Origin of the sequence: Bradyrhizobium sp. ISRA442, from assembly GCF_038085055.1 — a bacterium.
Taxonomy (GTDB): domain Bacteria; phylum Pseudomonadota; class Alphaproteobacteria; order Rhizobiales; family Xanthobacteraceae; genus Bradyrhizobium.
Genome location: NZ_JALGCN010000008.1, coordinates 114,913 through 230,255, shown reverse-complemented (window position 1 = coordinate 230,255; position 115,343 = coordinate 114,913). Strand labels below are relative to the sequence as shown.

Sequence of the window (115,343 nt, the reverse complement as noted above, 5' to 3'; positions counted from 1 at the left end):
TCCGTTTTCGTCACTTAGCACAATCATTCGGCAAGGCGCAGCGCCTCGACCAGCGACTTGAACGCACGGGCATATTCCGCTCCGGCCCTTGCGATATCCGCGCGTCCGGCGCAGGCGACCGCGGCTTCAGTCACGGCGCCCAGCAGCAGCCGCGCCAGCGGCTCGACCGGTTGACGCGCGATCAGGCCGGCTTCCATGGCCGCAGCGATGGCGCGCGGCAGCTTGCCGCCGAAATGCTGCGCATCGATCTCGCGCCAGCGCTCCCAGCCGAGCACCGCCGGGCCGTCGCGCAGGATGATCTGACCGGTCGGACCCTTGGCGGTCGCGGCAAAATAATGCTGCGTGCCGGCGACCATCGCGGCGAGCACGTCCTTCTCGGTCCGCGCGGCGCGATCGATCTCGATGACGAGGTCGCGCGAGACGAGATCGAACACCGCCTCGAACACCGCCTCCTTGGTCTTGAAGTGATGATACACCGCGCCCTTCGCGACGCGGGCGGCTTCGGCAATCTCGTCCATGGTGGTGGCGGCAAAACCTTGGGTCCCGAACAGGCGGCGCGCCGCCGTCAGGATCGCCTCCGATGTTGCAGCCCGCCGTTCCGCCTGTTTTGCCATACGTCTCCTCTAGTCGAATTCGGCGCACGCAGCCAGTCAGTGCTGCAATGACCTGAGCACCACGCGCCGCGCCGACGCTGCACCCTCTCCCCTTGTGGGAGAGGGTGGCTCGCCGCGCAGCGGCGAGACGGGTGAGGGGTCTCTTTCCGCGAACTCCCTCTTACATTCGAGTTTGCTGAAGCAACCCCTCATCCGGCGCCGTAGCCGAAGCTTCGCTTCGGCGTTCTTAAGAACGGCGGCCAAAGGCCGCCTATGCCACCTTCTCCCACAAGGGGAGAAGGGGGCACGAGCGTGCGCGGCTAAATCAGTTGACTTTTCGACTAACGGTCGGTATTTACCGACTAACAGTCTGTTTTTATCGTGAGGTGTCGCATGCCGAGCCGTGGGATCGTGGAAGCCTTTGCAGGACGGCTGGAGGCCGGGGATTTCGTCGGCGCAGTCGAGCAGTTTTACGTGCCCGATGCCGCCACCTATGAAAACAATGCCGAGCCGACAATCGGGCGTGACAAGCTGGCCGCGAAGGAACGCGGCGTGCTCGCCGCTTTCAAGGAGGTCAAGGCCGTCCGCATCGGGCCGAGCCTGATCGAGGGCGACAACGTCGCCACGCGCTGGATTTTCAGCTTCACCAATGCGGAAGGCGTCACGCGGACGCTGGAGGAGATCGCCTGGCAGACCTGGCGCGGCGATGAGCTAATCGAAGAGCGGTTCTATTACGATCCGAAGCAAATGGGGCGCTGACCGCGCCGCGGACGCAAGCGCTAGATACGTGAACGAAATCAATTGTTGAGAAAGGGCTGTCATGCCCCGCGAAGGCGGGGCATCCAGTACGCCGCGGCCTATCCGTATTCGTCGCTGTCTCTGGAATACTGGATCGCCCGCCCCAGTGCGCAATTGCGCACAAGGCGGGCGATGACAGCGGTCGTAGTGGGGGCAAAGGCGCTCTCGCAGCATCACCCGCATTTGTATCGATTTGTTATCGATACGAATGCTTGGGCACCGAGAAGTGATCGCGGCGAGGCCGGACAGCGGGGATAATTCATAGTTCGTCAAAGCTTTGCAGCGAATTCTCCGGGTCGAGCCGGAAATACGGCCAATGTTGCTGCAGGCTCTGGAATGCGGACCCAACTGACCTCCTATTTCGCACGGCTGTTCGCCGGCGATCTGTCCGCGTTCGGCGGACCCGCAACGGACGAAGCTGTCGCCGGCCACATCCGCGCCGAGCAGATGTCGCTCGTGCTCGGCTATTCCGTCGGCATCATGCTCGCCAATGCATGCAATGCAGCCGTGCTCGCCATCGCCCTGTGGCATTCGCCGGACTGGAAGCTGGCCTTGGTCTGGGCGATCATCGTCGCCGGTGCCGCGGTCGCATTCGGCCTGCAATCCCGCGCGTCGCGCCGCATCACCAAACCGCAATTCGTGTCGCGCCGCGCCGTGTACCGGCTCGTACGGAATGCCTTCATCCTCGGCACGGCCTGGGGCATCGTGCCGGTCGCCTTCTTCGCCAATGCCGACACCGGCGGGAAGCTCATCATCACCTGCCTGTGCTCCGGGATGCTGGCCGGCGGCGCGCTCGCCTTCGCCACGATCCCGATCGCGGCCATCGCTTTCACGACGCCGCTCTTCGTCGGCATCGCCATCTGTCTCGGCCGCAGCGACGATCTTGCCTATCTGCTGATCGCCATCCTGGTGGCGGTCTACGGATCGGTGCTGCTGCGTGGCGTGTTCGTCAATTCGTTCGCGTTCACGCATCGCGTGATGCGGCAGATCGAGACTGAACGCAACGTGCGACAGGACCCGCTGACCCAGCTACCCAACCGCTTTGCCTTCAACGAGACGCTCGATGCCGCCCTGAAGAGGCTGGCGCTGTCCGGCGAGGAGTTCGCGGTGCTTCTTCTCGACCTCGATCGCTTCAAGGAGATCAACGACAAGTTCGGCCATCCCGCCGGCGACGAATACCTCGTCCAGGTTGCGAGCCGGCTGCAGCGCTGTACCCGTGCGGCCGAGCATGTCGCACGCATCGGCGGCGACGAGTTCGCGCTGGTGATGGCGAACCTGGCGCGCCCCGAGGATGCGCTCGAGATCGCCGAACGCTTCGCTGCAGCCTTCGCCGAGCCGTTCACGATCGAGGGCCGCGAGATCGTCGGCGCGACCAGCGTCGGCATCGTGCTGGCACCGCGCGACGGCAACACGACGCTCGACATCATGAAGAATGCCGACACCGCGCTCTACCGGGCCAAGAAGGCCGGACCCGGCACGGTCCGCTTCTTCGAGATCAGCGACGACAAGGCGTCGCGCGACCGCAAGGCGCTGCAATCGGATCTGGAAGGCGCGGTCGCGCGGAACGAGCTGTTCCTGGTCTACCAGCCGTTCCTCCATCTCGGCGAAAGCCGGATCACCGGCTTCGAGGCGCTGCTGCGCTGGCAGCATCCCTCGCGCGGACTGGTCCCGCCGAGCGAGTTCATTCCGATCGCGGAAGAGACCGGGCTGATCCACGAAATCGGCGAATGGGCCATCCGGCGCGCCTGCGCGACGCTGGCGCACTGGCCGGAGGATATCAGGGTCGCCGTAAATTTCTCCGCGGCGCAATTTCACAACACGGGAATCCTGCAGACCATCGTGCAGGCGCTTGCCGATGCGAAGATCGCCCCACATCGGCTCGAGATCGAGATCACGGAATCGATGCTGCTGTCGAAGTATGGTTCGGCGGCCTCGATCCTGAACGCCCTGTTGCAACTCGGCGTCACGGTAGCGCTCGACGATTTCGGCACCGGGTTCTCGTCACTGACTTACTTGCGCAAGCTGCCGTTCAGCCGGATCAAGATCGACCAGTCCTTCATCCGCGACATGCTGGTGCAGCCGGACTGCGCCGCGATCGTGAAGTCGGTGATCTCGCTTGCGCGCGACTTGAAGATCGGCGTGGTCGCGGAAGGCGTCGAGACCGCCGACCAGCTCGAATATCTGCGTCAGACCCAGTGCGACGAAGTCCAGGGCTATCTCATCGGCCGGCCGGCATCGGCCGAGCAGGTGCTGGCGTTGCTCGACCCGAAGAAACGCCGCGCGACCTACGCGGCGTAAGTCTTCTGCGGCCATCCTCGAGACGCCCGCCCTCGGCGGGCTCCTCAGGATGAGGCCGATCTTCGCGGCGAGACTTTAGACCCTCATGGTGACGAGCGCCGCCTTACGGCGCGTCTCGAACCATGAAGGCCGAGCAGCCACCTCAGATCGCATCCGCTCGGAGCAGCGTGTCGACCGTGATGGTGCCGCGGGCGCGCGAGACGCAGGCGCAGATCTTCTGGTTGCTCTCTTTCTGATGATCGCTGAAGAAGACGTCGCGGTGGTCGATCTCGCCCTCGACCTCGACCACGTCGATGGCGCACAGACCGCATTCGCCGCGCTTGCAGTCGTACATCACCTCGTGGCCGCTGGCATTGAGCACGTCCAGCATCGAGCGCTCGCGCGGGATTTCGAGCTCGACGCCGGAGTCCTTCAGGCGGACGCGGAACGTCTCGGTCGGCAGCGTGCCGCTGGAGCCGAAGGTCTCGTAGCGGAGATCAGGGAGCGGATGGCCTGCGGCGATCCAGGCGTGGCGCGCGGCGTCCAACATCCGCATCGGGCCGCAGAACAGCGTCAGCGCGCCCGGCGGCACTGAGGCAAACAGCGCGTCGAGATCGAGCCGCCTGCCTTCGTCGCCGGCATGGACGACCAGGCGATCGCCGAGCAGACCGGCGAGGTCATCGAGATAGGCGGCATCGCCGCGCGACCGCACGGCATAGTGCAGCCTGACATTCACCCCTCGCCGCGCCAGCGCCTGGGCCGCGCCGACGATCGGCGTGATGCCGATGCCGCCCGCGATCAGGCAATAGTGTTCGCGCGCCCAGTCGACCGCGAGCAGCGAGGCGGGCTGCGTGATGTCGAGCCGCGCGCCCGGGGCGAGCTGCCACATGTAGCGCGAGCCGCCGCGGGAATCCTCGGCGCGGCGCACCGCGATCCGGAAGCCACGAGGCGAGGCCTCGCCGACCAGCGAATAGGACCGCGTCTCCGGCTGGCCGTCGATGGTCACGCTCACATTGATATGGCTGCCGACCGGATAGGCGGCGCCGTCGAATTGATCCGGCAGGATCAGGAATTCGCGGATGTCAGGCGCAAGCTTGCGCGTCGATACCAGCGTGGCCGGAGTCCAGCTTTCGATGAAGCGCATGGTACTCCTCTCAATCGGTTGCGGTCTTGATCAGCGCGAGCGCCGGCAAGAGGTCGAGATGCGTCCGGTTGCGCAGCGCAAGCCGCAGGTTACGCACGGCGAGACGCGCATGCTCGCGCATCACGGCTTCGGCGCGGGCGCCCTCGCGGTTCTCGATCGCGTCGACCACGACGCGATGGTGCTCCTGGGCGATGATCAGGATCTGCTGTGCCTCCGGCAGCGCAGATTGCGCCATTACAAAGCCGCTGGGCGAGGCGAACGGCAGCGCGGAGGCGCGATCGATCTGCCGGATCAAGGGCGGGCTGCGCGACAATTCCGTGAGCAGCGCGTGGAAGCGCGCATTCAGCGTGACATAGGACGAGAACGCGTCGACCGAGATCGGCACCTGACGCAGCAATTCATCGATCGCCGCAAGACATTCCTTCAGCGGTTCGAGCTCGCGCGCGGAGACGCCGCGCTCGGCGGCAAAGCGCGCAGCAAGCCCCTCCAACGTGCCGCGCAGCTCGATGGAGTCGGAGATGTCGCGCTCGGAGAACGCCTTCACCATGAAGCCGCCGGAAGGGATCGCTTCCAACAGGCCTTCCTCCTCGAGCCGCACCAGTGCCATGCGTACCGGCGTCCGCGAGGCGCCGGTCGTCTCCACCGCCTGCAACTCGGAGATGCGCTCGCCCGGGCGCAAGGCACCCGACAGGATCTGGTCGCGGAGCGCAAGCTGCGCCTTCACGGTCTGCGAGACGGAGCGGTCGACCTCGCGCTCGGCCATGTCCCTACTCCGCGGCCTGGAGATGCTGCGGCGCGTTTTCCTTCGCCACCATCTTGTCGATCAGCTTGCGCGACCACATCGCGCCGGCGTCGATGTTGAGATTGTAGAAGACGCGATCCGGATTCTCGTCCATCGCGCGCTGCTGCGCTTCGAGGATCAGCTCGTCCTCGCGGAAGATGCCGGACACGCCTTCGCGGATCTCGGTGGTGATGCGCTGCTCGCCAAGGCGATAGTTGCGGACGAAAGCCCAGAAATAATGGCACGTCTTCTCGGTTTCCGGCGTGATGGTGTTGAGCACGAAGCCGTTGACCCCTCGCGAGCGGTCACCTTCGGGCGCACCGGTGCCTGTCGGCGCCACGCCGACGTCGATGGCGATGGTGCATGGCGCCTCGAAGCGGATGATCTGCCAGCGATCGACCAGGCCAGGCTTGCCGAGCTGCTTGGCCCAGAACGGCGGCGCCTCGATGCCGCGCATCCAGCGCGTCACCGTCACCGTCTTCTCGCCATGGGTGACGTCGAACGGCGCTTCGGCGACCGCGTCATTGCCGATGGAGGAGCCGTGCACGAAGGTCTCATGGGTGAGATCCATGAGATTGTCGAGCACGAGGCGATAGTCGCAATTGACGTGAATGGTCTTGCCGTCGCCGGCCCAGGCCGGATCGTGATTCCAGTGCATGTCGGGCACGAGTGCCGGATCGGCGAGCGCGGGATCGCCCATCCAGAGCCAGATGTAGCGGTGACGCTCGACCACGGGATAGGCGCGGACGCAGGCCGACGGGTTGATGGTCTCCTGCGATGGCATGAAGGTGCAGCGCCCTTGCGCGTTGTACTTGAGGCCGTGATAGCCGCAGACGACGGTGTCGCCTTCGAGCCGTCCCTTGGACAACGGCACCAGACGATGCCAGCAGGCATCCTCCAGCGCGGCCACCGAGCCATCGGCCTTTCGGTACATCACGACATGCTTGCCGCAGATCGTCCGCGGCAGCAGCGCCGCTTTCACCTCGGCGTCCCAGGCGGCGGCGTACCAGGCGTTCATCGGGAAGGGTTTTGTCACCGGTCTCACTCCCACGGTTATGCATACGTTATGTATACAATAACTGAAGACCGAAATCGTTCAAGGCCAAAGCTAGCGTATTATTCTACCTCTATGCTACGTTATGTATACATAAATGGTCGAAATGGTCATTCCCCGCGAAGGCGGGGAAATCCAGTACGCCGCGGCGTCTCCGTATCTAACGATGGTCTCTGGAATACTGGATCACCCGCTTTCGCGGGTGATGACGTCGCACGATACGACGACACCTACTCGCCCGTGATGACGTCGCACGATACGGGCGACACCTCCCCCTCTAAGGGAGGACAAGAACGGGACTTACATCGCGCGACTTATGCCCCAAACACCTTCGCCAACCCCGCCTTGGCCTCTTCCTGAATCCGCTTCAGGTGATCGGTGCTACGGAAACTCTCGGCGTAGATCTTGTAGACATCCTCTGTTCCTGACGGGCGCGCGGCGAACCAGCCGAAATCGGTTTCGACCTTGATGCCGCCGAAGGGCTGGCCATTGCCCGGCGCCTTGCTCAGCGTGGCGCGGACGGGATCACCGGCGAGGTCCTTCAGGCCGAGCTGCTCCGGCGTCACCGATTTCAGCACGTTCTTCTGGGCCGTGTTCGCCGCGACATCGATGCGCTCGTAATGAGGCACGCCGAATTCGGCGGTGAGATCATTGAAGAGCTGGCTGGGATCGCGGCCGGTCTTCGCCATGATCTCCGCGGCGAGCAGGCCGAGGATGATGCCGTCCTTGTCGGTGGTCCAGACCGTGCCGTCGCGCCGGAGGAACGAGGCCCCTGCACTCTCCTCGCCGCCGAAGCCGAAGGATCCACCAAGGAGGCCTTCGACGAACCATTTGAAGCCAACGGGCGTCTCGACCAGCTTGCGGCCGAGCTTCCTGGCGACGCGGTCGATGATCGAACTCGATACCACCGTCTTGCCGATCGCGGCGTCCTTGCCCCAGTTCGGGCGATGCGCGAACAGATAGGCGATCGCGGTCGCAAGATAATGGTTCGGATTCATCAGGCCGCCGGTGCGCGTCACGATGCCGTGGCGGTCGGCGTCGGTGTCGTTGGCGAAGGCGATGTCGAAGCGGTCGCGCATCCCGATCAGGCTCGCCATGGCGTAGGGCGAGGAGCAGTCCATGCGGATCTTGCCGTCCCAGTCGAGCGTCATGAAGCGGAAGGTCGGATCGATCGCCTCGTTCACCACCGTGGCCTTCAGGCCGTAGCGATCGATGATCGGATGCCAGTAATGCACGGCAGCGCCGCCGAGCGGATCGATGCCGATATTGATGCCGGCCGACCTGACCAGATCGAGATCGACGACGTTGCCGAGATCGGCGACGTAGGGCGCGATGAAGTCGTAGGCGTGGACGGTCGAGGACTTGCGCGCCTTGGCATAGTCCATGCGCGCGATGCCCTTGAGCCCGTCGGCCAGATACGCGTTGGCGCGCCTCTCGACCACGGAGGTCGCATCGGTGTCGGCGGGCCCGCCATGCGGCGGATTGTATTTGTAGCCGCCGTCCTCGGGCGGATTGTGCGAGGGCGTGATGACGACGCCGTCGGCAAGGCCGCTGGCGCGGCCCTTGTTGTAGGTCAGGATCGCATGCGAGATCACCGGCGTCGGCGTGTAGCCGCCGTCCTTGTCGATCATGACTTCGACGCCGTTGGCCGCGAACACCTCGACGGCGCTGGCGAGTGCCGGCTCGGCCAGCGCGTGGGTGTCGATGCCGATGAACAGCGGCCCGGTCAGCCCCTTCTCGCGGCGGTAGTCGCAGATCGCCTGCGTGGTCGAAAGAATGTGGCCCTCGTTGAAGGTGTTCTTCAGCGAGGTGCCGCGATGGCCGGAGGTGCCGAACGCCACCCGCTGCGCGGGGTCGCCCGCATCCGGCTTGTTGGCGAAATAGGCGGTGACGAGCCGCGGAATATTGGCGAGCGCGTCCGGCGAGACCTGCTTGCCCGCCGCGGGATGAACATCAGCCACTGGAAATATCCTCGTCCTGTCGTGCAGAGATTGCGGGACACCATAGCATCGGCCGCGCCCCCGCCAACCCACAACACGCGCGATGGGGTACGCGTTCCTTCGGCGAAAGACTGTATATCCCGCCATCCTTCGAGGACTCCGAACTGTCATTCCGGGCGCGCGCTACCTGGCGCGAGCCCGGAATCCATTCTGCCATTTAGCAGCACTGCAGGCGTCCGGAGCCGGCACAACCGCCGAGCCTATTCCGATTCATCCCTGATCGACTCAAGAGGCGGTTAACGTAAAGAAAGTCTTCGGCTTCGGAATCGGGAGATCCGCCTATATGGTTTGCCCTCGCAAGAGCGAGACAATCGGCGAAACGACGGAGCAGGCGTAATGCAAGGGCAGACCCGGTTGGCTGCCGGTCGAACCGATGGAGGCACGACACCCTTCGGCCGTTCACATACGCTCGATTTCCTGCGTGGCCTGGCGATCGCAGGTGTGATGGCGATCCACGTCTCGCAGTCCTTCCCGTCCGGCATCCGCGCCGTCGATTTCACGTTCGTCTGCGGCTGGGTCGGCGTCAACGTGTTCTACTTCGTCAGCGCCATGACGATGTGCCTGATGTGGACGCAGCGCGCATCGGAAACGAGCCCGACCCGCAAATTCTACACCCGGCGCTTCCTGCGCATCGCGCCGCTGTTCTGGCTCGCGATCCCGTTCTACCTCGTCCTCAACGGCACCGGGCCGAGCTACAACGCTCCGAGCGGCATCGGACCTCACCAGGTCATCCTGACCGCAACGTTCCTGCACGGCTTCTGGCCGGACAGCATCAACAGCGTCGTTCCGGGCGACTGGTCGATCGCGGCGGAGATGACGTTCTATCTCGTCTTCCCGTTCGTGATCACCGCGTTCGGATCGCGCCGTCATCTCTACCTTGCGCTCGCGATTCTGCTCCATCTCGTCAATGTCTGCCTGTTCAAACCGGCGGCCTACACACTGTTCTCATCCTATTACGGGGCTGGCAACGAGGCCTTCGTCTGGAACGCGCTTCACTTGAGCTTCCTGAACCAGCTTCCGATCTTCCTGGTGGGCTGCGCGCTGTTCTTCTCGCTCCGCGACGGCTTTGCGAAGTCTGATGCCGCGATCTTCGCCGCCTTCATTGCGCTGTCCTTCGTCGCCGACCACGCCACCGGGTCGCACGAGTTCAACTATCTGATGATCAACCTCGTGCTCGGCGCGCTGGTGTTCGGCTGCATCCGCTTTTCGATTAGCTGGTGGCCGCTCGAGGCGCTCGGCCGCAACTCCTACTCGATGTATCTGTCGCACTTCGCTGTCATCTTTGGCTTGCATCGCATCTGGCCGCTGCCAGGCGGGCTGGTCTCGCTGCTTGCAGCCTACGCGGTCACTGCGGCGCTCAGCTACCTCGTCGCGCGTGCGACCTGGCATCTGATCGAGCGTCGCGCGCAGGACCTGGCGCACCGCCTGACCTCGACGGCCAAGCCTGTGGTGCGCGCGGAAACGATGGCTCCTGCAGGCGTTGCCCTGAACGGCCGCAGCGCGGGCGCGTGAAACTCTCCGCGCGGTCCGCGGCGCTTCAGGACATGCCGACCTGGATGCGGAAGGACAGCACTTCTTCCGCGCGCGGCGCGATCCGCATCAGGCCCGGCTTGTCGCTGAACTCGCCGTCGAAGCCGGAGGGACTCGCATAGCCGCGCCAGGGCTCGATGCAGAGGAACGGCGCCCCCGACGGCTTTGACCAGACGCCGAGCTCGCGAAAGCCGGACCAGGACATCTCGAGCCATGGTCCCCGCGCTGCACCCCGCCGGGCCGCATAGCGGACCGAGGCGCTGTTGATCGGAGCGAAGATGATCGCGTCATCGGCAAACAGGGCTTCGGACAGGCCGAGCACTTTGCCCTGGACCGGACTTTGCGCAGGCGCTGCGCGCAGCAGCCCGCCGTCGAGACGCCGAATGGGAAACGGTTCCTCGTCTGCAAATGTCAGCGCATAGCTCTCCTTGGACAGTGTCGGCTGGAGCGGCCAGTTGAAGGCGGGATGACCGCCGAGCGAAGCCGGCAGCATCTCTCCGCCTGTGTTGACAATGCTGAGCGCCACCTCGAGCCCTGCGGCGTCGAGGACGTAGGTCGCGACCAGGCGGAATGCGAAAGGATAGAGCGCACGCGTCGCCTCGCTGTCGTTCAGCACCAACACGCAGCGGCTGGCTTCGCGCTCCGCCCACGCAAAGCGCTGGTCGCGCGCAAAGCCGTGCTGGGTCATGCGGTAGGTCTTGCCCCGGTGCCGCAACACGTCGCTCGCGAGGCGACCGACGATCGGAAACAACAGCGGCGCATGGCGCGGCCAGGCCGGCCCCGCCTGCCAGATGAACTCGACGCCGTCCTCGTCCCTGAGCGAGCACAGCTCGGCGCCGTGCGCCTTGATGATCGCGGTGAGGCGGCCACTTTGGATCACATGCGTATCGTCGGTCATGATCATCCCCGTGGAGGCAGTCGAGCTCTACCGAGGCTGCCGCCCCGAGGAGCGGCAGGCTTGCTCGAGCGGACCATACCGAATTGCCCAACGCCGACGGTCGCGCCAACGTCATCGCCTATCTGCCGACGCTGAACTGAATTTGAGGCTCGCCGGCAACAATTCGCCGCATTGTCGGGCTGGATTGCCGACATGACCACCTCCGTGACAGCGCTGCTTCTGGCGGGCTCGCTCGCGATGTCCTTCTCAGGGCATCCCGATCCCGAGCGCAATATGATACTGCGGAATGCAGCCGTGGACCATGACCTCGCCAAGGTGAAGCGGCGGATCGAACGGACGCTAAACAGCGTGGCCGCGGGAGAACCCGACACCGGCCCACGTCCGCGCATCGCACACTGACGCGTCATCCGCTCGCCAATCAGCGCGTCAACCAGCGCCAGAAATTCGGCGGCCCGAGCGCAGGGCGTCGCCCCTGTTCTCGAGCGATGCAACGACCCTGACGCCGAAGCAGCCGCAGGGCTTCATCAGATCTCTCACGACGATGCAATCGGCTTAGACTCGGCGTCATTCCGACCGGATATCCGAGCGCCAGCGAGCTCGCTGGACTTGGACTTGCGCAACAAGAACAAGGCCCTCCAATCGCGCTGATGACCAAACTCAATGTAGCGATAGCTCAAAGCACTCAGCGCGATCATTGTCGCGACATACGGCAATGACAATCGAAGCGTGTCTTTCAACGAAGACGTATCCGGCGGGATCATTTCAACCATGATGATCGAATGCCACGCATAGATGCTGTAGCACATGCATCCAATGACTTGAAATGCCCATGCCTCGAACACGCGATTTGTGAACCATGCCCCGGATAGGACCGCAAGCAACACCATGGAAAACCCGGCGCAAAACGTCGTTGCGTAGAGAATACTCACTACCCAAGGGCCGTTATCCTTGACGTATATGGCGCCAATCATCAGCAGGACCCCGGGCACCAGCCCGCGCGGACAGAATCGCCTGAGCGAGGCACTTTCCCTGGACCTGACGTAAAGATCGCAAACCAACATTCCAAAAATGAATTGGTAACACGACCCGAAGATGCCGCCCACAAATGGGCGAAATATGCCGATCCGATCGACCGCGATGAGATTGCCGACCACCACGAAGACTGAGCAGACAATGACGCTCAACAGCGCCAACTTTTCGAGGCTCCACCGCGCGATCAGAAGGAGTAGCAGCGGAAACAAAAGGCTAAACCAGATTTCAACACCGACGGACCACAACACCGGATTGGAGGGGGGCATAAACCCATGCGGCACAAAAATGAAAAGTGTCGACAGAAGTCCGCCGAGCTCTAGATACCATGCGTGCGACCCAGCGGATGACTTCGCGTGGAGAGCAACCGTCACGAGGACGACGACATAGTACAGCGGAAGCAACCGGGCGGCGCGATGCCAATAGAACTCCGGGAAGTCCGCCAGGCGATTGATCGCTCGCTTTTTCGTGCGATAGGGAAGGTACAGGACGAATCCAGAGAGCACAAAAAAGATATTCACGCCCAAGAAGCCGTGCTTCGCGACAATGGCAAGGAGACCATTCGGATCGAGCTCGCCGGGAAACGACGGCGTACTGGATGTAAATGGAACAAACAGGTGAAAGACGATCACCATCATGATGGCGATTCCACGAAGGCCGTTGACGGCTCCGATCTTCTGCGCGCCGCTTTCTGCCGTGGTGGCGGAATCTGGAGATTGTAATAGCAAGATCGGCGATCTCAGCATTTCGGAGTTTTGCCACTTGTGGCTTGATTGAACGGCCCATGAGCCGACGGCCTTCGCGTTGCTCACGACGCGTGCCGTGCCGAAGGCCGATTGACCATCAACCAAGCTTGCTCACCGGACCATGGCGATACTGCGAACGACCATGCACAAAGCGCAGACACATCGGGACACGATCCTGAAATAGGCACAGCCCAGAACGGACACGGCGAACAATGTGCCTTCAAATAGTCAATTACGGGAGATAGACGGCAGCGGGCTGGCTTTGAGGCAGAATTGTGAGAGCGCACGTATAGTTGATGCTGGGCCTCCTGATCATAGTTGTTCTACTCGCGATTGGCTTCGCTGCCGGCTACAGCACACGTGGGCTGATCTCCCGCAAGCGACATGCGGAATACCTGAAATTCCAACCCTACATTTCGCCCGCGCCCAGACCCTGGCACTCTTCTTCGGATGAACGCGCGAGGACGCGACATGCCGCGTCTCAATCGCCAATGGCTGCAAAGCGGCGGACGAACCACGACATCACGCGCACGTTTGAGGACATATCCATTCAAGGATGGGAGCCAGCGAAACCCACGAAGCCTGTCGGCGCAGACTTGCACCTCGTCCAGGCTGATCGGCCCGAGGCCGATGTCGGATCTTTACAGCCTACAAACGTCGAACAGAGTCTCGAGGAATTGGTCGCGCTCCTGCAGCGGCGGACGCAGAAGGGCTAATCTCGACTTCCTGCGTCACAAGACCCTCGTGGTGAGGAGCGCGGAACGCGCGTCTCCAGACGATGCTTTGCATCGCCGGGCGAACCATGAAAGCCCGGCTCTCGCCCGCGGCCATCCTTCGAGACGCCCGCTTGTCGCGGGCTGCTCAGGGTGAGGCCGCGACAACGCCTCCAATGCGGCCACAGTCCACGGGATCGAGTTGTTAAACGGTTGAGGATGTTCCAGGAAAGTGTGCCGCGGTCCGCCTGCGGCCTGACGGTACGCGTACCAACCGACTAGCAGGCGCAGCGGGAAATTGGTATCTTTTCAGCCGTTCTGTGGTTGAAATGCGACGATGTCCGTGTCCGGGCCATCTCGGCGCATAGGCAGGAGGGGTGGGTCTTGGTCTTGCTGATCATAGCAGGCGGCGTGGCGGGTCTCCTTTTGGGACGCTTTTTTCGCGCGCACGCGCTCATTCCCGCAACAATGCTGCTCATGGTTTCGGCATTCTACTTGGGCCTCGAGCAGGGCTTTGCCACTGGCGCAACAGCATTCCTCGTCAGCGCGGTGGTGATGCAGGTCGCCTATTTCACGAGCCTGCTGATCTATCTGCTCGTCGAGAACCTCTCGGTACTCGATCAGGTGCAATCGGAAGCGTCCCCGCCGTTGCCTGAATCGCGAGCCGCACTCTAGCCAAATCACTGGCCGCGATCGCCGAGGATCTCGTCGCACCGTGCAGTGCGACGTCCTGTCGCAAAAGCTTCACGTCTGCTCAATCGCGCGCGCCGCGAACGGTATTGTCCGCGCCGAGGCTCTCAACCCGCCCCACCAAGGTCTTTCCGGGATTTTCCAGCCGTTGCACCGTCGGTCATGTCCCATTCTTCCTGCGCGCTTGTCACCGTTTCGTTGACGCTCGCTCAAGCCACGCCGCGCACCACGATCCGCTACTTCCGCACTATCGTGTGACGCGACCTTCTCACGGAACCAGCGGTGCAACCCACTTACGCGACATCAGCGGCAATTCAAGCCGTTTGGGAATTAGTGGCAACGGAAGGCGGATCTGGAACCAGCCCCTGCAAACCCGTCGACTGATATTCCTCCATTGTGCAGACGAAGCGCATATTTGTGCCTCGACATTGACTTAGGAATGTAGGTCGACTCGCTGGGACAATATGACCGTCCACGGCATCTATCTTCGCTGTCTTTTATCGTATCCTGTCTTAACAATACCTCCAAAATGGTTTGGTTGGCCGGGGGATCCAAATGGAATTGCTGCCGAGAACAGCAGCACGCCACAGCGGCGCACGGGACGCATTGCAAGCGTCGATCGGAACGACCCAAGCGGCTGTTGCTCTCTCGATGCCAACACGATCGCGTGCATCACGGCCGACGCAACGTCCCGATCCCGTTATTCACCGGATCGATCCCCGGCCGCTCGATATCGGTGCCGATGAGATCGTGGCGGTCGGTAAACTCCGCAACGAGATGCTCCGGCTACCCGACTTCCTGCGCCACCACCGCCGGCTCGGGGTCGAACGCTTCCTCGCGATCGATGATCGCTCGGATGACGGCACGCGAGAATTCCTGCTCGACCAGCCGGATGTTCACGTGTTCGAGATCCGCGAGCCGTTTGCAGAATCGCGTGGTGGTGCGCGCTGGACCAGCGCCGTGCTCGACCAATTCGCGCCGGGACGGTGGGCACTAACGCTCGACGCCGACGAGCTCTTTGTCTACCCCGGCTGCGAACACTTTGATCTTCGATCGCTGTGCGGCCACCTGGAGAGCACCGGCGCGGATTGCATGACTGCGGAGATGGTCGACATGTATCCGCGCTGGCTCGGTGGCCCGGAGCGCTACCGCGCCGGCGAGAGCCTCGTCACATTCTGCCCTTACTTCGATTCAGATACCTATGCGAAGCGCCGTCGGCGCGGCTTTCCGACCAACTACCTGATTGGCGGAGCGCGAGCGAGGCTGTTCTATGACGAGCCCATGCCCCCGAAGATCGCGATCTACGATGCGCTCATACGGCTGCTCGAACCCCACGGGCTGGCGCGGCTACTGCCTGCAGTCGACATCACGCGCTGGGAGCCACCGCTGCTCACCAAGGTGCCGCTCGCGCGCTGGTTGCCCGGCCGTCGCTATATCGCCGCCGGTCACCTGATGGCCCCACCCGGCAAGCCAGGCGACGTCACGGGCGCCCTGCTCCATTTCAAGTTTCTCCACGACTTCACAGACAAGGTTGCCACCGCCGTCCGCGACGGGAACTACTACCGCGGATCGGTCGAGTATCGACGCTACGCGGAGCGGCTCGCTCAGGATCCGTCGTTCGAGCTCGTCTATCCAGGAAGCCGGATCTACAAATCGTCGCACGATCTCGTCATTTGCGGCCTGATGCGCTTCTCCCCGACCTACGAGGCCGCGACGCGACAGCCGCACCCGATCGCTTCCGGCGCAGCGGGCACGCGCTAGAGCCTTCCTCGAATCGTTATCGCGCCCTGTCTTTCTGTTTGATGGTATCTTTGGAACTGGTGCCAGCTTACTGGCGCGTGCACCACGATCAGCTCTCACCAATCAGCTTGCGGCCGAGAAGCCGGAGGAGAAGTTTCCTTCCGCGCACGAGCGCCGGATAAAGTGCACGCGCGAGGCGCGGCCGGGAGAACACGAGCCGGTTGACCCGGTTGAAGAAGGTTGCCTCACCCGCGAGCGTCGCCAGCAGATGCATTGCCTCGGCGCCGTAGTAATATCGCTCACGCCAGCGAACCACGATGCCGTCATTGAGATCGAGGTTGCGCGCGCGGACATCGCCGACCACCGAATGCTCCGAACGCGCGTCGATCAGGTGGACGCGCTGCCCCCGCTCCCGCAACTGGTACATCAGAACATAGCGGCTGCATAACGGGCATTCGCCGTCATAGACCACCCAAATGTCGTCATCGCTATTTTGGGTCAATTCGATAGTCCGTTCGCTTCCGGACGTCGCGCACGAGCTTACCCTCCGTGAGGCCGAGGCATACCGAATCCACCACATAGTGATAGGCGACTATGTCATCCATGCTCAGCTTGTTGAACTCGGGGTACATCCATGGATTGGAGAGCATGTGGTGCGGATAGGCATAGAAGCTGTTGCTCTCCTTGACCCAGGGATTGACGCGGAAGAAACGGTCCGTCTCGCGAACCAGCTTCTCCACGGCCTCCATGGCTACTCCGGTATCTTGGCGCGGAAGGATCTCCGAGCCGCAGGTGGTCGCATCGTGCCAAGTCGCGAGGTCATGATTGTTGCCACCAACGCGAGCGCGGAAATGGTTTTCAGGGATGTACATGGTACCGGTCCCGATCATGTACGAGTAGATGCCGAAATAGGTGGACGGCGCGAGAATTTGGCGGCCGTCGCGGGTTTCGACGAAAAATCGCGGGCTTGCCAGTTTCGGCCCGTCCAGCCATCCGAGGAAGTTGGTGTAGAAAAAGAAGCGGCCGCAGACGATGGTCACGACCATCACGAGCTTCATCGCCGGGGTGAATCCATCGCGCGGCAAGGTGCGTGCGGCGGCGACAATGAACAGGTTGAGGGCAATCCAGAAGAAGAACAGCGCCCCGAGCGTGAAGTAGACGCCGACATGGAAGAGGTCGAAAAGCAGGCAGAAGAACGACAATGCACGCGTCGAGATCGCAGCCAGCGGCGAGAGCAACTGCGCACCCAGCACAAAGACGTTGAAAAGCAACTGGTTGCTGACGATCGCATCCCAGACCATCTGCAGCACGCCCGGCCATAGACCGAGAGGGGAATCGCCACGCTCCAGCCCCATCAGGATCGAGGTCTGCGTGGGATTCGCGATTAGCCAGGTCCACGGCTTCTCGCCGCCTGCCTGCAGCTTTGCGATTCCCGACCAGAAATAACTGCCGAGATGCGCCCCAACGGCGCACGCCCAGATCAGACCGTAGGCGCGATCGCGGAGCTCTTTCACGCCATTTGTGGAAGCGAACACAGTCCGCAGCCACGGCAGGCGATCCATTGCCCAGGCGCTGGTGAGGACGATCGTGCCCAGCACGCCAAGGACGCAGAAATTGCCAACATCGAGCATGCCGAGATAGTCGGTCTCGGTAACGAAGATGCCGGACACGACGCTGACCATTTCGCGCCAGGCATGATAGAAATAGAATAGCGGCACCAGAAATGAAGGACGCCAGATCGCGGCGATGCCGGCCACAACCGCAAGCGCTGCGCCGTAGCGGAAGAACAGAATCTTGTCGCCGGAGCCGAACAGGATGTTGGCAGGTCCTGCGAAGGGGCCCCACGAATCGAATAACAACTGCACGAAGATCGCCATTCCGATTGCGAAGGACGTAATCCGCAATGGCGGCGAAAAATCCCGGTAGCGTACGGAGCTGAAGGCGATCGCGCCGCCGAATGCCGCGCAAACCAGCACAAGAGCATAAATATCAGACCAGCGCGCGAGATGTGTGACGCCCCGCCGCGAGACCGCAGAGAGAATGACCGCTGTTGCGAGGAGGATGAAAGGTCCTGCGAGCGACGAGACGCCAGATCGGGTTCCTTGCTGTGATGCGACGGTGTATAGCGCCATCCCTTGCCTCGGAACTCCAGAACTGCGCGATCGCAGATCGCCTTGAACCTTATCGAACGACTTGCGTCATGCAAAGCGTCGCAAGCGCAGTTATGGCCCTCCCCGGTGTCAGTGCTTACGAAATCAGCGTGCGGGATCTCAACACTGCGAATTGAAATGTGACGAGCTGTGGGCATTGTTGTGACCGTGCATCTCTTCGAATCCGCTGGTGATCTTCAAGCAAGCGTTCGAGATCGGTCTCCGCGCCGACTGGATTTACAACGCCCGCGGAGTCTGCCGATCCCACATCGCTCAGTCGCGTCTTCCGTTCGTGTCAAAGCCAAGCTAAAAGCCACCGACCGCCGGAACCGTCGTAGTGAGAGCGATAGATTTGCCGCCAGCGTTTGCCGGTAGCCGCAAGGCTGAGCAAGAACTGTTTGAAATCATCGGGTAAGCTCGTGGACAGAGACAGCAAGTCACGGGCCGCAACGAACATCCTCATCACGGGCGGGTCCCAGGCCTGGAAAGTGTCCGCCGGCTTCGTGCTGACGGTATTCTCGACGCGAAATCTCGCACCGTCCGACTTCGGCGTGCTTGCCATGTCTGCAACCGCCGCAACGTTCCTCGGCCTTATCAAGGACCTGGGCGTTGGACAGGCCATCATTCAGCGTACGGAGATCACCAAGGGCCAGATCGATGCGCTGTTCTGGCTCTCGGTACTTGCTTCCGCAGCATCTGCACTTGCCCTGACGTTGAGCGCATATCCGATTTCGCTGTTTTACGACGATCCCAGGCTTCAACAGCTCAGCGTCGCAATTGCCGGACTAAGCTTCATTGCAGGCCTTCCGACCGTCCCCGCCGCTCTGCTGGCCAAAGAATCCCGGTTCAAGACCCTGGCAATCCTCGATGTCGCAGCGACAACCGCTTCCGTTGTTGCAGGGGTGGCCGCAGTCGTCATCTTGCGGAATTATTGGGCACTTTACCTGTCCACGCTCGTTCTCACTCTCGTTTCGACGACCGGCATCTGGGCCTGTTCGGGCTATCGTCCCGGATATCCACATTTGGACCGCGAGACGCGGCACATGGCAAGATTTGGCCTGCAGGTGTCCGGCTTCAACTTGGTCAACTATCTCTCGAGAAATGCAGACAACATTCTCATCGGGAAATTCCGGGGCGGCGAAGAACTCGGCCTGTACGATCGGGCCTATAAGCTATTGCTGTTCCCAATCATTCAACTGCACACCCCGATCGGCCAGGTGATCGTCCCGCTGCTTTCCCGACTTCGTTTCGACAAAGAAAAATACCTGAGCGCCTACGATGATGCTCTTTCCATGGTCATGCTTGTGTGTCAGCCAGGCATCGTCTTTGCCGTTTTTCTCGGGGAGCCACTCTTCAGAATCGTCCTGGGTGAGCATTGGGTGGGCGCAGCCCCAATTTTTTCGTGGCTTGGCCTTGCGGGCTTGATCCAGGTCGCGACCGCGACGGCAGCCTGGCTGTTTCTCAGTCAGGGACGTGGCCAGGAGTACTTCAGGCTTGGCGTTTGGACCGCCCTGATCAACGTGACCTCATTCGTGGTCGGCCTTTCCTGGGGCGCGTTGGGGATTGCCATATCGTACGCGCTGGCAAATTGCGCGATCGTGCTGCCGCTTTACGCAATATCGATTGGTCGTAACGGCCCGGTGACGACCACGAGCCTAATCGAGACAACCGGTCCGCATTGGATCGGTTGTCTCGTTGCGGCGGCTGTCACATGGATTTCGGCCACCTCGTTGCTCGATGGAAACTCCCCGAGCGGGTTGGCGATGCTGCTGGCGCTATCCTACGTATCATATCTCGTTGCCATTGCTTTCTTCGCGCAGAAAAGAGCGCTCGCGACGCGTCTCTTGCACTACGGTTATCGAAAGGCAGCGGCCCGGATCTAGGGAAGCTTCCCCGGATACTGAAGGATCATGCAACTTTGTTTGTCTGCTTGAGCCGGCTCACTTGATCAGCTCATGCTGCTCACGTGAGCCGATCGCGTCACTTGGATTCGTCGTCCATCTTGCCGCCGTTCGCGACGCACTTGTCGTAGTAGGCCCGCTGATCGCTTCCAGATCCCTTGGCGCTTCCCGCCGCCGGATTTCCGGGCTGGCGCGGCGGAAATTGCTTGGCGGTAAGAGCGCTGCATTTTCTGGCAAGCTCTGCGGTAATCGCCGACGCGCGATCCGGAGATGAGCCCAGCACAGCGCCGACGAGCGCAAGTAGCACGCATCCAGATTTCCAATTGGCGAGCATGATACGTTTCCTTGCCGGAACTCCTGATCGACGCGGCACTTTTCCGCATCAATGTTGCGATCATCTTAGCGGGTTTTGATCCGAACTAAAGACCACATTCCGAGGCTACAGGTCGCGACCAATTTACACGGGCAGTTGGAAGCCCTGACCTCTTTCCAGAGCGCGGACGGCAAACTAATTGACGTTAATAGACCTGCAACTTGACTGCCGACAGGTTCCGCAGAGGGAGGCCGCAATGTTGTCGCTCAGGCTCTTGTTGATTTTGATTGCTCCGCTCGCTCTTGCCGCGCCAGTGTTTGCGCAGGGTACCCAGCAAAACCAGTACCCAAACCGATATCAGGGTGCACAGCAGCAGCACCGCTCACCAAACGCTACGGGCAGCCCGCGCTATCCAGTTGCAACCCGGCCGAGCAATAATCCGTTTCAGAATCCCATCGGTCAGGGTGTCCCTCCGGCGGTGTCTGCCAACCCGAACCTTAACAGCAATCGGACCAATACGCGCTGAGCAGCGGTTGAATTCCCTTGCGGAATTCGACCGGTCAATCTGATCACGTCAATTGACTGTTGACGGCAGCAGTCATGCGGGTCGCAAAGATCTTCAGCGAAGGATGAAGTTATGCAACTCCGCCAGATGGGCATCGATCGAGCCCGTCGCGTGAGCGAGGTCGAGCTGATGAAGGCCGGGGTCGGCATCCGGGCGGCCGGCCTCCACGAGCGGAGCTGGCTTGGCCGATTCATGCAACGCCTCGTTGACGACCCCATAGGTGTCCTTCGAGACGGCGGCAGATTGCTCGAAGACAAACCCGTCGCTTCCCAGGCGCGCCGCGGTGACGGCCGGCGCTGCGGCAGGAGACTGTGACGCAGGAACCGGCGCAAAATCAAAGCTGGCTTTCGGAGGATCGATGACCAATGTACCGCCTGTTCCGTCGCTCGAGAGATTGAAGGTCGATTTGGTGTAGTCGCCAACCAACGAAATATGTGCCGCGTGATTTTGGGCATCGACCACCGTCAACACGCCGCCGGCTGTGTTGCCGGAAAAGGACGCCGACGTTCCTGCTCCGTAGGCGACGTCCTTCAGATCGATATGGTTGGAGTTGGCCGCGGTACCGTCACCCGTCAGACCGATCAGCGTCCCCGTAAATTGCGCCGCATGGTCCAGCACCAGATTGCCCGTCGACGCCTTGAAGGTGATCGATCCAGAAGCGGCGCCGGACAATTCGAGCGTGGCACCGGCGTTGATCGTCGCAGCCTGCGTCAGACTACCGAGTTTCAATACAACGTTCCCGGAGATATTGAGGACGGTCGATGACGTGTTGATTACGCCGTCGCCATTGAGATCCTGGTAGAACGTCGTCTCGATCGCCTTGAGCGACGGGTCGGTCGGGGACACCTTGTTCAGCAGGTTCGATGTGTAATTGCCGTTGCTGTCCGTGGCCCATACCGCGAATTCGCCGGTGGCCGGAATCTTCCAGGCCACGTCATAGCCAGTGGAGGTCTGCTCTACCGCCACCGGTGTCCAGACGCCGAACTGTCCGGGCACGACCGCGACGCCACCATACTTCAACGTCGGTCCGGTGCCGGCGGCCATCGAGGCCAACAAGAAATTCTTGTCGACCGCAACCAGTGCGGTCGAGCCGGACGCCTCGATCGTCGTCCCCGCAATTGTTGTCGACGTCGACGGAACGCCGATCACGCCATCGCCGTTGAGATCCTGGTGAAAGAGGCTCTCGCTCGATTCAAGTGCCGGGTCTGTTCCTGACACCTTGTTCAGATAGTTGGATACGAAATTGCCGTTGCTGTCGGTGTTCCAGACCGCGAACTGGCCGGTCGAGGGGATTTTCCAGGCGACGAGATAGCCGCTCGACGATGCTTCCGCACCGACCGGCACCCATGCGCCAAGCTGGCCCGCGACGACCGCAGTCCCGCCATTCTTCAACAGAACCGACGACCCGGCCGTCGAAAGATAGAAATTGCTTCCCACCTGGCTGAGCGTTGTCGTGCCGGCCGCTTCGATCACCGTACCGGCGGCAGAGTTGAAGGCATTCGAGAGCTGGCTCAAATTGCCGGCAATGTCGGTCGCGGTCGCGGTGAAGCTGTGTTGGCCTGCCGTGAGCGATCCGGTCGTGATGCTCCAGGTCCCGCTCGCCCCCGGCACGGCTGTGCCGAGCAAAGTCGTGCCTTCGTAGAGTCGGACAGCGCTTCCGGCCTCCGCCGTGCCGGACACGATCATGGCGCTGGAAGCTGCAGGTGTGCCCGCGGTCAAGATAGGCGCAGCCGGTGCGCTCGTATCGACCGTGACGTTCAGCGCGCCTGAGGAAGCGCTGACATTGCCGGCAGCGTCTTCGGCCCTACCCGTGAAGATGTGGTTGCCATCCGCCAATGATCCTGTCGCGAAGGACCAGGCTCCATTGGCGTCCGCGACCGCCATTCCGATCGACGTAGTGCCATCGAACACCTGCACAGTGCTGCCCGCGTCCGCGGTTCCGACCAAATTCAGCCGATTGGCGTTGGTGATGCCATCACCGACAATATTGCTGTCGGGCGAGAACGACGCGACGGTGGGCACGGCCGGGGGGACCGTGTCGATGGCGACATTGATCCCGGCCGAGACGGCGCTGAGATTGCCGACGCCGTCCATTGCGGCGGCCGCGAATGCATGGGCCCCTTCGACCAGTGTTCCGGTCGCAAAGCTCCAGCTCCCACTATCACCGGCGATCGCCGTGCCGATCTGGTTGGCTCCGTCGAACACCTTGACGGTCACACCTGCCTGCGCGCGGCCCGTAAGGATCAGATGATTTGTGTTGATGAGGCCCGACACGATCGAGCCGCTGTCGTTGATCGCCGAGATCGTCGGCACGGCAATAGGCGTCGTCGCGATCGGCGAATTCGTCGCGGAAACAAATGAATAGTCGGCTGACGCCAAGCTGGTGACGCCGGCAATGCGCAGGGTATCTGCTCCACCCGCGTAGTGAACGGTCCACACGTCGTTCACATGGGTCAGATAGGCGCCGCTGTCGTAGCCTTTCAGGACCAGCTTGTCGTGCTCGGCAGTCGTGCTCGTGAAGACGTGAAAATCGGCGATCGTGTCGTTGCCGCTGCCTGCATTGTAAATGAACGTGTCGTTCCCCGCCCCGCCGTAGAGCCAGTCATTTCCGCCGCCGCCATCGAGGATGTCGTCTCCGCTGGAGCCGACCATGCGGTTTGCCATTTGGTTGCCGACGCCGGCGAGCCCGCCCATCATCAACGTCAGGTTCTCGACGTTGGCCGGCAGCGTGTACGACGTCCAGGCTTCCACGCTGTCTATGCCGCCGCCGGGATTCTCGATGATTTTCTGGTTCGCGTTGCCGATGACGTAAGTGTCGTCGCCGTTGCCTCCGACGAGCGTGTCATCGTTATTAACAGCCGTGAGCTTGTCGTTCGCCGCGGTGCCGTACACCATGCGGCTGCTCGCTTTCCCGCTGATCCAGGACGTGATCGTTCCGCCGACCGGGAGCGTAGCTGGCAACTGGAAATCGTCGCTGGTGAACGCCGAGACCGTTGTGTTGCGGAACACCAGGGTGTCCTGGCTCGTCAACTTCAGATATACGTCGCCCCCGACCTGGGTCATCCCCGCCTGCACATCGGCGAATGAGGTGAAGGCAAAGCCGTTCAACTGGACAACGTCGTGTCCGGCGCCCGATCCCGGCGAAAAGTCGGTGATGATATCCGAGCCGTCGCCCGAGTTGATTACGAAGCTATCCGCGCCGCCAGCGCCGGTCAGGATATCATTGCCGAGCCCGCCGGTGATCACGTTCGCCGCGGAATTGCCGATGATGTTGTTGGACTGGATATTGCCCGTGGCATTGATGGCCGCCGAACCGGTGAGCGTCAGATTCTCGACGTAGCTGGGAAGCGTGTACGTCACCGAAGAGAGTACCGTATCGACGCCGCCGCCGTAGGCTTCAACAATCTTCGCAGCCGAATCGGTCACGACATAGGTGTCGTCGCCGGCGCCGCCGGTCATGGTATCAGCGCCTCCGGCGCCACCGATCCGATCATTGCCGGAAGTGCCGGTCAGCGTATCCGCTGCCGCGCTTCCCGCGATCGTATTGGTCGCGGCGCCGCTCGTGAGAAGGGTGTAGTTCGCAAGCGTGTACTCCGGCAACTGATAGGCCTTGATGGAATCGATGGTCATCGACGCCGTCGATCCTGGAGCGGCGTTGCCCGGCCAGCTCCCGCCCATCGCCAGATTGGCGATCATGTACATCGCCGTATTCATGTCGGCGGGCGTGGCCTGTTGTGCGACCTCCTTCCCGTCCACGAAAAATGTCAGGTCGTAGGGCGTCCATTTGAGCGCAAACGTGTGTTCTCCAGTGGTCAGGTTGGCCGTATTGGCCCAAGCCCCATTCGTCGCAGGCGCGTACGGTGAGTGAATGGCCCAATGCGCCTGGTCAGGGTCCTGACCAAAGGCTTCGAGCACATCGATTTCCGTGTTGAGGTTGTTGGCAGTGCTCGGCAACATCCAAAACGCCGGCCACGCGCCGCTTGTACTGGGCAGCGTGGCCGTCATCTCGAAATAGCCGTAGGTCTGGGTAAAGCTATTCTGGGTCGAGATCATGCCCGACGAGAAAATGGCGCTGCCTGTATAAGGCGTGGCACTCGCGGGCAAGGGCTGCGCCGTGATGACAAGGTGGCCGTCCTGGATCGAGAACGGATTAAGTCCAAGCGCGGTCGATGACTGAGTTGCCGGCAGCCCGGAAAAGCTGGGATCGACGTAAACTTCCTGTTCGCCGGCCAGCCCGTAGCTTGATGCCCCGCTCCAGGCATAGCTTGTGCGCCAGGTCAGGCTGGGATCCTGCCCTGCGGAGAGCGCATTGAAGTCGTCGTTGAAGGTTTGGACCAGTCCGGTCAGGGGACTGACGATGTTTATATTTGCAGCCGTGAGATTCTGCAGGCTGGTGTTTTCGAGAGTTATCGTTTCGCCGCTGCCGATCGTCAGGACAAGGTCGGTGCCGACCTGTTTCATGGCCGCCGTGACATCGGTGAACGTCTTGAAGCCCGTGTTGTTGAGCTGCAGGACGTCTCCGCCCGCGCCGGCCTGAAAGTCGGTGACGACGTCGTTTCCGTTTCCCGCGTTGACGACAAAGGTGTCGCGACCGGCGCCTCCGGTCAGCACGTCGTTGCCCCGCCCGCCGTCGATCAAGTTGTCGCCGGCGTTGCCGACAATGATGTTGTTGAGATCATTTCCGGTGGCGGGGGACGGAACACTATCCGTCAGGATCAGGTTCTCGACGTTGGGCGCATTGACGAGGCTGTATCCGTTGATATTCCAGACACGGATGGTATCGATGCCCTCTCCGGCCTGCTCGACAACTTTGGTGTTGTGGTCATAAACATAGTAGGTGTCGTCCCCCGCTCCGCCGATCAGGGTAACACCAGTACCCCCGGCCTCCATGCCGTCATTTGTCGCTCCAGTCGTCAGCGTGCCGCCTGCGGGGACAGTACCCGCCCAGTTCCATGCCGTTCCGCTTGTCGGCAGCGGATTATCGAGCACGACATTGTCTGCAACGAGGGCCGAAAGCGTGACATTCTGCAGGGTAAGGGTTTCGGTCGACGACAGGGTTACGACCGTATCGGCGCCCGCTTGCGTCGCGGCGGCCATGAAGTTGGCGAACGTCGCAAAGCCGTAGTTCTGCACCCGCAGCACATCGCCGCCCGTACCCGCTTGAAAGTCGGTGATGGTATCGGAGCCGTACCCCTTCGAGATGACGAAAGTATCCGAGCCTGCTCCTCCGGTCAGAAGATCGTTTCCGGTGCCACCAAACAGGATGTCAGGACCGGCGGTGCCGCTGATTACAGTCATGATGAATTGCTTGCTCCCTTGCGCGTCACCGAACGCCTGCCGCGCGTTAGCCAACGACAACACACGTTCAAAGCGACCTTACGAATAGCAAAACAATTTGAAGAATGTAGAAAGAACTGATGAGACCCCGTAACCCTACGGCTCACGTGATGTCGGCGGCTGCTCGGCAGCAAGCAAATTCACTGCAACGCGCAGGCCACCACATCGCTTCAATGGCTATGCAGGAGCTTCGTTCCGGAAACGGAACCCGGCGCCGAACGATATTCGATGCGCGACGCTTCCTTGGCGCGGGCGGCAGCGAAAATTATTGTCCCGTTGCGGATTCGTCCGTGGGATAGAACCGCGCCTGATGCGCTTCCGACAGGACCTCTCCCGTCGATGACTTTGCAAGGACAGTCCATTCATACAATCCCGGATTGCAAGGCCCGAAAGTCCGGATCGCGCCAAACGGCAAAATGCCGTTGCCGGGAACTGGAACATCCTGGCCCCCCATTTCTCGAGCACCTTGCGTCAGCGTGAGCGACAGCGACGTGGAACCCGCCGGAACGTTGCGCAGATGGATCTCGGGATTTGGAAATAGCGTGACGCAGCCGTGCGCCCCGCGCCAAGAAAACTCCAGCGACATCGGATCAGCCGACGCAGGATGACATATCGCAAGCAACGAGACGAAGACGATAACAACAGCTCTCACATGTCGCTCCCATTCGGGTTCGCTTCCGATGTTAAGGCGATCGGTCACACACCATCCACGCAAACTAGATCGCACGTTTTAAGGCGGGATGATGAAGGATGCTCGCTGATTTTTCGCGCATCAAGAGACCATGACGACAGGTCACGAGTTGGCCATTCTTTTGGCTGACCGTCGGCTTGTCCTTTGGCGTGCATCACAGAAAGACCATTCCCGCGCCTGCCAACGGATTGAGCAAAACGACCGCGAGTGACAGGTAAGCCGTGTCCAGAAAAGTTCTGATCGTCATACCGGTGTTGAACGAGGCTTCTCACATCGAAACCGTTGTCCGCAACCTGGCCCGGGACAGTCTTCACGAGGACCGCACGATAGTGGTTGCGGATGGCGGCAGCACCGACGGGACGCCCGACATTGTCCGCGCGCTCGCCAAAGAGATCGACGGCGTCCTTCTGTTGCACAATCCCCAGCGGCTGCAGAGTGCCGGCGTCAATCTGGCCGTACGAGTCTATGGTGCCGACGCGCAGGTGCTGGTGCGGTGTGACGCCCATTGCGGATATCCGGCGGATTATGTTTCGAGCCTCCTCAAGACCCTGGAGGAGCGCAAAGCCGACTCGGTCGTCGTTCCCATGGACTCACGTGGCGACGGCTACCTGCAGAAGGCCATCGCCTGGGTCTCGGACACAAAGGTCGGCTCGGGCGGATCGGCACATCGCGGCGGAAAGCAGAGCGGCTTTGTCGACCACGGGCATCATGCGGCGATGACCATCGACGCGTTCCGCAGAGCGGGGGGTTACGACGAAACCTTCACACATAATGAAGATGCAGAGTTTGACTGCAGGCTACGCGCAATCGGCGGCCGGATATTTCTGGATTCGGACATCCGCCTTTCATATCGACCGCGGTCGGGCTTTCTGAGCCTGGCAAAGCAATACTTCAATTATGGTCGCGGTCGATCGAGAACCGTGAGGCGGCATCCCGGATCGTTGCGACTGCGTCAGTTCCTGGTACCCACTCATGTTGCGCTCACGTTTTGCGCCATCCTGCTGTCTCCGGTGGCGCCGGTGCTGCTGGCATTGCCGGCGGCCTATCTGGCGATCCTGTCGCTGACAGCAATGACGATTGCGGCAAAGCATCGCTCGATTGGCGGCCTGCTTGCGCTGCCGGCCGCTGTCGTGATGCATTTCGCGTGGGCGCTGGGCTTTTTCTGGGGGATCCTGTCGATCCGCCAGACGAGCTGGCAGATGACCCCTTCAGTTTCGTGAACCCTGCAGAACGTGGTCGGCGCTGGCCGGCGCACGCACGCGCCCGCCCGCCTTCGCATAGGCGGCCTCGGTCAGGCGTGCAATCGACGTCCATGTCGGCACGGAGTCACGCAAATCCAGCATTCTTCGACTCTTGGCGCCTCGATAGTCCTGGTTGCTGATCAAGCGCTCGAGCGACCGGGACAATTCGACGGGATCGTCTGGAGGAACGAGCGTGCCTTCCGCCTGATCGCCGAGCCATTCCGAAAAGGTCCCAAGGTTCGACGCGACAATCGGACGGCCCGCCGCGATCGCCAGCATCAACACACCAGATGCGTCAATATCCCGGTACGGAAACGCGAGGACGTCGGCGCGCGCGACCAGCGAGGCCACTTCATCCTCCGGAACGAAACGCAGGTCGAATTCGACTTGCTCTTCGAGCTGCAGATCCTTCACCATCGCGAACAGCGGCTCCATCGGCATTTCCGGCCAGCCCACGATCTTGACCAGGCAATGCGCCCTCACCTCTCGAGGAAGCAACGCAAGCGCGCGAAACATGACGTCGACGCCCTTGTAGGGCTTTATCTTGCCGAACAGGAGTATCTGAACGCGCCCGTCCCGGGCCGAAGGCTCGTCGGTCGGCCGGTCGATATGATCCGTCAGCAATCCGTGCGCGATAACGGATATCTTCTCGTCCGGGATACCAACGCGCAGCAGGCGATCGCGTGCAACGATCGTATGAACGATGAGATGGTCGAAGCGTTGCAAAATCCCGAGTGCGCCAATTCGCTGTATTCGCGAGCTCGGATTGTTATTGAATGGATTCGAGTCATGAACGGTCAGCACCGTTGGCGCGACCCTTCTGAATTGGGGAATGAACTGGCTATCGACGATCGCCAGCGGCGCCCACTGGAAATGGATCACATCAGGCGGCGTTCTCCTGAATCGCCTGATCAGCCGAGCCATTGATTCAGCGTGACTGAGGCCCTTCAGTCCCAGTTGCACATTGCGCGGAAGTTTCTTGAAAAAACGCGACTGCAATCCTGGATAAAAATGCCGGTCAAGAAACCGCTCTTCGTCGATGGAAGGCTTCTGCCCAAGCTGGCGCCCGACAATGCTGGTCGCATGCCCAATATCGGTCAATCCTTTGGCCAACTTGAGATCATACGGCCAGGTAAACAGTGATGGATCGATTAGAGCGATTTTCATGAGATTGTCTCACCAACCATGCTTTGGGACACGCAATTACCTCTGGCTCATCAAGGCATGGATTGATAGCCTCTCGTCAAAGCTGCGAATTTCGTGAGTGACACGAGTTGAAGATCAGCATCGTCATAACGGTCTACAATTACGAACGCTACGTCGGGTTGGCAATCGACAGCGCATTGAATCAGACGCGTCCGGCGGATGAGATCGTTGTCGTCGACGACGGTTCGATCGATGGTTCCCGCCAGATCATCGCCGCCTACGGTGACAGAATTCGAGCGATATTTCAGGCAAATCAAGGCAACATCGCCGCGTTCGAGGTTGGCTATCGCGAAGCGAAAGGCGATGTGCTGCTGTTCCTCGATGCGGACGATATCCTGATGCCGACGGCGATAGAAAACGTCGTCGCGCGCTGGAACGAGGGTGTCTCGAAAGTTCAATTCAATCTGGAAATCATCGATGGCGCTGGCACGCCAGTTGGGCGCTCGTTTTGTGCGTTTCCCAAATCCTATACGTCAGATGACGTCCGCGCAGAGTTTGTCCGGTCGGGAACGTATATCTGGCCAGTCATGTCGGGAAACGCATATTCCCGAGCGTTTCTTCGCCAGGTCATCCCACTCAATCCGCCGGTCGGATACGATGGTGCCCTCAACACGATCGCGCCCCTCTATGGGGATGTTGTCACCGTGCAGGCAATCTTGGGGCAATATCGGCTTCATGGCAGAAATATCAGTCGGAATGACGCGAAGGGCCGTGCGCAACGCTTTCCCGATTTCCCCAGACAGATCGGGTTTCGCGTCAAAGAGTTCGACATCCTGAAGGCGCATTGCGACAGGAAGTCGGTGCACGTGCAAGCTGCGAGGCCAATCGATAACGAGATCGTCTTTATCAACTATCGCCTCGCGTCACGTAAATTGGGACTGAGCTACGTCGGCCAGGACGCGGACACGTCCAGTTCGCTGCTGTGCCGTGGGATATGGCTTGCCCTGACCAAGACGACCCAATGGCGCGCCGCCGCGTCTCATATCGTCTGGTTTACTGCGCTATTCTTGAGCCCTTCCTGGCTTTCATACCGGCTGATCATGCTCCGGTTCAACAGAGCTGAACTCCTGAGGCCGCTCCTGAGGTTCGGCAGCGTCATCCGACGCAGGCACGCCTGAGTGCAGCGTAAGGTAGCTCGCCTTGTGAGATCCTCGTCGCACGCCCTCTAGGCGTCAATCACACACTTTCGATCGTGCGAATTGTCTCAGGCATCGGCCCGTGAAGACTGGTTACGCCGGCAAGGCGGGCTCGAATGCGCCTGTCGGACTGGCGAAGACGAATATTTTCTGACAAGCGCAGAACATATTCCTTTGATTTCCGCGCAAACCATGCCGCCCGGTCGATCGCGGTAGGTGCACGGGCAGAGTCTGCCGCCTTCGCAATCAACGACGGCATTGTCAGCTCGAGGCACGGGAATGGGAACAACGCATAGTTGTAGAGGCCATTTGCCCAGAAGCGGTCCATCTCCCAGTCGATAGGTCGATTGATCGTCGTCACGCTGTCGATGAAGCGACGCGCGGCGCGGCTTGATATCAGATAAGCCTGCGTTCCCATCGGCGCACGCTCGAACCGCACCAATTCCCGCTGGTCCAGCCAGGCCACATGCTTGCATGGCGCCATGTGTCGTCCGTATAGCCGGAGATAACCGATCTCGGCAGCCTTGCAGATATCCGGAAGCGAGCGAAAGCTGAATCCGGCATCGAGAACGACGTCGTCTTCCACCACAAGAGTCCAGGAATCGTCGGCGTCCGATGCCGCCAATTGCGCCATGACGCTCATGTGGCTCGCTGCGCAGCCGATCTCAGCCCTTGAAAGGCCCCTGCCCCAAAAGCGCACGGTCAGCGCTTCATCATATTGCGGGAGCCCCTCGGCCGGCACACGCAAGGCATCAAAGAAGGTCCAGGGGATATCAAGCGAGTCCAGGTTCGCACTTGTGCGCTCGCGGCGATGGGAACCGGCCAAACTAATCGCCACAATGCTGAGTTTGCTGCCCATTTAATCAGTCCGACGCTGTCGACTTGGAACGCACATGATCTCGAAACGATTAGCGCGAACTTGTTGCTGCTGACAAGGATTGGACGCGCGTATGGGGGCTGCCATTCTGCTGACCATGTTTCATATTCCTATTGCGTAAACTTGCTGCTTTGCTGAAGCGGCTTCAATTCGGCCGCCTTGGAGCGCACCAAAAGTTCCTCAGATGCGAGCGAAGATGCGCAACGGCGCTCAGGCCCAAGGTTGCGACGATCTCAAGCCCAAGACTCTCAAGCCCAAGAGTCTCAAGCCGAAGAATCTCAAGCCCAAGAGAGGTGTGGATGCCATCAAAGCGTCGAACCAATGGCACCATTGCAGCACTGTTCGGCGCATCGTTGGTCTTGGCCGGCTCAGCACTTTATCTTGGCCTGAACAACGATGATCTAAGACAGCGCCTGGAATCGATCTCGCCCTTCAAGCGAAACAACCAAATCGTCGGTGGCGCCGTCGTCGGCCAGAACGGTAGTGGGTTCTATGCGGGCTATACGCTGTCCTGGGGCGATGACTTTGACGCGCTCGATATCGTTGGTCCGGCAAATCCTCGCGGCAAGTTCTTCCCGACTGGCGCCTATCATCCAGGCATCCGCGGCAATACCACGTCACTAGGGACAGCCTTTGATGCCGACCCGCTGACGACGGGCTATAAAGACGGCAATCGTGGCATCGCTGTTGCATTCGACAACATGTCGGTTTCCAACTCGGTGCTGCGGCTCGGAGCGCGCAAGGCAACGGCGCGCGAGCAGGCATTCCTGACGCCGACCGACCGGTCCATCAACGGCGGCATCCGCCCGCAGCTCTCGGCGATGATCCATACGGCTGGGGCATTCGCATACTACCCGACCACAAACGCCGTCATCGTCGAGATGCGCGCCCGGTTCAGCAGCAAGCTTGCAAATCCGGCCGGCTTTCATCCGGCATTCTGGACCTATTCCGTCGCACCCGTGCTCAATCCGACCGGTAATGAATGGGACCTGGAGTGCAACTCTCAAGGAATGCACTTCAGCAACATCGTTCACACGTCGGGGACCATCTCGACCGACAACAGCGCCGGACCATTCGACTACATGGACGACACGTTCCACGTCTTCAGCTTTGTTTTTCGAAACGGCGAGAATACCCAGCTTTACGTCGACGGTGCCCTTCGATCCCAGTTTGGTGTGGACTCCAATACCAAGAGCATGCCCTCGTTTGTGCTGCTGACGTCACACATTTTCAATAATGTGTTCGCGAACGAGGCGTATAACGCCGCGGCGTGGGCGGGCTCAGCGACAGGCGCCTATTTCGATATCGACTGGATTCGCGGCTGGCGAACGGCGGGCGTCACGCACTGGAAACCGCTGGTTTCGGTCGCCGACCTCAACGTCGACTATGCCGGCGGCGGCAAAGTTGTCTTGCCGAGCGCCAAAGCCCTCTGGGGTGACGCGAGCGTCACCGAATTCGTCCAGGTGGTACCCTACGACAGCGCCGAGCCGGGCATGGCGGACCAGACGACGTTCACGCAATTCCCGCCCGGAATTTCGTACGATGCGACATCGCGCACGATCAGGGCGGACTTCACCACCGGCACCGGCAATGCCGGGCGGTCTCATGTCGTCGTCTATGGCTACAAGCCCGACGGCTCGACGATGGAGCCTCTGCGATTTTCCATCAATCGCGGCCCACGCATGACAACCGGCCCACTTTCGGCTGCCGCGGGCGAGAGCTACCGCCACGATATCTATGAGGAGTGCGACGTCGGCGTCATGACGCCGAAAACCCTGTCCGTCAAAGGACTGCCACAGGGCCTTTCCCTTGACCCTTCCGCCGGACTCATCACGGGCACACCGGCAGCAACAGGGGTCAGCAACCTGACAATCTCCTGCACAAATAACGCGGGCCAGACCGCAACGAGGGCGACCACATTGACGGTCGGCGCGCCCGATCCGGCGGGCCGCCGGGCCGGACGGTGATGCTCGATCGTTACGCTGGATCGGTCAGCGTCGGACCGACTTTGCAGATATCAAGGAAAGTTGCGACGGCCTCGTCCACGCTCGCGCTCAGTGGCCGGGCCAACTTGTCGAAGGGTTTGCTCCACGCATCAACAAATGTGCTGATTTTTCCATAGTTGTTGTCAAGGACCGAGTGCGGCACATTCAACAAAACGCAAAAAATGTGCGTATGAAGCCGGTCCGTGATCACATAGGCGGACGATCCAACCTGCTTCATTCCACGGGCAACACGGTTCGACGCCAAAAGGTGAAACCACCGAATGCGCGCGTCGAGCTCGGACGGCATCCTCCCTTTGAACACGAGAAGGGACGTCTCAAGCAGCGCCTTGAGAAACAACCACTTCCCCAAGCCTCGCTGTTCCGTCAGCCAGTCCTCGACGACGGCAAAGTTCGGAAGCGGACGAGACCTCGTCCGCTCTACCTTCTCGTGATCAGTTCGAAGCAGCAGCAACAATTTTCTCGTTATCTCCGCTCGCGAGTTCTGCGCTCCCAGGCAGAATGCCATGTCCGGACAGAGTTCGACGCGCGCCGAGAATTCCTTTCTCGCGATTTTCAAACTTTGCACGTCTCGGACCAGAATCAGGAATCTTTTGTGAGAATTGATGATGTCCGCCGCCTGCTTGAGGCTTGCCGTCGAGGAGAAGTGTATGGTCTGCGGCAACTGGATGATCTGGCGATCCGGAAACTCCGACAGAAGCTTGAGCCGAAACTCCTGATGGCTTGGCCACAGGTCGCCGAAATTGCCGCCGCCATGGATGAGAATGGGGCCGACAGGAACGGCTTTTTCGAAATCCTCCTTCGACCAGGTGTCGTAGGTGCAAACGTAGGACGGCGCCCTGCCCAGTTTCTTCTCCAGATAGGTCTCTTCACCCAGCCAGATCGCGCTGTCTCCCACATTCGGATGGTTGGGGAAGTCAACCAGCGCAAAGTTCTCGACGGCTTCCAGATGCGGCCCAATGACCCTGTCGATCTCACTCCGCAGTTCTGCGATGAGAGTACGCGAGTCCTTCATGAGATTTTCGGCCATCGTTCTGAACTCTTCGGTGCCGTCGGTCACATCACAGCATCGAACCGTCTCTGATGCAGCGCCAAAAACTTGCATTCGACAAATCCACTTCTGCCGTTGCGGGAGGCGCTCGCTACGGCCGAGTGAACGACGCATCTGCGTGTCGCCAGGAACGCCGGACAGTTTGCACTATCGGGCTCCCCGCGTCAGGCACCAGATCCGATCTTTCGCGCTCAGCCGGGCTGCCTCAATCACGCTCTCGTGTTCCCCTTTGTATCGCTCGTCGGCGCGGAAGCCGACCAGATTCCAGCGCACGGAATAGATCGGCTTAGCAGCCAAAGGCAAGCGTCGGCAACGACGCCCTTACCGACAACACCGCACATATTCATGACAAAAATCAAATCTATTGAAGTCTTAAGGCAGGCAATTGTGTTCATCGCAACGAACCTATCGGGAATGCCGCTTCTTGCAGCAAAGCCGCGCCCGGATACGTGAGCGAGCTCGGAGTCAACCGGATGATTGGTTTGTTGAAGGACTACGTGAAGGCACGCCTGCTCGAGAACAACTTTCTGATATCCGGCACCTCAAAGGAGGAGGAACTCGGAGAGTTTTTCCAGAATCTCTTCCCTGTGGTGACGGACAAGAAACTGATTCGACTGGGCGGATCGGCTGATGGCGGCTATCTGGTTCCGGACGACCTGGATGGATGCGTCGGTTGCTTTTCGCCGGGCGTCTACAACGTCTCCGATTTCGAACTCGGCCTCGCCGAACGCGGCATACCGTGTTTCCTGGCTGACTTCTCGGTGGATGCACCCGCGATCCAGAATGAGCTGCTGGATTTCGAAAAGAAATTCCTCGGGAACGAAAACAACGCCAAGTTCATGACTTTGGAGAACTGGATGTCGAGGAAGGGTCCTCAGACCGGCGACCTCATCCTCCAGATGGACATTGAAGGCGGCGAGTACGAGGTGCTGATTGAAACGAGCGGGGAGTACCTGAAGCGCTTCAGGATGATGATTATCGAGTTCCATTCCTTGGACAGAATTCTCAATCCCATCGGTCTCAAGCTCATCGGAGCAGTTTTCAAGAAGATTACCAAGCACTTCGACGTCGTGCACATCCATCCGAACAACTATTTCGAGCCCATCGAATATAGAGACTTCAAAGTCCCGCCGATCATGGAATTCTCGTTCTTGCGCAAGGATCGTGCTTCTCGTCGGACCCCTGCGAGACGATTTCCTCACGACCTCGACAGGCGAAATGTCACAAACAGGGGTGACGTCGTGCTCCCGAACTGCTGGTTCGCTCCGGAGTGATCAGCCCCGTGGCCGCCCGATGAATTCGCGTCGGTCGCGGATATCGGCCGCGTGCTTGCGCGCACCTGGGCTCGCACTGACGTGGTCGCTCGCTACTCCGCAGCTTGGCGGTTTTCGCTGAGATATGCCTGATAGGCCAGCTTGAGCCCATCCTCGAGCGAGGTCTTGGCGCGCCAGCCCAGTTTCGCCAACCGGCTGACGTCGAGCAATTTGCGCGGAGTGCCGTCGGGGCGCGAGGTGTCAAAGCTGATCTCGCCGGAATAGCCGACGGTTGCCGCGATGACGCGGGCGAACTCGGCGATCGTGATGTCCGCGCCGGTGCCGATATTGACAAGCTCGCCGCTCGAATAGGTCTTCATCAGATGGATGCAGGCTTCCGCCAGGTCGTCAACAAATAGGAATTCGCGCCGCGCGGCGCCGGTGCCCCACACCACGACGTTCTTTGCCCCCGACACCTTCGCTTCGTGGAAGCGGCGCATCAACGCTGCAACGACGTGGCTATATTCGGGATGATAATTGTCGCCGCGACCGTAAAGGTTGGTCGGCATCACGCTGATGAAATTTGAGCCGTACTGGCTGCGATAGGCCTCGACCATCTTGATGCCGGCAATCTTGGCAATCGCGTAGGGCTCGTTGGTCGGCTCCAGCGGGCCGGTGAGCATCGACTCCTCGCGCAGCGGCTGGTCTGCAAGCTTGGGATAGATGCACGAGGAGCCGAAGAACATCAGCTTCTCGCACCGATTGATGTGCGCGGCGTGAATGACGTTGGCGGCGATCGCCAGATTGTCGTAGAGAAACTCGGCGCGCAGCGTGTCGTTGGCAACAATGCCGCCGACCTTGCCGGCGGCAAGGAACACTGCCTGCGGGCGCTTTGCAGTGAACCACTTGTCGACCGCGGCCTGGTTGCGCAGGTCGACTTCGTTCCGGGACACCGTCAGAAGCTCGACGTTTTCCGCCGCGAGCCGGCGCACCAGCGCGGAGCCAACCATGCCGCGATGGCCGGCGACGAAGACGGTCTTGCCGGTCAGCTCAAACCGAGTGCTTGCCATTGGTAACCTCACGCCTGGCCTCGAGGAGATCGCCCGCCACCATTTCCTTCACCAGTTGTGCGAACGGAGTCTTGGATTTCCAGCCGAGCTTTTCGCGCGCCTTGCTGGGATCGCCAATCAGGAGATCGACCTCAGTGGGGCGGAAATAGGTCGGGTCGATCCGAACGACGATCCTGCCTGACTTCTTGTCGACGCCGATTTCCTCGACGCCCCTGCCACGCCATTCGACGCTGCGTCCCACTTCGGCAAAGGCGAGCTCCACGAACTCGCGCACCGAGCGGGTCTCTCCGGTTGCCAGAACGAAATCGTCGGGCCGATCGGCCTGCAGGATCAGGTGCATTCCTTCGACATAATCCCTGGCATGACCCCAGTCGCGCTTGGCCTCAAGATTGCCGAGATAGAGCGATTCTTCGAGGCCCGTCTCGATGCGGGCGACGCCACGCGTGATCTTGCGGGTGACGAAGGTTTCGCCTCGGATGGGGCTCTCGTGGTTGAACAGGATGCCGTTGCAGGCATACATGCCGTACGCCTCACGGTAATTCACCGTAATCCAGTAACCGTACAGTTTTGCGACACCATAGGGCGAGCGCGGATAGAATGGCGTCGTTTCCTTCTGCGGCACTTCCTGCACGAGGCCATAGAGCTCGGACGTGGACGCCTGATAGAACCGCGTCTCCTTCTCCATGCCGAGAATGCGGATTGCTTCCAACAGCCGCAGCGTTCCGATCGCATCGGCGTTCGCGGTGTATTCCGGGCTCTCGAAACTGACCGCGACATGGCTCTGTGCGGCCAGATTGTAGACCTCGGTCGGCCGGATCTGCTGCATCAGGCGGATGAGGTTGGTTGAATCCGTCATGTCGCCGTAGTGCATCAGGAACGGCACGTTGCCGGCATGTGGATCCTGATAGAGATGATCGACACGAGCGGTGTTAAACGAGGACGACCGCCGCTTGATGCCGTGGACGGTGTAGCCCAGGCCGAGCAGATGCTCGGCGAGATAGGCACCGTCCTGACCGGTGACGCCCGTAATCAGCGCGACGCGCCGCTTCGACCTTTCATTCATCTTACTCACCCGACTGCGCGGTTATCGTTGACATTTCCCAGCTTCCCAAACCTGTTGGCGATTACGCTGATGACTCGCAGGATCTCAAGCTCGGGCCCGGTCGGCGAGCCTGCCGCACGCCAGAATCCAAACAGTGACCCGACATAGGCAAGAGCACTCAGGAGAACAACCGCGATCAACCGAACATAGACGTGAGAGTCATGGCCAAAAGATGTGACGAAAGCCCAATTCGTCAGATACCCGACGATGATCATCGTGCAGGTGGATAAAGCAGTCCTGAGATTCACCAGAAATTGCCGCGAGACAGAAGTCTCGATCAGCTCGCGAACTAGAACCATGTTGTAGACGATACCGCCGAGCGTAACCGCCACGCGGGCGACAAGCAGGCCAAGTAACCCTCCTACCCACAAGCCAGCAACGATGACAGGCAACCTCACGATCAGGATCGCGACGTCGCGATGAAATAGCCTACGCGTCTGTCCAAGGGCGAGACCAAGCGGCTGGACGGTCGCGCTGAGCGTATGCAACGCAATTGCACCACCGAGGAGCTGGATCACGATTGTCGCGCCCGCCCAAGCCTCACCCAGCGCGAGCGGCACGAATTGATCGGCAATCAACGCGAAGCCGAACCCCGCCGGAAAGGCGATCACGCATAGCATTGATTGCGCTGACAGATAGGCTCGCTGAAGGGCGGCTTTGTCGTGCCTCAGCTTCACGAACGCGGGAAATAGCGTTCCGGCGAGCGGGTTTGTGGCTTCTCTTGTCGGCGTGGCGGCCAGGTCGCTGCCCAGCACATATCCACCCAGGATGGATTTCCCGAGAAAATATCCGATGATGATCTGGTCGAAACGCCAGTTCAGCGTGCTGACGGCCTGTCCGAGCGATAACCACACGGAGAACGACCATAGGGAGCGGCTGCCCTTTATCCGGAATCTCGGTCGGAACGGCTGGATCAGGTAGGAGGCGACGACGTCGACGAGGTTGGCAACAACGGCCCCGGCGATCAGCGCCCAGAAGCTCCTGAAGCAAATGGCGATCCCGGATGAGACCAGGATGGTTGCGAGCGCCCGGCTGCTACTCGTTACGAATTCCTGCCAGAAGACGAGTCGACGCTGCATCATTGCGAGCATTGGATTTCGAAGGCCGGATATCACAATCGAGCAGCTCAGGACCAACAGGATCGGAATTAAACGGCTATCGCCGTAGGACAGTGACACCGGATAGGCGAGCACCGACAGCAAAAGTGCGAGCAAGCAAGCGCGAGCAAGGCTCAACGTCCACGCCGCATGGAATTGGTCTTCGGTTGGATCCTCATGATGAATGAGCGCCGATGTCAGGGACAGTTCGGTCATCGAGGTCAGAATGGCGATGATGGCGGTCGCGACGGCGACCAGGCCGAAATCTTCCGGCGTGAGCATCCTCGCCAATATGAGCGTGTTCAGGAAGCCGAGACTGGCGACCACCAGCCGGCTCACACCGATCCAGGCGGCTCCGATGGCAATTGAATTTTTCGATAAAGGCAGCCCTGCATGCGCACCAAGTGCGACCATTTTCAATGCTCGCTCATTGGCAGATGGTCTCCAGCGCGCGCTCGAAGACGTCAGGCGCCACCTCGAAATCGAATGGACTGGGCCCGAACGCTCCTTGCGGGCGCGCTCCCTTGCTATGTCCAACGATGTAGGAATATTCTGCGCCCGCGGATGTTGCGATCGTGTAGTAGTAGGGATGAACGTGATCTGACGGTATCAGTTCCAGCACTCTCGTTCCCGGCGAGCAAAAAACGAGATTGGTCAGGCCTGCACCATGTGGGCCAACGACAATCGAGCATTCCGAGAAAAACGCTGCTTCATCCTCGACATCATTAAAGTCGTAAATCTGGAAGCCGAACTTTTTCAGTGCAGGCATCAGTTCTTCTTCGTTGGCGACCTTCCTTTGCCCCTTGCGCGGAACGTATACGCGCCTGTCGTGACGAAGCGGCGACTTAGCCAGCTTCGAGCGGAAGAACTCGATGAGCCAGGGCGCATAGTTTCGTCGCAAGCCCGGAAACGAAGTGCCGATCACGAGGTCGGCCTGAACATCGCCTTGGCCCGCCCACACACATTTGTGCATTGGAATTCCGAGCCGGTGAACGAGTTTGACTGCTGTTCCGGATGTCGGCTTGGGCAAATAGACATGATCGACATCATCGAACGACAGGCCGCTGTTCTGGAAAAGCGCGAGGCGCCCCAGACAATCGAGCAGGAAGTGCCCATAATTTCCTCCCGCGAAATCACTCGCCAGCGAGAGACATGTGCCGCTCAGCGGCAGCGGCGTCCCGTAGGCAATTGAGCGCGGATGGCGAGAGAAGGACGATCCGTACCAGGTGCTCTCGAAGAGCAGCGATCCATCCTCCGTTACGAGCCAGCCATCGGGACCGAGGATGCGCGCATTGTTCAGGCTGAGCACACCCAGCTCAGGCATTCTGTTGTCTACGCTTTCACGGAACCCCGCATCGCGGCTACCGAATTGGATCGGGGCCTTCCGCGCCAGCACCTCTTCCTCGACGGCCGTCCGCCAACTCTGCGGCTGTTCACTTCGCCACGTGCGATGATCACAAAGCCGGCTCGGGCTGCCGCGCAATGCACCACGGAGGATTTGCTTGACCGCGCGAACCTTGGAGTTCATGGACGACCACCATTGCAAGACATCAACTGTTGCAGGCAAGCCCGCATCACGGGCTCACCTGCCGCAGCCAATGCAAAATTCAGACCTGGCTTCGGACAGCGTGCCGATCAGAGCCAGCGCTACTCGATCAGCGACGCACGTGCAGCGACAATAGACGGCAGGATCGGGCTTTTTTGGGTTGGGTCACCGTGGTGTCGCAGGCGACGGGAACTTGTTGGGGGCCGACTTCGCCCGCGACATTCGCCGTCAGCTTGCTGCCCAGCAGGTAGTTTCCTTCGCGCGGTACGGCCGGCAGCGCAAACTCGATCACACTGGCACCATCTTCGCCCTCCTTGCGAGAGACTTGTTGCAGCGGCTTCTCCGCCGATGCGACCATCGCGCCGGTCGTTTCATCGAAGACGTACACGTGAAGCGTTCGATCTGTCGGATAATTCTCCGGGATTTTGATCGGAACTTCGATCTTGAGCGGATCGGTTGTGTTCAGCGACAATACGCCTGCATTCGGCTTCTTGTCCGCTACGACCTTTGTGACGTTGAGGAACGTCGGCTTCGGCATATCGTTGAGCGCTGCCGTATATCCAAAATCTTTCGGATCCGGCGTCACCTCGCTGGGACCGCATTTCCGGCCTCCGCGCTCGGAGGACGTGAACTGGCAGACACGAATGTAGTCGATCTTGAACGTCTGCGGGAAAGCCGCGTCATCGATCCCGTGCCGGCCCGCCCAGGCGGCTCCACCGACAGCGTAATTGAGATCGATGTGCGCCGGCGGCCCCAGTTGACCGTCCTTCCTGAGCCACTGGTACATACGCGTGTAGATGAGGCGGCCGTCCCAGAAGAACGAAATGCGGTCAGGCGCCCAAACGAAGCCCGCAATATGCCAATCCTTGTTCAGGTCCTCCTTGCTGACCATGTCCTGGAACCTGAGCACGAACGAGCTGTCCAGATATGCGTAGGATTGCGGCGTCCACTTGTCCTTGCTCATGGCATTCGAGTGCAGCATGTTCGGCTTGTCTTCCACGCCGTTCAGGACGTACTCGAAAATGTCGATCTCCGGCGGGTGCCAGAATTTTCCATCGATGTCGTAATCGGCTTCGAGCCAGAATGCCGGCCACGATCCCCGCGCATTCGGAAGAAAGACCCGAGCTTCATAATAGCCGTAATAGAATGTCTGGTGGCTTCGGATCATCGCGGAATCGAACGTGTCCGCGCCCTCATTCTTTTTTGCAGTCAGGTTCAGCACACCACCAGACACCACGTGGTTGTCGCGGTAGCGCTGCTTTTCGTCGTTGAAGCGGTCCATCGTTTCGTTGTTGTAGATGTACCGGGTGGCCCACTTGGTTCGATCAAGCTTGTCGCCGTTGAACTCATCCGAAAACACAAGCTCCCAGCCCGCACACCAAGCCGGCGTTGCCGATCCGAGTGCAAGAACTATCGAAGCGGCACGAAGGACTTGTCTGCGCGCGATTGCGATCATCAACGAGATCCTTTCGGTTCGGCTGTTTGCCCCGGCTGGGAAACGCTGTGCCGGTCTAATGCGCAATGACGATGGCAGCGGTGACGCTGCCAAGCGTGAGCCGGCACGATCAAGTGCACTGCCCCTGCGGCTTTTTCCCGAGTTAGATATTCAACTTGCGATCGTTTTGGGGCGCTGACTTGTCGAACGATCAAGAACATTTGACCGTTCGCCGATCAGGTTCCCTCCTCGAGCGCTGTCGAGTCCTTGATGATCGGCCGGACTGCCGGCTTCGCTTCCGAGATCCTGTCGATCCGTTTTCGAATCTGTCCCGTCACCTTCACTTCAAGGAGGCGATGGCTGATCGTTGCAATGATCAGCGACGGCGGAAGCGAGACCAGGAGGAAAAACAGTTGCGATCCGGGCCCCAATGCATCGACCATGCCCGTTCGATACATGATCAGCTTGACCCCGGCCATGACGAGCGGCGGCCAGAGATAAAAACTGAAGCTGATCGTACCCAGCCACTGCATGACCGGCCAACCGAGCATCCTTCCGAGCAGACCGTTTCCGCGCGACACACCCAGCAGGAAAATCGTCCCGAAGACGCCACCAAGTACGACAAATGGAAAGGCAACGATCCAGTCACTGAATGACAGATACGCAGGGGTGACAAGGCCCACATAGTCCGTGGCGCCGGCAAGCTCGAGGCCCCTCCAATCCGTCAGGAACAGCACGAAGAAGATCGCCGGGTACTTCGCCAAGGATTGCAACAATGTCGATGACAGATATTTCTCCGCAATGAGCACGCCGCCGATCATCAGCAGTGCGCGGGGGTAGTACAGGAGAAAGATCAGTGAAGCAGCGGCCAATGCCAGCGCCAGCGGCCGACTGAAGCCACTGATGAAGAAGACGACGGTACATACGCCATAGAACAGGAATTCGTATCCGAGCGACCACGCGGCAGGATTGATCTGGATGATGTCGATAAATGGAGGCGGCGCCAAAAGATTTGCGCCAACCAGCAGCAGACTTGGACCCTTTCCTGACAACCAGCCGAAAAGCGCAATCGCGATCACCGTCACCCAGAGGACCGGAAGAATTCTCGCATAGCGATCAAGAATAAAGGCGACGACCGAGGGCGCCCGATACAGGCTTGGCAGGATCACGATCCCGCTGATGCCGAAGAAAAACTCGACACCGAATTTTCCGGTCTGCAACGCTTCTCCCAACGGCCCCCTGGCAAACAAATCGAACGTAGGGAGTCCGGAATGAACGACGTGATAGACGAATACCATGAGGCAAAACAAACCCCTGGCACCATGAACGTAGGGGTTAAATCTGGCGCTCGTGTCGTGTTCCATGTGGGAAGTCGCTACAGGCTCTAGTATAGAGGATTGACAGCCTCACGAGCGAGACCACGGTCGATCGCGTCCTGCGCCCAAGCGCACCCTACCAACTGAGGCGCCAAGAAACAGGAATCGACGAGTCCGAACATGGTGAGCCTCGATACGTTCCCAGCTAGAACCTCGTCTAACAAGCGCGCTGCAGCAACGTCAAGCGACGAGACCAACAGCGTCATTTTTGCGCATATCGCCTTCATTCTTTGCATCTGCATGCAGCGCTTCGGACTCCTCATCGGAACCGGACAAGTCTTCTTTTCACTGTTCGGATTCTTTGCGCTCGTCGCGTGGGGATGGTGGGTTGGTCTGGTGCGCCTTCGCGGGCCGCAGACTCTCGCGTTCGGACTTGTCGTTATCTGGTTTCTCTTCAGCGCGATCGCCGCAGCCGAATCTCCCGATCGCGGTATCGAGACCAGCCCGGCGTCGCTTGCGATGGTTCTTGTCACGAATTCGATCTTCCTGTTCGGACCCTCGACGAGATTCTCGAACGAGGCGGTGCTTCCCATCTTCCTCTTCTATGTTCGCCTGTGCGCCGTTCTGGCGATCGTCCAGATCGTTCTTCAATTCGGCGGGATACGCATCTTCTCATTCAAGGATGCGATCCCGGCGCTGGATTCTGTCCTCGTCGAGTCCGCTTACAATCAAAATGCGGTTGAATTTTATGGATCCCTGAATCGGCGCGCGAACGGATTTTTCCCGATGGAGCCGGGAGGGCTATCCCAATTGATCGCGATAGGCGTTGTCGTCGATGTGTTCCTGTTGCGGCGATTTGCCAGCCTTCCATTGTACGCCATCTCCTACGTACTGACCCGGTCCGGCTCGGGCCTCCTGGTGCTGGCCGTTTCCCTCGGTGCCTATCCCTTGATTGCTCCGCTCAAATCACTGCGGGTTATCGCCATCGGGTCGATCGTCGCCTTGACGATCGGGACTGCCTACCTCGTTGCGCCGGAACCTTTCGATCCCATCGTCAATAGGCTCGATGAATTCAGTTCAACCAAGTCAAGCGGTTATGCGCGCTACGTCGCGCAACTACAGACCTGGGACTATCTCTTTCAGACCGACAGAGTGCTTATTGGCTCCGGGCCGGGTGGATTGGAGCGGTCGCCTGCCTACTTTGGCGGCAGCGGAAATCCCGCGCTCAAGCTCGTCGCGGATTACGGAATTATCGGGTTCATGATTTTCCTGTTCTATCTCCTTCTCTCGATATTCAGGAAAGACAACTCGATGCTCGCATTGACGATGCTGGCCTGCTACCAGCTCGGCGGCGGCAATCTCGCCATGGCGCCCTTTCTGATGATGATGGCAATGCTGTGCGTATGGTCGCAGCCGCCAGGCGCCCGCCTGAGGTCGATCCGCCGTCCAGTTCCCGTCCAACGGATGCAGTCCAGCCCTGCCCCGATTATCGAATGACGCGGAATAGACCGAGCAAAGCGCGCAACCATTTCGGGCGCTGGGCAGGCACATACCGCAAACTCACCAGAGCACGTCGAAAGTACCGCGGACTGATCAGCACGCACAGAATCCAGCCCAGCAACGATATGCGCTGAGATGTCGAGAAGCCTTGCGGAGACGCAACGGCCCGGAGCGCATCGACAGCAATGCGCAATGAGCCGTCCTCGGCAATTGGATGAAGATCCGGCCGCAGCTTGAACGACGCTGTCCGCAAACAAAGAAATATGACATTTCTATTGAGCGCATCGGGCGTCACCGGCAGATTTTCGGCGCTCGCGATCTCGGCAAAGAATTTATAGCGCCGCTGCGTGAGATCGATCTCTCTCGCGAAGCGGGTATCGTCAAGTTGAAGGAAGGCCCCGTGATTGAGGCCGTGCACGCGATAGTCTGCCAAGGGCTTGGTGATAGTCACGATATCACCACACGCAGGAGCTGCCGCCAGGAGATAACTGTCCGGCGCCCGGTCGACAAAGTCGGACTTAAAGCCGAAAACACGGTCGACAAACCATCTCGGGTAGGCATTGCCCGATCCCGGCGGCGTCGGATAGGCACCGGTCGTTGTCATCCATCTGCGGATGTCATCTGAGGCCGGACAGGAGAAGTACTGCGGCAGGACATTTCCGGTCGGCAGCCCTTTTGCGTCGATAACGCGCATCTGAAACTGATATTTGCTCGCAGCGTTCGACCAAACGGATGCAATCTCCGTCATCACGTCGGAATGCAGGACATCATCCGAGTCAAGAAATATGACTACGTCGCCGGAGGACTTGCGAAAGCCGTTCACGCAGGATGGCATCTGCCCTGCGTTGGCCTGACTGATGATCGTCACCTCGTCCGCAAATTCGTTGATGATCTCGAGCGAATTGTCCGTCGACCCATCATCGACGACGATAACTTCCACCTCGCGCCACCGTATGTCCAGTGCGCTTCTGATCGCCGATCCCACGTAAGCGGCGTAGTTGTGGTTCGGAATGATGACCGAAAGGCTGGGAACCTGCGCCGATTCGGCGCCCCGCAATACAGCCTGGCCGGGTATCTCTTTCAGCATGGACGTCGAGGATACTCGCGTTGAGGATACTCATCGTATGACAGCCGACAGATGTCCGATGACGAGACACTCTATTGTGAATGGTTCAGTCTCTAGCACGGGTTTTCGACCGCTAGGAAGAGGCAGTATCGGGTCGCTTGCAATCGATGGAACCAATTGTTCGTCATTCTGTTGCCGTAGCTGCAGCACTATCCTCCCGCCGAGACGTGCGGCTTTCCGTCAAGAGCCGGCCTCAATCATCAAATGTCGGATTTGGTTCGTCCTGACTGAGCATTTATGCAGAGCGAGCAGTGAAGATGCGTGACGACCGACCGACGAGTTCATGTAGTTGCGCGGCTATATGCGTAGCGGTCGCTTCATCGCTGCTCGCAACGACGGCGGATGCTCAAATTTCGGGCTACGGCCGCACGTCTCCACCTATGTATGGAGGCTCCGGCATTTCCACCCGGCCTTCGAGTTCGATTCGCCCCATGGAAGGCACTTACGCTCCAAATCACAAGACGCTGGACGGAAAGCTTTGCATATCGGTTCACCCGCTAACGCACCCGCAAACTGTCAACCCCAAGATCATCGACCAAATTGTGGTGGTTCAAAATATTTGCGGTCAATCGATCCGGGTTCAGGTTTGCTACGCCGGCAGCACAGATTGCATTAACGTTGCGCTCGCAGGCTACCAAAAGCTGCAGAGGGTGCTGGGCATCGCGGCTGGGTCAACGAACTTTCAATTTGAGTATCGCGAGCTGTATTGAGCAACGATGCAGACGAGCAGTCGCAGCCAAATCGCCCTTCACAACTCTTACGAGCAACATGCGATATCTCCGCAGCACCACAGATCCACTTGTCGATGACCCAGATGGAGCCAACAATATCGAGGACATCACACGCGCTGCGGGTAACGATCTTGTTATCGCCGCATGATCTATCGATAGCCAACCAACTGCTGCCGCGATTAACCGCTTCATGGATGTGCAGCAGCGGGAGCCATTCGGCACCCAGCAGGCGCACTCACGCGAAGCGATCTTGCTCCTTGCAGGCACAGGTCTTGCAGCCGCAGGTGATGCAGTTCATCGAGCGGGTGCGCCCGGTCGACCGCGAGTCCTGACCGCAACTCATCGCACCTGATTTGGCACCTCACGTTTGACCCTCGAGCACATGTCCAATCCTAGCCAGGCTATCGTATTCGGAGGCGCAGGCTTCATCGGTACACATCTGATGACGCAGTTGGTCGCTTCCAAGAGCTACAGCCGGATCGTCTCGATCGATATCGGCAAGCCGAGGGCGCACGTCGATGGCGTCGAATACATCCATCATGATGTCCGTGAGCCGATCGATCCCAAGCTCGGAGGCGGAACGCCTTCCGACATCTTCAACCTGGCTGCGATTCACGTCACTCCAGGTCATCCGGAGGGTGACTATTATTATACAAACGTGCTGGGCGCGGTGAACGTCTGCCGATTTGCGAGGGAGACGGGCAGCCGCAATATCATCTTCACCAGCTCGATATCGATCTACGGCCCGACCGAAGCCCCGCTTGACGAGGATGCGACGCCGGCGCCGGTCAGCGCCTATGGTCGCTCCAAACTCTCGGCCGAAGCAATTCATCGTCTGTGGCAGTCGGAGAATCCGGACCGGCGGCTCACCATCGTGCGCCCCGCCGTCATTTACGGCCACTTCGAGCGGGGCAATTTCACGCGATTGTCGAGGCTTCTCGGAAGGCGGGCCTTCATCTATCCCGGCCGAACCGACACGATCAAATCGTGCGGCTACGTGAAGGATCTGGTCTCGTCGATGTTCTTCATGGCGTCCCGCAACGACGGCGTGTCTATCTACAATTTCTGCTACGAGCACCGCTACACGATCAACGAGATTTGCTCAGCCTTCTCACAAACTGCCAAATACCCCAAACCAGCGCTAACCATTCCGATATGGCTGATGAATCTAGCCGTGCTGCCATTCGAGATGCTGCACGCTGTCGGACTCAAGACCGGCATCAATCGCGACAGAATCCGGAAGTTGTGGTTTTCCACGAACATTCTGCCCAAGCGCCTGGTCGCAAGTGGATTCAAGTTCGATTACGACCTGGCGAGCTCGCTTGCCGAATGGCGACGGGAATCCTCGATCAAAGACTTTGATTGAGGGTCTTGACCCGCTGACTTGTTCGACATCCGGACGAGCAACGTTTGCGCCGGCGGAATCTCGAAGCTGGCGCACGCGTGACGGCTGCCTCGAAAATCGGCACTCTTCCTTCGCAAGCCCTCGCACCGACCGAGATTGGAACGGGTCGTCGCCAATCGGGTTTCTGGTCCACGTGCTCACCGTTGGTCACACTCAGGTCCATATTGCATCGCAGTATTTGCGGGTTCGCTCGCGCTGTTCCAACTGGTCCGGCATGGGATTTGCTCAAGTCTCATCCACAGATCGGCGAATGATCTTCCAAGGCGGGTGCAACTTGTCTTCATACTGAAGGTCGCGGTGCTGGGCGGCGGAGATGCGCACTATGATGATTTTGCGGCGGGCGGAACCGGAGCGAATGGCAATGTCGATGCTGCCGGTCGCGTGTGTCTGGTCGCCGGCAACGGCACGCGGCCTTGCCGAAATTTCCCTGGCCAACAACTTGTCAAACAGTCCGACTATCTGTTCCCGTGATGGTGTCGGTGGGGCCGGTCAACTCTCGAACGCTGCCACCTCGACCAGCGTATCCACTATGTCGAACTCTTGCTGACGTCGGGCCGGTCCGACCCGACACTTCCACGTTCACGCATTCAGCGCGGCGGACAGCCAGCCTGATGCCACACGCTACAGTCCACGATAGCTACACGTAGGCGAGCCGGATGCTTCAAACAAGAATCACACCTCGCGAGGTCGAATCCACTGCGCCCGAGGCCCCGTCGCTGGAGCAGACGATCTCCTCTGCGCTTGCGCTGCTCGGCCGGCAGTATCCCGTGATGATTTTCACGCTGCTCCTGTGCATCTGTCTTGCCGGCGTCTACGTGTTCACGGCGGCGAAACGATATACCGGAACGGCCGTCCTGGTGATCGACAGCCGCAAGATGCAGGGTCTCCAGACGCAAGCACCTACGAACGGCGGCGACAATCCGATCGACTCGGCAATGGTCGACAGTCAGGTCGAAATCCTCAAGTCCGAAGCGATCGCTTCCAAGGTCATCAAGGACTTGAAGCTCGTGCAGTCGCCAGAGTTTATGAGCGACGGCGGCGGACTCCTCAGCAGCGTCACCGCAGCGATTTCCGGACTGTTTTCGGAGTCGAAGCCGCCCACCGAGGAACAGCTTCTGCGTGCGGCTCTCGCCCGCTTCGCAAGCAACCTCAGCATTAAACGCGTCGGCGTGAGCTATGTCATCGAGATCGCCTTTCAGGCGTTGTCGCAGGAGCAGGCTGCGCAGATCGCCAATGCGGTTGCCGAAGGCTATATCGTGGACTCCCTGGAGTCGAAATATCAGGCCTCCCGGCGAGCCGCGGTCTGGCTGCAGGATCGATTGAAGGAATTGCGGTCGCAGGCATCCTCGGCCGAGCGGGCCGTCGCCGATTTCAAGGCCAAGAACAACATCGTCGATGCCGGCGGGCGACTTCTGACCGAGCAGCAGCTCGCTGAAATCAACAGTTCGCTGACGGTTGCCCGCAGCCAGCGCGCCGAGGCGCAGGCCAAGCTCGAACGCATCACTTCGATATTGAATGCAGACAGCGAGGACTCCAAGGTCATCCTGAACGATCTCGCGACCGTGAGCGAGACGATGGCCAACCCGGTTATCACCAAGTTGCGCCAGACGTATCTCGAGTACGCCGCGAAGCAGTCGGATTGGTCGAACAGGTATGGGCCGACGCATATGGCCGTCGTCAATTTGCGCAATCAGATGCGCGAGATCCGGCGCTCGATCACCGACGAGCTGCGACGCACGGCCGAGGTCTACAAGAGCGACCTTGAAATCGCCAAGGCGCGCGAAGAATCCAGCCAGAAGAGCCTGAACGATACGATCGCGGTCTCGAACGATACCAGTCAGGCCCAGATCGTCCTGAGGGATTTGGAAAGCAATGCACAGAGCGCCCGCGCCCTGTCGGACAACTTCCTGCAGTTGTACATGGTCTCGGTTCAGCAGCAGTCGTTTCCCATTACCGAAGCACGGGTGATCACCCAGGCAGCGACGACTCCTCCCAACAAAACGTCGCCCAAGACAACACTTATCCTTCTTGCGGCGATGGTGGGCGGATCGATTCTCGCGGGTATCGTCGCCATCCTGTTCGACATGATGGATCGCGTCTTCCGAACCGTCTCCCAGGTCGAGCAACTCGTGCAGACGAACTGTCTCGCTTCGATTCCGACTATCGAAGGTTTGGTCACCGCCAGCGACTCCACTCAGCTCGGCAAGGCATGGCCGTTCGGCAAACGAGCCAAGCCGAGATCTTTGCAGGCGCAGCCGAGGCCCAGCGGTGCCGGCGCAGCATTGCCGCTCCAGCGAGCCGAACCGGGCTCCAGCCACCCGCAGCCGCATCGTGAGCGGCTTCTTTCTGCCGATGACAGCGTCGGGCGCTACGTCATCAACGCACCATTTTCGCGTTTCGCAGAAGGCTTCCGGTCGATCAAGCTCGCCAGCGATCTCAGCAACTACGGTTCAGCATCCAACAAGGTCCTCGGCATCACGTCCGCTCTTCCGAATGAAGGAAAATCGACCATCAGCGAAGCGCTGGCGCAGACAGTGGCGCAAAGCGGCTCCCGCACGCTGCTGATCGACGGCGACATTCGCAATCCAAGCCTCACCGCAAGGCTCACGCCGAACGCGCAGCTTGGCTTGATCCACGTCGTCGCCGGTAAAGCCGACTGGAGGGATGTGGTCTGGATCGATCCGCAAACCAATTTGCATTTTCTTCCCTGTGCCGTGACGTCACGCTTCTCGAATTCGAGCGATCTGCTTGCCTCCCAGCAGATGGAAAACCTGTTCCAGCATCTGCGCCAGCACTATGATCGCATCATTCTCGATCTCAGCCCGCTTGCGCCGGTGGTCGACGTTCGGGCTACCAGGGGACTGGCGGATACCTACATCCTCGTCATCGAGTGGGCGAAATCGAAGGTCGACGTCGTCGAGCGCGTCCTGGCCGAAACGCCGATCGTGCGCGAGCGTATGCTAGGCGCGGTGCTCAACAAGGTGAACGTGGCGGTAATGAGCCGCTACGACACTTACGGCGCGGCCTATTATCGCAATCGGTACTACAAGAGGTACGGCTACGTCGATTGACGTCTGAAGCTCGATCCGGAACGAGGTGCTTCGGCCTTCCGAAAAGATCATGCTCCAGATCTCATTGTACGCTGCAGCGGCCGGTTCGGACGCGAACCGACCAGATCAGGGCCAGCTCTCCGGGGTTAAGCGGCAAGTCTGATCTGAGGTGCGGTCTCGCCATATAGCGGGTACGGCCAAGGCCTCGAGCCAGCCAGTAGGAATATCTCACCAGCAACACCGCGTTCCGGTGCACAGTTCGTGCCGCGAGCAAGGCGCTGCCGAACGGCCTTGTGATGGTCGCTCCGGATCTCCCCATCCGTCAGCTTGCCGAATCCGCGGGTGTCAGGCCCCGCGAATTCATTTCAATTGTCGTCCACGCGTACCGCTCCGTTGGAGCCATGGACGGGCCGGTCACTGGCGCGAGTTGATCCGTAGGATTTGCGCGTTGTTCGCGGTTACGATCGTGTCGTTGGCGGTGCCTATCACCAGCCTGACGAATTGCAGGAACTTAGCCGTGTCGACCGTGGCGGCGTTCGCGGCAAACAGCACGTCCTTGTCCCGCATTTGAAACTGGTTTGCGAGGAAGAAGGCGGCCGGATCCCGGAAATCGGCGTTATAGACCACGGGCACCAGCGGGCCAGTGTATCTGGAGCAGTCGATGCCCAATCGCTCCGCCAACTCGCGCGGTTCGCGCCGATAGACATAGACGCCCGCGGGCTCGGCCTGCGTATCAATCAGGCCGCCAGCCTTGGCCATCGCCTGCGCCATGTTGATCTTCCACATATCGAACGGGAATTGCGCCTGCCCGCCTATGGTTGCCCCCACCGTAAAGGCCCCGAAGGCAAGGAACACTTGCGGTTCACGGTAGACATAGATGGTGTCGCCGGGATGGATCCAGATGTTGTTGGCTGGTTGATACACTAACGCTCCGAACGGAACCGTGGCTTTCTTGCCGCCGCGCTCCAGCGTCACCCAGCTCTCCCAGCCCGGCCCCGACAGGCCACCGGCGCGCGCAATCAAGTCAAGTATCCGTTCGCCGGCCGCATTCGCCGGCAAACGAGCTGGCGTCTTCACCTCACCCAGCACGCTGATGAGCGAGGTGTTTTGTGTGATCAGGGATACCACCACCTGTGGCTCGATGGCGCGGTTTCCGATCGCCTTCACGATGTCCTGCTGAATCTCGACCGGGGTGCGGCCGTTGGCCTTCACCGTGCCCGCATAGGGCACCGAAATGTTCCCGTTCAAATCAACGTTTTGGTTTGGCAGGGCTACGAAGTTACCTGGCCGGACGCCGGCCTCTGCAGGGATGAACAGGCCTCCCGCCGCGGCTTCGAAGATCGACACGGCCACCGTGTCTCCAATGCCAAACCTGATGCCTGCCGGCGGCCGACGATCAGGAAATGACCCCGCGATTGCGCCGGGGCCATATTCTTTCAGGATGTCGATGACAGTCGGTGTGAGCTTGACCAGCTCGTAATCCGGCCCTGATCGCGTGATCTGACTCTTGATGACATGATCTTCCGGACCGGACATGGGCATGATCGCGCATCCCGCGGAAGACAGCAGAATGCCGAGCAAGACTCCCCATACTAGAACGCTGCGTCTCAAGTCTGATCCCCATCACTTGCCAGCTTAGTCCTGGCCAAATCCCGAAGTGGCGCCAACGAAACTGCCGGAGATGGTCAGAATAAGGAGAGATTGTCGCAGCCAAGAATAAGGGGATGCTGTTGCAGTGCAGCTACAGCTAACCGCCCCAATGTGAAGCCAATTCGAGGGAGACATTCTAACCTGCATCGCCCGGTGCACAAGTTCCAGGCGGATAAAGATCGACTTTTCGCTTCATTTGTTCCGCGCGCGATCTTGAACTGTTCGGTCGGCCATCCGCTTCACATCGCGCCGAATGTTCTCGTCTGAAACAGAATCAAGAATCTCCCTGATGGCGACAAAGTTTCGCGCTGTGCTGGATGAGGTTTTCGACGAGGCCGCTGAGGCCACTGAGCACGAGATGAAGAATTTGGCTCCAGCGATCGTTCCGTCTCCCTTTGTGATGATGCGCTTAACGCTGCTGTGCGCTGGCCTCTTGGTGTCGACCGGTGGTTACAGCCGAGCAGAGCCGCCGCGTCCGGGCGTCCTGAACTGTGGGTCCGGCATCAACACCGAACAGCGTCGACGCTGCGACGAAGAGGCCTTGAGGCAGGTCCAGTCCGGTAGCCAATCGACACAGCTTGAGGGCGGATGGCGACTGGTGAAGAGTAGAAATCCTGACGGCGGCGCCGACGCCATTTCGGTGATGCACGCCGTCGATAGCGCCAAATCGGATGGGCGCCTTGCGGGACTGGACCTGCAATGCGGGAAGGACGGTATCAAGATTGTGCTCATCGTTCTCGAATCACTGCCCCGCTCGACGCGACCGAACGTGACCCTGATGACAGGAGAAAAGCGAGCAGAGTTCGAAGCATCTGTGATCCAGAGCGGCGAGGCGCTACTCCTGCCTGCTGACGCGTCCAGACTTGCCGCCGGTGACTGGCAGAACGCAAACGAGCTTTCGGTCGAAATCGGGACCACGCCGGCCGCGATCCGCGGAGCGGTGCCGATCACTGGACTGGCAACGGCTCTCCGCTACTTGTCGCAAGACTGCCGTGCTCGATAATTCGGCCGGCTACGCGAAACTTACGCCTGCGCCAATCCCGCAAATCAACTTCATTCGGCCCGCTCGTGTACCTAGGACTGATGACGGGTCATACCGTCTACGACTAGCGCAGTCTGCCAGACGACATTGGCGTCGTATGTTGGCCTATGCGATACTCACCAACGTCCACCCATTGTCACGATGAACTCCGTTCGCGCTTCGAAGTCTTACAGTTTGTCGATTGCTTCCTACCTTCTCATCGCATTGCTGGCCGCGACGCCGATCTTGGCAATCGCAAACGGCTCTTTCGCACAGCATGTGCTTGCGCTTGTAGCTGCCGTGATGGCGGCGATGGCAGCAAGGGGACCGGAGGCCGAACTTGCCTCTGCCGCGCAGTTGCTGAAGCGATTTTTGCTGGCGTTCCTGCTTCCCGTTGTCTGGATGGCGTTGCAGATTTTTCCGGCTCCCACTTTTTCGCTTGCAAACCCGATATGGTCGGCCAATTCAATCGCATTGAACCAACCATCGCTGTCGGGGCGCATCAGCGTTGATCCCGGCGCGACGCTGCGAAGCCTGTTTCTCTATCTGATTGACGTGTCGCTGCTGGTGTCGACCGTCATCATCACCAAGGATCGCCAAAGGGCCGAAACGATCCTGTCCGTATTGTGCGTCGTAACGACCTTGATATCGGCCGAGGTCCTGCTCAGCCGGCTCGATTTGTTCGCCGGCGTGATTTCCGACATCGGCGCGGCTGCGAGCCCGTTTCCGGCAACAGCCGCGCTCGCGATATTGGCAAATGGCGCGCTCGTTGCCAGGGCACTCGAACGACACCTGCACCAACAGGACATCCGCAATCTGGCCTCGGTCCGGCTTTGGGTCGGTGTTCTTTCCGGTCTGTTTGGAATTGCCGTGTCAGTCGCCGCACTGGCGACCCTCGAACGAGGCGCTTTGCTGGCAGTCGCTGGCTTGGGATTGACTGTCATCGTTTTCATAGCCGCTGTCCGGCGCTTGGGATTTCGTTCCTGGCCGTCGGCGATCTTGTTCGCAGTCCTCGCGACGATCGCCGGCGCCATGGCGCTGCCGCACTCTCAATCAGGTGGTTGGGGCCTGCTTGGATTCGTCAGCGCCAATCCGGAAACGGTCGCAGTGGCAGAACGCCTGCTCGCGGATGCATCGAGGTTTGGAAATGGCATCGGAACATTTGGGCTCACCTCGATATCCTACCAGGACTTTGGCGCCGCGGCGTTGGACGCTCCGCCTTCCACCGCAGTTTTGATCGCCATCGAGTCGGGACGATTGGCGATCGTGATCCTGGCAAGCTTCGCCGCCCAAATCTTCTTTGTCACTTTTCGCGGCGCCGTTCGGCGAGGACGCGATTTCTTTTTCGCGGCGGCTGCAGCCGCCGGCGTTCTGGTCGTCATCTGCGAGAGTTTCCTCGACTCAAGCCTCTCGAACCCCACGATCCAGATTATTGTGGCCGTGATGGTCGCACTCGGACTTGCGCAATCTGCGGGCCGGACTAGCGGCGCCAAACGTTAGACGACAGCATCCCTGCGCCATAGGATTGGCCTTACATTGAACTGGTCCATTGGAAATGACCTCCTTGAGCAGATTTCGCATCCTTCTGATGGCATTGGCGCTGACCATCGGATCTTATGCGATCGCCTCGGCCTTGGCGGAGTTGACGGCGCTGGAGCGCACGACATTTCCCGCCGACGCAACCAAGATCGGCTCGCGCTGGACTGGAGACGTACCCTCCCCGCTGACAGCGCTCTCTCCCTTCGGGCCGGAACTCGAGAGCAATCATGCGTTGATCGCCGCGCTGCAGGCGATCGAGCTCGGCCAGCAATCACCGACGAACGTCCGATCGACAAAGCACGCCGCCGCTCTCGGCAGGGTCAGGCAGACGCTATCAATCTCGCCTTACAATCCTGAACTGTGGTTGGCGCTGGCGCTGCTTCAGGCCCAGCGCGACCCGCACGATCCCGTCGTGGTCGAGGCGCTGAAGATGGCGTATTCTATCGCGCCAAATGACGCACGATTGATGCCGGTTCGGATCGATCTAGCGGGTCGCTCCGATGCGCTCGCTATTCCCGACGTCAAGGATGTCGTACGCAGCGACCTCTGGCTGATTATGACCCGCCAGCCTGAGATGAAGTCGGCAATCGTGTCGGCTTATCGGCGAGCGTCAGTGCTCGGCAAGACTTTCCTTGAATCCGCTGTTGAATCGATCGATCCGTCATTCCTTAGGACACTGCGCGGTTGAAATTCGGGCACGCGACGGCTATACGAAATGCGGCGTAGCTGCCGGCCGAAGCACGAAACGCATGAATTTCAAGTTTGTCACTGCAAGATCGGTCCGTTGCTCGCCCACGCGCGAGCGGTTGATCGCAATGAAGGGAGCAAGCGCGATGTCGCGATCGTATGTCGGCCTTGTTACACTGGTCTCGGCTGTGATTGTATCGGTCATCCCAGCGCGCGCTGCCGACTACGCCGCCCACCCGCGGAAAGCCCGTGTTGCTGCAAGCGTGCTCCAGATCGATCGTGGGCCGAACCCCTATTGCGGTCCACGATGCGGTTGCCCGGCCGCGGTTTATGTTCGGCATCGCTCGCTCGAGGCCTCCTATTCCTACACCGTTGATCCGCGCACCAAGAGCGATGAACCTCGTTACTCCTATGGTCCGAGCCGGACTTACGTCCGGTACGTGAATCCCCGTAATCCCGATCTGGTGTTTCAATACTGAGCCGGCCCGGATTGCATGAACCGACCGGGGTCGGCGCGATCTGAGCTTTCGGCGTCTTTCATCGCTGTGGTGCACGGCCACGAGGACGCCGACCGGCTATTGGCATCCCACATCCTGCGTCTACGGATGCACGCCATCTGAAGCCAATTCAGGCGTATCCAATTTGATCGGGATCGCCGCGGTGACGATAAGCGGCGTCAGTGCTGATTATCAGGCCATTATGTCGTCAAGAAACAACAGTGCGACCGCGCTGGCGATTTGCTGTGCAGCGATTGGATTGGCTTTAGGAACCCGGCTTCGCCCGTTTTGTTTTGGTTCCACCGCATTTGCCATTCAAGGGCCCTCACGTTTTGTTACGAACTCCTTTACTGTAGACGGCCGAAAAGTTCCCGAACGCCCGCCCCGAACAAGCAACGGAATCCTTCAGTCACAAGATGTGGAGATCGTCACGCTCGAGGAGCTCGGCTGCAAAGCCCCGGTTGCCGGACGATATCCGCGTCTACGCTCTGACCGACATCCATGGCTGCTCCGATCTACTCAAATCGATGTTCACGGTGATCGATCGTGACCTGATGACCATCGGCCGGAGGCGGGCCATTCATGTATTCTTGGGAGATTACATTGACCGCGGCCCGGATTCCTCCGGGACAATCGAGCTCTTGATCGAACGCGCCCGGAAGCATGAGTCGATCTTTCTCAAGGGTAATCACGAAACGTTCCTGTTCGAGGTCCTCAGGAATCCCAAGCTGCTTCAGAACTGGAGACAGTATGGCGGTCTTCAGACACTGAGCTCTTACGGTGTTCAACCGCCGTTGAACCCGACCGTGAAGGAGCAGAAGGAATTGATCGATCAGCTTTCAGCAGCAATCCCCATGCATCATCGAATGTTTTTTGAACATCTGCGCGCCAGTTTCATCTGCGGAGATTTCTTTTTCGCCCATGCCGGCATAAGGCCGGGACTGCCGCTGGCCAGTCAACGCGAGGACGACCTGCTCTGGATCCGGGACGAGTTTTTGCTTAGCGAAAAGAAGCACGAGAAATACATCATCCACGGGCACACGCCCGTCCGGGAGCCGGACATTCGGCTCAATCGCGCCAACATTGACACAGGTGCCTACGCCACGGGTAACCTTACGCTGCTGACCATCCAGGGCAACCGGCTCCTGGCATTTTGATAGAGCCACGTGTCCCAGACGACCTCGCATCTAGGATCTCCCGCAAACCTGTCGATGCCAATCGAAAAGAAGAACCGGACGAAACCTATGGGGCGAGCATTTTCTCGCCTCGCCATATCGTCATCTCAGTTGCAATTGGGAGGCATTTTTCGCCTCGCGCCCCCGCTCACGGCATCTCCGTGACGCGGTAGCACGGCGGCTTGAGAGGGCGCTGGGAAATCGGGTTTCGGACCGCGATTCTTGTTCCTAGTTCTAGGTGCCTCCGCTTGCACTGGTTAGTAGGCTTCCTGGAACATCAAGGCTGCTGCCGTTCGCGCCATGATCTTCAGGTCGAGCCAGATGCTCCAGTTGCTGACGTACCAGACGTCACACTCCACGCGCTTTTCCATCAAGTCGATGGTCGGTGTTTCGCCACGGAATCCATTGACCTGCGCCCATCCGGTCAGGCCGGGTTTCATGTGATGACGGTAGATGTAGTTGCTGATGAGTTCGTCGTAATAGTTGTCGTGCGCGAGTGCATGGGGCCGCGGGCCGACCAGCGACATCTCGCCGCGCAACACGTTCCAGAGCTGCGGCAGTTCGTCGATGCTGGTCCGCCGCAGCACGCGTCCGACCCGCGTGACTCTTGCGTCGGTTCGCTTCGCCTGCGTGACGGTATGGCCATTCTCCGCCACCGTCATCGAGCGGAACTTCCAGATCTCGAACTGTTTGCCACTGAACCCGCGCCGCGACTGCTTGAAGATGATCTTGCCCTTCGAATCGAGCTTGATCATGATCGCGGCCGTCACCAGCAGCGGCGCCAGCATTAGTAGCGCGAACGACGCAAGGCCGACGTCCAGGCAGCGCTTCTGCACACGCTCGAACACGGTGAGCGGCGCGCGCTGAATCTCGATCGCAATCGTGCCGCTCACCGGCTGGAACGGACGCGAGACCAGATCGGCGATCGGAAAGTCGGGCAGCAGGCGGATCGGCTGAGGAACGACGCGCAGGTGCTGGCTCAGCTTCTGCAGAAGCGGCATTTCGTCCCAATCGACGACCAGAAGATATTCTTCCGCGTCGGCCGCGCGGGCCTGACGCACGACATCGCGAATCTCGCGATCCCAACCTGCGCCCTCTTCGGACGGATCCAGCACGAAGTGCCGCACGACGTTGAAGCCGTGCTTGCGCAGATCCTTGAAGCGGCCCGACGTGAAATCGAGCGGCTTGAGGCTTAGGAGAACAACCTTCCTGTCGACGAGGCGGCCCTTGGCATAGCTCGACGTCAGAGCGAAGCGCCACAGCACGCGAAGCCCGCTCAGAGCGACGCCGCCGGTCGCGGCGAACAGCAGCGTGGTCGCGCGCGACAGATCGGCGGAAGACTTCAGCAGAAACGCCTCGACGGTGAGAATGGTCAGCGAGATCACCCAGACGGCCAGCGTCTTGCGAAGCTGCCAGACTGTGTTCAGCAGGCGATGATGATCGTAGACGCCTTGGAAGTACGCGATCGTCACGAGCACCGCAGCGACGACGAGACCGGCTCCGATCGACGAATCCCGTTCGGCCACGAGCAGGCGGTACAGAGCACTCGCTGCGTAGTAGCTGAGCAGGACGGCGAGGAAGTCACCGGCGATCAGCGCGACTTGAAGGGGTCTTTGGAGGGCACCGCGACGGTTCGATAAGACCGAGTAGTAGTTTTCCGAACCATAAGTTGTTACAGCCATCCGAACCTCGCTGCCTCGTCCCGCACTCGCAATCGAAAATTGCAAGCAAATCGAATTGCATTTGTGATGCGATCGAACGAATGTCTAAATCAAACAAAGCAACATTGCGGCACTACAGCAAAAATGAGATCGATTTTCTGCAACGCAGCGTCGCAGCGCTCGAGTGCTCAAACTGTGTCATATGCTTGACATTGGAGTGAGCATCGCGCCGACTTTCGCATCGCGACATTTTCGATCATCACAGCCCGCACGTTTGAACGGCTATTCAACTGTGTCGTTTAAGCCGTTGTTAGTCCGCTGCCATTGACGCTCTTGGCCGTTTCGAGACGTTGTGGCGTGAGTACCGTCGTTGTTTTCTGTCTGTTGATCGGGTCGCTGCTGGGCGGGCGATCCCGAATCTTCATCCTGCCTCCCGCAACCATTCTCGGTGCCGCGATCCTCGGCACGATCTCGGCCTGGCAGGGAACCAGTCCGGCTCACGGCGTTGTTATGATCCTTGTCTTTGCGGCGACGCTTCAGCTTGGCTATTTCTGCGGCGCTTCTGTTCCGCGTTCGCGCACCGGTCTATCGCAGCAAGGCCGCACCGTCGTTCGACGGCCGAGGCTTCGGCTAGGCGCGACGCGTTTGCGCTTCGTCGTACCGCGCGGCTGATCCGTCAGGTGCAAATGAGCATTGTCCTTACATGAGTGGGAAAAAAGCGGCTCGTGGTGACCCGATCTCGCCGATAGCGTATTGACATGTCGGACGAAGTTCTTCGAAAAAGTCAGACTTCATGCTCACGACTGCGACCCAAAGCTCGCCCCGGCCGAGACTGCCAGACGGCGTCCGCATCTATGCGATCAGCGACGTCCACGGCTGCGCGCATCTGCTCGAGCAGATGTTCGTTGTCATCGATGCGGATATGTCGAACAGCCGGCCGTATCGTGCGATCGAGGTCTTTCTCGGTGACTACATCGATCGCGGACCTGACTCCCGCCGCACCCTCGATCTTCTTATCGGGCGCAGCCGCCGCCGCAACACGGTTTTTCTCAAGGGCAATCACGAAGCCTATTTCACCTCCGTGCTAGACGATCCCTCGCGCGTCGCCGACTGGTTTGGTTTCGGCGGACTCCAGACCATGATGTCATACGGGGTGTCGGCCTCGCCCAATCTCACCAAGTACGAACAATCCGATCTCGTGCGCGAGCTCACGTCCGCAATGCCGCCGCAGCACATCGCGTTCCTGCGCCAATTGCGGCCGACATTCACCTGCGGCGACTTCTTCTTCGTTCACGCGGGCGTTCGTCCCGGTGTCCCGCTGTCCGAACAGCGCGAGCAGGACCTGTTGTGGATCAGGGACGAATTTCTCCGGAGCAAGAAGCGCTTCGGCAAATATATCGTGCATGGCCACACACCGGTGCGCCAGGCCGAGTTGCTCGAGAACCGCGCCAATATCGATACCGGGGCATATGCCACCGGAAATCTGACCCTGCTGTCCATCCAGGGCAGCAGCATGCTCGCAATCTAGGCGCAGCATCCGCTCGCAGCATTGCGTCGGGCGCCGCAACCCGCCGTCAATTGGTGCTGCCGGTCGGAGGCCGGTATTCCGGAAAGCGGCTGAGCATCGCCGCTTTCAGGAATTTGAAATGGGCGATCGAGGCACCGAGCTCCTTGAGCCTGCGCTGGCCGTTCAGGATCTCCTTGTCGAACAGATCCTGGTGATGATTGTCCAGCGGCTCGCGCTCGAGATATTCATCATCGCCATTGCCGAAGGTCACCGCCGCCCGCGCCAGCACGTCTTCAACGCGGCGGTTAAGGCCCGACTGCTCACGCTCTGCCGCGTGCAGCGCGTCCTCGATCGCCAGCATGATGGCTTCGATACGCGTACGGTCGGTCTCGGCATCGCGCTCGGGGGACCGCGCGCGGAACGTCTGTTCTCCCCGGAAGCGGTCCCTCAGGAAGTTGTGGGTGCGGGCCCGCAGGAACAGTTGGAACATGCGTGCATTTCCGATTTGAAGTGCCAGACCGGAGGAAAATGGGACCGCGATGGTTAATAAAGGTTAAAGTCTCCGGGCGCTTCAGCGCGACTTTGTGCCATCCAGGCCTTCCAGGCCCCCTCATGCTTTGCATACAGCTCCAGCCAGCGCCGCTCGCCGGCCGCCTGCCACGGCGTATCGCCGTCGCGCGCGGCCTGCTTGCCCGCCTGCCCGAGGGATGACTCGCTGTCGAGCCGCTCGAACTCGAAGGTTTCCTCGGGGGTGAGACCTATCAGAACCCGCCGCCCGCCCGCGTCGACGAAATATCGGCGCGGGGCATTGTTCCTCGAACTTGTCATGACGCGCCACTCTTCCCGTCGTGATCGCGGATCGTTTGCATCTTCTCAGAATGCACGCCGCACCCGGGCGAACGATGGGTTTTGTCGAGACATCGTCGGACCATAGGACCGATGGAGCGGGTGACGCTCCCTGCGCCGGTGAGACCGCCACGCGCGCGCCGCGTAGCCCGCGGCGAAGCCGGCGAAGATCGAGACGATGATCGGGAACAGCGTCATTCGGAATTCTTCCCAGTTAAGGAGCGCCTTCATCCTTCTGATGCGGCATTCTCAGCTTCGAGTTGTGTCGACATCATGATGTACGCCGCCGATTTTCGTGTCAGGCTTGAGAAAATTTGGGCAGCACCATGCTTGCGAAGTGATCGCTTGCGCGTGCGTCAACCGAGGAACAAGAGGAACAATCGCACCAGCAACAGGGTGATGAAATACACCCAGCCTACCATCGCGATCAGCGCAACGCCGAAAAACGCGCCTTCAAAGGCCCGCTCTCTGAACCTCGTGAGAGGAAGTGCCGCTCGCGCTTTTTGAAGCATCTCGGCCTTCTCATTGGATCGTGTCGTTTGCACGATGATAGCCGAGCGAATTCGACGATCTCGTGACGGCTCGTTTGACAGAAGCGCAGATCCGTTCGCCGAGATCACCGCTCAACGCATGTGTCGCGATTGGATCAATTCTCAAACGAAGGCAGTGTGCGATCGCACCACGATGACTCGATCGGCGCTGACCGCTGTTGATTTGCGACGCGCGAGACATGGCGGCGCGAATCCGTGCGGAGCGTTCGACGCGCCATCGCTACTGCGTTTGGTGTCCCTCACGCTGATCGGCGACATCTGGCTTCGATCTCGGGCAGCGCTATCGCGTATGATAGCCAGCGCTTGGAGCGCTGAAGCTTTCACATCCGTCATCGCCGAGCACAGCAGTCCGGAGGATGGCGTCGCTTCCGCTCGCCAATGTCCCGGCCATCCACGCCTTGCCGCGCGGTACAAAGAACGTGGATGCCCGGGACAAGTCCGGGCATGACGATCTCCTGCAAACGAACACATGCGAATCGGCCTGTGATCCCTGGAGCCTGGTTCTGCGACAACTCGGACACGGCAGCAGAGCCTTCTCGTCCGCGGATATGGGCGTGCGGATCGGCCTCGGCCAGCTAAACTCCCGTGGTTATACGGTGCGCCACGCACCAATTTCATCCCGGTAAGGTTGAGCGGTTAGCTTAATCCGCGGTGTTTGTTGCGAAGTCTCGCCAATTGCCTATCCATCTTCGCACCGGGCTCCCCCAAAGCCCGGCCCCACCCAAGCAGAGCCGTCGAGCGCACATGGGTTCGCTTGGCGGCTTTGTCGTTGTGTCGATGCGAGAGGATCATTTCGGTTATGGCGCGCAAGCCCTGGTCGTTCAAGGAAGACCGCCGGCTCATGGAGCTGGCCAAGTCTTCAGCGTCGCTGGAAGAGGCGGCGAAGCAGCTCGGGCGATCGCCCGACGCGATCAAGCGCATGGCCTTGCGTCTCGGCCTGTCGCTGAAATCGAAGAGCACCAAGAAAGGTTAACGAGGACGCGAACGCCACGACTGGTTCGAGCCGGAACGGCCGGCCGCCCGGCGCGTTATTTCCGCGTGAAATAACCGAGGTTTCGGTCGTGTCACATTTTGCCATTGTCGCCCTTGTGGCCTGGCTCGCCTTCAACATTGCGTTCGTGGCGCTCCGGCTGTGGGTTACCCGCCCGCGCAAGCACCGAAGCCGCACAGATTGCCGCCAAGCCAGCGCTGTTCGCGTCGGAGCACGTTCGTACCGCGGGATGTAGTGCTGTTCCAGGCAGCCGATGCGAACGGAACAATCGAGCGCCGGTGACTGAAGGGCTTGAGCGCCAACAAGCTGACACCATCACGGTGGACGCATCGACGGCACTGGTGGCCTGACCCGTCCTGGTGGAATCCTTCGCCAGAGCCAGTGTGGACGACCTTAACGATGTTCGCGTCTTTCGCAGCGACGTCCGTCTCGGGTGGCTAAGATGCGGTAATGCGTCGAAACCATTTCATCGCAGCCGCGGCCATCTGCCTTGCGCTCATCGTCTACGCCACGCTTGCAAAGTTGGCGGGCAGGCCTGCCCTCGCGGGCCACGCCGAAGCCTATTGGGTCGTCGTCATTGAGCGCTTCAGCGCCTACGGACTGTTGGGCTTCCTGTTGTCTTTCCTGCTGCCCGGACGCTTCATGCTGGCCTGCACTCTTGTGGTGGCCGTTGCCGGCGGGCTCGAGGTCATGCAAGCGCTCACACCTGACCGTGATCCGCGGATAATCGACGTGTTTGAAAAGGCGGCAGGCGGCACCGTGGGCGTCATGCTGGCTCAGACAATCCTGGCCTTCCTGCCAAGACCACCGACCTAGTCAGTCCGGGACGCCCACCTTGGCGGAGCAACAGACTCGGCCACACTGCGCCTGTCATATGTCACTTCCAGCGCCAACGGCTCGGCCATCCGCCGATGCGTCTCGCGCAATGCCGCGATCGCTCCGTCGAGATCGGGATCGGCTTCGCGGGTGGTCGCAAAAGAATTTCATCGTCAGCGCATCGTCCAGCTTGGCGGCTCTTGCGGCGATCAAGCGACAGATGCCTCGCGCACTCTCTGGCCTCCATCGCGCTGCAGCCGCAAAGGTGCAGGTGTCAACACGAGACCAAGCGAGCCTCGCTATGACGCCGGAGTCCTGGGGGACATGGAGGGATGGCGCGAACGCGATCGGCTATCGAGGCCCTTGGGCAGCTTGTCGGAATTGAGCTTCACGACGGCGCCTTTCACGTCGGTGACCGGCGTATCTTCCTGGCTGTAGATCAGCGTCGCCTCGAATTTCACGTCGGGCGCCTCCTTGGCCGTTCCGGAGCAGGTCGCCATCGCGCCCGTGCACACGCCCGACAGATTGACCACGACTTCATCCGGCCCGAACACGGTCGGCGGACCTTTCGAATGCCGCCTCGTGGTCAAGACGGCCGTGAAGCCATTCTCATCGACGTGGTACGAGCCGCCATAGGTGAAGAAGCTGTCGCTGCCCGAGATCCGCCCCTCGGCCAAATGCACGATACCGGTACCTTGGCCGAGCGGGGTCCTGAACCAGGCAGCGTATTTGCCCTCTCTCAGCATGAACAACATCCACCGTGAAATCAGCGGGTATTTGCGACCAACTCTGGGGCGCGACAATGACTGATCCGAAGGCCGTTGCGCGACGGTTAACGTTCCCCAAACCGAACGCGTCAAATTGCTTGCGACATCGCGCGGGTGTCGCAGGCGGCCAAATCAAAACAATTCTATCCCGTCATCTGCAGTGTCGGCGGTCCCGAGCCGAGGCGCGGCGGCAATCGACGAGAGCCCAAGCCCTTGCAGGAATTCGCGATGAACGTCGCGCTCGCGCTCCATCGTGTAGCGGGCGAAGAGATCGTCGAGCACCGTCTCGTCACCCGCCTGTAGCGTCGGCCTCCCTGCGACCGCGCTCGCCGTCTCGAGGCGCGAGGCGATCGCCGGCAAGGCCGCAGAGGCCTCGCCGAGCGTGCGCATCAAATCCTTCGCCGAATTCATCAGGCCTTCGAACTCGGCACCTTCATCGACCAGCCGGTTCATCAGCTTGCCTAGCCGCTCGTTGCCGGTCTCCACCTCGCGCAGCGCCTGGAGGATCTGCGGCTCGAGCTCGGCGAGTTGCCCGGGATCGCCCTTAACGCGAAGGTCCCTGAGATTGTTGGCCGATTGCTCGATGCTATCGAGCACGGGTCTTAAGCGAGTTGCGCCCGCCGCGACCTGGTCGGCGGTCGCTTTCAGTTCGTTGGCGATGACGACGAAGGCGCTGCCTCTGCTGCCGAGATGGCTGGCCTTGAGGCCGGCGTTCATGCCGATCAGGGTGATGTCGACTGTGGCCTCGGCGAGCCCGGCGATCGCCTGGCGGAACTTGGCCAGCGTGTCCTCGACGATTGCCAGCGCTTCATCAACCGAGCGGCCGGCATTCTCGCAGGTGGCGATTAAGGTCGAGGCCTGCGCGAGCGTGTGCTTGATGCGCGCCAGAAAGGAGGACGAGCCGTCATCCTCCGCGCCGAACAGCGCCCGGCCGCGTCCGACGATATCGCCCGCATCATTCAGGATGGCCGACAGCGTGCGAACGATCTGGCCGATGTCGCCACCGAACTCGCGCTGGGCATCCCTGAGCTGGGCCGCCTGTAGACGGCAGACGGCGCGAGCGCCGCTGCCGACCTCCTCCGCATCAGGTACGAGGCTCGGCGCCAGCTCCGGCCCCGAGGCCAGACGCAAACCATGGATGACGTGCTCCAGACGCTGACGCGTGCTGTCGCCGGCCTGAAGCGAAATGATCGAGCTGCCGACCACCTCGGCGATCTTCCTCGTGCTGGTGCCCGCGAGCTCGGCGAGATGAGCGCTTTTGCTGCGCTGGTCGCGCAATCCGGAATAGGCCGAGGCGAGCTCGGCGCTTCCGGACATCAGTTGCTCCCGGTAGCCGCCCTCGAACTCTCTCTGCCGGGTGGATGCCGTCGCAACTGCATCCGACAGGCGCTGCTGGTCCCGCGCGCAGCCTTCGATCGAGCGCTGCACCGCCTTGCCGAGGTCGTAGGCTTCCTGCGTGAAGGCGAGAAAGCCCTCGCGGTCGCCGTCGAGCGAAGCCGCCTCGATCCGCGCGCTGCGCGCGATGATCGTGATCATCTGGATGTGCTTGAACAATGGCTTGAGCAGCGAAGACGCCTCCGCGGTGCTCTTGCCGATGGTCGCGAGCAAGGCGCTCTCTGCGGGCAGCGCTTGCGCCAGCTCGTTCAGCCGCGCGGCGATCTCCTGCAACGCGGTCGCCGCACCCTCGATCGCGGATCCGGACAGCTCCCCGGACAGCGTCGCGAGACCCTGATTCAGCTCCTTGAAGATGATATGGCCGCGTCCGAGCTGGTGACCGACACGGGCGAAGACGTCCTCGATGCGTGAGGAGACATCCTCGATCGCAGCGATCGCATCACTGAGAGGGTTGGCCGGGATTACGGACATCGCGTTCAACCCGCCACCGCGGCATGGCCGGTCTGGTACCAGAGCATGATTTCGCGCGGGATCTGATGCAGTGACACGATCTTCTCGACCCCGCCACGGGTGATGGCCTCCTTGGGCATGCCGAACACGACGCAGCTCTCTTCATCCTGTGCGCGCGTCGAAGCCCCGAGCCTGCGCATCTCCAGGAGCCCGCGCGCGCCGTCGTCGCCCATACCGGTCATGATGACGCCGAGCGCATTGGCGCCGGCATGCTGGGCCGCCGAGCGGAATAGCACGTCGACCGACGGACGATGCCGCGACACCGGCGGGCCGTCCTTGATCGCGATCTGGTAGCGCAGGCCGATGCGCTGGAGCAGCATGTGGCGGGCACCGGGCGCGATATAGGCGCAGCCCGGCAAGACGGGTTCGCCGTCCTCCGCCTCCTTGACCCGGATCTGGCAGACGCCGTCGAGACGCCTGGCAAAGGCCGCGGTGAAGCCTGCCGGCATGTGCTGGACGACGAGAATGCCCGGGCAAGTCGGCGGGAGCAGCTCCAGCACGTCGTTCAGGGCTTCCGTTCCACCGGTCGAGGCACCGATGCAGACGATGCGCTCGGTCGTCGGCCGCACCCGGCCCTGCACCGGCGGCGGGATGATGGCGTCGGCCGTCAGCTTCTTCTCGATCATCCGCCGCTCCGCGCGCGGCCGCACGCGCGCGCGGGCGGCCGACTTGACGGCCTCGCGAAGACGCGTCGAGCATTCGAGCAGCGCCTGCCGGGTATCGATCTTCGGCTTCGGCACGATGTCGACGGCTCCGGCCTCGAACGCCTCGAACATCACGTTCGAGCCCTCCTCGGTAAGCGAGGAGCAGATGATCACCGGGATCGGACGCTGCGCCATGATCTTGCGCAGGAAGGTCATGCCGTCCATCCGCGGCATTTCGATATCGAGGATGATGACATCGGGAATCTCGTTCTGGAGGCGGCGCGCCGCGGCGAACGGATCGGAGGCTGTCCCCATCACCTCGATGTCGGGATCGTCATTGAGGATCGTCTGGAGGATTTGGCGCACCGACGCCGAATCGTCCACGATCAGTACGCGAACCTTCTCCCTCGGCATTTTGGGTTGCGCTCCGGCTAGACCTTGAAAATGGTGGGCTGAACCTGCTTCAGGCCAGGCACGGCACTGTGAATCATCGATTCCGAATGCCCGACCAGCAGATAGCCGCCGGGCCGCAAATGGCTGCGCAACTGCTCGATCACCTTGCGCTGGGTCTCGCGTTCGAAATAGATCAGGACGTTGCGGCAGAAGATGATGTCGACATCGCGGTCGACCGGATAGGATGCATCCATCAGGTTCATCCGCATGAAATGCGTCATGCGCCGCAATTCCGGCACCACCCGCACTTCGCCGCGCGACCTGTCCCGCGACGACAGGAAGTACCTCTTCACGAATTGCTCCGGCACCGGGGCGAGCACATCGCGGGCATAGATCGCGGTCCTGGCGAGACGCAGCACGGCGGTCGAGATGTCAGTGCCGAGGATGCGGTACTGAAACCGCGATCCGCTCCGCGTCATGTCGTCCAGCACCATCGCCGCCGTATAGGCCTCCATGCCGGTGGAGCACGCCGAGCTCCAGATCTTTAGGTTCGCGTTCCTGCGTCCGTGCAATTTGAGCAGGGCCGGGATCGCAACTTCCCTCATGAAGGTGAAGTGCTGCGGCTCGCGGAAGAAGTCGGTCTTGTTGGTGGTCACCACATCGATGAGATGGGTGAGCTCGGTATCGAAATTATCCGTTTCGAACAGATTGTCGACATACTCGTTCAGGTCGGAATAGTTCAGCGCGCGCACGCGCTTGTGCAACCGCCCTTCCAGCATCAGCCGTTTGCCGGGCGGCAGCTTGATGCCGACCTGGCCTTCGATCAGCTCGGCGATCGTCCGGAAGTGGCGGTCCGACAGATGCACGGCTGTATCCTGCACGGCCGGCATCATGCCCGCCTGCCTTGGCCCGCGATGGCCGCCTGCACTGAATGTCGGACCATGTGGGCCATCTCGAAACCTTGCGCGTCTGCGCAATCATTGAACTCGGGCCGGTCCACCCGTGACGGCAGGACCGGCCTCGAAAATGCTAGCGCTGAAACTCGGCGTCGCGGTCGTCCTCGCCGTCATTCATGTCGAAGGCGAAGCCGCCACCGCCATTGGCGGTCTTCATGACACGCGCCGGCCTTGCCTGGGGCTTCTTGGCCGGCCGATCGGCGGCCGCCATGGTAGCGGCCTTCGCGCGCAATTGAGTGACCGCCCGATCGATCGGCGCCGCCGCGTGGCCGTTCGCGGCGTGATCGATGCGGAAATAGGCGATGGTCGACTGGAGCTGCTCGGCCTGCGAGGCGAGCTCCTCCGAGGTCGAGGACACTTGTTCGGACGCGCTGGCGTTCTGCTGGCCCACCTTGTCGAGCTGCTGGATCGCCTGGTTGATCTGGGCCGAGCCGACGTCCTGCTCACGGCAGGCCGCGGTAATCTCCTCGACGAGTTCGGCGGTCTTCTTGATGTCCGGAACGAGCTTGGCGAGCATGGCGCCCGCCTCCTGCGCCACCTTGACGGTTTCGCCTGAGAGCGTGCCGATCTCGGCGGCGGCCGCCTGGCTGCGCTCGGCGAGCTTGCGCACCTCGGACGCGACCACCGCAAAGCCCTTGCCGTGCTCGCCCGCGCGCGCGGCCTCGACCGCCGCGTTGAGGGCGAGCAGGTCGGTCTGCCGCGCGATCTCCTGTACGATGGTGATCTTCTCGGCAATGGTCTGCATCGCACTGACGGCGCGCCCCACGGCAGCGCCGCTGGCTTCGGCGTCCTTGGCCGACTGCGCCGCGATCTTCTCGGTCTGATTGGCGTTATCGGCGTTCTGCTTCACGTTCGAGGCCATCTCCTCCATCGAGGACGACGCCTCCTCCGCCGACGAGGCCTGCTCGGTCGCGCCCTGCGAAAGCTGTTCGGCGCTTGCGGAAAGCTCCTGGCTGCCGGCCGAGACGTTCTGCGCGGCCGTGAGGGCCTCCGAAACGATCTGCCGAAGCTTTTCCACCATGCGCTCGAGCGCAAGGCCCAGCGTGTCCTTGTCAGACAGCGGCTTGGCTTCAACCGTGAGATTGCCCTGTGCGATCTCGTTGGCGACTGCTGCGGTGGCGTTCAGGTTCACCGTCATCGCATTCAGCGACTTGATGAGATCGCCGATCTCGTCATTGCTCGACGATTCGATCTTGCGGCTGAGATCGCCGACCGCAACGGCGTCGGCCAGACCGACGGCCTGCGTCAACGCGCGGCTGATGTTCATCGCGATCCAGGTTGCGGCGACCGCGGCGATCAACAGCGAGGCGATCACCAGGCTCATCAGCAGCATCTCGGCCCGCGAGCCATCCTGCTTGGACTGCTCGGCCTGCTCGGCCATGTTCTTCTTGACGTTCTTGATGTAGATGTCGGCCGCCTCCAGCGCGTCCGCGACAACCTTGCGGCCGTCATGCATGGAGCGGTCCAAGGCCTTCTGCTTGTCGGTCTTCGCAAGCCTGACCGTCTCGTCCTGATAGGCGTTCAGTTTGCCGAACGCCACGGAGAAATTCTCCATCAGTTTCTTGCCGCTTTCGGCGGCCGCGGCGTAAATCTCGTCCTTGGACTTCGTGAGCGCTTCGCGATTCTTGGCGAGGTCGGCCACGAACTGGTCGTATTCCGCGTCGCTCGCCGCGAGGATTGAGTTCTTCTCGGCACGCACCAGAAACAGAACGCCTTCCTTGAGCTCCGCGGCCTTCTCCATGCGGCCCGCACGGTTAACCAGAACCTCAGTGGTTCCAACCATGTCCGACAGTTTCACGTAGCCGACCGCGCCGGCGATCATGGAAAGCAGGATGACGACGCCGAAGGCGCTCGCAAGCTTGGCTTTGACGGTGAATCTCATGTCAATCTCATTTGGTTCGAATTGGGGGTGCGTACGCTTGCCACGCTTACTCTTGCAAACTCAGGCGGCGCGGGACGCATCCGCGGCCGCATCGCGTCCTTCCGGAATCTCGTCGTTGGCCATCAGCTTGGCGAGGTCGAAAATGACGACGAACTTCTCTCCCTTGCGACCGATGCCGGCCGCATAATCGGACTGCCATTTGCCTCCCACTTCGGGCACCGGCTCGATGGCCTGCTCGTCGATATCGGTGACCTCGAAGACGCAATCGGCGACGAATCCGACGCCGACCAGGCGATCCTTCATCGGCACGTCGAGGATGATGATGCGGGTGGCTTCAGTCGCTGTGACATTCGGTAAACCCAGCTTGGTCCTGAGGTCCACGATCGGATAGCCGCTGCCACGCACGTCGATCATGCCGAGCAGGAAGTTTGGTGCGTGCGGCAGACGCGAGATCGGCCGCATGTCGAGAATCTCGCGGACGTTGCGGATGCTGATGCCGAACGTCTCACCGGCGAGCCCGAGCGTCAGATATTGCGAGGTTGCGGCCATGATGCGGTCCAAAGGTTTGGGAATGAGCGCGGTCCGGCGCGAGGCCGGACCGGTCGATCAGCGTTGAAACTCGGCGTCGCGATCGTCCTCGCGATCATCCATGTCGAAGGCGAAGCCGCCACCGCCATTGGCGGCCTTCAATGCACGCGCCGGCTGGCGCGCGGGCGCAGGCTTCTTCTTGCCTTGATCGGCCGCCGCCATGTGCGCCGCCTTGGCCCGGAGCTGGCTGACGGCACGGTCGATCGGCGCGACCGCGGCATTCTCCTTGCGCGTGGCGTGCTCGATCCGGAAGAACGAGATGGTCGACTGAAGCTGCTCGGCCTGCGAGGCGAGCTCCTCCGAGGTCGAGGACACTTGTTCGGACGCGCTGGCGTTCTGCTGGCCGACCTTGTCGAGCTGCTGGATCGCCTGGTTGATCTGGGCCGAGCCGACGTCCTGCTCGCGGCAGGCCGCGGTGATCTCCTGCACCAGCTCGGCGGTCTTCTTGATGTCGGGCACGAGCTTGGCGAGCATGCTGCCGGCTTCCTGTGCAACCTTGACGCTCTCTGTCGAAAGCGTGCCGATATCCGCCGCGGCTGCCTGGCTGCGCTCGGCGAGCTTGCGCACCTCGGACGCGACCACTGCAAAGCCCTTGCCGTGCTCGCCGGCGCGCGCGGCCTCGACCGCCGCGTTGAGGGCGAGCAGGTCGGTCTGCCGCGCGATCTCCTGTACGATGGTGATCTTCTCGGCAATGGTCTGCATCGCCTCGACGGCGCGACCGACGGCGACGCCGCTGGCTTCGGCGTCCTTGGCCGATTGCGCCGCGATCTTCTCGGTCTGGTTGGCGTTGTCGGCGTTCTGTTTCACGTTCGAAGCCATCTCCTCCATCGAGGACGACGCCTCCTCCGCCGACGAGGCCTGCTCGGTCGCGCCCTGCGAAAGCTGCTCGGCGCTCGCCGAAAGCTCCTGGCTGCCGGCCGAGACGTTCTGCGCGGCCGTGAGGGCCTCCGCGACGATCTGCCGGAGCTTCTCGACCATCACGTTGAGGGACCTGACGAGGTCGCCGATCTCATCGTTGCTGGCGGAGGGAATGGTCTGGCTGAGATCTCCATTGGCCACCGCACCGGCAAGGCCGACCGCCCGGCCGAGCGAACGGCTGATCGAGATCGAAATCCACAAGGCCGCGGCGATCGCAACCATCAGCGATACGCCAAGGAGCGTCATCAGCATGAACTGCGCCTGGTGTCCCTCTTCCTTGGACTGAGCGGCCTGCTCGGCCATCTGCTTTTTCGTGTTGGTGACATAGGCGCCCATGGTTTCCATCGCATCCGCGACGACTTTGCGACCATCACCCATCGAGCGTTCCGTAGCCTTCACCTTGTCGGTCTTCGCCAGCCGGATCGTCTCTTCCTGGTACGCATTCATCTTGGCATATGCTACCGCAAAGCTGTCGAGCAGCTTCCTGCCGGCTTCGCTCGCCAGCGCGTAGACTTCATCCTTGGTCTTCGTCGCTTGCTCACGAAGCTTGGCTGCATCGGCCGCAAACTGTTCGGCTTGGGCCTCCGTTCCGAGAATCGAGTTCTTCTCCGCGCGAAGCTGAAGCAGAATGTCCTTTTCGATCTGCGTCGCCTTCTCCATCCGGGTTGCGCGCAGAACCATGCTGTCGGCGGTCGCCATCATGTCGGCGAGCTTCATGTAGGCGACGCCGCCGGCGATCATGGACAGGACTATGACCAGACCGAATGCACTGGCAAGCTTTGCCTTGACCGTAAATCTCATCTTCAGCCCCTACCCCGGTCTCGCCCCCGAGACCTCGTTTCAATTCAAGATGCGTTCCATGTTCGGAACGATGACGAACTCTTCACGCCATTTGGTGATGAAGCGGATGAATTCCGGCTTCCAGTGCATCCCGACGCGCGGCGTCTGCTGCACATCGGTCTGCGAGATCTCCGTGACCTCGTAGACCTTGTCCGCGGTCACGCCGACCAACACCGGCTCGTTGTCGATCTGGATCTCGACGACGACGATGCGCGTGTCTGCGGATGCGTCGGTCTGCGGCATGCCGAAGCGGATGCGCAGGTCAGCCAGCGGAATGACGTTGCCGCGCACGTTGATCACGCTCGGAACGAAGGACCGTGCGCCGGCGACCTTGGTTGCCGGCACGGGATCGATGATCTCGCGCACGAGGCCCGCGTCGAGCGCGAACTTCTCCTCGCCGAGGCCGATCATCACGACCTGCATCGCGTCCACCTGACTCTCGCCGACCTGCCCTTCGTTCATCACGCCGCCTCGCTGATATGCTGCTTTTCGACCCTCGACTGCGCCAGCGCGACGAGTTGCGCGACGTCGAGGATCAGCGCCGCCGTGCCGTCACCCAGGATGGTCGCGCCGGAGAAGATCGTGACATCCGAATGCAACTTGGAGAGCGACTTGATCACGGTCTGGTGGTTGCCGATGATCTGGTCGGCGACGAGCCCGACGCGGGTCTCGCCGGTCGAGATAATAATGGTCTTCTGGTGCTGGTCCGGCGCGCCGGATGCGCTCAGGAGATCGCGCAAGCGCAGGAACGGCACGAGGTTGCCGCGCACATTGAGGAAGTTGCGGCCGCGCGAGCGCTCATCCTCGGCCGTGAGCTCGACGCATTCCTCCACCGCCGACAGGGGAATGATGTAGCGGCCTTCGCCGACGCGGATCAGGAGGCCCTCGATGATCGCGAGCGTCAGCGGCAAGCGCAGCGTCACGGTGGTGCCCTGGCCCGGCTTGGTCGACAGATCGATCGAGCCGCGCATGTTCTCGATGGTGCGCTTGACCACGTCCATGCCGACGCCGCGGCCGGACAGCGCCGAGATGGTCTGCGCGGTGGAGAAGCCCGGATGGAACAGGAACTGGTGAATCTCGTGGTCGGAGAGCGCGGCACCGGCTGCGATCAGCCCCTGCTCTTCCGCCTTGGCGCGGATACGGGCGGTGTTGAGGCCGCCGCCATTGTCCTTCACGGTCACGAGCACCTGCGCGCCGGAATGGACGGCGGCGAGCTCGATCCGGCCCCGCTCGGTCTTGCCGGCGGCCGCGCGGATCGCGGTGTCCTCGATGCCGTGGTCGATGGCGTTGCGGATCAGGTGCACCAGCGGATCGGCCAGGCACTCGATCATGGTCTTGTCGAGCTCAGTGTCTTCACCCGACGTGACGAACTCGACCGGCTTCGACAGATCCCGCGACAGGTCGTGCACGAGGCGCCGGAAGCGGCCGAACAGCGAGCCGATCGGCACCATGCGCGCGCCCATCGTGGTGTCGCGCAGGCTGGAGGCGAGACGCTCGATTTCCTCGGCAATCATCTTGATCGAGAGATCGGAGCCGGCCGAGGCGAGCTGCGTTAGCCGCGCCTGGGCGATGACGAGCTCGCCCACGCGATCCATCAGCTCGTCGAGGCGCTCGGCCTGGACACGGACGGTGGCGATGCCGCGATCTTCGCGCTTGGTGTCCTCGCGGCGCGCGGGCGGCGCCTCGCGCCTGATCTCGGATTTCGGCTCTAGCTTCGCCGCGGCTTCGTCGACGACCGGCACCGTTGCAGCCCCGGCTGCCGGAACGGACATCTCCATCACCGGGGCCTGCATCGACTCCTCGTCGAGGAGCTGGAACAGCGGTGCAGGCTTCGCTTCGACATGCTTCAACGGCGAGAGCGTGAGCTTCATCTCGTCCTGCACGAACATGAAGACGTCGTCGATCGCATCCTTGTCGCAGGCTGCGTGCAGCTTGACGTCCCACTTCAGATAGCAGTCCTCCGGGTCCATCTCGTCGAGGAACGGCACACCGTCTGTGATCGGCACGACGAAGCAGGGCCCGAGCTTGCAGAGATCTTCCAGGAGATCGAGCGGGTTCGATCCGTTGCGCAGGATGTGGGATTCGAATTCCAGGTAGAGATGCCAGCCGGCCTGCTTGGTCTCGGCCGGGGCCAGCGGCGGCGCTGCCGCGATCTGGGCGACCTGATCTTGTGGCTGGTCCGAAGACACGAAGCGCTTGAGGTCGTCGAGAATCGCTTCACCGATGATATCGTCGGTCGACTGCGGATCCTCGATCAGCGCGCGGATGTAGTCTTTGGCGGCGAGCGCGACCGAGATCAGCTCTTGTGTCGGCTTGATCTCACCCTTGCGGACGCGGTCGAAGGCGGTTTCGAACTCGTGGGTGAAGGAAGCGACCTTGTCGAAACCGAACATGGCGCCCGAACCCTTGATCGTGTGCAGCGCGCGGAAGGCGGAATCGACCAACTCGCGGTCGTCGGGACGCTGGCCGAGATCGAGCAGCGCTCCTTCCAGGACCTCGAAGAGTTCGCTGGCCTCCTGGCGAAAGACCTCGGTCGGGTCCATCGCGCTCATGAGCGCACCAGCTTGGCGACGACGGCGAGCAACTGCTCGGGCTTGAAGGGTTTCGTGATCCAGCCGGTGGCGCCGGCACTCTTCGCTTCTTGCTTCACCGCGTCGTTGGATTCGGTGGTCAGGAACACGATGGGCATGCCGACCGCGCTCGGCAGCTTGCGTAGCGCCCGGATCAGCTCCAGCCCGTTCATGACAGGCATATTGAGGTCGGTGATGACGAGATCGAGCTTGCCGGCCTGTGCCTTGGCGAGTCCCTGCGCACCGTCACCGGCCTCGATCACGCTGTGACCGGCCGGCTCGAGCACGACCTTGATCATCTGCCGAATGCTGGGAGAATCATCGACGGTCAGAATCGTGGCCATCAGGTGCCATCTTTCTTTTGCGGGAAATGCTGATCGATCATAGCCTCGCTGGCGAATCCGGCGCGGCGGAGGGTGTTGCGCAGTGACTGGGAGAAGGAGGTGAGGACGATGGGACGCCCCTGGGCCTCGCCGGTCTTGGCAGTCGACAACAGGAGCTGGATCGAGGTTACGTCGGCCTTGTCGACGCTGGAGCAGTCGATTTCGAGCCGGTCTTGCCGGCGGAACGCCTCGCGGATGAGGTCATAGACGTTTCGAATGGCCGCGATGCTGCAGTCAGCGGGTAACCGCAATGACCACTTCGGCTCTGAGGGATTGAGCGACATCGCTGCATCCGCCTTTGCTTAAGATCCCGATACACGTTTGACGTGAATCGAATGAGCAAACTCCTAACGAGGTGGTCCGTACAACTACGGGTCACATTCCCTAAGGTTTCGCGTGACTGCATGCAAACATGCATAGGGTTCCAGAATCTCATGCGAAATGCGCATATCCCAGCAACGTCGCCCAGCCGACGCATTTGCTTCGCGTTAAATTCCATCGGGTTATGTCTTGGGTTCGTGCCTCGCCAGCGAAGAGGGCCCCCGCCGCCGATGCTGACCCAAGCGCTTCTGGTTGATGACAGCCGCTCCGTCCTCAATTTCCTGAAACGTCACATCGAATCCGAAGGTCTGGTCGAGGCCACCGCCTTCCTCGATCCCGTCGATGCGCTGGCCTGCGCTCGCGAGCGCGTGTTTGACCTCGTGCTGGTCGACTACGAGATGCCCCACATGGACGGCATCAGCTTCATCCGCGCCTTCCGTACCCTGCCCGGCTGCGCCGACATTCCGATCGCGATGATCACCTCGCGGCAGACCGACGATGTCAAGATGGAGGCGCTTGAGGCCGGCGCCACCGATTTCCTGCCCAAGCAGCCCCAGAGCGTCGAGATGACGGTCCGCCTGCGCAACCTGATCCGGCTCGGTGCGGCCGTGCGCAAGCAAAACGATCGCGCCGCGGATCTCGCGAGCGCGGTGGCGGCTGCGACGCAGAAGCTCGGGGAGCGCGAAGAGGAGATCATCCTGCGCCTCGCGCTCGCGGTCGAATATCGCGACAACGACACCGGAGAGCACACGCTGCGGGTCGCCAGATACAGCCGCATCATCGCCGAGCAGCTCGGCCTGCCGGCGCGGCTGTGCCGCGACATCTATCTGGCCGCACCCCTGCACGACGTCGGCAAGGTCGCCATCCCTGACAATATCCTACTCAAGCCCGGCCGGCTGACCGACGAGGAGATGGCGGTGATCCGCACCCATGCGACGATCGGTGAGCGGATCCTGGCGGACTCAAGCTGCGAGCTGATCCAGCTCGGCGCGCAAATTGCCGCAGGTCATCACGAGCGCTGGGACGGTACGGGCTATCCGAACGGCTTGGAGGCAGCCGGCATCCCGGTCGCCGCACGCGTGGTCGCGGTCGCCGACGTCTTCGACGCGCTGACGACGCGGCGGCCATATAAAGAGCCGATGCCGCTCGAGGCTGCACGCAGCTACCTGATCGAGAACCAGGGGCGACAATTCGACCCAGCCTGCGTCGAGGCCTTCCTGTCGCGCTGGGACGAGGTCGTCGCGATCGCCGTTGGGCAGAGAACGCCCCCGTTCCAGAAATCCGAGGCCCCACTCTCACCCGACATGGCCGAGACGGCCGAGAGCCGCCCGGACGAAGGCCGCTCGCCCGAGGTTTCTCCGGCCTGATTCCGCCTTTCCCGAGCGGTTCGCAACGTCCCGCGCCTGCCTCTCGGGGTTTGAACCTCTTCCTCGTAATGTGCACCAATACCAGAGTGATTCTGGTCACAGTTGCCTGCGCCAGCCGCTGCTAAGTATCGGACCAGACGGGGATCAATCGCATACAATCGAATTGGATGAGAAAGCCCATGAGAAGCCTGATAGGCGCCATTGTCGGCGTGTTTTGTCTTGCGGCGCCCGCCGCCGCGCAGACGCCGGCCGCGATTGTCGAGGACGTGCAGGGTAAGGTCGACGGTATCGCCTTCATGGACTATGTGGCGCCGGGCAAGATCATCAAGCTCGGGCCGAAGGCGAGCGTCACGCTCAGTTATCTCAAATCCTGCATGCGCGAGACAATTAGTGAAGGCGTCGTTCTGGTCGGCACCGAGCAGAGCACGGTGCAGCTCGGCGACGTGCAGCGCGCCAAGGTGCCCTGCGACGCCAATGCGGCGCAGCTCTCCGAGCGCCAGGCGAACCAGGGGGCGGCGACCACATTCCGCACCATGCGATCCGACGCGAAGGGCACGCCCACAAAGCTGCCGACGATCTACGGTGTCTCGCCGCTGGTCCAGGTCAGAAGCGGCAGCACGCTGGTCATCGATCGCATCGACGGCAAGGAGGCCTCGATCAGCGTGCCGCTGAAGGGCGAGATTCTGGTCGCCGGCAAGTTCTACGACTTCGCCAAGGCCGGCAAGACGCTGACGCCGGGCGCAACCTATCTCGCAACCCTCGGCGCGAAGCGCTACACGTTCCAGGTCGATGCCCGCGCCACCTCCTCGCCGACGCCGATCGTCGGTCGCCTGCTGCGGCTCGAATAGGCGATTCCCAACGCGCGATGCGGCGGATCGGCAGACGGGACATCGTTGCGGCAATCCTGATCGCGCTCCTTTCGGGTGCGCTCTTCAACTCCCCGCCGCTTCATGCCCTGCAAGGTCTGTCGCTCGACATCCTCACGGCGCTGCGCGGCAAGCTCGTCGGTGACCACCGCGATCCCGCCACGTCACCGGTCATCGTCGTGGCGATCGATGGAGAGACCTATGACACAGCGCCCTTTAAGGGATCGCCGACGCTGACCTGGACGCGCGAGATCGGCCGGGTGCTCGGAAGCATCACCGACGGCGGCGCCAAGGCGATCGGCTTCGACATCATCTTTCCGAGTTCGATCGAGCAGTCGGAAATCCCCTTCGGCGAGGCGCCGCTCGGCGCGCGCATGAAGGGGTTTGACCGGGACTACCTCATCGCGCTCAGGCAAATGTCCGATGCCGGCAAGTTGGTGCTCGGCGAGATCCTGAGCCACGATCATCCGGACGTCCCCTACCGCGCACAGCAGGTAGCGGTGCGTAACAACGTCCGCGCTCTCAACGTCCATACCGATCCAGACGACATCATCCGGCGGATGCCGCTGAGTTTTCCCATTGGTGGCAAGCCTATTCCCGCAATGGCCGTCGAGCTCGCCTCGCGCGCACTGGGTGCGAAACCCGAGTTTGCGCCTGATGGTGCGATGACGCTGGCGGGCTACGCGATCCCAAGCGCCGAGACGAACACGCTGACGCTCAACTTCCGCGGATTAGGCCGCGATGTCCCGACATACTCCTTCGCCGACCTGCACGCCTGCGTCGAGAAGGACGACCCCGACTTCTTCCGCCGCGCCTTCGACGGCAAGGTCGTGCTGCTCGGCACCGTCCTCAACTTCGAAGACCGGAAGCTGACCTCGATGCGCCTGTCCGGCGGATATGACGGGACGCCGGCCGCACGATGCGCCCTGCCGGCCCCGGCGCACGCTGCGGCGGCGCGCAGCGATGTCGCCGGCGTCTTCGTCCACGCCACCGCGGTGCGGAATCTGATGGAACGCGATGCTGTGACGGAGCTCGGCTTTCCGCTGCGGACCGCACTCACGATCCTGTTCGCGATGATCATTGCCTGCGCGGCTTGCGTGCTCACACCCGCCAGCGCGATGGCGGCTTATATCGCGCTCACGGCCGTTTACGCTGCGCTGGCCGTGAGCCTATTCGTCCATGCCTTAGCGCTGCCCCTGACCGAGCCCGCGCTGGCGGGTCTTGCCGCGATCGCAATGATGATCGGCTACCGCTTCGTCATCGCCGACCGCGACGAGCGCTTCCTGCGCAAGAGCTTTGCGCTCTATCTCGCGCCCGAGGTCATCGACACCATGATTGCCTCAGGCAAGATGCCGGCGCTCGGCGGCGAGATACGCAATGTCACCATGTTCTTCTCCGACCTCACCGGCTTCTCCTCGATCGCCGAGAAGATGACGCCGGGCGAATTGGTGGCGTTGATGAATCGATACCTGTCCGCCATGACCGACATCATCGAGAGCCATGGCGGCTACGTCGACAAATATATCGGCGATTCCATCGTCGCGATGTTCGGCGCGCCGGCCGATGATCCCGCGCACGCCCGCAACGCGGTCCGCGCCGCCCTGAAGTGCCATCAGAAACTGGCCGAGCTCAACGCCGGCAATGCCGCGTTCGCAGGCCGCGGCCTGTCGCACCGCATCGGGCTGAACAGCGGCGAGGCCGTGGTCGGCAATATCGGCTCCCGGCGCCGCTTCAACTATACGGTCATGAGCGACACCGTGAACGTCGCCTCGCGGCTGGAAGGCGCCAACAAATACTATGCGACCTCGATCATGGCCTCCGAAATGACGGTCGCGCAGACCACCGACAGCTTCGCCTGGCGCGAGCTCGATGCCGTCAGGGTTTTGGGCCGGCACGAGGTGATCAAAGTGTTTGAGCCGCTGGCCGAGCGAGGGGCAGAGACGGCGGAACAGATGAAGGCGGCGGCAGGCTACGCTGAAGGGCTTGCGCATTGGCGGGCGCGAGAATTCGCCAAGGCGGCAGATTGCTTCGACCAGGTCGCCGCAACCGATGCTCCGTCAGCACTATTTGCCAAACGCGCGAAGGAGCTCGCTACCTGCCCGCCTTCGGCGGACTGGACGCCGGTCAACACGCTCAAGGGAAAATAGCGGCCCTCGACGCCGATGGGCGGTCGTGGCCCGTTGCGTCGCCGGTCACAACCCGGAGAGCCCTCTTTTTCGAACCCATGACATGGCGTAGTCTAAATCGAGCTGCCCTTCGAGACGGGACGGGCCGACGTCGCCGGTTGCCGGAACGGGCGGCGAGCAGGCCGTCGGCAGGCATCGCAGTCTGAAAGCAGCGCCGACCTTCGTGGCGCTCCCTCAATTTTTCAGCATGAAGCAAGTTGGCCCGCCGCGCGCGGCAGGCCATGCGCACGTGTACCTCAGGGAGGATCGACATGGCGACATTCATACTGACGATCGACTGGACCGACCAGGGAATTCGGAATGTCAGGGAAGCTCCCAAGCGCAGCGAAGCGGCAAAGGCGCTTGCCAAGAAAGTCGGGGTCGAGATCAAGGACATCTATCTCACCTCCGGCGCGCATGACCTTCTCGTCCTCGCCGAAGCACCGCTCGGCGACCACATCACAAAATTCGCGCTTGCGCTCGGCTCCCTCGGCAATGTGCGTACCAGCACCTCACGCGCCTGGACCGAGGCCGAGTGGACCAAGCTGATATCCGAGCTCCCGTAAGCGACTTCGGAGTCTCGACGGGCCTGTGCCCAGTGCGGATTGGCGCAGGCTCGTCCACCGAAGCCGAGAGCGAGACTTTGTGCCGATATCATGAGGAGGTCAGGCCATGGAGATCGAAGCCACGACGTTCGGCACGATCACGATTGACGGAAAGACCTATGAACACGACGTGATCATTCGTCTGTCCGGCGAAGTGGCGAAGCGGAAGAAAAAGCTGTCGAAGAAGTACTACGGCACCTCGCACGTCCTCTCGAAGGACGAGGCGAAGTTCATCTTTGAAGACGGATGCGAGCAGCTCATTCTTGGGTCGGGCCAGATGGGCAATGTGCATCTATCGCCGGAAGCGGAGGCGTATTTTGCGAAGAAAGGTTGCGCGGTCCTGCTCGAGCCGACCCCGGAGGCAATTCATACGTTCAACCGCTCGCATGCCAGGAAGATCGGCCTTTTTCACGTCACCTGCTGAGCAATCCACCGCCCTTAAAACGGCAGCCCGACATAATTCTCCGCGAGCAGGCGCTGCGCCGTTTCGGACGAGAACAGATATTCCAGCTCGGTCTGCTGGAGCCTGTCTTCATACCCGGAACGGTCGGGGAAACGATGCAGCATCATGGTCATCCACCAGGAGAAGCGCTGCGCCTTCCAGATCCGCGCCAGCGCCTTGGCCGAGTAGCCCTCCAGGCCGGAATCATCGCCCTCCTGATAGTGCGCGAGGAGGCCATGATAGAGATAATAGATGTCCGAGGCGGCGCTGTTGAGCCCGCGCGCGCCCGTCGGCGGCACGATGTGGGCAGCATCGCCGGCGAGGAACAGGCGGCCGTAGCTCATCGGTTCGGCGACGTAGCTGCGCAAGGGAGCGATGCTTTTCTCGATCGACGGGCCCGTGAGCAGACGGCCAGCGACCTCGTCCGGCAGGCGCAGCTTCAGCTCGGCCCAGAATGCATCGTCGGACCAGTCCTCCACCTTGTCGGTCAGCGGCACCTGGATGTAGTAGCGGCTCAGCACCTGCGAGCGCAGCGAGCATAGCGCGAAACCGCGCCGGTGCTTCACATAGATCAGCTCCGGGTTGACCGGCCTGGTGCGTGACAGGACGCCGAGCCAGCCGAACGGATAGACCTTCTCATATTCGCGCAACACGTCCTTCGGAATCGACTTGCGGCTGACGCCGTGAAAGCCGTCGGCGCCGACGATGTAGTCGCAATCGACCCGGATGGTCTCGTCGTTCACACGGTAGGTCACGAACGGCTTGTCGGAGGTGAGGTCGTGCGGCGTGACGTCCTCGGCATTGTGCACGACCTTGCCGCCAAGCCGGTCGCGCGCCTCGTAGAGGTCGCGCGTCAGCTCGGTCTGGCCGTAGACCAGCACCGAATTGCCGCCGGAATGACTGTGCAGATCGATGTGGGAGAGCACGCCGTCATGAGCGATCTCGAATCCCTTGTGGATCTCGCCCTCGCGGTCCATCCGCTCGCCGCATTGCGCCTCGCGCATCAGCTTGGCAAAACCGTGCTCGAGCACGCCGGCGCGGATACGGGCGAGCACGTGCTCGCGGCTGTATTTCTCCAGCACGACCGTCTCGATGCCCTTCAGGTGCAGGAGCTGGGACAACAGCAACCCGGACGGGCCACCGCCGATGATGCAGACCTGAACTTTCATTTTTGCGTCCTCCCGTCGGAGCGCTTTTTGCAGATTTTGCGCCGCAAACCGATGGAGGGTTTCGCCTTTGTCTTGTACAATTCGAACATGAGAACCGCAGCCCCTTCCCCGGCCATCCGGGTCTATAACCTGTTCGGCGAGTCCGGCGATCTGCCCGATGTCGTGCATTGCGAGACGATCGCGTCACGCTCGGTCTTGCACGACTGGACGCTGGCCGTGCACCGGCATGCCCGGCTGCACCAAGTGCTCCTGATCGAGCGCGGCGGCGGCGAGGCGACGCTCGACGGGCGCGCGGTGCCGCTGAGGCCGATGCAGATCGTCAATGTGCCGGTCGGCCACGTCCACGGCTTCCGTTTCGTGCCGGGCACGCAAGGCTGGGTGCTGACCATCGCCGCGGAAATCCTTGACGAGGCGCTGCTTGCCTCGGAAGGCCTGCGCGGCGCGTTGTCGCGATCGGCCGTGGTCCGCGGCACGCCGCAGATCCGCACGACCATGAAACAGATCTTTGCCGAACATGCGGCGCGTGATTTCGGCCGGGCCCATGTGCTCCGCGCGCTATCGGCAGCGATGATCGGGCTCGTCGCGCGCGCGCTGATGAGCGAGAGCGGCAGTAGTGGAACGGCCGAGTCAGGCCTTTTCCGCCGCTTCGAGGCGCTGCTCGAGGAGCATCATCTCGAGCGCTGGAGCGTCGCGGATTATGCCAAGGCGCTGGCGATCACGCCGACGCATCTCAACCGGGTGACGCGGGCGGCGACCGGCGATACCGCCTCGCACCTGATCCTGAACCGCCTGATCCGCGAGGCACGGCGCAATCTCGTCTACACCAACCTGCCGGTCTCCACCATTGCGTATGCGCTGGGCTTCGAGGATCCCGCCTATTTCAGCCGTGTCTATGCCGCTGCCACGGGCCTCTCGCCGCGCGCCTTTCGCGTGCAGTTGCATGGCGGCGCAGATTGACGTGTCGGGCGTTCCAACGGCCAGGCGTTGCTACTGATGCGCCTTCTCCTGCCGGGACTCCGTTTCTTCCGGATGCGCCTTCTCATAGTGGAGAAAGAGGTCGAGCAACGCCAGCAGCACGATGACGATGCCGAAGCCGATGCTGAGATGCATCGCGCGCGTGTGCGCAAATCCAAGCAGCCAGGGTGACACGATGAGCCAGACGCCCATCAGGACATTGATCCATTCCTCCCAGTCGCGATAGGCGATGATGGCAGCCAGCGAGAGGATGCCGATGATCGCGCTCGTCACCCAGAGATCGATCTTGCCCTGGCTGATAGTCAGCTTGAACAGCCACGGGGATATGAAGAGCACAGCCGCGAGGAATAGATTGTAGACGTCTGGGACGGTTTCGCGCTCTTGCAACCTGCTCATGACACATCTCCCGCGGGGATATGCCGATGGAATCATTCGGAGGGAGTTTGGTTCCAGGGCAGCAGGCATTGCCCGGATAGACTTTGGTCGGAGGCCAGGCTGCGAGCCGTAATGGCCTTTGTTGCCAGCGCGTGTTGCCGGCGCCGCCACTTACCTTCGTATATAGCGCCCTATCCTTTGGATAGCTGCCCTTTACCTCCGTACAATTGAGCGGGAAATGCGCACGCCTTAGCGTGGCTGCATTCGGCGCCCTGGCGCTGGTGGCATGGACCTCCCTAACCTTGGCGCAAGACGGCCACACCCTGTCCGGCCGTCTGCGCTGTCTTTTTCAGCAAGCCATCGGCGATTTCAGTGTTTTCTGCGGAACTGGAGATTTGTGCATAATGTCTTCGCTTGAGAAGATCGCACTCTTCATCGATGGCTCCAATCTCTATGCCACCTCCAAGGCGCTCGGTTTCGACATCGACTACAGGCGCCTGCTCAGCGAATTTCACGGCCGAGGCAGGCTGCTGCGGGCCTTCTACTACACCACCGTCATCGAGGATCAGGAATACTCGTCGATCCGCCCGTTGATCGATTGGCTCGATTATAACGGCTACGCCGTCGTCACCAAGCTCACCAAGGAATTCGTCGACGCCACCACCGGCCGCCGCAAGGTGAAGGGCAGCATGGATGTGGATCTCGCCGTGAATGCGATGGAACTCGCCGGGCATGTCGACCAGATCGTGTTGTTCTCTGGCGATGGGGACTTTCGTTCGCTGGTGGAAGCCCTGCAACGCCGCGGCGTCCGCGTGACGGTCGTCTCCACGCTCGCCACCCAGCCGCCCATGGTCGCCGACGAACTGCGCCGGCAGGCGGACGTATTCATTGATTTGGCAGAGCTGAAACCAAAAGTGGGGCGCGATCCGGTCGAGCGGCCCGGATCGCGCGAGATGCGTCAGCCGCCGCAATTCCTCGCGCGCGGAGCGATCAATCGCGGCGACCGGGTGGAATGATCCCGCGCAACGGCCGCGGGATTATCAGACGTCGAAGAACACGGTCTCCTCCGGCCCCTGCAAATTGATCGTGAAGGAATATACGACCTTGCCGGCGCGCTCGCCGCGCTTTGCGATCAGCGTCGACCGCCGGATCGGCGGCTCGACCAGGTTGAGCACGGGATCGGCGGCGTTGGCCGCTTCCTCGTCCGAGAAATAGAGCCGCGTGTTCAGCCCGATATTGATGCCGCGGGCGACGACCCAGACATTGACGTGCGGCGCACATTTGCGCCCCATCCTGTCGGTGATGGCGCCGGGCTTGATCGTGTCGAAGGTGACGAGGCCGCTGTCGAAATCCGAGCCCGCGCGGCCCCAGCCGCGGAAGTCTTCGTCGAGCGCACCGGCGGAACGATCGGCAGGATGATTGTAGCGGCCGGCGGCATTGGCCTGCCAGATTTCCAGCAGCACATCGCGCAGCGGCGAGCCGCTGCCGTCGAGCACGCGGCCTTCAAGCGTGATGCGCTCGCCTTCCGTGTTCGGCGTCACCAGGACGTTGGAAAAGTTCTTCTCGAAGATGTCGAAGCCGGCCATCGCCGGGATCAGGCCGATATGGACATAGGGCCCGGCGGTCTGCGAGGCGGTTTCCTTGAGGTAATTGAGCGGCTGCGGCATTTGCTCAGTTTCCTTCGGTGCGGTTTTCGAAATAGGTCGAGCGCGCCCCTCGCAGCACGATGTCGAAGCGGTAGGCGAGCGAATCGAACGGCGTAGAGGCGTTGAGATCGAGCGGAGCAACCAGACGCTCAAGCGCGTCCTTGTCCGGGATCGTCGTCAGGATCGGGCAGACCGGGATCAGAGGATCGCCCTCGAAATACATCTGCGTGATCAGCCGCTGCGCAAAGCCCGAACCGAACACCGAGAAGTGGATATGGGCTGGACGCCAGCTATTGACGTAGTTGCGCCAGGGATAGGGACCGGGCTTCACCGTGCGGAAGTAATAATAGCCGGTGTCGTCGGTCAGCGCGCGGCCGCAGCCGCCGAAATTCGGATCGATCGGTGCGAGATAGGTGTCCTTCTTGTGCCGGTAGCGGCCGCCGGCATTGGCCTGCCAGAACTCGACCAGGGTGTTCGGCACGCCGCGGCCGGTCTCGTCGAGCACGCGGCCGTGAACGATGATGCGCTCGCCGACGGGATCGCCGTCCTTGGCGTAGTTGCGGATCAAATCGTTGTCGAGCGGGCCGAGATCGTTGTGCCCGAACACCGGCCCGGTGATCTCCGAAATCGAGCTCTCCAGCGATAGCAGCGCCTGGCGCGGCGAGCGCAGCACTGAGGACTTGTAGCCGGGCGCATGCGCCGGCGGATGGATGGAGCGGTCGCGCTGGAAGAAGCCGCCATCACGAAGCGGCGGCGTGAATGGCTCGGGGCGGTTAAGGCGGGGATCCTGCAAGGCTGGAATTGGCGCCTGGGCGTTCATCGGCGTTGGTCTCTCCCTCTGGCGTCCGGGTCCGGGCGCACGGTTAATCTGGAGATCATGGCTCCGGCCATTCTCAAGATAAATAGATGGATTATAATGAATTGCATGAAAGAAATTGATCATTTGGCGCTCGACGGCCACGCCCTCGAACTGTTCCTGGCCGTGCTGGAGGAAGGCTCGGTGACGGCAGCGGCGACGCGGCTCGGCCTGACGCAATCAGCCGTCAGCCACGGATTGAACAAGCTGCGGCGGATCGCCGGCGATCCGCTGTTCGCCAAATCCGGGCGCGGCATCGTCGCCACCGCGCACGCCCAGGCGCTGGCGGTAAAGGCGCGCGCGCTGATCGACGAGATGCGGAGCTTTGCTGGCGGCATCAGCTTCGAGCCGGCGCGCGCGCAGCTTTCGCTGACGATCGCAGCCAATGATTTCCAGCGCGATCTGCTGCTGCCGCGGTTCTTCGATCATGTCGCGGACAGGGTGAAGAGCCTGAACCTGCGCGTGATTCCCTCGCAGTCACCCTCGCCTGCCATGCTGCGCGAGAACCGCTGCGATCTTCTGATCACGCCGCTGCCGCCGTCCGGCGTCGACATCGTGCAGAAGCGTCTCCTAAGGGATCACTACGTCTGCTACTACGATCCCAAGGCACGCGCCGCGCCGGGTAGCCGCGCCGCCTATCTCGCGGCCCGCCACATCACCGTGGTCTATACCGACAATGAGCGGCTCGATTTCGACCGCCGGCTCGCCGCGAACGGCTTCCATCGCGACATCGCGATCTCCGTGCCGAGCTTTTCCGGCGTGCCGTCCTTCCTGCGCGGCTCCGACATGCTGGCGAGCATGCCGAGCCTGCTGGCTTCCGGCGTGATGGGTGGCTTCGCGCAAGCGCGCATTCCTCTGGCCTCGCGCAGCCGGACGCTGGCCGAGCTGCCCATGTTCATGGTCTGGCACCAGCGCTATCAGAAAGACCCGGCCCATCGCTGGATCCGAAGCCAGCTCGAGACCGTGGCGGCAACGACGGCCGGCGACTGATCCTTGGTCACGGCTTGCGGAAGCCTGCCCTTCGCCAGACCCACTGGTTGCGACGCGGCAGCCACGCTAGAATTCGTCCATGACCGTGACCGATATTGCGAGCAGGACCTACAATCATAGCTGGCGGCTGGATCCCATCATCCGCAGCCTGCTCGATACTGACTTCTACAAGTTATTGATGTTGCAAATGATTCGGGAATCCTACCCGGATCAGAAGGTGACCTTCTCGGTGATCAACCGCTCGCGCCATGTGCGGCTTGCCGAGACCATCGACGAGGGCGAGTTGCGCGCCCAGCTCGACCATGCCCGCACCATCCGCTTCACCAAGAAAGAGCTGATCTGGCTTGCCGGTAATACCTTCTACGGCAAGACCCACATGTTCTCGGCCGATTTCATCCGCTGGCTCGCCGAATTCCGCTTGCCCGAATACGAGCTGCGCAAGGTCCAAGGTCAGTACGAGCTGCACTTCCATGGGCCTTGGACCCACACCACGATGTGGGAAATTCCGGCGCTCGCCATCCTCAATGAACTGCGCTCGCGTGCGGCGATGAAGGACCGCGGCCGGTTCGAGCTCGACGTGCTCTACGCCCGTGCCAAGGCCAAGCTCTGGACCAAGGTCGAGCGGCTGCGCAAGCTGGAGAATTTGCGGCTGTCCGACTTCGGCACGCGCCGCCGCCACGGCTTCCTGTGGCAGCGCTGGTGCGTAGAGGCGGTGAAGGAAGGGCTGGGTTCGTCCTTCATCGGGACGTCCAACGTGCTGTTGGCGATGGACAACGATCTCGAAGCCATCGGCACCAACGCGCATGAGCTGCCGATGGTGGCGGCCGCGCTCGCGAAGGACGATGAGGAATTGCGCTGGGCGCCCTATCGCATCCTCGACCAGTGGCGCCAGACCTATGGCGGCAATCTCTTGATCGCGCTGCCCGATGCCTTCGGCACCAAGGCCTTTCTGCGCGACGCGCCGGAATGGGTCGCCGACTGGACCGGCTTCCGCCCGGACAGCGCCCCGGCGATCCAGGCCGGCGAAGAGATCATCAAATGGTGGGAGACGAAGGGCCGCAATCCCAGGGACAAGCTGCTCGTCTTCTCCGACGCGATGGACGTCGGCTCGATCGAGGATACCTATCACCATTTCGTAGGCCGCGTGCGGCTCTCGTTCGGCTGGGGCACCAACCTCACCAACGACTTCGTCGGCTGCGCACCGGACGGCTCTTTCGATCTCGATCCGATCTCGCTGGTCTGCAAGGTGTCGTCGGTCGACGGGCGTCCAGCGGTGAAGCTCTCGGACAATCCGGAGAAGGCGACCGGCATGCCCTCCGAGATCGAGCGTTACCTGCGCGTGTTCGGCAATGCCGGTCGCGTGCGTACGCCCGTGCTGGTCTAGTGTTGTAACTCCGACAGTCCCAATTCCGTCATTCCGGAGCCCGAGCGGAGCGACGGAGCCCGGAAATCCATCTGGCCGCAGAGTACGTGGATGAATGAATTCTCGCGACTTCGTCGCGCCCCGGAATGACATTGAGTGAATCAGACGTAGAGACACAACATTAGCGGCGACCGATTTCTCTCGATCGAGTAAACCACGCACGAAGAATTCGACAGATTGTTCGCTCGGATGCTGTGCCAGTTCCGGATTCGCGGCATTTGCGACGATCTGCCTGCATCCACTTCACAGCGCCTTCACCCTGCAACACGGTCGCTCCGCTCTTCAGGTCGAGTTAAGCAGCGTTCCAGCCGACTTCGCGTTATCAGCGAGCGCTCCGCTGGGGTCGTTGAGCGATTTGGGGAACGTAGAGTGTCTCGCAGAACAGCGACGTCGGCGAAGGGACGCAACTTCGTTCATGTCATCAAGCTCGTCTCGCCTTTCGTCATGGTCGTGGTGCTGCAGGCGACGATCGCCGGACTCAGCCTCGAAGTGATGTCATCGGTCCGCGCCTATGTCGCCGGCGAGGCGATGTGGTCACGATCGCAGAAGAACGCCGTCTACTTCCTCAATCTCTATCTGCATTCGGGCGAGGCGAGCCAGTTCGCGCACTACCGGACCTCCCTCGCCGTTCCCATCGGCGATGAATACGCAAGATGGGCGCTCGAGCGCGACCCGGTCGATGTCGAGACGGCACGCATCGGCTTCCTGCAAGGCGGCAACCATCCCGACGACGTTCCCGGATTGATCTGGCTGTTCCGCTATTTCAGCCGCATCAGCTTTTTCCAGGAGGCGATCCGGGAATGGACCGCCACCGATCCCATGCTGCTGGAGCTCGGCATCCTCGGCGATGTTATCCGCAACGATCTCAAGAACGGTCTCATTCGGGACAGCGGCCGCTTGCAGCTCCTGTCGTCGCGGCTCTCGGAGCTGAACAGCCGGTTCACCAAGCATGCCAACCGGTTCTCGACGGTGCTTGGCGAAGGCTCCCGCACCATCAAGCTGACGTTGACCTGCGTGAACATCGTCACGGCCGTGACCCTGATCCTTCTGCTGATCTGGCATACGCGACGGTTGGTTCTGCAACGCCAGTCGTTCGAGGATGCGTTGCATGAGGAGAAGGAACGTCTTGCCTGGCAGGCCTCGCACGACTGGTTGACGGGGCTCGCCAACCGGCGTGCCTTCGAGGCGCGCCTGCAATGCGAGCTCGACGGCGCCGGCTCACTGGCCTTGATCCTGATCGATCTCGACCAGTTCAAATCCGTCAACGACACCTACGGCCATCTCGCCGGCGATCGTCTGCTGACCCAGGTGTCGCGCCTGCTGCAGCGGGACCGGCAACCGCACGATCTGGTCGCCCGGCTTGGCGGCGACGAATTTTGCATGATCCTGCCGCAATGTTTGCCGCTCGACGCTGTCGATATCGCCGAGCGGCTGCGCAAGTCGCTCGAGCTGTTCAACTTCGTCTGGGACGATCGCTGCTTCGGGGTGACGGCCAGCATCGGCGTCGCCTGCATCTCCGACAGCAACACGACGCTCGAGCAGGCCATGCATCGCGCCGACGTCGCCTGCTATCGGGCCAAGGAAAAGGGACGCAACCGGGTTCAGGTCGACACCGCAAGGTCCGAGATCATCACAGTCCAGACGCGGCAGCGCGAAATTGCCGTCGCGCGAGGCTGATGGTCCGCAGGGGCGATCGGCCGCCGATCAGGTGCCCTCGGTTCGCCGTTCCTGCGCATAGCGCACCAGCGCCGCGAAGCGGTAGATGCCATGCACGAACTTGCCGTAAGGCATGGTGACGAACAGCGCGAACACCACGCCGAGATGCAGCGCGAGCAGTGGCCCCATCGCGGCGGTCTCCCGCAGGATCAGCAGCGCCATGCCGGTGGCACCGGTTAGGAACAGCATGGCGATGAAGCCGACATCCATGCCGTAGCGCGCTTCGTCAAGCAGCTCGGGGGCGCGACGCATCTTGGCAACGAACAGCCCGATCGGCCCCGCGATCAGGCCGATGCCGCCGAGCGTGCCGAGCACGACCGGCAAATCCCACCACGGATACGGCGCCTCGCGGCCCAGCAGATAGTGGTAGAGCGTGGCGACCGAGGTCGCCGCAAAGCACAGCAGGAAGCCGTAGAAGGTGAGGTGGTGACAGAGCTTGCGGCGGTCGGTCGGCCGGTCGTCCTCATTGTAGCAGCCGACGCCGCCACCATGGAGATAGCGCAGCTCGCCCGCATCGCGGATCGCCTGGAGAAGCGAACCGCCATCGGCGCGGCCGCCGATGGGATCGCCGATGTCGCGCCAGAACGCGCGGACGCTCATGACCAGCGCGAGGATGGCATAGAGGAACGCTGCGCTGAACAGCACGGCCATCGCATTGTGCGGCATCAGCTTGTAGAATGCGCCGGCCCCGGCATGCACGCCGAACAAAACGCCGCGGTCGTTGAGGGCGACAAAGCCGAGGATGAAGGCCGCCACGCTGAGCGCAGCAACGATGCTGATCACGAGGCCGTTGCGCGCAAAGGTGCCGGACAGCGCCCGCGGCCAGGCATAGGCCGCATAGGACTCAGCGCGCGCAATCGCCAGCGTCTTCGGAACATTGACGTTAAATTCGTGTGGCGGCGAGAACTGGCAGTCGACATAGCAGGCGCCGCAGGCGTGACAGAGATTGGCGAGATAGTTGAGATCGCCGTCGGAGAAGGCGCGGCGCATCTCCATGGCCGGAAACACCGCGCACAGACCTTCGCAGTAACGGCAGGAATTGCAGACCGTCATCAGGCGGTCGGCTTCGTCGAGAATCCTAGTTCCGTGCATGTTTCGCCGCTTCCCGTCCTGCGATCCGCCCGAACACGCTGCCGATGGTCATGCCGATCCCGGCGGCATAGCCCTTACCGAGCACGTTGCCGGCCATGATCTCGCCGGCCGCGAACATGTTGGCCGAGGGCCTACCGCCCTTCATCAGCATGCGCGCCTCTTTGTTCACGCGCGTGCCGAGATAGGTGAAGGTGATGCCGGGCCGCACCGGATAGGCGAGATAGGGCGGTGTCTCGATCCGCCGCGCCCAATGCGTCTTCGGAGGCGTGATGCCCTCGGTGCGGCAGTCGTCCAGGATGGTGTGGTCGAAGGTGCCGGGCCGCACCGCGGCGTTGAAGCCCGAGATGGTCTTTTCCAGCGCCGCCGGATCGAGCGTCAGCTTGCCGGCGAGTTCGGCTATCGTCTGCCCGGCGATCGGCGGGAACAGCGTCGGCATGAAGCTGGTGACGACGGTCGAATCGAAAATAATGTAGGCGATCTGATCGGGCTGCGCGGCGACCAGCCGGCCCCAGATGGCGTAGCGCTTCGGCCAGATATCCTCGCCCTCGTCATAGAAGCGCTGCGCGTGCTTGTTGACGACGATGCCGAACACGACGGAGTCGTGGCGTGTGATGATGCCGCCGTCGAATTTCGGCGCGCGGGCGTCGATCGCGACCGCGTGGCACTGGGTGGGATCGCCGACCTCCTGCACGCCTTTGCCGAGCAGCATCTTCAGGATCGAGCCGCGATTATAGGGCGTGCCGCGGATCAGGAAATTGTCGGCGGCTTCACCCCAGTGCTCCTTCAACCACTCGATATTGGCCTCGAACCCGCCGGCGGCCGCAACCAGCGAGGTCGCGCGGATCTCGGTGTCGCCGTTGATCGGCCGCTTGACGCGGGCGGCCAAGAACATGCCGTCCTCGATCACGAGATCGATCACCTCTGCATCGTAGGCGACCTCAACGCCGAGCCGCTCGGCGGTGAGATAAAGCGCATTCAGCATCGCGCGGCCGCCGCCAAGGAAGAAGGAATTGGTACGCCCGAGGCTGAGCGTGCCGCCGAGCGAGGGCTGCCAGCGCACGCCCTGCTCCACGATCCAGTTCAGGATGTCCTTGGACTCCCGGATCATGTGGCGGGCGAGTTCCTCGTCGGTCTGTCCGCCGGTCACGACCAGCAGATCCTTCCAGAACTCCTCCTCGGTATAGGGGCCGGTCAGGATCTCGGTCGCGGCGTCATGGGCGCAGCGCATGTTGCGGGTATGGCGCGTGTTGCCCCCGCGATAGAACTTAGGTGCGCCTTCGAGCACGAGGACCGAGGCGCCGCCGCGCCGGGCGGCGATCGCCGCGCAGAGCGCCGCATTGCCGCCACCGATCACCAGCACGTCGTATTTGCTGCCCATGCCGTCCGTCCGATGCGACGCGAGTTAGAGAGAATCTGCTGGCCGGCGGCCGCGGTCAACCCGGCCGCCATTGCGTACTTTTGTATACAAAGATATACATCAACGGTGCAAGCGGCATCTCTGCATGGGCAGGATGCGTCCTGCGTCACGAGGAACCATGGCCAGACGCCCGGCAAAGGCAGGCGGATCGATCTCGCGCGGCGCCGGTGTGGCGCTGGGCGAAGCCGTGTTCCGCTCGCTGTGCGAGGCGCTTCAGGCAGGCAGCTATCGCGCCGGCGACCGCCTGCGCGAAGAAGAGGTCGCCGAGCGGCTGAAGGTGAGCCGCACGCCGGTGCGGGAGGCCCTTGGCCGGCTCGCGGCGCGCGGCTTCGTCGAGCCCGCCGGAGGCCGCGGGCTGATCGTACGCAGCCTCGACATCTCCGAGGTGCTCGAGCTCTATGCCATGCGCGAGATCATGGAAGGTGCGGCTGCCCGTCTTGCCGCCGAGCACGCCTCCACCCCCGAGATCGACGCGCTCCGGGACATCGAGCAGGCCTTTGCCGAGGCTTCCGAGACCAACGCCGCCGAGATGGCAAGGCTCAACCGCGCCTTCCACGAGGCCATCTGCCGGGCCGCGCGCAATCGCTACCTCGACAACGCGTCCCGCGAGTTGCAGGACTGGATCGCGCTGCTGGGACCGACGACCTTCACGGTGACGGGCCGGCCGACGACCAGCCACAGAGAACATCAGGCCATCATCGACGCCATCGCCGCACGCGACGGCGACAAGGCCGAAAACCTTGCGCGCGCGCACATTCGCGAAGCGTTGCGCTGCCGGCTGAAGCTTCTGCAGAAACAGTAGACGCGCCGGCTATCTCCTGGCCCGGCGCGGCGGACGTGAGCCCGCATCACGGCCGTCCGCGGCCGAGGCCACAGCGCTCTCCAGGAGCTCGGTCGGACCGCCGAGCGCCCGCGTCAGGCGAATGGCCGCTTTCAGCAGCAGCGACGACATCGTCTTGATGCTCTCCCGCGTGAAGCGCGGCTTCGGCCCCGAGAGCGACAAGGCGCCGGCGCATTTGCCGCCGGGCCCGAATACGGGACAGGCCAGCCCCGCGCAATCCGGATCGCGCTCGCCGAACGACACCGCAATGCAGCTCTCGCGGATGTCGTCATAGGCCTCGCCCTTCTCGCCGTCGAAAGCGAGGATAATCCGGCCGGCCGCGCCGCGATCGAGCGGCAGCAGCATGCCGGCCTCGACCCGGTCGAGGGTCGAATGCTGAGAATCGACGCGAAAGATGCAGAGCCTGCGCTTGGCGTCATGCCGCACATGAAACGAGGGACTCTCGGTGCCGTCGGCCACGAGCTGGCGCAACAGCGGCATCACCCGATCATGCAGATTGTTGGCGCGCTGATAGACCGCGCCCAGCCGGAACGGCGTCGCGCCGAGATGATAACGGCCGTCGGACAATTGCACGAGGTAGCCGAACTCCTGCAACGAGCTCATCAGCCGCAGCAGCGTGCTCTTGTACATGCCGGTGCGCCGGGCGAGCTCGGCCAGCGCCATCGGCTCGGGCGCGTCCTCGAACGCCGCCAGGATCGTCAAGGCGCGGTCGACGGCGGCGACACCGGGCGAAGCCATGCAGTCTCCTTTTGAGGGAATCCGGACGGGTCGATCAACTTTGCGATCACCGGAAAGTACGCATCGCCCATGCCCTTGTCGATCGTCTCCTCGAAGATCGTGCGCATCAGCCCCGCGCCCCTGAGGTTGAGGCCGGCCTCCTCGCCGAGCGCCAGAGCGTAGCTCAGGTCCTTCATCGCATATTCGGTCGAGAAAGCCCGTAGCGGAAACTCCTTGGCGAGGATCGCTTTCATGCCGTGATTGCGGAGCGCGAAGCTGTCCGCCGACCCCTTCGACAGCGTCTCCAGCAGGAGCTTCGGCTCGACGCCGCTGTGCTTGGCGAGCGCGACGGCTTCCGCCAGCGCATTGACCGTCTCGAACAGCACCATGTTGTTGAGGATCTTTGTCACCTGCCCTGCCCCGGTGCCACCGCAGAGGGTGACGTCGGTGGCGAAATGCCGGATCAGCGGCTCGACCTTTGCGAACTGCTCCGGCGTCGCGCCGACCATGACGCTGAGGGTGCCATCCTGCGCCGCCTGGCGGGTCCGGGCGATCGGCGCATCGATCCAGAGCGCGCCCTTTTCAGCCAGTTGCCGGGCGAATTCGCGCGTCATCCCGACTTCGGATGTACCGAGATCGATCACGGTCTGTCCGCTCCTGATCGACGGCAGGATGCCGCCTTCGAAGGCCGACAGCACATGCTTCGCGCTCGGCAGGCACAGGAAGATGATCTCGCTGCCGCCGACGACGTCGCCGACGGATTTGGCCGCAGTCGCGCCATCCGCGACGATCCGCGCCAGCGGATCCGCGGCGAGATCGAACGCCAGCACCGTCCGCCCGCTCTTGCGCAAGAGGTTGCGGCAGATCGGCTCGCCCATGACGCCGAGACCGATGAACCCGATCAATCCAGACATTCCGTACTCTCCTCAAAAGCCAGCGGTGGGCAGGCGCAAGCGCCCGCCCGCCGATATTCCTACTTGACCAGCGGACAGCCGCCCTCGCTCATCGGCCGGAAAACGTCATCACCCGGCTTGGAGCTGACGACCCGGTAGTAATCGTATTTGTACTTGGCCTCCTCCGGCTTCTTCACCTGCACGAGGTACATCGTGTGCAGCACGCGCCCGTCGGGCCGGATTGCGACATCCTTGTTGTACATGTCGTTCACTTTCATCTCGTGCATTTTTGCCGCAACGGCCGTCGCGTCCGTCGTGCCGGCGGCCTTGACGGCGGCGAGATAGTGGCGGACCCCGCTATAGACACCCGCCTGCACCATGCTCGCGACCTTGCCGTCCATCAGCGCGGCGTAGCGCTTCGACCACGCCCGCGTCTCCTCATTGAGGTCCCAATAGAACGAGGTCGTCACCTGCAGGCCCTGGGTGACCTTCAGGCCGAGCGAATTGACGTCAGTGATGAAGACGAGCAGACCGGCAAGCTTCTGACCGCCCTCTACGATGCCGAACTCGCCGGCCTGCTTGATGGCGGTCTGCACATCCGCGCCGGAGGTCGCAAGGCCCACGACGTCGGCCTTGGAGCCCTGCGCCTGCAACAGGAACGAGGCGAAGTCGGCGGTGCCGAGCGGGTGCGCGGCCGAGCCGATCACCTTGCCGCCGGCTGCCTCGATGAACTTCGTTGCGTCGCGCTGCAACGCATGGCCGAAAGCGTAGTCGGCGGTGACAAAATTCCAGGTCTTGCCGCCGGCGCGCGTGATCGCGTCGCTGGTCAGCTTGGACAGCGCATAAGTATCGTAGTTGAAGTGAAAGCTGATCGGCGAGCAGGACTTTCCGGTGAAGTCGGATGAGCCGGGGCCGCTGATCACGAAGATCCTGTTCTTCTGCTTGGCCACTTCGAGGATGGCAAAGCCGGCGGACGAGGCCGCGCCGTCCGCGATCATGTCGACGCCCTCATTGTCGAACCATTTGCGCGCAGTAGCCGAGGCAATGTCAGGCTTGTTCTGATGATCGGCCGAGATGATCTCGATCTTCTTGCCGAGGATCTCGTTGCCGAAATCCTCCGCCGCGAGCTTCGCAGCGGCGACCGAGCCGCGCCCGCCATTGTCGGCGAACACACCGGACTGGTCGTTGAGGACGCCGATCCGGATGACATTGTCAGCGGCCGACGCCACACTCGCCTGTGCGGCCAGAACGGCCACCGCAATCCAACGCAACTTCATACGATACGACTCCACTTTACGAACTTTGCTTGTCGAGAATGTCTTGCAGGACGGGCGCTATGTAGCGGCGGAACTGCGCGGGGTTCTCACTCATGGGGAAATGGCCGAGCCGCTCCATGACCGCGGCCTTGGCGCCCGGAATGCCTGCCGCAGTGCGCATCGTGTCGTCCGGCGTGCAGGAAAAATCGTACTCGCCGGTCAGGAGGTAGAGCGGGCACTGGTTGACATCGATGGCACCGATGCGACCGCGCAGATCGCCGTCGACGCGATAAAAATAGAGGTCGCCCTTGAAGATGCCGGGGCCGCCCTGCTTGTAGCCCCACAGCGTCTCGTTTCGCGCCGCTTCCGGGCCGTTCGGTGCGATCAAGCCGGACACGAGCGCTGCGCAGACTTCACCGCCATGAACGTCGGGCCGGTTGAGCCAGGCGGTGTCGTACCAGGGTTGCTGGAAATCGGCGGCCTCGAGCCCGATCAGCGCGCGGAACTCGCGGGCGTGCTCGATCGCGAGGTTCAGCACGATGCGGCCCCCGATCGAGCAGCCAATCACCACTGGCCATTCCAGTTTCAGCGCCTTGCAAAAAGCGCGGATCGTCGCGGTATAGCCTGCCGTGGTGAGCCGGTATTCGCTGCCATATTGGCTGTCCGGCGGATTCGATTTGCCATGCCATGGCATGTCGAAGGCGATGACGCGGAAGTTTTTGGTGAACTCCTCATCGACGAGCAGATGACGCCACTGCCGCGCATCGGAGCCCGCAGTGTGCAGGCAGACCAGCGGAATGCCGCTACCGTTCTCCTCGAAATAGATGCGATTGGTTTCGCCGTTGATCTCGACATGCACGTAACGGCCGACGATCGGCTCGATGAAGCCGTTCATGACGGGCCTCCGAAACCGTTGCGGCGCGGCAGCGCCAAGAGATCCTTGAAATACTGCAGATGCGCCATGAAGGGATGCAGATCGCCTTCGAGCGTCGCCTGCCCGCGCTTGGTCAGCGCCAGAAGATCATGCCAACCGGGCGGCGGCATCGTCTGCCAATAGGCCGCGAATGCCGCCGGCGTCGCGCGATAGGCGAACCGCCAGGACCGCATCAGCACCGGCGCGGGCGCCATGTCGATGATCTGCCCGGCACGGATGGCGACATGAAACGGCTGCGTGCTCGGGCCGAGCAGACAATCGACGTCGAGCCAGCGGCCGCGTGCGATCAGCGCCGCGTCGCGCGCCAGCAACTCCGGAATTGCCCTGAAGCTCGCGACGACAGCGTCTGGCGAAAATGACACCGGCGGATCGCTGCTCTGGCCACGGTCGAATTCCATTGCTCCACCCTCGATCGAGTCGTTCTACCCTACAGAACGATATTCTATTTCTTCCGTTGTTCTATACAGGCCCCGCACATGAACTCAAGCCCGCCTCGATGTCATGGGTGCGCCGTCCCCGACGCCGGACAGCGGCACCACCAAGATGCTCACGGGAATGAATGGGCCCAAGCAACGCCGCGAAGGCGTATGCAAGCCGCCTCGGTCAGGCCTCGAACACGCGCGTGAAGAGCCAATAGCCGCCGAGCAGGCTGATCGCCGCGGATACGGCATAGACCAATCTTGCCGCCCTGACCGGCTTGGCCGGATCAGGCGCGATCAGCCGATCGAACAGGCCGAGCGCCGGCATGACGATCGCGACGATTGCTACCTGCCCGATCTCGACGCCGATATTGAACGCCGCGAGCGCCGGCACGATCGCGTTGGCCGGCAGGCCGACCTCCCGGAGCGCGCCGGCGAAGCCAAAGCCATGGATCAGCCCGAACAGAAAGGTCACGCGCCAGCGCTTGTCGATGTCGCGCGAAAAGAAATTCTCGACGGCCACGAACACGATCGAGGCGGCGATCGCAGGCTCCACGATGCGACTCGGAATGACGACGAGGTCCAGCGCCGCCAGCGACAGCGTGATGGAATGGGCGATGGTGAAGGCAGTGACGATCTTGATCACCGGAATGAGCCGGCGCGCCCACAGCACGACCGCGATCAGGAACGCGACGTGATCGTAGCCGAGGAAGATGTGCTCGATGCCGGTGAGAAGATAGCGCTGCATTGTCGACCACAGCGGCGGCGCCGGCGCCGACAGCGTGACGGTGGTATTGCCGGCATCGAGCAGCGCCTGCGCCTCGGACTTGCCCTGCGCGACCAGCACGACCTGGCGCGCGGTCGGATCCTTCTCGGTCAGCACAGTGGAGCGATAGACGATGTCGCCAGCGACGCCCGCGCAGGCAAAGCTGTTGCGATAGATGACGCCATCGCCGTCCGCCAGGATCGCCGCTGTTCCGGCGCTGCAGGCTGTGCCGTCGGCACCGGTCACGGCGAGATGTGCTTTCATGTACGCGAGGATCGATGCGGCAGCCGCATCGACCGCGGCGGGATCGACCGCGTCCGCCTTTGCGTCGTAGATCTTGATGCCGACGAGGCGGTCGACGTCACTGCCCTTGAGCGCCACCTCGACGGTCACGGTGCGGTCGGCGGCCAGCGCCAGGCGCGCCGTCGAGAGATTGACCTGGTGCGCGCACGCCGGCACGCCGAAGCCGAGCAGGACGATGCCGAGCAGGAGGCGGAGCAAGCTCATGATCCTGCTCCGACGGCGCGGAGCAGCTCGGTCAATCGGCGCATCTCGAACTCGGCCACGGTGACCACCGCGCCATCGGGCGCGAGACGTGCGTAGCGGTCGAGACTGTCGGCGGACGTGCCGAACTCGAGCCTGGCCAACGGCGCAGCCGCATCGCGCGCGAAGACCAGCACGATCAGGCTCGGCAGGTTGAGCCCGTAGCGGGCGAGTTGCGACGGATCGGCCGGTCCGACCCAGGTCTCGACTGCGGCGGCATCGAACGCACGCAGCGCCGCGTCGATGATGCGCGCCTGCTCGGGATCGGCGACGTGCACGAGGTTGCCGGCGGAGTGATTGTGCTGACCGAGATGGCGGAACCAGTTGCCGGCGGCGTCGCGTTCGAAGCGGGTGAGCTTGCCGGCATAGACGATCTCGAGCGCCCAGACCTGCGCCATCGAAACCGGCAGCAACAGGCTCCTGCCACGGCTTGCCGCGTCCGGCCCGGACGTGCCGTGCAGACGGCGTGCCATATCGAGCGTGACCCTCCACTCCTCCCCGACATGGCGCGGCATCAGATACACTGCGGGACGCCCGGCGATCCGGACGTAATGAGAGGTGCTCGCCGGGTTGAGCGCGCCCACATTCACGGACGTCGTCGAACCATCGGCGGTCTCGATCACGGCAACCGTTGCGGGTGGATCGAGACCAAAGGCGGCGAAGCTCGCCGCCGTGAGTTCCGCGGCTAAAATTTCGCGTGCGGGCTCGCTGACGGTGACAAGCCGCAGCGCCGTTTTGAGATGCGATCTGAGTTCGACCGGCACGGCGCCATCCAAGCCCTCGATCGTCCACTCGCCGGCCTTACGCAACAGGACGACGCTGTCGCCGTCAGAGCGAATCTCCACCCGCTGCGCGTCGGCGGGCGCGATCGTCACGAGCCCCTTCGGTGCGAATGCGACCTTGCTGCGCAGCTCCGGCCATTGCCCGCTGACGATCAAGACACCCAGCAGTGCCATCAGGCAAACAGCGAGCAGCGGCGTCAGCCATCGGACCATCGCGCGGGTGGCCGCCCGGTCCCTCACCGTCGCCTCCACCACATTGCAACACCGAACAGCGCCGTGCTCAGCGGCAGCAGCACCTCCAGCACGATGAAGGTGTCCCGCATCTGGCTGCTGGTCAGCACGATCTCCGGCAGCTTGAAGGTCTGCGGGGCGACGCTCGGCGTCGCGTCATCCTCGGCGAGCCAGCGCAGCATGGCGAGCGACAGCTCACCATTGGAGACATAGGGGAAATATTCGTTGCTGGCGACCTTGCTGGTGCCGGCCACGACCAGGCGGAAGCGTTTGCTCGGCGAGGCTCCCGGCCAGCTACCTTCCAGCGCGACTGCGAGCGGCTGTGCGCTCCGCTGCGCGTTTGGCGGATCTCCGCCTGTCGTAGCCGCAGCCTTAGGCGATCGCAGATAGCTGTCCTGGCTGCTTGCGGCCAGCACTACAAGGCTCACCCCGGACGGCGGACGCGACACCGCGATCGGCCGCGCCTGCGGAAACACGGTGAGCGCCAGACGCTTCGTGATCGGATGCGGCGGATAGTATGGCACCGCGACCTTGTCCGCATCGGTGCGGAAATGATTGAGGGGATCGATGACGATCGCCGCTTCACTCGACAATCCCACGGGCTTGAGCAGTAGCCGCTCGAGATCACCACCGATCTCTGACAGCGGATCGATCAGGAGCAGCAACCGGCCGCCGCCCTTCACATAATCGCCGAGCAGCACCGCCTCGTCAACGGTGAAAGCCGTACGCGGGCCGATATCGGCAACAACCGAACAGTCGGGCGGGATGCTGGTCGCCGTCACTGTCACGAGCTCGCGCATCTCGAAGCCGATCTGGTTCAGAGCCAGCAAGAGCCGGTCGAGCGCTTCGGGCGCGGTTTCCAGCACGTCGCCGGCACCGGGCGTCTCGTGGCCCTTCAGGGTCTCGACATGGCTGAAATGGAAGTGCGAGGGCAGCGGCCGAAACGTCTCGCCATGGCCGGTGACGAAGCACACCGTCTCCACGCGCTTGCGCAGCACGCTCAATGCCGCATAGCCGATGCGGGCGGGATCGATGACGTTTTCGACCAGGACCTTGCGATCCTCGGCCTGCAGCACCGCCGTATTGTAGGCGCGCACGCCGAGATCTCGGGCAAGACCGGGCTCCTTGTCGAGATCGATGGCACGGAACGCCAGCAACGGATGGTTGCGCGCGGCGGTCTGAACGAGGTCACGGACAGAGATCGCGTTGGCATCGCTCGCATTGTAGAAATAGGTCAGCGCAAGCGGCGTTCGCAATTGTGCGATCACGTCGATGAGCTGCTGCGGCGGCGTGTTGCGTCCTTCCCGGCTGACGTCGAAATGCACGTCGTGGCGGTAGAGCGCGACATTGGCGCCGATGACCGCCACGACCGCGGCGACTACGATCGACGCGTTCGCAAACCAGGCCGACCAGCGCAAGCCGCCGCCGCGCAACGGAAGCCGGATTGCCAGCATGAAAAGCGCGAGCAGAGCGAGGAAGCAGGCGGCGAACAACAGGCTGTTCGATGCCGTCTCGCCGAATCCTGCAAAGCCGATCGCGCCACTGGCGATGGCGCCGGCCGCCAGGACGAGGAGCGCGATGTTCGATCTGGCAGATCCGCTCATCGCCTTGCCCTCTCACCGCCGTGCCAGGGCGCGGACCGTCAACAGCAGCATCAACAGGGTGACGCTGAGGAAGAAGCCCACATCGGACAGATAGATCGAGCCGACGGCAAAGGGACGGAAATGCACCGAGAGCGAGAGGTTCACCACCAGCGTGTCGGCGGGGCTCGGCAGGAGCCAGCCGAAATTGTCGATGATCCAGAGCAGGAGGAACACGCTGAGCGACATCAGCGCCGCAATCACCTGGTTGGCCGTCAGCGCCGAGGCCAATAGCCCCGTGCCGACCAGCGCCGCTCCAAATAGCAAAAGCCCGAAATAGCCGCTGTAGATCGGGCCGAAATCAGGATCGCCGAACCAGGCGAGCGCGGCCGCGTAGGCGCCTGAGAGCAGGAGCATGACGACGATCAGGCTCATCGCGGCCAGGAACTTCGCCAGCACGATCGCGACCTCGGAGACCGGCGCGGTCAGGAGAACCTCCAGCGTCTTCAGCTTCCGCTCCTCCGCGAACAGCCGCATGGTGATCAGCGGCACGGTCAGCATGAACAGCACGAACATCTGGAAGAAGATGTGCACCATGCTGGGCTGATGGCTGAGGAACAGCGTGAGCGTAAAGCTGTAGCCCATGATCAGCAGGAACACGGTCATGAGCACGTAGGCGATCGGCGAGGAGAACAGCGCCGTCGCTTCCTTACCCAGCAGCACCGCAAAGCTTCTCATGCGGCCGCCTCCGGTCGCCGAGTGAGATCGAGAAATACCCGTTCGAGATCGGGCCGGAGCTCGGTCAGCTCGCGCACCGGAATTTGCGCTGCGACCAGGGCGGAGACCAAGTCGGCCGCAAGCGCGGGACGCCGCTCCGCCCTGACGAGGAAGCGTCCCGCACTGTCCGGATTCGCGACAATTTCGCGCACACCGGCGACCGCCTTCGTCGCACCGCGCACGACATCTTCGGCCGCGTCCACCGACAGACGCAACATCAGATCCTGCGCGGCATCTTTCAGCGCATCGGATGTCAAAAGCACGCCATCGAGCAGGATCATCACGCGCGAGGCGATCTTCTCGATCTCGGGCAGGACGTGCGAGGCCAGCAGCACGGTGTGGCGGCCGGCCAGCGACTGGATCAGGTCGCGCACGGCGATCACCTGATGCGGATCGAGCCCGCTGGTCGGCTCGTCCAGCACGAGAACCCTGGGATCACCGAGGAGCGCTTGCGCGATCGAGACCCGCTGGCGGAAGCCGCGCGACAGCTTGCCGGTCGTCAGCTTCATGACGCGCGCAAGATCGAGCCGCTCGGTCGCCTCGTCGACCGCTGCCCTCGCCTTCGGCCCGTGCAGTCCCTTGAGGCCGGCCATGAAATGCAGGAATTCGCCGACCCGCATGTGGTCGTAAAGCGGCGCGTCTTCCGGCACATAGCTGATGGCGCGACGCACGCCGAGGGAATCTTCCACAACATCGTAACCGGCAACCTCGATGCGTCCCGAGGTCGGCACCAGATAGCCGGTGAGCATGCGGAAGATCGTGCTCTTGCCGGACCCGTTCGGCCCGAGCAGGCCGACAATCTCGCCGGGCGAGATCGTAAAGGACACGTCAGCGACGGCGCGCCGCGGGCCGTACCATTTCGTGACGCGCTCGGCGAGAACGACCGGAGAGACAGCCGGAAGCATGGAGACTCTACACACCCCTCTGGCAAACACCGCCTAAGCCTACCGCGCAAAATCCCGGGCGCGAAGGCCCGGGATGACGACGCGCGCGGAACGACCCGAGGTCGCCACTCACTCGTAGAATTCGGGCGAGTGCTTGTGCGCCTTGAACACATCGGGGTCGTGGGCATAGATGATGTCAGCGCCCTCGGTGTCGCGAACCCGCTTCACCCAGGCGTAGGCATCGAGCATGCCGACGGGATCATAGACGCTGCCGATGCTCGGCAGGATGTTCTTGTCCAGATTCTCCTGGAGATAGACGGCATCGCTGGTCAGCACCACCGTGCCCGTCTTCGGCAGGCGCACCACCAGGATCTGGCTTCCGGGCGTGTGCGATACGGTGCGGTGGATGAAGACACTGTTGTCACCGAACAGGTCGAGATCGCCATCAAGCTCGATGGTCTTGTACTTGGCCGGCATGCCGCCGCCGACGCTGTTGCGCAGCATGGCGAAATCGTCAGAGATGAAGAAGGTGGCATAGCCCGGCGCCGGCCAGAACGCGTTCCTGATCTCGTCGCGCTGGAACACAAAGGTCGAATCCAGGAACTTACCGATGTTGCCGGCATGATCGACATGGAAATGGCCGAGGACGACATATTTGATATCGGACGGCTTCACGTTGATCTTGGAAAGCTGCGCGTCGATAGCGACGTCGGGCGAGCGGCCCGGATCAAGCGCCTTCACGAACGGGCCCCAATAATCGGGGTCCTTGATGATGCGGTCGTTGTTGCCGCAATCAAACAGAACGTCGCCCTTGGGATGGCGGATCAAGAAAAAGCCGACAGGAATCTGGACCTTGCCGCTACTGCCGTTCTGAATGATCGACTTGTCGAGATTGAGCGCCCCCGAAGAGAAGACGTAAAGCTTCATCTCCTTTGGCGGTTCAGCGGCCAGCGCGGCAGCCGACATAAAAAAAAGTCCTGCGGCCAGTGAGCCAAGGACCTTCGACGCAGTCACCCGCATGTCGTCCTCCCTGTTTTCGACGCACTTTTTTCAGCGGATGTGGGTATGCTACCATAGTCTCATACGGCTGTGCAGGCTCAAGGCACGCAGCCGGGCAAATAAATCAACCGGTGCCAAGCGCGGTTTTGTGCGCTGCAATTGGCACCGCTGGGGCGCTCAGGCGACCACGTCGGCCACGATCGTCTTCAGGACGTCCCGCACGTCGGCCGGCCTGAGCCGCACCTGCAGGCCGCGTTGACCGCCATTGACATAGACCTGGTCATGGGCGAGCGCGCTTTGCTCGATCACGGTGCGCACTGGTTTGCGTTGTCCGAACGGGCTGATGCCGCCGACCTTGAAGCCGGTGACGCGTTCGGCTTCGAGCGGCTTCATCATTTGCGCCGACTTGCCGCTGGCGGCACCAGCGAGCTTCTTCATCGAGACTTCCTGGTCGGACGGAACGATGACGCAGACCGGCTTGCCGTCGACCAGTGCCATCAGCGTCTTCAATACGCGCGCCGGATCTTCGCCGAGCGCAGACGCCGCCTGGAGCCCGATGCTCTCGGCCTCGGGATCGTAGTCATAGGTGTGAAGGGTGAAGGCAACACCGGCGGCAGCGAGCGCGCGGGTTGCGGGGGTGGCTTTGGACATGCGCAATGTCTAGCATTGCTTCGCGGAACGGTCATCGGGCCGCGCTTCGCGCAGGGCCGACAGCTCGCAACGACGGGCTTGAGGTACACGCAGTCCACAATCTCGGTGTCATCGCCCGACTTGATCGGGCGATCCAGTATTCCAGAGCCGTCTGTAGCTTAATCGACGAGCCGCGGAGTACTGGATGCTCCGGTCCCGGCTTCGCCAAGGCTGCGCCGGGCCACGAGGCTGCTCGGCCGCCGAAGCTTTAGCGAAGGCGGCAAGCCGGGGCATGACAGTGTTCAATGTGGCAAGCCTCGCCTGCGATGGCAGCCAGTACGCACTCACTCCGCCGCGTCGCGCATCTCGACGCGTTCGGCTCTCGCCGCGCAGAACTTGAACTCCGGGATCTTTCCGAACGGATCAAGCGCCGGGTTGGTCAGGAGGTTCGCCGCCGCTTCCGCGTAGCAGAACGGCATGAACACCATGTTCTCCGGTACGTCGCGATCGGAGCGCACCTTGACCTCAACCGCGCCGCGGCGGGTCTCAAGCCGGATGAAATCGCCGGGCGCGAGCTTCTTCTTCCGCATGTCCTTCGGCGACATGAACGCGACCGCCTCGGGCTCGATCTGGTCGAGCACCTGCGCGCGACGCGTCATCGAGCCGGTGTGCCAGTGTTCGAGCACGCGGCCGGTCGACAGCACCATCGGAAATTCGTCGTCGGGCACCTCGTCCGGAGGGACGACCTTGGCCGGCACGATCTTACCGCGGCCACTCGCGGTCGGGAAGCCCGTGGTGAAGATGATCTCATTGCCGGGCTTGTCGGGATCGTCGACCGGATAGGTGACGGCGCCTTCGCGCACCAGCCGCTCCCAGGTGATGTTCTTGAGCGACGGCATCAACTGCGCCATCTCGGTGAAGACATCGCCGGGGCCCGAATAGTTCCACGGCAGGCCCATGCGCTTGCCGATCTCCTGGATGATCCAGAGATCCTGGCGCGCATCGCCCGGCGGCTTGATGACCTGGCGCGCGAGCTGGACGCGGCGATCGGTATTGGTGAAGGAGCCGTCCTTCTCCGCGAACGCCGAGGCCGGCAGAATGACGTCGGCGTGGAACGCGGTCTCGGTGACGAAGAGATCCTGCACCACGAGATGATCGAGCATGGCGAGCGCTTCGCGCGCATGCTGCAGATCGGGGTCGGACATCGCGGGGTTCTCGCCCTCGATATACATGCCCTTGATCTCGCCGGCATGGATCGCGTTCATGATCTCGACCACCGTCAGGCCGCGGACAGGATCGAGCTCCTGGCCCCACAGCTTCTCGAAACTGGCACGCATGTCGTCGCGGCCGACCGGCTGATAGTCGGGGAAGAACATCGGGATCAGGCCGGCGTCGGAGGCGCCCTGCACGTTGTTCTGGCCGCGCAGCGGATGCAGGCCGGTGCCTGGGCGGCCAACCTGGCCGGTGATCAGCGCGAGCGCAATCAGGCAGCGCGCATTGTCGGTGCCATGGACGTGCTGGCTGATGCCCATGCCCCAGAAGATGATCGAGGATTTGGCCCGCGCATAGGTTCTGGCGACCTCGCGCAGGGTCTGCGCCGGGATGCCGCAGATCGGCTCCATCTTCTCCGGCGTGAACTCCTTGATCTTCTCCTTCAGATCCTCGAAGCCTTCGGTGTAACCGGCGATATATTGGTCGTCGGTCAGCCCTTCGGTGATGATCGTGTTGATCATCGCATTCAGCATGGCGACGTCGGAGCCGGGCTTGAACTGCAGATGCTTGGTCGCATGGCGGGACAGCGACTGCCGACGCGGGTCCATCACGAAGAGCTTTGCGCCCTGCTTGGTCGCGTTCTTGATGAAGGTCGCCGCGACCGGATGGTTCACGGTCGGATTGGCGCCGATCACCCAGATCACTTCCGCATCCATCGCGGCAGAGAACGGCGCCGATACCGCGCCCGAGCTCAGGCCCTCGAACAGCGCCGCCACCGATGAAGCGTGACACAGCCGCGTGCAGTGATCGACATTGTTCGACCCGAAGCCGGTGCGCACCAGCTTCTGGAACAGGTAAGCCTCCTCGTTCGACCCCTTGGCCGAGCCGAAGCCGGCCAGCGCTTTGACACCCTTCTCGTCGCGGATCTTGACCAGGCCCTTGGCGGCGATGTCGAGCGCTTCCTCCCACGACGCTTCGCGGAAATGGGTGAAGGGATTGGCTGGATCGACCTGGTCGTTGGCGTCCTTCTTCGCATTCGGCAGCCGCACCAGCGGCTTGGTGAGACGATGCGGATGGTGGATGTAGTCGAAGCCGAAGCGGCCCTTGACGCAGAGACGATTGCGGTTGGCCGGGCCGTCGCGGCCCTCCGCATAGATCACCTTATCGTCCTTGACCTGGTAGGTGACCTGGCAGCCGACGCCGCAGAACGGGCAGAGCGAATCCACCTTCTTGTCAGCATAGGTGACGCGGGTCTGCGCCTCGTCGAGCATCACGGCCGGCATCAACGCGCCGGTCGGACAGGCCTGCACGCACTCGCCGCAGGCGACACAAGTCGACTCGCCCATGGGATCGTCGAAGTCGAACACGATCTTGGCGCCGGCATTACGATAAGCCATGCCGATGACGTCGTTGACCTGGACCTCGCGGCAGGCGCGCACACACAGGCCGCACTGGATACAGGCGTCGAGATTGACGCGCATCGCCGGATGGCTGGCGTCGGTCGCCCAGCGCTCGGCGGCGGGAAAGCGACTCTCGGTGACGCCGGTGGTCTCGGCCCAGTGCCAGAATTTCGAGTCCGGATCGTGCGAGGTCGCACGCGCCGGCTGATCGGCAACGAGCAGCTCCATCACCATCTTCTGCGCGGCAACCGCGCGCGCACTCTCGGTCTTCACCTTCATGCCGACCGACGGCGTGCGCTTGCAGGAGGCGGCGAGCACGCGCTCGCCCTCGATCTCGACCATGCAGGCGCGACAGTTGCCGTCAGGCCGGTAGTCCGGCGCGGGCGAATAGCAGAGATGCGGGATCTCGCAGCCCTGGCGCTGTGCCACCTGCCAGATGGTCTCGCCCGGATTGGCTTCGACCTGCTTGCCGTCGAGCTCGAATGTAATTTTCGTCATTCAGCCGCTTCCTTGAACTCGTCAGGGAAATATTTGATCACGGAAGTGAGCGGATTCGATGCCGCCTGTCCGAGCCCGCAGATCGAGGCATCGCGCATCGCCTGGCTCAATTCTTCCAGCAGTGCACGGTTCCAGACCGGCCGCTGCATCAGCAGCGCAGCCTTCTGGGTTCCGACGCGGCACGGCGTGCACTGGCCGCAGCTCTCGTCCTCGAAGAACTTCATCAGGTTCAATGCCGCCGTTCTCACGCTGTCCTTCTGCGATAGGATCACGATGGCAGCGGAGCCGATGAAGCAGCCGTATTTCTCCAGAGTGCCGAAATCGAGCGGGATGTTGTCCATTGACGCCGGCAGGATGCCGCCGGAAGCGCCGCCCGGCAGGTAAGCGTAGAAGGTGTGGCCGTCGGCCATGCCGCCGCAATATTCGTCGATCAGCTCGCGCACGGTGATGCCGGCGGGCGCGAGCTTCATGCCGGGATTCTTCACGCGGCCGGAGACCGAGAAGCTGCGCAGGCCGTGACGCTCGTGGCGGCCGTGGCCCTTCCACCAGTCGGCGCCCTCCTCGACGATGTCGCGCACCCACCACAGCGTCTCGACATTATTGATAAGCGTCGGCAGGCCGAACAGGCCGACCTGGAACGGATAAGGTGGCTTGTGCCGGGGCAGGCCGCGCTTGCCCTCGATGCTTTCGAGCAGCGAGGATTCCTCGCCGCAGATGTAGGCACCGGCGCCGCGCCGCATGTGCAGCGTCGGACCGCCCGCGGGGAGCTTTGCGATCTCGCGCTCGAGAATTGCACGCGCGGCCGGGTATTCGTCGCGCAGATAGATGTAGATTTCGCCGGCCTGCACCACATGCGCGCCGATCAGCATGCCCTCGATGAAGCGGTGCGGATCGGTCTCGAGATAGTAGCGGTCCTTGAACGTGCCGGGCTCGCCCTCGTCGCCGTTGATCGCCATCAGCCGCGGCCCGGGCTCCCCTAACACCGCGCGCCATTTGCGCCCCGTCGGGAAGCCTGCGCCGCCGAGGCCGCGCAGCGAGGCGTCGTCGAGCGACTTCAGGAGATCGTCCGTCGACAATTCGCCCGAGCGCACGCGGTCGAGCAGCTTGTAGCCGCCGCCGGCGACATAGGCGTCATAGTCGATGTATTTCGGCACATGGGCGTGCGTGTCGCCGGACTTCGCAGCCGCGAGCACGTCGCCGACCGTGGCGTGGTCGACGAAATTGTGTCCCACTTCCGCAGCCGGCGCCGTATCGCAGCGACCGACGCAGGGCGCGCGCACCACGCGGATGCCGGGGCCGCTGGTGCGCTGAAGGTCTTCAAGCAGCTTCTCGCCGCCGAGCATCGCGCAGGTGAGCGAGTCGCAGACGCGGATGGTGAGCGGAGCGATGTCCGGCTCGCCTTCCTTCACCACGTCGAAATGCGCGTAGAAGGTCGCGGTCTCGAACACTTCGGCGAAAGCGAGCTTCATCTCGTCGGCAAGGGCCGCGAGATGTGCGGCCGAGATCTGGTGATACTTGTCCTGGATCAGGTGCAGATATTCGATCAGCAGGTCGCGCCGCCGCGGCTTATCGCCGAGCAATTGCGCAATCTCGTGCGCTGCCGTGGGATCGACCTGCCGCCCCTTGGGCGTGGCCTTGGCGCGCCGGCGCCCCTCGCCCGGGTGTTCGAATTCGAGAACCTTGTGAACGTCGTGGCTGCTCATGGAAACGCCGCGTTCTCCTCAAAATCGCGATGATTGCCGGCAGGATCGCCACCGCGAACCGCCGTCATTTCCTGGCCTGATCATTCGGGAACCGCGTCTCCCGCGTCTTGCGGATCAAACCTCATTCCGAGAAACCTTAGCCTGTGGTATGCCAGATGCAAGACAATTTAGAACGCCTCTATAATGATTTAGGGGGCAGGCAGGGCGCCCGCCATGCCCCCCGAAACGTTCTATTGCGGAACCTAGCCGTCAGGTCTGTTCATGCACTCCTTGATGCAAGACACCGCGGGAAGCCGAGCTTCAGCCTCCCGCGGCGGTGAGCTTGCGATCAGAAGATCTTCACCGCGCTCTCGACCGTCTTGTACACGCCCCAGGCCAGCGGGATTCCAACGAACGCCCAGAACAGCGCGGCCTTGGCGTCCAGACCGCCCGTGCCGATGCCAAAGGAACCATGCTGGATCGCAGCCTCGCCCTTGGCGCTCGCGGCCTGGAGCTTTGCAACCTCCTCCTCGCTCATGTTCCACTTCGGATCGACCGGCTTGACCAGATAGTTGCAGATCAGGCCTGCGATCAGCATCGCGCAGAGAATGTACATGGTCGTGTTGTAGAGCTGGTCGCGCGGAACGCCCGCCGCGAGCTGGAACTCGCGGATGTAGTTCACCACGACCGGACCGATGATGCCGGCGGTCGACCACGCCGTCAGCAGCCGGCCATGGATGGCGCCGACGAACTGCGTGCCGAACATGTCGGCCAGATAGGCCGGCACGGTCGCGAACCCGCCGCCATACATCGAGAGGATGATGCAGAAGGCGAGCACGAAGAACAGCTTCGAGCCCATCGCCGCGAAGGTCGGCGCCAGCGCGTAGAGCACGATGCCGAGCAGGAAGAACGTATAGTAGGTATTCTTGCGGCCCATATAGTCGGACATCGACGCCCAGAAGAACCGGCCGCCGATGTTGAACAGCGACAGCAGGCCAGCAAAGCCGGCCGCGATACCCGCGATGACCGCCTTTTGGTCAACCGAGAGCTGGCCGAAAGTCAGCTCGGGATGACCGATCAATTTGCCGGCGAAGATTTCCTGGAGCATGGGCGAGGCCATGCCGATCACGCCGATCCCCGCCGACACGTTCAAGCAGAGCACCCACCAGATCAGCCAGAACTGCGGCGTCTTGTGCGCATTGTCGAGGTGCACGTGATGCTCGGTGATCATCGACTTCTTTTCGCTCGGCGGCGTCCAGCCTTCCGGCTGCCAGCCGGTCGGCGTGACGCGATAGGCAAACGCGCCGATCATCATGAACACGAAATAGATCACGCCCATGGCGACGAAGGTTTCCCAGACACCGACGGACGTCGGCGTCTTGAAGTAGTTGATCAGCAGATTGGCCAATGGCGCGCCGATCATGGCGCCGCCGCCAAAACCCATGATCGCCATGCCGGTCGCCATGCCGCGGCGATCCGGAAACCATTTGATGAGAGTCGATACCGGCGAGATGTAGCCGAGGCCGAGCCCGACGCCACCGATCACGCCGCAGCCCAGCCACATGATCCAGAGCTGGTGGACGTAGACACCGAAGGCGCCGATCAAGAGACCGCCGCCCCAGCAGAGCGCAGCGACGACGCCCGCCTTGCGCGGACCGACACGCTCGAGCCAGCCGCCCCAGATCGCGGCGGAGACGCCGAGCAACACGAAGAACAAAGTGAACATCCACCCGAGGCTGGCGACCTTCCAGTCGCACGTCGTGGTGAACAGTTCCTGCCACAGCGAGATGTCCGGGCACGCCTTGCTCTGCGTGATCCCGATGGCGCGCGAGAGCGGCAGCCAGAACACCGAGAAGCCATAGGCCATGCCGATGCAGAGATGAATGCAGAGTGCCGCCGGCGGCACCAGCCAGCGATTGAAGCCGGCCTTCGCGACGGTGTGCTCGCGATCGAGAATTCCCGCGCCGGCGCCCGACAGCCTTCCAGCGCTTTCAATTGTAGTCATACACATCCTCCCCTGCAGGACACCCTTCTGAGTGAACCTGTTGCTATGACCCTTGTCCTCAGCCCGTTGCGGCGCATCTGTCCCCGCCGCCCCGCACAAAGTTTCGGCACGCGCCAGGATCACGACGCGCACTCCAGACGTCTAACCCCTTAGGTGGGGGTCTATGCCGCACGCCACGCGGTGTGGCTTCACATCGGCCAGCTTGCTCCACGTATCGCTGGCACGATTCAACCTCCGCGTCCCCACGGAAATTGTCAATTGGGACAGACGCGATGGTGATAGACAAATGGTTGGTATCAACGAGGTGACGGCCTCAAGGACGCGGCGCACCATTGGCGTTTTCTATTGATGCATTTGCCTTCTCTATCAAGAACACGATGCGCGCGTCATTACGCTCGGTGATCTCGACCTTGTCGCCGGTCTCGCGGATCAGGTTGGGAATGTCGATCACCGACAGCGGGTCGGTGCAGTGCACTTCGAGCTGATCGCCCGGCTGCAGTGGTTTTAGCGCCTTGCGCGTTTTCAAGGCAGGCAACGGGCATTTCAGCCCGGTGAGATCGAGCGTGGTCCTGGTCATGGGCGCAACATGGCGGGGCAGGTCGATGGCGTCAACGCGAGGGTCTTCAGATCAGGTCGGCATAAGGAAGAAAGCCGACACTCTGTCCCGGCTCGACAAGCGTGATGCTCTCGCCGAGTTCGACCAGACCGTCGGTCTCGACCAGTGACGACAACAGCCCGGCGCCCTCGCGCGGGAACTTGATGACCTCCAACGCGCCGTCCTCCTCCGCGCGTCGCAGCGAGACCCGAACATATTCACGCCGGCCGGCCTTCTTCTTGTAGGTGAAGGCCGCACGCACGGGCATCGGCGTCAGGGGCTCGGGCGTGCTGCCCGCGAGCGCCAGCACCGTCGGCCGCACCACATGGACGAAGGTGACGAAGCTCGCAACGGGGTTGCCGGGCAATCCGATCAACGGCGTGCCGCCAATGATGCCCATCGCCACCGGCCGGCCGGGCTTGATGGCCATCCGCCACAGCACCAGCGAGCCGACGCTCTCGACCGCCGCCTTGACGTGATCCTCCTCACCGGTCGAGACGCCACCGGTGGTGAGGATCAGATCGTGCGCGCCGGCGACCTGCTTCAAGCCGTCGGCGAGCGAGGCACGCTCGTCGCGCAGGATGCCGAGATCGCTGACCTCGCAGCCGAGACGGCGCAGCATCGCCATCAGCATGAAACGATTGGAGTCGAAAAGCTGCGACGCGGCGCGCGGCTCGCCGGGCGACGCCAGCTCGTCGCCGGTCGAGAACACCGCGACGCGGATGCGCCTGACCACGTCGAGCTTGGTCAGACCGAACGCCGCGGCGAGCGCAACATGCTGCGGCAGCAAGCGCTGGCCGGCGCGCAGCGCGACGTGGCCTTGCGGAATGTCCTCCCCCGCGGGTCTGACGTTGGCACCCGCCTTCAGCCCCGGCGGCAGCACCACCTTGCCCGATTCATCGACGCGCACGTCTTCCTGCATGAAGACGGTCGCGGCACCGGGCGGCATCGGCGCGCCCGTGAAGATGCGCGCGGCGTAGCCGGGCTTGATCGGCGCCTGCGCAATGCCACCGGCCTGGATACGGCCGTCGAGCGGGAACGAGCGCGCCTCGCCTTGCGGAAGGTCCGCATTGCGCACCGCATAGCCGTCGACGGCGGAGTTGGTGAAAGGCGGCAGCGGCAGCGGCGCCGCGATATCGCGCGCGAGCACGCGCCCGTCCGCTTCGACCAGGCTCACCGTCTCGAGATCGGCGACCGCGTTGACGCGGGTGGTGATCAGGCCAACGGCCTCGTCGACCGACATCATCGGTCCCCCGAAGGCAAAGCAATCGTCGGACAGTTGCGCCATAGTGCCTCGTCAGCGCGTCGAAACGCTTCTAGCGACCGCTTCCTCGACCGGCATCGCCGCGCGCAGCAGCAGCGCAGCCACAGCCGGGATATCATCGAGATGGACGGTCGGCAGCCGTGTTTCAATGGCGATATCGGCCGCGATTCCGACAATCCCCGGATCGTCGGGAAACAGCAGCGGCTTATCGTTCGCGGCGCGATGCACCTCGATCTTGCGATGCGGCTCGCGCTTGAAGCCCTCGACCACGACGAGATCGACCGCCGACAGTTTTGCGAGCAGTTCCGGCAGCCGCGGCTCGGCCGCCCCGCGCAGCTCATGCATCAACGCCCAGCGGTTGGCGGAGGAGACCAGGACTTCGGCCGCGCCCGCCTCGCGATGCCGCCAGGAATCCTTGCCGGGCACATCAACGTCGAACTGGTGATGCGCATGCTTGATCACGGAGACGCGCAAGCCTTGCGCGTTGAAATGCGGGATGAGCCGCGTCAAGAGCGTGGTCTTGCCCGCGCCGCTCCACCCCGCAAGGCCGATGACTTTCATAACAACTCGATCTCCGCCAGCCGCATCGCGCGGGTGGAACCGCCTACCCCCGTCATTGCGAGCGAAGCGAAGCAATCCAGCGTGTCTCCGCGGATGCATTTCTGGATTGCTCGCTGCGCTCGTAATGACGACGAGGCGGCATTTTACTCTCTTTCGGCCATGCTTATATCGGCTTGACCCGAATGTCATGCTAACCTCGCGGCCATGATGAAGATGGAGAAAACCCCGGTCCCCCTGATCGTCCCGAACCCGGACGATCTGCGCCTGACCCAGAGCGTGACCGGGACCGACCAGACAGGCGCCAGGGTCGAGATCAAGGTGCCGATGGAGCGGCCACTGACGCTCTACCTGAATTCCCAGGAGATCGTCACGATGATGACGATCGGCGATTATCCGGAATATCTGGCGCTGGGCTATCTGCTCAACCAGAACATGCTGAAATATGATGACGTGGTGACCGAGGTCGAATACGACGACGACCTCCAGGTCGTCGTGGTGCGCACCGCACATCACACCAATTTCGAGGCCAAGCTGAAGAAGCGCACGCAGACTTCGGGCTGCGCGCAG

The 115,343-nt window shown here is 61.9% G+C and carries 100 protein-coding genes and 1 pseudogene (1 of these 101 running past the window's edge); 36 read left to right on the top strand and 65 right to left on the bottom strand.

From position 1 onward, the window contains the following. Positions 1-23: 23 nt before the first annotated feature. A complete protein-coding gene (locus tag MTR72_RS19200) occupies positions 24-614 on the bottom strand; it encodes a TetR/AcrR family transcriptional regulator (protein ID WP_280969447.1) in 591 nt (196 codons plus the stop codon). Between the two features lie 372 nt (positions 615-986). Between MTR72_RS19200 and MTR72_RS19195 the strand changes: the two genes are divergently transcribed. After that, positions 987-1,352: a nuclear transport factor 2 family protein gene (locus tag MTR72_RS19195; RefSeq protein WP_280969446.1), complete on the top strand. Its 366-nt coding sequence runs from the start codon at positions 987-989 to the stop codon at positions 1,350-1,352. A 375-nt stretch (positions 1,353-1,727) separates the two neighbouring features. After that, positions 1,728-3,689, top strand: coding sequence for a putative bifunctional diguanylate cyclase/phosphodiesterase (locus MTR72_RS19190; RefSeq protein WP_280969445.1), 1,962 nt, complete (start codon positions 1,728-1,730; stop codon positions 3,687-3,689). 142 nt (positions 3,690-3,831) lie between these two features. Here the strand turns inward: MTR72_RS19190 and MTR72_RS19185 are convergent, their stop codons facing one another. The 4 genes from MTR72_RS19185 to pgm form a co-directional block, all read right to left on the bottom strand. Then, entirely contained in the window at positions 3,832-4,812 is a 981-nt protein-coding gene (locus MTR72_RS19185; RefSeq protein ID WP_280969444.1) for a PDR/VanB family oxidoreductase, read from the bottom strand. A 10-nt stretch (positions 4,813-4,822) separates the two neighbouring features. Continuing rightward, entirely contained in the window at positions 4,823-5,575 is a 753-nt protein-coding gene (locus MTR72_RS19180; RefSeq protein WP_279371934.1) for a GntR family transcriptional regulator, read from the bottom strand. Positions 5,576-5,579: 4 nt separating this feature from the next. Beyond that, on the bottom strand, positions 5,580-6,629 hold the full coding sequence (locus MTR72_RS19175) for an aromatic ring-hydroxylating dioxygenase subunit alpha (RefSeq protein WP_280969442.1): 1,050 nt from the start codon (positions 6,627-6,629) through the stop codon (positions 5,580-5,582). Positions 6,630-6,961: 332 nt separating this feature from the next. Beyond that, positions 6,962-8,608, bottom strand: coding sequence for a phosphoglucomutase (alpha-D-glucose-1,6-bisphosphate-dependent) (pgm, locus tag MTR72_RS19170; protein ID WP_280969441.1), 1,647 nt, complete (start codon positions 8,606-8,608; stop codon positions 6,962-6,964). Positions 8,609-8,983: 375 nt separating this feature from the next. Between pgm and MTR72_RS19165 the strand changes: the two genes are divergently transcribed. Further along, complete coding sequence (locus MTR72_RS19165) at positions 8,984-10,159, top strand: acyltransferase family protein (protein ID WP_280969440.1); 1,176 nt, start codon at positions 8,984-8,986, stop codon at positions 10,157-10,159. 25 nt (positions 10,160-10,184) lie between these two features. Here the strand turns inward: MTR72_RS19165 and MTR72_RS19160 are convergent, their stop codons facing one another. Beyond that, on the bottom strand, positions 10,185-11,075 hold the full coding sequence (locus MTR72_RS19160) for an aldose 1-epimerase family protein (protein WP_280969439.1): 891 nt from the start codon (positions 11,073-11,075) through the stop codon (positions 10,185-10,187). A 192-nt stretch (positions 11,076-11,267) separates the two neighbouring features. Between MTR72_RS19160 and MTR72_RS19155 the strand changes: the two genes are divergently transcribed. Next, the gene (locus MTR72_RS19155) at positions 11,268-11,474 is read left to right on the top strand and encodes a hypothetical protein (protein ID WP_280969438.1); all 207 of its coding nucleotides are present in this window, start codon (positions 11,268-11,270) and stop codon (positions 11,472-11,474) included. A gap of 134 nt (positions 11,475-11,608) precedes the next feature. On the opposite strand, the gene MTR72_RS19150 is transcribed toward MTR72_RS19155, so the two are convergent. Further along, entirely contained in the window at positions 11,609-12,955 is a 1,347-nt protein-coding gene (locus MTR72_RS19150) for an acyltransferase family protein (RefSeq protein WP_280969437.1), read from the bottom strand. Between the two features lie 992 nt (positions 12,956-13,947). On the opposite strand from MTR72_RS19150, the gene MTR72_RS19145 reads away from it, so the two are divergent. Beyond that, positions 13,948-14,238: a hypothetical protein gene (locus MTR72_RS19145; protein ID WP_280969436.1), complete on the top strand. Its 291-nt coding sequence runs from the start codon at positions 13,948-13,950 to the stop codon at positions 14,236-14,238. A gap of 570 nt (positions 14,239-14,808) precedes the next feature. Further along, positions 14,809-16,014 (top strand): glycosyltransferase family 2 protein, encoded by a 1,206-nt coding sequence (locus MTR72_RS19140; protein ID WP_280985402.1) that lies wholly within the window; start codon positions 14,809-14,811, stop codon positions 16,012-16,014. 88 nt (positions 16,015-16,102) lie between these two features. Here the strand turns inward: MTR72_RS19140 and MTR72_RS19135 are convergent, their stop codons facing one another. Further along, on the bottom strand, positions 16,103-16,465 hold the full coding sequence (locus MTR72_RS19135; RefSeq protein WP_280969435.1) for a DCC1-like thiol-disulfide oxidoreductase family protein: 363 nt from the start codon (positions 16,463-16,465) through the stop codon (positions 16,103-16,105). Positions 16,466-16,481: 16 nt separating this feature from the next. Then, positions 16,482-17,870 carry a hypothetical protein gene (locus MTR72_RS19130; RefSeq protein ID WP_280971349.1) on the bottom strand — a complete coding sequence of 463 codons (1,389 nt, stop codon included), beginning with the start codon at positions 17,868-17,870 and terminating at the stop codon, positions 16,482-16,484. Positions 17,871-18,562: 692 nt separating this feature from the next. On the opposite strand from MTR72_RS19130, the gene MTR72_RS19125 reads away from it, so the two are divergent. Further along, on the top strand, positions 18,563-20,026 hold the full coding sequence (locus tag MTR72_RS19125) for a lipopolysaccharide biosynthesis protein (protein ID WP_280969433.1): 1,464 nt from the start codon (positions 18,563-18,565) through the stop codon (positions 20,024-20,026). Positions 20,027-20,123: 97 nt separating this feature from the next. On the opposite strand, the gene MTR72_RS19120 is transcribed toward MTR72_RS19125, so the two are convergent. Beyond that, on the bottom strand, positions 20,124-20,378 hold the full coding sequence (locus MTR72_RS19120) for a hypothetical protein (protein WP_280969432.1): 255 nt from the start codon (positions 20,376-20,378) through the stop codon (positions 20,124-20,126). Between the two features lie 235 nt (positions 20,379-20,613). Between MTR72_RS19120 and MTR72_RS19115 the strand changes: the two genes are divergently transcribed. Further along, entirely contained in the window at positions 20,614-20,883 is a 270-nt protein-coding gene (locus tag MTR72_RS19115; RefSeq protein WP_280969431.1) for a hypothetical protein, read from the top strand. Positions 20,884-20,976: 93 nt separating this feature from the next. On the opposite strand, the gene MTR72_RS19110 is transcribed toward MTR72_RS19115, so the two are convergent. The 3 genes and pseudogenes from MTR72_RS19110 to MTR72_RS19100 form a co-directional block, all read right to left on the bottom strand. After that, positions 20,977-26,019, bottom strand: coding sequence for an Ig-like domain-containing protein (locus MTR72_RS19110; RefSeq protein ID WP_341510831.1), 5,043 nt, complete (start codon positions 26,017-26,019; stop codon positions 20,977-20,979). A gap of 147 nt (positions 26,020-26,166) precedes the next feature. After that, positions 26,167-26,220 (bottom strand): annotated as a pseudogene (locus tag MTR72_RS40485) (hypothetical protein); the annotation flags it as partial. A gap of 304 nt (positions 26,221-26,524) precedes the next feature. Then, positions 26,525-26,845 (bottom strand): hypothetical protein, encoded by a 321-nt coding sequence (locus MTR72_RS19100; protein WP_341510829.1) that lies wholly within the window; start codon positions 26,843-26,845, stop codon positions 26,525-26,527. 326 nt (positions 26,846-27,171) lie between these two features. Here MTR72_RS19100 and MTR72_RS19095 point away from each other — a divergent pair, with 326 nt between their 5' ends. Beyond that, positions 27,172-28,170: a glycosyltransferase family 2 protein gene (locus MTR72_RS19095; RefSeq protein WP_280969428.1), complete on the top strand. Its 999-nt coding sequence runs from the start codon at positions 27,172-27,174 to the stop codon at positions 28,168-28,170. Here MTR72_RS19095 and MTR72_RS19090 read toward each other — a convergent pair. Further along, positions 28,159-29,358, bottom strand: a complete 1,200-nt coding sequence (locus MTR72_RS19090) for a glycosyltransferase (protein WP_280969427.1) — start codon at positions 29,356-29,358, stop codon at positions 28,159-28,161. The two genes, MTR72_RS19095 and MTR72_RS19090, sit on opposite strands and share 12 nt — an antisense overlap. Positions 29,359-29,465: 107 nt before the next feature. Here MTR72_RS19090 and MTR72_RS19085 point away from each other — a divergent pair, with 107 nt between their 5' ends. Continuing rightward, positions 29,466-30,515, top strand: a complete 1,050-nt coding sequence (locus MTR72_RS19085) for a glycosyltransferase family 2 protein (protein ID WP_280969426.1) — start codon at positions 29,466-29,468, stop codon at positions 30,513-30,515. 58 nt (positions 30,516-30,573) lie between these two features. Here the strand turns inward: MTR72_RS19085 and MTR72_RS19080 are convergent, their stop codons facing one another. Beyond that, entirely contained in the window at positions 30,574-31,392 is an 819-nt protein-coding gene (locus MTR72_RS19080; protein ID WP_280969425.1) for a glycosyltransferase family 25 protein, read from the bottom strand. Between the two features lie 317 nt (positions 31,393-31,709). Between MTR72_RS19080 and MTR72_RS19075 the strand changes: the two genes are divergently transcribed. Then, the gene (locus MTR72_RS19075) at positions 31,710-33,377 is read left to right on the top strand and encodes a putative Ig domain-containing protein (protein ID WP_280969424.1); all 1,668 of its coding nucleotides are present in this window, start codon (positions 31,710-31,712) and stop codon (positions 33,375-33,377) included. Between the two features lie 10 nt (positions 33,378-33,387). Here the strand turns inward: MTR72_RS19075 and MTR72_RS19070 are convergent, their stop codons facing one another. Beyond that, positions 33,388-34,518 (bottom strand): polysaccharide pyruvyl transferase family protein, encoded by a 1,131-nt coding sequence (locus MTR72_RS19070; protein ID WP_280969423.1) that lies wholly within the window; start codon positions 34,516-34,518, stop codon positions 33,388-33,390. Between the two features lie 419 nt (positions 34,519-34,937). Between MTR72_RS19070 and MTR72_RS19065 the strand changes: the two genes are divergently transcribed. After that, positions 34,938-35,738 (top strand): FkbM family methyltransferase, encoded by an 801-nt coding sequence (locus MTR72_RS19065; RefSeq protein WP_280969422.1) that lies wholly within the window; start codon positions 34,938-34,940, stop codon positions 35,736-35,738. Between the two features lie 92 nt (positions 35,739-35,830). Here MTR72_RS19065 and fcl read toward each other — a convergent pair whose 3' ends face one another. The 6 genes from fcl to MTR72_RS19035 all read right to left on the bottom strand — a co-directional run bounded on the left by fcl (position 35,831) and on the right by MTR72_RS19035 (position 43,331). Beyond that, on the bottom strand, positions 35,831-36,787 hold the full coding sequence (gene fcl, locus MTR72_RS19060; RefSeq protein WP_280969421.1) for a GDP-L-fucose synthase: 957 nt from the start codon (positions 36,785-36,787) through the stop codon (positions 35,831-35,833). Next, positions 36,768-37,850, bottom strand: coding sequence for a GDP-mannose 4,6-dehydratase (gmd, locus tag MTR72_RS19055; protein WP_280969420.1), 1,083 nt, complete (start codon positions 37,848-37,850; stop codon positions 36,768-36,770). Before gmd ends, fcl begins: the two co-directional genes overlap by 20 nt. 5 nt (positions 37,851-37,855) lie before the next feature. Beyond that, positions 37,856-39,400 carry a lipopolysaccharide biosynthesis protein gene (locus MTR72_RS19050; protein WP_280970911.1) on the bottom strand — a complete coding sequence of 515 codons (1,545 nt, stop codon included), beginning with the start codon at positions 39,398-39,400 and terminating at the stop codon, positions 37,856-37,858. Between the two features lie 13 nt (positions 39,401-39,413). Continuing rightward, positions 39,414-40,514 (bottom strand): glycosyltransferase family 61 protein, encoded by a 1,101-nt coding sequence (locus tag MTR72_RS19045; protein WP_280969419.1) that lies wholly within the window; start codon positions 40,512-40,514, stop codon positions 39,414-39,416. A 127-nt stretch (positions 40,515-40,641) separates the two neighbouring features. Further along, the gene (locus MTR72_RS19040) at positions 40,642-41,988 is read right to left on the bottom strand and encodes a glycoside hydrolase family 16 protein (RefSeq protein WP_280969418.1); all 1,347 of its coding nucleotides are present in this window, start codon (positions 41,986-41,988) and stop codon (positions 40,642-40,644) included. Between the two features lie 215 nt (positions 41,989-42,203). Further along, positions 42,204-43,331 carry an acyltransferase family protein gene (locus MTR72_RS19035; protein ID WP_341510828.1) on the bottom strand — a complete coding sequence of 376 codons (1,128 nt, stop codon included), beginning with the start codon at positions 43,329-43,331 and terminating at the stop codon, positions 42,204-42,206. Between the two features lie 132 nt (positions 43,332-43,463). On the opposite strand from MTR72_RS19035, the gene MTR72_RS19030 reads away from it, so the two are divergent. Beyond that, entirely contained in the window at positions 43,464-44,780 is a 1,317-nt protein-coding gene (locus tag MTR72_RS19030) for a hypothetical protein (RefSeq protein ID WP_280969416.1), read from the top strand. Here MTR72_RS19030 and MTR72_RS19025 read toward each other — a convergent pair. Beyond that, entirely contained in the window at positions 44,770-45,870 is a 1,101-nt protein-coding gene (locus MTR72_RS19025) for a glycosyltransferase family 2 protein (protein ID WP_280969415.1), read from the bottom strand. The two genes, MTR72_RS19030 and MTR72_RS19025, sit on opposite strands and share 11 nt — an antisense overlap. Positions 45,871-46,340: 470 nt before the next feature. On the opposite strand from MTR72_RS19025, the gene MTR72_RS19020 reads away from it, so the two are divergent. From MTR72_RS19020 to MTR72_RS19005, 4 genes are all read left to right on the top strand, one after another. Beyond that, positions 46,341-46,619: a hypothetical protein gene (locus MTR72_RS19020; protein ID WP_280969414.1), complete on the top strand. Its 279-nt coding sequence runs from the start codon at positions 46,341-46,343 to the stop codon at positions 46,617-46,619. Positions 46,620-47,022: 403 nt separating this feature from the next. After that, complete coding sequence (locus MTR72_RS19015; protein WP_280971347.1) at positions 47,023-48,006, top strand: NAD-dependent epimerase/dehydratase family protein; 984 nt, start codon at positions 47,023-47,025, stop codon at positions 48,004-48,006. 306 nt (positions 48,007-48,312) lie between these two features. After that, positions 48,313-48,516 (top strand): hypothetical protein, encoded by a 204-nt coding sequence (locus tag MTR72_RS19010; RefSeq protein WP_280969412.1) that lies wholly within the window; start codon positions 48,313-48,315, stop codon positions 48,514-48,516. Between the two features lie 185 nt (positions 48,517-48,701). Then, entirely contained in the window at positions 48,702-51,116 is a 2,415-nt protein-coding gene (locus MTR72_RS19005; protein WP_280969411.1) for a polysaccharide biosynthesis tyrosine autokinase, read from the top strand. Between the two features lie 393 nt (positions 51,117-51,509). Here the strand turns inward: MTR72_RS19005 and MTR72_RS19000 are convergent, their stop codons facing one another. Continuing rightward, positions 51,510-52,637, bottom strand: coding sequence for a polysaccharide biosynthesis/export family protein (locus MTR72_RS19000; RefSeq protein WP_280971346.1), 1,128 nt, complete (start codon positions 52,635-52,637; stop codon positions 51,510-51,512). Between the two features lie 397 nt (positions 52,638-53,034). Here MTR72_RS19000 and MTR72_RS18995 point away from each other — a divergent pair, with 397 nt between their 5' ends. Continuing rightward, positions 53,035-53,748, top strand: a complete 714-nt coding sequence (locus tag MTR72_RS18995) for a hypothetical protein (protein WP_280969409.1) — start codon at positions 53,035-53,037, stop codon at positions 53,746-53,748. Between the two features lie 227 nt (positions 53,749-53,975). Here the strand turns inward: MTR72_RS18995 and MTR72_RS18990 are convergent, their stop codons facing one another. Then, entirely contained in the window at positions 53,976-54,269 is a 294-nt protein-coding gene (locus MTR72_RS18990; protein WP_341510827.1) for a hypothetical protein, read from the bottom strand. Here MTR72_RS18990 and MTR72_RS18985 point away from each other — a divergent pair. From MTR72_RS18985 to MTR72_RS18975, 3 genes are all read left to right on the top strand, one after another. Continuing rightward, positions 54,241-55,266, top strand: coding sequence for a hypothetical protein (locus MTR72_RS18985; RefSeq protein WP_341510826.1), 1,026 nt, complete (start codon positions 54,241-54,243; stop codon positions 55,264-55,266). The two genes, MTR72_RS18990 and MTR72_RS18985, sit on opposite strands and share 29 nt — an antisense overlap. A 64-nt stretch (positions 55,267-55,330) precedes the next feature. Then, complete coding sequence (locus MTR72_RS18980) at positions 55,331-55,993, top strand: hypothetical protein (RefSeq protein WP_280969407.1); 663 nt, start codon at positions 55,331-55,333, stop codon at positions 55,991-55,993. 912 nt (positions 55,994-56,905) lie between these two features. Continuing rightward, positions 56,906-57,646, top strand: a complete 741-nt coding sequence (locus MTR72_RS18975; protein ID WP_280969406.1) for a metallophosphoesterase — start codon at positions 56,906-56,908, stop codon at positions 57,644-57,646. A gap of 275 nt (positions 57,647-57,921) precedes the next feature. Here MTR72_RS18975 and MTR72_RS18970 read toward each other — a convergent pair whose 3' ends face one another. Further along, complete coding sequence (locus MTR72_RS18970) at positions 57,922-59,346, bottom strand: undecaprenyl-phosphate glucose phosphotransferase (protein WP_341510825.1); 1,425 nt, start codon at positions 59,344-59,346, stop codon at positions 57,922-57,924. 772 nt (positions 59,347-60,118) lie between these two features. On the opposite strand from MTR72_RS18970, the gene MTR72_RS18965 reads away from it, so the two are divergent. Next, positions 60,119-60,853, top strand: a complete 735-nt coding sequence (locus tag MTR72_RS18965; protein WP_280969403.1) for a metallophosphoesterase family protein — start codon at positions 60,119-60,121, stop codon at positions 60,851-60,853. A gap of 46 nt (positions 60,854-60,899) precedes the next feature. Here MTR72_RS18965 and MTR72_RS18960 read toward each other — a convergent pair whose 3' ends face one another. The 4 genes from MTR72_RS18960 to MTR72_RS18945 form a co-directional block, all read right to left on the bottom strand. After that, entirely contained in the window at positions 60,900-61,322 is a 423-nt protein-coding gene (locus MTR72_RS18960; RefSeq protein WP_280969402.1) for a hypothetical protein, read from the bottom strand. Positions 61,323-61,375: 53 nt separating this feature from the next. Then, positions 61,376-61,660: a hypothetical protein gene (locus MTR72_RS18955; RefSeq protein WP_280969401.1), complete on the bottom strand. Its 285-nt coding sequence runs from the start codon at positions 61,658-61,660 to the stop codon at positions 61,376-61,378. A 45-nt stretch (positions 61,661-61,705) separates the two neighbouring features. Then, the gene (locus MTR72_RS18950; RefSeq protein WP_280969400.1) at positions 61,706-61,876 is read right to left on the bottom strand and encodes a hypothetical protein; all 171 of its coding nucleotides are present in this window, start codon (positions 61,874-61,876) and stop codon (positions 61,706-61,708) included. A 158-nt stretch (positions 61,877-62,034) separates the two neighbouring features. After that, entirely contained in the window at positions 62,035-62,190 is a 156-nt protein-coding gene (locus MTR72_RS18945) for a hypothetical protein (RefSeq protein WP_280969399.1), read from the bottom strand. Positions 62,191-63,028: 838 nt separating this feature from the next. Here MTR72_RS18945 and MTR72_RS18940 point away from each other — a divergent pair. Both MTR72_RS18940 and MTR72_RS18935 read left to right on the top strand, forming a co-directional pair. Then, positions 63,029-63,202, top strand: coding sequence for a hypothetical protein (locus MTR72_RS18940; RefSeq protein ID WP_279371981.1), 174 nt, complete (start codon positions 63,029-63,031; stop codon positions 63,200-63,202). Positions 63,203-63,670: 468 nt separating this feature from the next. Next, on the top strand, positions 63,671-64,036 hold the full coding sequence (locus MTR72_RS18935) for a VanZ family protein (protein WP_280969398.1): 366 nt from the start codon (positions 63,671-63,673) through the stop codon (positions 64,034-64,036). 299 nt (positions 64,037-64,335) lie between these two features. On the opposite strand, the gene MTR72_RS18930 is transcribed toward MTR72_RS18935, so the two are convergent. The 11 genes from MTR72_RS18930 to MTR72_RS18880 form a co-directional block, all read right to left on the bottom strand. Next, entirely contained in the window at positions 64,336-64,782 is a 447-nt protein-coding gene (locus MTR72_RS18930; RefSeq protein WP_280969397.1) for a hypothetical protein, read from the bottom strand. Positions 64,783-64,935: 153 nt separating this feature from the next. Further along, positions 64,936-66,669: a chemotaxis protein gene (locus MTR72_RS18925; RefSeq protein ID WP_280969396.1), complete on the bottom strand. Its 1,734-nt coding sequence runs from the start codon at positions 66,667-66,669 to the stop codon at positions 64,936-64,938. A gap of 5 nt (positions 66,670-66,674) precedes the next feature. Beyond that, positions 66,675-67,766: a protein-glutamate methylesterase/protein-glutamine glutaminase gene (locus MTR72_RS18920; protein ID WP_280969395.1), complete on the bottom strand. Its 1,092-nt coding sequence runs from the start codon at positions 67,764-67,766 to the stop codon at positions 66,675-66,677. A gap of 17 nt (positions 67,767-67,783) precedes the next feature. Further along, positions 67,784-68,638, bottom strand: a complete 855-nt coding sequence (locus MTR72_RS18915; protein ID WP_280969394.1) for a CheR family methyltransferase — start codon at positions 68,636-68,638, stop codon at positions 67,784-67,786. Between the two features lie 136 nt (positions 68,639-68,774). Then, positions 68,775-70,583, bottom strand: coding sequence for a methyl-accepting chemotaxis protein (locus MTR72_RS18910; RefSeq protein WP_280969393.1), 1,809 nt, complete (start codon positions 70,581-70,583; stop codon positions 68,775-68,777). Positions 70,584-70,643: 60 nt separating this feature from the next. Beyond that, positions 70,644-71,132 carry a chemotaxis protein CheW gene (locus MTR72_RS18905; RefSeq protein ID WP_280969392.1) on the bottom strand — a complete coding sequence of 163 codons (489 nt, stop codon included), beginning with the start codon at positions 71,130-71,132 and terminating at the stop codon, positions 70,644-70,646. Between the two features lie 57 nt (positions 71,133-71,189). Further along, positions 71,190-72,890 carry a methyl-accepting chemotaxis protein gene (locus MTR72_RS18900; RefSeq protein WP_341510824.1) on the bottom strand — a complete coding sequence of 567 codons (1,701 nt, stop codon included), beginning with the start codon at positions 72,888-72,890 and terminating at the stop codon, positions 71,190-71,192. Between the two features lie 39 nt (positions 72,891-72,929). Then, on the bottom strand, positions 72,930-73,391 hold the full coding sequence (locus MTR72_RS18895) for a chemotaxis protein CheW (RefSeq protein WP_280969390.1): 462 nt from the start codon (positions 73,389-73,391) through the stop codon (positions 72,930-72,932). After that, entirely contained in the window at positions 73,391-75,481 is a 2,091-nt protein-coding gene (locus tag MTR72_RS18890; protein ID WP_280969389.1) for a chemotaxis protein CheA, read from the bottom strand. Before MTR72_RS18890 ends, MTR72_RS18895 begins: the two co-directional genes overlap by 1 nt. Then, positions 75,478-75,843: a response regulator gene (locus MTR72_RS18885; RefSeq protein ID WP_280969388.1), complete on the bottom strand. Its 366-nt coding sequence runs from the start codon at positions 75,841-75,843 to the stop codon at positions 75,478-75,480. The genes MTR72_RS18890 and MTR72_RS18885 overlap by 4 nt, the downstream gene beginning before the upstream one ends. After that, positions 75,843-76,166: an STAS domain-containing protein gene (locus MTR72_RS18880; RefSeq protein ID WP_280969387.1), complete on the bottom strand. Its 324-nt coding sequence runs from the start codon at positions 76,164-76,166 to the stop codon at positions 75,843-75,845. The genes MTR72_RS18885 and MTR72_RS18880 overlap by 1 nt, the downstream gene beginning before the upstream one ends. Before the next feature lie 267 nt (positions 76,167-76,433). Here MTR72_RS18880 and MTR72_RS18875 point away from each other — a divergent pair, with 267 nt between their 5' ends. The 5 genes from MTR72_RS18875 to MTR72_RS18855 all read left to right on the top strand — a co-directional run bounded on the left by MTR72_RS18875 (position 76,434) and on the right by MTR72_RS18855 (position 81,630). After that, the gene (locus tag MTR72_RS18875; RefSeq protein WP_280969386.1) at positions 76,434-77,570 is read left to right on the top strand and encodes a response regulator; all 1,137 of its coding nucleotides are present in this window, start codon (positions 76,434-76,436) and stop codon (positions 77,568-77,570) included. Positions 77,571-77,749: 179 nt separating this feature from the next. Next, complete coding sequence (locus tag MTR72_RS18870; RefSeq protein WP_280969385.1) at positions 77,750-78,418, top strand: hypothetical protein; 669 nt, start codon at positions 77,750-77,752, stop codon at positions 78,416-78,418. A 17-nt stretch (positions 78,419-78,435) separates the two neighbouring features. After that, positions 78,436-80,583: an adenylate/guanylate cyclase domain-containing protein gene (locus MTR72_RS18865; RefSeq protein WP_341510823.1), complete on the top strand. Its 2,148-nt coding sequence runs from the start codon at positions 78,436-78,438 to the stop codon at positions 80,581-80,583. A gap of 290 nt (positions 80,584-80,873) precedes the next feature. After that, entirely contained in the window at positions 80,874-81,167 is a 294-nt protein-coding gene (locus MTR72_RS18860) for a GYD domain-containing protein (RefSeq protein WP_341510822.1), read from the top strand. 106 nt (positions 81,168-81,273) lie between these two features. After that, positions 81,274-81,630: an Mth938-like domain-containing protein gene (locus MTR72_RS18855; protein ID WP_280969382.1), complete on the top strand. Its 357-nt coding sequence runs from the start codon at positions 81,274-81,276 to the stop codon at positions 81,628-81,630. A 14-nt stretch (positions 81,631-81,644) separates the two neighbouring features. Here MTR72_RS18855 and pobA read toward each other — a convergent pair whose 3' ends face one another. After that, positions 81,645-82,817, bottom strand: coding sequence for a 4-hydroxybenzoate 3-monooxygenase (gene pobA, locus MTR72_RS18850; protein WP_280969381.1), 1,173 nt, complete (start codon positions 82,815-82,817; stop codon positions 81,645-81,647). 51 nt (positions 82,818-82,868) lie between these two features. Here pobA and MTR72_RS18845 point away from each other — a divergent pair, with 51 nt between their 5' ends. Beyond that, positions 82,869-83,774 (top strand): helix-turn-helix domain-containing protein, encoded by a 906-nt coding sequence (locus MTR72_RS18845; RefSeq protein WP_280970910.1) that lies wholly within the window; start codon positions 82,869-82,871, stop codon positions 83,772-83,774. A gap of 30 nt (positions 83,775-83,804) precedes the next feature. Here the strand turns inward: MTR72_RS18845 and MTR72_RS18840 are convergent, their stop codons facing one another. After that, the gene (locus MTR72_RS18840; RefSeq protein ID WP_280969380.1) at positions 83,805-84,188 is read right to left on the bottom strand and encodes an SPW repeat protein; all 384 of its coding nucleotides are present in this window, start codon (positions 84,186-84,188) and stop codon (positions 83,805-83,807) included. 383 nt (positions 84,189-84,571) lie between these two features. On the opposite strand from MTR72_RS18840, the gene MTR72_RS18835 reads away from it, so the two are divergent. After that, a complete protein-coding gene (locus MTR72_RS18835; protein WP_280970909.1) occupies positions 84,572-85,183 on the top strand; it encodes a LabA-like NYN domain-containing protein in 612 nt (203 codons plus the stop codon). 24 nt (positions 85,184-85,207) lie between these two features. Here MTR72_RS18835 and pcaG read toward each other — a convergent pair whose 3' ends face one another. Together pcaG and pcaH are read right to left on the bottom strand one after the other, a co-directional pair. Then, a complete protein-coding gene (gene pcaG / locus MTR72_RS18830) occupies positions 85,208-85,834 on the bottom strand; it encodes a protocatechuate 3,4-dioxygenase subunit alpha (protein WP_280969379.1) in 627 nt (208 codons plus the stop codon). Between the two features lie 4 nt (positions 85,835-85,838). After that, complete coding sequence (gene pcaH / locus MTR72_RS18825; protein ID WP_280969378.1) at positions 85,839-86,633, bottom strand: protocatechuate 3,4-dioxygenase subunit beta; 795 nt, start codon at positions 86,631-86,633, stop codon at positions 85,839-85,841. Between the two features lie 96 nt (positions 86,634-86,729). Between pcaH and MTR72_RS18820 the strand changes: the two genes are divergently transcribed. The 3 genes from MTR72_RS18820 to MTR72_RS18810 all read left to right on the top strand — a co-directional run bounded on the left by MTR72_RS18820 (position 86,730) and on the right by MTR72_RS18810 (position 90,759). Then, positions 86,730-87,659 (top strand): LysR family transcriptional regulator, encoded by a 930-nt coding sequence (locus MTR72_RS18820; protein ID WP_280969377.1) that lies wholly within the window; start codon positions 86,730-86,732, stop codon positions 87,657-87,659. A gap of 79 nt (positions 87,660-87,738) precedes the next feature. Continuing rightward, positions 87,739-89,043, top strand: coding sequence for a nicotinate phosphoribosyltransferase (pncB, locus tag MTR72_RS18815; protein ID WP_280969376.1), 1,305 nt, complete (start codon positions 87,739-87,741; stop codon positions 89,041-89,043). A 408-nt stretch (positions 89,044-89,451) separates the two neighbouring features. Then, positions 89,452-90,759 carry a GGDEF domain-containing protein gene (locus MTR72_RS18810; protein WP_280969375.1) on the top strand — a complete coding sequence of 436 codons (1,308 nt, stop codon included), beginning with the start codon at positions 89,452-89,454 and terminating at the stop codon, positions 90,757-90,759. Between the two features lie 27 nt (positions 90,760-90,786). On the opposite strand, the gene tcuB is transcribed toward MTR72_RS18810, so the two are convergent. Together tcuB and tcuA are read right to left on the bottom strand one after the other, a co-directional pair. Next, on the bottom strand, positions 90,787-91,890 hold the full coding sequence (gene tcuB, locus MTR72_RS18805) for a tricarballylate utilization 4Fe-4S protein TcuB (protein WP_280969374.1): 1,104 nt from the start codon (positions 91,888-91,890) through the stop codon (positions 90,787-90,789). Further along, positions 91,877-93,268: an FAD-dependent tricarballylate dehydrogenase TcuA gene (tcuA, locus tag MTR72_RS18800; protein ID WP_280969373.1), complete on the bottom strand. Its 1,392-nt coding sequence runs from the start codon at positions 93,266-93,268 to the stop codon at positions 91,877-91,879. Before tcuA ends, tcuB begins: the two co-directional genes overlap by 14 nt. 157 nt (positions 93,269-93,425) lie before the next feature. Here tcuA and MTR72_RS18795 point away from each other — a divergent pair, with 157 nt between their 5' ends. After that, a complete protein-coding gene (locus MTR72_RS18795; RefSeq protein WP_280969372.1) occupies positions 93,426-94,109 on the top strand; it encodes a GntR family transcriptional regulator in 684 nt (227 codons plus the stop codon). Positions 94,110-94,118: 9 nt separating this feature from the next. On the opposite strand, the gene MTR72_RS18790 is transcribed toward MTR72_RS18795, so the two are convergent. The 18 genes from MTR72_RS18790 to mobB all read right to left on the bottom strand — a co-directional run bounded on the left by MTR72_RS18790 (position 94,119) and on the right by mobB (position 114,776). Then, positions 94,119-94,886 (bottom strand): IclR family transcriptional regulator, encoded by a 768-nt coding sequence (locus tag MTR72_RS18790; protein ID WP_280969371.1) that lies wholly within the window; start codon positions 94,884-94,886, stop codon positions 94,119-94,121. Then, positions 94,847-95,779 carry an NAD(P)-dependent oxidoreductase gene (locus MTR72_RS18785; RefSeq protein WP_280969370.1) on the bottom strand — a complete coding sequence of 311 codons (933 nt, stop codon included), beginning with the start codon at positions 95,777-95,779 and terminating at the stop codon, positions 94,847-94,849. The genes MTR72_RS18790 and MTR72_RS18785 overlap by 40 nt, the downstream gene beginning before the upstream one ends. A 59-nt stretch (positions 95,780-95,838) precedes the next feature. Then, entirely contained in the window at positions 95,839-97,035 is a 1,197-nt protein-coding gene (locus MTR72_RS18780; RefSeq protein WP_280969369.1) for an ABC transporter substrate-binding protein, read from the bottom strand. A 16-nt stretch (positions 97,036-97,051) separates the two neighbouring features. After that, positions 97,052-97,909, bottom strand: coding sequence for an alpha/beta fold hydrolase (locus tag MTR72_RS18775; RefSeq protein ID WP_280969368.1), 858 nt, complete (start codon positions 97,907-97,909; stop codon positions 97,052-97,054). Then, positions 97,906-98,346: a hypothetical protein gene (locus tag MTR72_RS18770; RefSeq protein WP_280969367.1), complete on the bottom strand. Its 441-nt coding sequence runs from the start codon at positions 98,344-98,346 to the stop codon at positions 97,906-97,908. Before MTR72_RS18770 ends, MTR72_RS18775 begins: the two co-directional genes overlap by 4 nt. A gap of 205 nt (positions 98,347-98,551) precedes the next feature. Then, positions 98,552-99,640: a HupE/UreJ family protein gene (locus MTR72_RS18765; protein WP_280969366.1), complete on the bottom strand. Its 1,089-nt coding sequence runs from the start codon at positions 99,638-99,640 to the stop codon at positions 98,552-98,554. Beyond that, on the bottom strand, positions 99,637-100,698 hold the full coding sequence (locus MTR72_RS18760; protein ID WP_280969365.1) for a DUF4340 domain-containing protein: 1,062 nt from the start codon (positions 100,696-100,698) through the stop codon (positions 99,637-99,639). Before MTR72_RS18760 ends, MTR72_RS18765 begins: the two co-directional genes overlap by 4 nt. Then, complete coding sequence (locus tag MTR72_RS18755) at positions 100,695-102,293, bottom strand: Gldg family protein (protein ID WP_280969364.1); 1,599 nt, start codon at positions 102,291-102,293, stop codon at positions 100,695-100,697. Before MTR72_RS18755 ends, MTR72_RS18760 begins: the two co-directional genes overlap by 4 nt. A 12-nt stretch (positions 102,294-102,305) precedes the next feature. Beyond that, positions 102,306-103,007: an ABC transporter permease gene (locus tag MTR72_RS18750; protein WP_280969363.1), complete on the bottom strand. Its 702-nt coding sequence runs from the start codon at positions 103,005-103,007 to the stop codon at positions 102,306-102,308. Beyond that, complete coding sequence (locus MTR72_RS18745) at positions 103,004-103,951, bottom strand: ABC transporter ATP-binding protein (protein ID WP_280969362.1); 948 nt, start codon at positions 103,949-103,951, stop codon at positions 103,004-103,006. The genes MTR72_RS18750 and MTR72_RS18745 overlap by 4 nt, the downstream gene beginning before the upstream one ends. A gap of 108 nt (positions 103,952-104,059) precedes the next feature. Next, complete coding sequence (locus tag MTR72_RS18740; protein WP_280969361.1) at positions 104,060-104,896, bottom strand: N-acyl homoserine lactonase family protein; 837 nt, start codon at positions 104,894-104,896, stop codon at positions 104,060-104,062. Between the two features lie 210 nt (positions 104,897-105,106). Then, positions 105,107-105,580, bottom strand: coding sequence for a Cys-tRNA(Pro) deacylase (gene ybaK, locus MTR72_RS18735; protein ID WP_280969360.1), 474 nt, complete (start codon positions 105,578-105,580; stop codon positions 105,107-105,109). A 323-nt stretch (positions 105,581-105,903) separates the two neighbouring features. Beyond that, complete coding sequence (fdhF, locus tag MTR72_RS18730; RefSeq protein ID WP_341510821.1) at positions 105,904-108,669, bottom strand: formate dehydrogenase subunit alpha; 2,766 nt, start codon at positions 108,667-108,669, stop codon at positions 105,904-105,906. Continuing rightward, entirely contained in the window at positions 108,666-110,372 is a 1,707-nt protein-coding gene (locus MTR72_RS18725; RefSeq protein WP_280969358.1) for an NADH-ubiquinone oxidoreductase-F iron-sulfur binding region domain-containing protein, read from the bottom strand. Before MTR72_RS18725 ends, fdhF begins: the two co-directional genes overlap by 4 nt. Before the next feature lie 328 nt (positions 110,373-110,700). After that, a complete protein-coding gene (locus MTR72_RS18720; RefSeq protein ID WP_280969357.1) occupies positions 110,701-112,356 on the bottom strand; it encodes an OFA family MFS transporter in 1,656 nt (551 codons plus the stop codon). 313 nt (positions 112,357-112,669) lie between these two features. Continuing rightward, a complete protein-coding gene (locus MTR72_RS18715) occupies positions 112,670-112,933 on the bottom strand; it encodes a sulfurtransferase TusA family protein (RefSeq protein ID WP_280969356.1) in 264 nt (87 codons plus the stop codon). A 46-nt stretch (positions 112,934-112,979) separates the two neighbouring features. Continuing rightward, positions 112,980-114,239 carry a molybdopterin molybdotransferase MoeA gene (locus tag MTR72_RS18710; protein ID WP_280969355.1) on the bottom strand — a complete coding sequence of 420 codons (1,260 nt, stop codon included), beginning with the start codon at positions 114,237-114,239 and terminating at the stop codon, positions 112,980-112,982. 9 nt (positions 114,240-114,248) lie between these two features. Next, positions 114,249-114,776: a molybdopterin-guanine dinucleotide biosynthesis protein B gene (gene mobB, locus MTR72_RS18705; RefSeq protein ID WP_280969354.1), complete on the bottom strand. Its 528-nt coding sequence runs from the start codon at positions 114,774-114,776 to the stop codon at positions 114,249-114,251. 204 nt (positions 114,777-114,980) lie between these two features. Between mobB and fdhD the strand changes: the two genes are divergently transcribed. Next, positions 114,981-115,343, top strand: the 5' portion of a protein-coding gene (fdhD, locus tag MTR72_RS18700; RefSeq protein WP_280969353.1) for a formate dehydrogenase accessory sulfurtransferase FdhD. 528 nt of this gene lie beyond the right edge of the window; 363 of the gene's 891 nt are visible here — the first part of the coding sequence; it begins with the start codon at positions 114,981-114,983; its stop codon lies off the right edge, out of view.

Bases quoted from the DNA above. Each gene is read 5' to 3' on its own strand.
- MTR72_RS18870 (WP_280969385.1), top strand. From the start codon at position 77,750: ATGAGAAGCCTGATAGGCGCCATTGTCGGCGTGTTTTGTCTTGCGGCG.
- MTR72_RS18925 (WP_280969396.1), bottom strand. From the start codon at position 66,669: ATGTCCGTAATCCCGGCCAACCCTCTCAGTGATGCGATCGCTGCGATC.
- MTR72_RS18775 (WP_280969368.1), bottom strand. From the start codon at position 97,909: ATGAACGGCTTCATCGAGCCGATCGTCGGCCGTTACGTGCATGTCGAG.
- MTR72_RS18910 (WP_280969393.1), bottom strand. From the start codon at position 70,583: ATGAGATTCACCGTCAAAGCCAAGCTTGCGAGCGCCTTCGGCGTCGTC.
- MTR72_RS19080 (WP_280969425.1), bottom strand. From the start codon at position 31,392: ATGGGCAGCAAACTCAGCATTGTGGCGATTAGTTTGGCCGGTTCCCAT.
- MTR72_RS18845 (WP_280970910.1), top strand. From the start codon at position 82,869: ATGGAGGGTTTCGCCTTTGTCTTGTACAATTCGAACATGAGAACCGCA.
- MTR72_RS19130 (WP_280971349.1), bottom strand. From the start codon at position 17,870: ATGGCGATCTTCGTGCAGTTGTTATTCGATTCGTGGGGCCCCTTCGCA.
- MTR72_RS18840 (WP_280969380.1), bottom strand. From the start codon at position 84,188: ATGAGCAGGTTGCAAGAGCGCGAAACCGTCCCAGACGTCTACAATCTA.
- MTR72_RS18710 (WP_280969355.1), bottom strand. From the start codon at position 114,239: ATGGCGCAACTGTCCGACGATTGCTTTGCCTTCGGGGGACCGATGATG.
- MTR72_RS18715 (WP_280969356.1), bottom strand. From the start codon at position 112,933: ATGACCAGGACCACGCTCGATCTCACCGGGCTGAAATGCCCGTTGCCT.
- MTR72_RS18720 (WP_280969357.1), bottom strand. From the start codon at position 112,356: ATGACTACAATTGAAAGCGCTGGAAGGCTGTCGGGCGCCGGCGCGGGA.
- gmd (WP_280969420.1), bottom strand. From the start codon at position 37,850: ATGAATGAAAGGTCGAAGCGGCGCGTCGCGCTGATTACGGGCGTCACC.
- MTR72_RS18920 (WP_280969395.1), bottom strand. From the start codon at position 67,766: ATGCCGAGGGAGAAGGTTCGCGTACTGATCGTGGACGATTCGGCGTCG.
- MTR72_RS18785 (WP_280969370.1), bottom strand. From the start codon at position 95,779: ATGTCTGGATTGATCGGGTTCATCGGTCTCGGCGTCATGGGCGAGCCG.
- MTR72_RS18865 (WP_341510823.1), top strand. From the start codon at position 78,436: ATGCGGCGGATCGGCAGACGGGACATCGTTGCGGCAATCCTGATCGCG.
- MTR72_RS18930 (WP_280969397.1), bottom strand. From the start codon at position 64,782: ATGCTGAGAGAGGGCAAATACGCTGCCTGGTTCAGGACCCCGCTCGGC.
- MTR72_RS18855 (WP_280969382.1), top strand. From the start codon at position 81,274: ATGGAGATCGAAGCCACGACGTTCGGCACGATCACGATTGACGGAAAG.
- MTR72_RS18755 (WP_280969364.1), bottom strand. From the start codon at position 102,293: ATGAGCGGATCTGCCAGATCGAACATCGCGCTCCTCGTCCTGGCGGCC.
- MTR72_RS18895 (WP_280969390.1), bottom strand. From the start codon at position 73,391: ATGAACGAAGGGCAGGTCGGCGAGAGTCAGGTGGACGCGATGCAGGTC.
- MTR72_RS19140 (WP_280985402.1), top strand. From the start codon at position 14,809: ATGGAATTGCTGCCGAGAACAGCAGCACGCCACAGCGGCGCACGGGAC.
- MTR72_RS19165 (WP_280969440.1), top strand. From the start codon at position 8,984: ATGCAAGGGCAGACCCGGTTGGCTGCCGGTCGAACCGATGGAGGCACG.
- MTR72_RS18995 (WP_280969409.1), top strand. From the start codon at position 53,035: ATGGCGACAAAGTTTCGCGCTGTGCTGGATGAGGTTTTCGACGAGGCC.
- MTR72_RS18740 (WP_280969361.1), bottom strand. From the start codon at position 104,896: ATGTCGGCTGCCGCGCTGGCCGCTGAACCGCCAAAGGAGATGAAGCTT.
- MTR72_RS19065 (WP_280969422.1), top strand. From the start codon at position 34,938: ATGATTGGTTTGTTGAAGGACTACGTGAAGGCACGCCTGCTCGAGAAC.
- MTR72_RS19100 (WP_341510829.1), bottom strand. From the start codon at position 26,845: ATGTCGCTGGAGTTTTCTTGGCGCGGGGCGCACGGCTGCGTCACGCTA.
- MTR72_RS18875 (WP_280969386.1), top strand. From the start codon at position 76,434: ATGCTGACCCAAGCGCTTCTGGTTGATGACAGCCGCTCCGTCCTCAAT.
- fcl (WP_280969421.1), bottom strand. From the start codon at position 36,787: ATGGCAAGCACTCGGTTTGAGCTGACCGGCAAGACCGTCTTCGTCGCC.
- MTR72_RS19090 (WP_280969427.1), bottom strand. From the start codon at position 29,358: ATGAAAATCGCTCTAATCGATCCATCACTGTTTACCTGGCCGTATGAT.
- pcaG (WP_280969379.1), bottom strand. From the start codon at position 85,834: ATGCCGCAGCCGCTCAATTACCTCAAGGAAACCGCCTCGCAGACCGCC.
- MTR72_RS19120 (WP_280969432.1), bottom strand. From the start codon at position 20,378: ATGCTCGCCAATTGGAAATCTGGATGCGTGCTACTTGCGCTCGTCGGC.
- MTR72_RS18820 (WP_280969377.1), top strand. From the start codon at position 86,730: ATGAATTGCATGAAAGAAATTGATCATTTGGCGCTCGACGGCCACGCC.
- MTR72_RS18900 (WP_341510824.1), bottom strand. From the start codon at position 72,890: ATGAGATTTACGGTCAAGGCAAAGCTTGCCAGTGCATTCGGTCTGGTC.
- MTR72_RS18795 (WP_280969372.1), top strand. From the start codon at position 93,426: ATGGCCAGACGCCCGGCAAAGGCAGGCGGATCGATCTCGCGCGGCGCC.
- pobA (WP_280969381.1), bottom strand. From the start codon at position 82,817: ATGAAAGTTCAGGTCTGCATCATCGGCGGTGGCCCGTCCGGGTTGCTG.
- MTR72_RS18890 (WP_280969389.1), bottom strand. From the start codon at position 75,481: ATGAGCGCGATGGACCCGACCGAGGTCTTTCGCCAGGAGGCCAGCGAA.
- MTR72_RS19160 (WP_280969439.1), bottom strand. From the start codon at position 11,075: ATGACCGACGATACGCATGTGATCCAAAGTGGCCGCCTCACCGCGATC.
- MTR72_RS18780 (WP_280969369.1), bottom strand. From the start codon at position 97,035: ATGAAGTTGCGTTGGATTGCGGTGGCCGTTCTGGCCGCACAGGCGAGT.
- MTR72_RS19025 (WP_280969415.1), bottom strand. From the start codon at position 45,870: ATGCTGAAAGAGATACCCGGCCAGGCTGTATTGCGGGGCGCCGAATCG.
- MTR72_RS18990 (WP_341510827.1), bottom strand. From the start codon at position 54,269: ATGCGCCCCGACAGCGATGGTTGGTTCAATGCGATTGAATTGGCCGAC.
- MTR72_RS18965 (WP_280969403.1), top strand. From the start codon at position 60,119: ATGCTCACGACTGCGACCCAAAGCTCGCCCCGGCCGAGACTGCCAGAC.
- MTR72_RS18945 (WP_280969399.1), bottom strand. From the start codon at position 62,190: ATGCTTCAAAAAGCGCGAGCGGCACTTCCTCTCACGAGGTTCAGAGAG.
- MTR72_RS19035 (WP_341510828.1), bottom strand. From the start codon at position 43,331: ATGGAACACGACACGAGCGCCAGATTTAACCCCTACGTTCATGGTGCC.
- MTR72_RS19190 (WP_280969445.1), top strand. From the start codon at position 1,728: ATGCGGACCCAACTGACCTCCTATTTCGCACGGCTGTTCGCCGGCGAT.
- MTR72_RS19075 (WP_280969424.1), top strand. From the start codon at position 31,710: ATGCCATCAAAGCGTCGAACCAATGGCACCATTGCAGCACTGTTCGGC.
- MTR72_RS19015 (WP_280971347.1), top strand. From the start codon at position 47,023: ATGTCCAATCCTAGCCAGGCTATCGTATTCGGAGGCGCAGGCTTCATC.
- MTR72_RS18950 (WP_280969400.1), bottom strand. From the start codon at position 61,876: ATGACGCTGTTCCCGATCATCGTCTCGATCTTCGCCGGCTTCGCCGCG.
- MTR72_RS18935 (WP_280969398.1), top strand. From the start codon at position 63,671: ATGCGTCGAAACCATTTCATCGCAGCCGCGGCCATCTGCCTTGCGCTC.
- MTR72_RS18770 (WP_280969367.1), bottom strand. From the start codon at position 98,346: ATGGAATTCGACCGTGGCCAGAGCAGCGATCCGCCGGTGTCATTTTCG.
- MTR72_RS18790 (WP_280969371.1), bottom strand. From the start codon at position 94,886: ATGGCTTCGCCCGGTGTCGCCGCCGTCGACCGCGCCTTGACGATCCTG.
- MTR72_RS18905 (WP_280969392.1), bottom strand. From the start codon at position 71,132: ATGGCCGCAACCTCGCAATATCTGACGCTCGGGCTCGCCGGTGAGACG.
- MTR72_RS19115 (WP_280969431.1), top strand. From the start codon at position 20,614: ATGTTGTCGCTCAGGCTCTTGTTGATTTTGATTGCTCCGCTCGCTCTT.
- MTR72_RS19155 (WP_280969438.1), top strand. From the start codon at position 11,268: ATGACCACCTCCGTGACAGCGCTGCTTCTGGCGGGCTCGCTCGCGATG.
- MTR72_RS19180 (WP_279371934.1), bottom strand. From the start codon at position 5,575: ATGGCCGAGCGCGAGGTCGACCGCTCCGTCTCGCAGACCGTGAAGGCG.
- MTR72_RS18960 (WP_280969402.1), bottom strand. From the start codon at position 61,322: ATGTTCCAACTGTTCCTGCGGGCCCGCACCCACAACTTCCTGAGGGAC.
- MTR72_RS18885 (WP_280969388.1), bottom strand. From the start codon at position 75,843: ATGGCCACGATTCTGACCGTCGATGATTCTCCCAGCATTCGGCAGATG.
- MTR72_RS19030 (WP_280969416.1), top strand. From the start codon at position 43,464: ATGGTGAGCCTCGATACGTTCCCAGCTAGAACCTCGTCTAACAAGCGC.
- MTR72_RS18940 (WP_279371981.1), top strand. From the start codon at position 63,029: ATGGCGCGCAAGCCCTGGTCGTTCAAGGAAGACCGCCGGCTCATGGAG.
- MTR72_RS19185 (WP_280969444.1), bottom strand. From the start codon at position 4,812: ATGCGCTTCATCGAAAGCTGGACTCCGGCCACGCTGGTATCGACGCGC.
- MTR72_RS18880 (WP_280969387.1), bottom strand. From the start codon at position 76,166: ATGTCGCTCAATCCCTCAGAGCCGAAGTGGTCATTGCGGTTACCCGCT.
- MTR72_RS19200 (WP_280969447.1), bottom strand. From the start codon at position 614: ATGGCAAAACAGGCGGAACGGCGGGCTGCAACATCGGAGGCGATCCTG.
- MTR72_RS19050 (WP_280970911.1), bottom strand. From the start codon at position 39,400: ATGGTCGCACTTGGTGCGCATGCAGGGCTGCCTTTATCGAAAAATTCA.
- tcuA (WP_280969373.1), bottom strand. From the start codon at position 93,268: ATGGGCAGCAAATACGACGTGCTGGTGATCGGTGGCGGCAATGCGGCG.
- MTR72_RS18745 (WP_280969362.1), bottom strand. From the start codon at position 103,951: ATGCTTCCGGCTGTCTCTCCGGTCGTTCTCGCCGAGCGCGTCACGAAA.
- mobB (WP_280969354.1), bottom strand. From the start codon at position 114,776: ATGAAAGTCATCGGCCTTGCGGGGTGGAGCGGCGCGGGCAAGACCACG.
- MTR72_RS19020 (WP_280969414.1), top strand. From the start codon at position 46,341: ATGGAAGGCACTTACGCTCCAAATCACAAGACGCTGGACGGAAAGCTT.
- MTR72_RS18835 (WP_280970909.1), top strand. From the start codon at position 84,572: ATGTCTTCGCTTGAGAAGATCGCACTCTTCATCGATGGCTCCAATCTC.
- MTR72_RS19195 (WP_280969446.1), top strand. From the start codon at position 987: ATGCCGAGCCGTGGGATCGTGGAAGCCTTTGCAGGACGGCTGGAGGCC.
- ybaK (WP_280969360.1), bottom strand. From the start codon at position 105,580: ATGTCCAAAGCCACCCCCGCAACCCGCGCGCTCGCTGCCGCCGGTGTT.
- MTR72_RS19110 (WP_341510831.1), bottom strand. From the start codon at position 26,019: ATGGCCGCCGCGACGCAAGCGGGCGCCGATACGGTCGTAACCCTGTCG.
- MTR72_RS18725 (WP_280969358.1), bottom strand. From the start codon at position 110,372: ATGAGCAGCCACGACGTTCACAAGGTTCTCGAATTCGAACACCCGGGC.
- tcuB (WP_280969374.1), bottom strand. From the start codon at position 91,890: ATGCACGGAACTAGGATTCTCGACGAAGCCGACCGCCTGATGACGGTC.
- MTR72_RS19070 (WP_280969423.1), bottom strand. From the start codon at position 34,518: ATGCAAGTTTTTGGCGCTGCATCAGAGACGGTTCGATGCTGTGATGTG.
- pcaH (WP_280969378.1), bottom strand. From the start codon at position 86,633: ATGAACGCCCAGGCGCCAATTCCAGCCTTGCAGGATCCCCGCCTTAAC.
- MTR72_RS18955 (WP_280969401.1), bottom strand. From the start codon at position 61,660: ATGACAAGTTCGAGGAACAATGCCCCGCGCCGATATTTCGTCGACGCG.
- MTR72_RS19000 (WP_280971346.1), bottom strand. From the start codon at position 52,637: ATGCCCATGTCCGGTCCGGAAGATCATGTCATCAAGAGTCAGATCACG.
- MTR72_RS18765 (WP_280969366.1), bottom strand. From the start codon at position 99,640: ATGAGCTTGCTCCGCCTCCTGCTCGGCATCGTCCTGCTCGGCTTCGGC.
- MTR72_RS19045 (WP_280969419.1), bottom strand. From the start codon at position 40,514: ATGAACTCCAAGGTTCGCGCGGTCAAGCAAATCCTCCGTGGTGCATTG.
- fdhF (WP_341510821.1), bottom strand. From the start codon at position 108,669: ATGACGAAAATTACATTCGAGCTCGACGGCAAGCAGGTCGAAGCCAAT.
- MTR72_RS18915 (WP_280969394.1), bottom strand. From the start codon at position 68,638: ATGATGCCGGCCGTGCAGGATACAGCCGTGCATCTGTCGGACCGCCAC.
- MTR72_RS18975 (WP_280969406.1), top strand. From the start codon at position 56,906: ATGTGGAGATCGTCACGCTCGAGGAGCTCGGCTGCAAAGCCCCGGTTG.
- MTR72_RS18970 (WP_341510825.1), bottom strand. From the start codon at position 59,346: ATGGCTGTAACAACTTATGGTTCGGAAAACTACTACTCGGTCTTATCG.
- MTR72_RS18750 (WP_280969363.1), bottom strand. From the start codon at position 103,007: ATGAGAAGCTTTGCGGTGCTGCTGGGTAAGGAAGCGACGGCGCTGTTC.
- MTR72_RS19040 (WP_280969418.1), bottom strand. From the start codon at position 41,988: ATGATCGCAATCGCGCGCAGACAAGTCCTTCGTGCCGCTTCGATAGTT.
- pncB (WP_280969376.1), top strand. From the start codon at position 87,739: ATGACCGTGACCGATATTGCGAGCAGGACCTACAATCATAGCTGGCGG.
- MTR72_RS19005 (WP_280969411.1), top strand. From the start codon at position 48,702: ATGCTTCAAACAAGAATCACACCTCGCGAGGTCGAATCCACTGCGCCC.
- MTR72_RS18860 (WP_341510822.1), top strand. From the start codon at position 80,874: ATGGCGACATTCATACTGACGATCGACTGGACCGACCAGGGAATTCGG.